This window comes from Lyngbya aestuarii BL J, from assembly GCF_000478195.2.
Lineage (GTDB): Bacteria > Cyanobacteriota > Cyanobacteriia > Cyanobacteriales > Microcoleaceae > Capilliphycus > Capilliphycus aestuarii.
In genome coordinates this window covers 1-115,343 of sequence record NZ_AUZM01000005.1, presented here as the reverse complement: position 1 = coordinate 115,343, position 115,343 = coordinate 1, and the positions used below count along the sequence as shown (strand labels likewise).

93 protein-coding genes, 1 pseudogene and 1 riboswitch (1 of these 95 running past the window's edge) are annotated in these 115,343 nt (G+C 40.1%); of the genes and pseudogenes, 51 read left to right on the top strand and 43 right to left on the bottom strand.

Annotation, left to right across the window (positions count from 1 at the left end; genetic code table 11):
• The 7 genes from glyA to M595_RS03815 all read left to right on the top strand — a co-directional run.
• Positions 1-301: the 3' end of a serine hydroxymethyltransferase gene (gene glyA / locus M595_RS03840; RefSeq protein ID WP_023064758.1), read on the top strand. Its footprint begins 983 nt before the window's first position; 301 of the gene's 1,284 nt are visible here — the last part of the coding sequence; the start codon falls outside the window, past its left edge; the stop codon is at positions 299-301.
• 276 nt (positions 302-577) lie between these two features.
• Positions 578-1,633 carry a glycosyltransferase family 4 protein gene (locus M595_RS03835; protein ID WP_040483530.1) on the top strand — a complete coding sequence of 352 codons (1,056 nt, stop codon included), beginning with the start codon at positions 578-580 and terminating at the stop codon, positions 1,631-1,633.
• Positions 1,634-1,791: 158 nt separating this feature from the next.
• Positions 1,792-3,045, top strand: a complete 1,254-nt coding sequence (locus tag M595_RS03830) for a competence/damage-inducible protein A (RefSeq protein WP_023064613.1) — start codon at positions 1,792-1,794, stop codon at positions 3,043-3,045.
• A gap of 282 nt (positions 3,046-3,327) precedes the next feature.
• Entirely contained in the window at positions 3,328-3,471 is a 144-nt protein-coding gene (locus M595_RS31705) for a hypothetical protein (protein WP_023064697.1), read from the top strand.
• A gap of 28 nt (positions 3,472-3,499) precedes the next feature.
• The gene (gene aroQ, locus M595_RS03825; RefSeq protein WP_023064673.1) at positions 3,500-3,982 is read left to right on the top strand and encodes a type II 3-dehydroquinate dehydratase; all 483 of its coding nucleotides are present in this window, start codon (positions 3,500-3,502) and stop codon (positions 3,980-3,982) included.
• 12 nt (positions 3,983-3,994) lie between these two features.
• Complete coding sequence (locus M595_RS03820; protein ID WP_023064666.1) at positions 3,995-5,167, top strand: ADP-ribosylglycohydrolase family protein; 1,173 nt, start codon at positions 3,995-3,997, stop codon at positions 5,165-5,167.
• 176 nt (positions 5,168-5,343) lie between these two features.
• Complete coding sequence (locus M595_RS03815; protein ID WP_040483528.1) at positions 5,344-7,869, top strand: HD family phosphohydrolase; 2,526 nt, start codon at positions 5,344-5,346, stop codon at positions 7,867-7,869.
• A gap of 15 nt (positions 7,870-7,884) precedes the next feature.
• Here the strand turns inward: M595_RS03815 and M595_RS03810 are convergent, their stop codons facing one another.
• The 6 genes from M595_RS03810 to M595_RS03785 all read right to left on the bottom strand — a co-directional run bounded on the left by M595_RS03810 (position 7,885) and on the right by M595_RS03785 (position 14,321).
• Positions 7,885-8,718, bottom strand: a complete 834-nt coding sequence (locus M595_RS03810) for a carbohydrate ABC transporter permease (RefSeq protein WP_023064676.1) — start codon at positions 8,716-8,718, stop codon at positions 7,885-7,887.
• On the bottom strand, positions 8,715-9,341 hold the full coding sequence (locus M595_RS03805; RefSeq protein WP_023064692.1) for a 5-formyltetrahydrofolate cyclo-ligase: 627 nt from the start codon (positions 9,339-9,341) through the stop codon (positions 8,715-8,717). The genes M595_RS03810 and M595_RS03805 overlap by 4 nt, the downstream gene beginning before the upstream one ends.
• Before the next feature lie 451 nt (positions 9,342-9,792).
• A complete protein-coding gene (locus M595_RS03800; protein WP_023064747.1) occupies positions 9,793-10,749 on the bottom strand; it encodes a GDP-L-fucose synthase family protein in 957 nt (318 codons plus the stop codon).
• A 27-nt stretch (positions 10,750-10,776) separates the two neighbouring features.
• Positions 10,777-11,805, bottom strand: coding sequence for a GDP-mannose 4,6-dehydratase (gene gmd / locus M595_RS03795; RefSeq protein ID WP_023064744.1), 1,029 nt, complete (start codon positions 11,803-11,805; stop codon positions 10,777-10,779).
• Between the two features lie 379 nt (positions 11,806-12,184).
• Entirely contained in the window at positions 12,185-12,922 is a 738-nt protein-coding gene (locus tag M595_RS03790; RefSeq protein WP_023064631.1) for an undecaprenyl-phosphate galactose phosphotransferase family protein, read from the bottom strand.
• A 256-nt stretch (positions 12,923-13,178) separates the two neighbouring features.
• Positions 13,179-14,321: a glycosyltransferase gene (locus M595_RS03785; protein ID WP_040483527.1), complete on the bottom strand. Its 1,143-nt coding sequence runs from the start codon at positions 14,319-14,321 to the stop codon at positions 13,179-13,181.
• Between the two features lie 830 nt (positions 14,322-15,151).
• On the opposite strand from M595_RS03785, the gene M595_RS03780 reads away from it, so the two are divergent.
• From M595_RS03780 to M595_RS30440, 3 genes are all read left to right on the top strand, one after another.
• The gene (locus M595_RS03780; protein WP_023064712.1) at positions 15,152-16,948 is read left to right on the top strand and encodes a GAF domain-containing sensor histidine kinase; all 1,797 of its coding nucleotides are present in this window, start codon (positions 15,152-15,154) and stop codon (positions 16,946-16,948) included.
• Between the two features lie 379 nt (positions 16,949-17,327).
• The gene (locus M595_RS03775; RefSeq protein WP_023064705.1) at positions 17,328-17,762 is read left to right on the top strand and encodes a hypothetical protein; all 435 of its coding nucleotides are present in this window, start codon (positions 17,328-17,330) and stop codon (positions 17,760-17,762) included.
• 464 nt (positions 17,763-18,226) lie between these two features.
• Positions 18,227-18,457, top strand: a complete 231-nt coding sequence (locus tag M595_RS30440; protein ID WP_152983527.1) for a hypothetical protein — start codon at positions 18,227-18,229, stop codon at positions 18,455-18,457.
• A gap of 114 nt (positions 18,458-18,571) precedes the next feature.
• Here the strand turns inward: M595_RS30440 and M595_RS03770 are convergent, their stop codons facing one another.
• A complete protein-coding gene (locus M595_RS03770; RefSeq protein WP_023064745.1) occupies positions 18,572-19,132 on the bottom strand; it encodes a DUF411 domain-containing protein in 561 nt (186 codons plus the stop codon).
• Positions 19,133-19,272: 140 nt separating this feature from the next.
• Between M595_RS03770 and M595_RS03765 the strand changes: the two genes are divergently transcribed.
• Together M595_RS03765 and M595_RS03760 are read left to right on the top strand one after the other, a co-directional pair.
• Positions 19,273-20,226 (top strand): threo-3-hydroxy-L-aspartate ammonia-lyase, encoded by a 954-nt coding sequence (locus M595_RS03765; RefSeq protein WP_023064711.1) that lies wholly within the window; start codon positions 19,273-19,275, stop codon positions 20,224-20,226.
• A 225-nt stretch (positions 20,227-20,451) separates the two neighbouring features.
• On the top strand, positions 20,452-21,831 hold the full coding sequence (locus M595_RS03760; protein WP_023064741.1) for a hypothetical protein: 1,380 nt from the start codon (positions 20,452-20,454) through the stop codon (positions 21,829-21,831).
• A gap of 14 nt (positions 21,832-21,845) precedes the next feature.
• Here the strand turns inward: M595_RS03760 and M595_RS03755 are convergent, their stop codons facing one another.
• The 4 genes from M595_RS03755 to M595_RS03740 all read right to left on the bottom strand — a co-directional run bounded on the left by M595_RS03755 (position 21,846) and on the right by M595_RS03740 (position 26,267).
• Positions 21,846-22,520, bottom strand: a complete 675-nt coding sequence (locus M595_RS03755; protein ID WP_023064630.1) for an SDR family oxidoreductase — start codon at positions 22,518-22,520, stop codon at positions 21,846-21,848.
• A gap of 96 nt (positions 22,521-22,616) precedes the next feature.
• Positions 22,617-23,015: a hypothetical protein gene (locus M595_RS03750; protein WP_023064642.1), complete on the bottom strand. Its 399-nt coding sequence runs from the start codon at positions 23,013-23,015 to the stop codon at positions 22,617-22,619.
• Between the two features lie 275 nt (positions 23,016-23,290).
• Positions 23,291-24,967: an ABC1 kinase family protein gene (locus M595_RS03745; RefSeq protein WP_023064752.1), complete on the bottom strand. Its 1,677-nt coding sequence runs from the start codon at positions 24,965-24,967 to the stop codon at positions 23,291-23,293.
• Positions 24,968-25,133: 166 nt separating this feature from the next.
• Positions 25,134-26,267, bottom strand: coding sequence for a DegT/DnrJ/EryC1/StrS family aminotransferase (locus M595_RS03740; RefSeq protein ID WP_023064645.1), 1,134 nt, complete (start codon positions 26,265-26,267; stop codon positions 25,134-25,136).
• Between the two features lie 53 nt (positions 26,268-26,320).
• Here M595_RS03740 and M595_RS03735 point away from each other — a divergent pair, with 53 nt between their 5' ends.
• Together M595_RS03735 and M595_RS03730 are read left to right on the top strand one after the other, a co-directional pair.
• A complete protein-coding gene (locus M595_RS03735; RefSeq protein WP_023064719.1) occupies positions 26,321-27,100 on the top strand; it encodes an ABC transporter permease in 780 nt (259 codons plus the stop codon).
• A 73-nt stretch (positions 27,101-27,173) separates the two neighbouring features.
• Positions 27,174-27,515 carry an antibiotic biosynthesis monooxygenase gene (locus M595_RS03730; RefSeq protein ID WP_023064708.1) on the top strand — a complete coding sequence of 114 codons (342 nt, stop codon included), beginning with the start codon at positions 27,174-27,176 and terminating at the stop codon, positions 27,513-27,515.
• A gap of 106 nt (positions 27,516-27,621) precedes the next feature.
• Here the strand turns inward: M595_RS03730 and trpD are convergent, their stop codons facing one another.
• Positions 27,622-28,719, bottom strand: a complete 1,098-nt coding sequence (gene trpD, locus M595_RS03725) for an anthranilate phosphoribosyltransferase (protein ID WP_052001693.1) — start codon at positions 28,717-28,719, stop codon at positions 27,622-27,624.
• Positions 28,720-28,802: 83 nt separating this feature from the next.
• Here trpD and M595_RS32095 point away from each other — a divergent pair, with 83 nt between their 5' ends.
• On the top strand, positions 28,803-29,033 hold the full coding sequence (locus M595_RS32095; RefSeq protein WP_083492769.1) for a DUF4351 domain-containing protein: 231 nt from the start codon (positions 28,803-28,805) through the stop codon (positions 29,031-29,033).
• Positions 29,034-29,039: 6 nt separating this feature from the next.
• Here M595_RS32095 and M595_RS03720 read toward each other — a convergent pair whose 3' ends face one another.
• From M595_RS03720 to M595_RS03705, 4 genes are all read right to left on the bottom strand, one after another.
• The gene (locus M595_RS03720; RefSeq protein WP_023064722.1) at positions 29,040-32,630 is read right to left on the bottom strand and encodes a beta strand repeat-containing protein; all 3,591 of its coding nucleotides are present in this window, start codon (positions 32,628-32,630) and stop codon (positions 29,040-29,042) included.
• Positions 32,631-32,936: 306 nt separating this feature from the next.
• A complete protein-coding gene (locus M595_RS03715; RefSeq protein ID WP_071809861.1) occupies positions 32,937-33,674 on the bottom strand; it encodes a filamentous hemagglutinin N-terminal domain-containing protein in 738 nt (245 codons plus the stop codon).
• 379 nt (positions 33,675-34,053) lie between these two features.
• Positions 34,054-34,575, bottom strand: a complete 522-nt coding sequence (locus tag M595_RS03710; protein WP_023064620.1) for a DUF2231 domain-containing protein — start codon at positions 34,573-34,575, stop codon at positions 34,054-34,056.
• A gap of 109 nt (positions 34,576-34,684) precedes the next feature.
• Positions 34,685-35,152 carry a L,D-transpeptidase gene (locus M595_RS03705; RefSeq protein WP_375339231.1) on the bottom strand — a complete coding sequence of 156 codons (468 nt, stop codon included), beginning with the start codon at positions 35,150-35,152 and terminating at the stop codon, positions 34,685-34,687.
• 512 nt (positions 35,153-35,664) lie between these two features.
• Here M595_RS03705 and M595_RS03700 point away from each other — a divergent pair.
• From M595_RS03700 to M595_RS03690, 4 genes are all read left to right on the top strand, one after another.
• Positions 35,665-36,768: a GspE/PulE/PilB domain-containing protein gene (locus tag M595_RS03700; RefSeq protein ID WP_040483526.1), complete on the top strand. Its 1,104-nt coding sequence runs from the start codon at positions 35,665-35,667 to the stop codon at positions 36,766-36,768.
• Between the two features lie 118 nt (positions 36,769-36,886).
• Complete coding sequence (locus M595_RS03695; RefSeq protein ID WP_040483525.1) at positions 36,887-37,240, top strand: hypothetical protein; 354 nt, start codon at positions 36,887-36,889, stop codon at positions 37,238-37,240.
• A gap of 808 nt (positions 37,241-38,048) precedes the next feature.
• Complete coding sequence (locus M595_RS28985) at positions 38,049-38,378, top strand: ArsR/SmtB family transcription factor (protein WP_023064695.1); 330 nt, start codon at positions 38,049-38,051, stop codon at positions 38,376-38,378.
• Positions 38,379-38,706: 328 nt separating this feature from the next.
• Positions 38,707-39,495 (top strand): response regulator transcription factor, encoded by a 789-nt coding sequence (locus M595_RS03690; protein ID WP_023064707.1) that lies wholly within the window; start codon positions 38,707-38,709, stop codon positions 39,493-39,495.
• 134 nt (positions 39,496-39,629) lie between these two features.
• Here the strand turns inward: M595_RS03690 and M595_RS03685 are convergent, their stop codons facing one another.
• A complete protein-coding gene (locus tag M595_RS03685; protein ID WP_023064618.1) occupies positions 39,630-39,911 on the bottom strand; it encodes a YiaA/YiaB family inner membrane protein in 282 nt (93 codons plus the stop codon).
• 416 nt (positions 39,912-40,327) lie between these two features.
• Here M595_RS03685 and M595_RS03680 point away from each other — a divergent pair, with 416 nt between their 5' ends.
• The 8 genes from M595_RS03680 (at position 40,328) to M595_RS03645 (ending at position 51,418) form a co-directional block, all read left to right on the top strand.
• Positions 40,328-40,921, top strand: a complete 594-nt coding sequence (locus M595_RS03680) for a thioredoxin family protein (RefSeq protein WP_023064657.1) — start codon at positions 40,328-40,330, stop codon at positions 40,919-40,921.
• A 447-nt stretch (positions 40,922-41,368) separates the two neighbouring features.
• Entirely contained in the window at positions 41,369-41,836 is a 468-nt protein-coding gene (gene msrA / locus M595_RS03675) for a peptide-methionine (S)-S-oxide reductase MsrA (RefSeq protein ID WP_023064757.1), read from the top strand.
• Between the two features lie 60 nt (positions 41,837-41,896).
• Positions 41,897-42,715: a tetratricopeptide repeat protein gene (locus M595_RS03670; protein WP_023064659.1), complete on the top strand. Its 819-nt coding sequence runs from the start codon at positions 41,897-41,899 to the stop codon at positions 42,713-42,715.
• A 45-nt stretch (positions 42,716-42,760) separates the two neighbouring features.
• Positions 42,761-43,309: a cyclic nucleotide-binding domain-containing protein gene (locus M595_RS03665; RefSeq protein ID WP_023064716.1), complete on the top strand. Its 549-nt coding sequence runs from the start codon at positions 42,761-42,763 to the stop codon at positions 43,307-43,309.
• A gap of 202 nt (positions 43,310-43,511) precedes the next feature.
• Positions 43,512-43,751, top strand: a complete 240-nt coding sequence (locus tag M595_RS03660) for a helix-turn-helix domain-containing protein (RefSeq protein WP_023064686.1) — start codon at positions 43,512-43,514, stop codon at positions 43,749-43,751.
• Positions 43,752-44,168: 417 nt separating this feature from the next.
• Positions 44,169-48,131, top strand: a complete 3,963-nt coding sequence (locus M595_RS03655) for a hypothetical protein (protein WP_023064624.1) — start codon at positions 44,169-44,171, stop codon at positions 48,129-48,131.
• Between the two features lies 1 nt (position 48,132).
• Positions 48,133-50,511, top strand: coding sequence for a hypothetical protein (locus M595_RS03650; protein WP_023064640.1), 2,379 nt, complete (start codon positions 48,133-48,135; stop codon positions 50,509-50,511).
• 439 nt (positions 50,512-50,950) lie between these two features.
• A complete protein-coding gene (locus M595_RS03645) occupies positions 50,951-51,418 on the top strand; it encodes a hypothetical protein (protein ID WP_023064723.1) in 468 nt (155 codons plus the stop codon).
• Between the two features lie 255 nt (positions 51,419-51,673).
• On the opposite strand, the gene M595_RS03640 is transcribed toward M595_RS03645, so the two are convergent.
• The 19 genes and pseudogenes from M595_RS03640 to M595_RS03560 all read right to left on the bottom strand — a co-directional run bounded on the left by M595_RS03640 (position 51,674) and on the right by M595_RS03560 (position 73,801).
• Entirely contained in the window at positions 51,674-52,813 is a 1,140-nt protein-coding gene (locus M595_RS03640) for a glycosyltransferase family 4 protein (RefSeq protein ID WP_083492768.1), read from the bottom strand.
• A 53-nt stretch (positions 52,814-52,866) separates the two neighbouring features.
• Entirely contained in the window at positions 52,867-53,688 is an 822-nt protein-coding gene (locus tag M595_RS03635) for a sulfotransferase family protein (RefSeq protein WP_023064637.1), read from the bottom strand.
• Positions 53,689-53,755: 67 nt separating this feature from the next.
• The gene (locus M595_RS03630) at positions 53,756-54,568 is read right to left on the bottom strand and encodes a sulfotransferase domain-containing protein (protein ID WP_023064668.1); all 813 of its coding nucleotides are present in this window, start codon (positions 54,566-54,568) and stop codon (positions 53,756-53,758) included.
• 62 nt (positions 54,569-54,630) lie between these two features.
• Complete coding sequence (locus M595_RS03625; RefSeq protein ID WP_023064648.1) at positions 54,631-55,530, bottom strand: sulfotransferase family protein; 900 nt, start codon at positions 55,528-55,530, stop codon at positions 54,631-54,633.
• The gene (locus M595_RS03620; RefSeq protein WP_023064667.1) at positions 55,527-56,489 is read right to left on the bottom strand and encodes a glycosyltransferase family 2 protein; all 963 of its coding nucleotides are present in this window, start codon (positions 56,487-56,489) and stop codon (positions 55,527-55,529) included. The genes M595_RS03625 and M595_RS03620 overlap by 4 nt, the downstream gene beginning before the upstream one ends.
• Positions 56,490-56,651: 162 nt before the next feature.
• Positions 56,652-57,608, bottom strand: a complete 957-nt coding sequence (locus M595_RS03615) for a sulfotransferase family protein (RefSeq protein ID WP_023064660.1) — start codon at positions 57,606-57,608, stop codon at positions 56,652-56,654.
• A gap of 138 nt (positions 57,609-57,746) precedes the next feature.
• Complete coding sequence (locus M595_RS03610) at positions 57,747-59,516, bottom strand: hypothetical protein (RefSeq protein ID WP_023064662.1); 1,770 nt, start codon at positions 59,514-59,516, stop codon at positions 57,747-57,749.
• 46 nt (positions 59,517-59,562) lie between these two features.
• Entirely contained in the window at positions 59,563-60,978 is a 1,416-nt protein-coding gene (locus M595_RS03605) for an O-antigen ligase like membrane family protein (RefSeq protein ID WP_023064670.1), read from the bottom strand.
• A gap of 37 nt (positions 60,979-61,015) precedes the next feature.
• Positions 61,016-61,855 (bottom strand): 2OG-Fe(II) oxygenase, encoded by an 840-nt coding sequence (locus tag M595_RS03600; RefSeq protein ID WP_023064742.1) that lies wholly within the window; start codon positions 61,853-61,855, stop codon positions 61,016-61,018.
• Between the two features lie 40 nt (positions 61,856-61,895).
• A complete protein-coding gene (locus M595_RS03595) occupies positions 61,896-62,801 on the bottom strand; it encodes a sulfotransferase domain-containing protein (protein WP_023064710.1) in 906 nt (301 codons plus the stop codon).
• Positions 62,788-62,913: a hypothetical protein gene (locus tag M595_RS32660; RefSeq protein WP_023064750.1), complete on the bottom strand. Its 126-nt coding sequence runs from the start codon at positions 62,911-62,913 to the stop codon at positions 62,788-62,790. The genes M595_RS03595 and M595_RS32660 overlap by 14 nt, the downstream gene beginning before the upstream one ends.
• Before the next feature lie 87 nt (positions 62,914-63,000).
• On the bottom strand, positions 63,001-64,104 hold the full coding sequence (locus M595_RS03590; protein WP_023064671.1) for a glycosyltransferase family 4 protein: 1,104 nt from the start codon (positions 64,102-64,104) through the stop codon (positions 63,001-63,003).
• A gap of 21 nt (positions 64,105-64,125) precedes the next feature.
• On the bottom strand, positions 64,126-65,466 hold the full coding sequence (locus M595_RS03585; RefSeq protein ID WP_023064688.1) for an oligosaccharide flippase family protein: 1,341 nt from the start codon (positions 65,464-65,466) through the stop codon (positions 64,126-64,128).
• A 604-nt stretch (positions 65,467-66,070) separates the two neighbouring features.
• Positions 66,071-66,304 (bottom strand): DUF7219 family protein, encoded by a 234-nt coding sequence (locus M595_RS03580; RefSeq protein WP_040483542.1) that lies wholly within the window; start codon positions 66,302-66,304, stop codon positions 66,071-66,073.
• 399 nt (positions 66,305-66,703) lie between these two features.
• Positions 66,704-68,431: a bifunctional metallophosphatase/5'-nucleotidase gene (locus tag M595_RS03575; RefSeq protein WP_023064611.1), complete on the bottom strand. Its 1,728-nt coding sequence runs from the start codon at positions 68,429-68,431 to the stop codon at positions 66,704-66,706.
• Between the two features lie 98 nt (positions 68,432-68,529).
• Positions 68,530-71,349: a two-partner secretion domain-containing protein gene (locus M595_RS03570; RefSeq protein ID WP_023064614.1), complete on the bottom strand. Its 2,820-nt coding sequence runs from the start codon at positions 71,347-71,349 to the stop codon at positions 68,530-68,532.
• A 139-nt stretch (positions 71,350-71,488) separates the two neighbouring features.
• Positions 71,489-71,884 (bottom strand): annotated as a pseudogene (locus tag M595_RS30435) (hypothetical protein); the annotation flags it as partial.
• 115 nt (positions 71,885-71,999) lie between these two features.
• Positions 72,000-72,164, bottom strand: coding sequence for a response regulator (locus M595_RS30975; protein WP_023064654.1), 165 nt, complete (start codon positions 72,162-72,164; stop codon positions 72,000-72,002).
• A gap of 167 nt (positions 72,165-72,331) precedes the next feature.
• Positions 72,332-73,801 (bottom strand): leucyl aminopeptidase, encoded by a 1,470-nt coding sequence (locus M595_RS03560; RefSeq protein ID WP_023064677.1) that lies wholly within the window; start codon positions 73,799-73,801, stop codon positions 72,332-72,334.
• A gap of 178 nt (positions 73,802-73,979) precedes the next feature.
• Positions 73,980-74,077: riboswitch (TPP riboswitch) on the top strand.
• Positions 74,078-74,084: 7 nt separating this feature from the next.
• Between M595_RS03560 and thiC the strand changes: the two genes are divergently transcribed.
• The 10 genes from thiC to M595_RS03510 all read left to right on the top strand — a co-directional run bounded on the left by thiC (position 74,085) and on the right by M595_RS03510 (position 86,575).
• Complete coding sequence (gene thiC, locus M595_RS03555; RefSeq protein WP_040483523.1) at positions 74,085-75,467, top strand: phosphomethylpyrimidine synthase; 1,383 nt, start codon at positions 74,085-74,087, stop codon at positions 75,465-75,467.
• Positions 75,468-75,702: 235 nt separating this feature from the next.
• Positions 75,703-76,674: a DUF1350 family protein gene (locus M595_RS03550; RefSeq protein WP_023064727.1), complete on the top strand. Its 972-nt coding sequence runs from the start codon at positions 75,703-75,705 to the stop codon at positions 76,672-76,674.
• A 214-nt stretch (positions 76,675-76,888) separates the two neighbouring features.
• The gene (locus M595_RS03545; protein WP_023064753.1) at positions 76,889-78,346 is read left to right on the top strand and encodes a serine/threonine-protein kinase; all 1,458 of its coding nucleotides are present in this window, start codon (positions 76,889-76,891) and stop codon (positions 78,344-78,346) included.
• Positions 78,347-78,377: 31 nt separating this feature from the next.
• Complete coding sequence (locus M595_RS03540; protein WP_023064698.1) at positions 78,378-78,719, top strand: hypothetical protein; 342 nt, start codon at positions 78,378-78,380, stop codon at positions 78,717-78,719.
• Positions 78,720-79,090: 371 nt separating this feature from the next.
• On the top strand, positions 79,091-81,316 hold the full coding sequence (locus tag M595_RS03535) for an FdhF/YdeP family oxidoreductase (protein WP_023064749.1): 2,226 nt from the start codon (positions 79,091-79,093) through the stop codon (positions 81,314-81,316).
• 114 nt (positions 81,317-81,430) lie between these two features.
• Entirely contained in the window at positions 81,431-82,270 is an 840-nt protein-coding gene (gene fdhD / locus M595_RS03530) for a formate dehydrogenase accessory sulfurtransferase FdhD (protein ID WP_023064743.1), read from the top strand.
• A 354-nt stretch (positions 82,271-82,624) separates the two neighbouring features.
• Complete coding sequence (locus tag M595_RS03525) at positions 82,625-83,917, top strand: glycosyltransferase family protein (RefSeq protein WP_023064685.1); 1,293 nt, start codon at positions 82,625-82,627, stop codon at positions 83,915-83,917.
• 346 nt (positions 83,918-84,263) lie between these two features.
• Positions 84,264-84,449, top strand: a complete 186-nt coding sequence (locus M595_RS03520; RefSeq protein ID WP_023064691.1) for a LuxR C-terminal-related transcriptional regulator — start codon at positions 84,264-84,266, stop codon at positions 84,447-84,449.
• Between the two features lie 53 nt (positions 84,450-84,502).
• Entirely contained in the window at positions 84,503-84,832 is a 330-nt protein-coding gene (locus M595_RS03515) for a hypothetical protein (RefSeq protein WP_023064628.1), read from the top strand.
• Positions 84,833-85,048: 216 nt separating this feature from the next.
• A complete protein-coding gene (locus tag M595_RS03510; protein ID WP_023064717.1) occupies positions 85,049-86,575 on the top strand; it encodes a site-2 protease family protein in 1,527 nt (508 codons plus the stop codon).
• 136 nt (positions 86,576-86,711) lie between these two features.
• On the opposite strand, the gene M595_RS03505 is transcribed toward M595_RS03510, so the two are convergent.
• Positions 86,712-88,076, bottom strand: coding sequence for a cytochrome P450 (locus tag M595_RS03505; RefSeq protein ID WP_023064661.1), 1,365 nt, complete (start codon positions 88,074-88,076; stop codon positions 86,712-86,714).
• A 329-nt stretch (positions 88,077-88,405) separates the two neighbouring features.
• Here M595_RS03505 and M595_RS03500 point away from each other — a divergent pair, with 329 nt between their 5' ends.
• The gene (locus M595_RS03500) at positions 88,406-89,722 is read left to right on the top strand and encodes a site-specific DNA-methyltransferase (protein WP_023064687.1); all 1,317 of its coding nucleotides are present in this window, start codon (positions 88,406-88,408) and stop codon (positions 89,720-89,722) included.
• Here M595_RS03500 and M595_RS03495 read toward each other — a convergent pair.
• The gene (locus M595_RS03495; RefSeq protein WP_238987020.1) at positions 89,697-90,566 is read right to left on the bottom strand and encodes a hypothetical protein; all 870 of its coding nucleotides are present in this window, start codon (positions 90,564-90,566) and stop codon (positions 89,697-89,699) included. The genes M595_RS03500 and M595_RS03495 overlap by 26 nt on opposite strands.
• Positions 90,567-90,724: 158 nt before the next feature.
• Between M595_RS03495 and M595_RS03490 the strand changes: the two genes are divergently transcribed.
• The 11 genes from M595_RS03490 (at position 90,725) to M595_RS03440 (ending at position 106,534) form a co-directional block, all read left to right on the top strand.
• On the top strand, positions 90,725-92,926 hold the full coding sequence (locus M595_RS03490; protein ID WP_023064672.1) for a dynamin family protein: 2,202 nt from the start codon (positions 90,725-90,727) through the stop codon (positions 92,924-92,926).
• 12 nt (positions 92,927-92,938) lie between these two features.
• Positions 92,939-93,934 (top strand): hypothetical protein, encoded by a 996-nt coding sequence (locus M595_RS03485; protein WP_023064650.1) that lies wholly within the window; start codon positions 92,939-92,941, stop codon positions 93,932-93,934.
• 40 nt (positions 93,935-93,974) lie between these two features.
• The gene (locus M595_RS03480) at positions 93,975-94,745 is read left to right on the top strand and encodes an ATP synthase subunit B family protein (RefSeq protein ID WP_023064623.1); all 771 of its coding nucleotides are present in this window, start codon (positions 93,975-93,977) and stop codon (positions 94,743-94,745) included.
• Positions 94,746-95,162: 417 nt separating this feature from the next.
• Positions 95,163-96,113 carry a C69 family dipeptidase gene (locus tag M595_RS03475; protein ID WP_023064746.1) on the top strand — a complete coding sequence of 317 codons (951 nt, stop codon included), beginning with the start codon at positions 95,163-95,165 and terminating at the stop codon, positions 96,111-96,113.
• A 76-nt stretch (positions 96,114-96,189) separates the two neighbouring features.
• Positions 96,190-97,104 carry an agmatinase gene (speB, locus tag M595_RS03470; protein WP_023064689.1) on the top strand — a complete coding sequence of 305 codons (915 nt, stop codon included), beginning with the start codon at positions 96,190-96,192 and terminating at the stop codon, positions 97,102-97,104.
• A 180-nt stretch (positions 97,105-97,284) separates the two neighbouring features.
• Positions 97,285-97,821, top strand: coding sequence for a thioredoxin family protein (locus M595_RS03465; protein ID WP_023064760.1), 537 nt, complete (start codon positions 97,285-97,287; stop codon positions 97,819-97,821).
• Positions 97,822-98,151: 330 nt separating this feature from the next.
• Entirely contained in the window at positions 98,152-98,880 is a 729-nt protein-coding gene (gene pyrH / locus M595_RS03460; protein ID WP_040483521.1) for a UMP kinase, read from the top strand.
• Positions 98,867-99,415: a ribosome recycling factor gene (gene frr / locus M595_RS03455; protein ID WP_009784367.1), complete on the top strand. Its 549-nt coding sequence runs from the start codon at positions 98,867-98,869 to the stop codon at positions 99,413-99,415. Before pyrH ends, frr begins: the two co-directional genes overlap by 14 nt.
• 542 nt (positions 99,416-99,957) lie before the next feature.
• Positions 99,958-101,049 carry a geranylgeranyl reductase family protein gene (locus M595_RS03450; RefSeq protein WP_023064690.1) on the top strand — a complete coding sequence of 364 codons (1,092 nt, stop codon included), beginning with the start codon at positions 99,958-99,960 and terminating at the stop codon, positions 101,047-101,049.
• Between the two features lie 445 nt (positions 101,050-101,494).
• Positions 101,495-104,272, top strand: coding sequence for a GAF domain-containing protein (locus M595_RS03445; RefSeq protein WP_023064756.1), 2,778 nt, complete (start codon positions 101,495-101,497; stop codon positions 104,270-104,272).
• A 150-nt stretch (positions 104,273-104,422) separates the two neighbouring features.
• Entirely contained in the window at positions 104,423-106,534 is a 2,112-nt protein-coding gene (locus M595_RS03440) for a GAF domain-containing sensor histidine kinase (protein WP_040483520.1), read from the top strand.
• A 68-nt stretch (positions 106,535-106,602) separates the two neighbouring features.
• Here M595_RS03440 and M595_RS03435 read toward each other — a convergent pair whose 3' ends face one another.
• The 5 genes from M595_RS03435 to M595_RS03415 all read right to left on the bottom strand — a co-directional run bounded on the left by M595_RS03435 (position 106,603) and on the right by M595_RS03415 (position 113,734).
• Entirely contained in the window at positions 106,603-107,175 is a 573-nt protein-coding gene (locus M595_RS03435; protein ID WP_023064682.1) for a Uma2 family endonuclease, read from the bottom strand.
• A 114-nt stretch (positions 107,176-107,289) separates the two neighbouring features.
• Complete coding sequence (locus M595_RS03430) at positions 107,290-107,502, bottom strand: type II toxin-antitoxin system HicB family antitoxin (protein WP_023064721.1); 213 nt, start codon at positions 107,500-107,502, stop codon at positions 107,290-107,292.
• Complete coding sequence (locus tag M595_RS03425; protein ID WP_040483519.1) at positions 107,486-107,752, bottom strand: type II toxin-antitoxin system HicA family toxin; 267 nt, start codon at positions 107,750-107,752, stop codon at positions 107,486-107,488. Before M595_RS03425 ends, M595_RS03430 begins: the two co-directional genes overlap by 17 nt.
• Positions 107,753-107,776: 24 nt before the next feature.
• The gene (locus M595_RS03420; protein ID WP_023064700.1) at positions 107,777-109,618 is read right to left on the bottom strand and encodes an ATP-binding protein; all 1,842 of its coding nucleotides are present in this window, start codon (positions 109,616-109,618) and stop codon (positions 107,777-107,779) included.
• 135 nt (positions 109,619-109,753) lie between these two features.
• On the bottom strand, positions 109,754-113,734 hold the full coding sequence (locus tag M595_RS03415) for a magnesium chelatase subunit H (RefSeq protein ID WP_023064754.1): 3,981 nt from the start codon (positions 113,732-113,734) through the stop codon (positions 109,754-109,756).
• Positions 113,735-114,321: 587 nt separating this feature from the next.
• On the opposite strand from M595_RS03415, the gene M595_RS32090 reads away from it, so the two are divergent.
• Positions 114,322-114,780 carry a hypothetical protein gene (locus M595_RS32090; RefSeq protein ID WP_023064735.1) on the top strand — a complete coding sequence of 153 codons (459 nt, stop codon included), beginning with the start codon at positions 114,322-114,324 and terminating at the stop codon, positions 114,778-114,780.
• The gene (locus tag M595_RS32085) at positions 114,768-115,178 is read left to right on the top strand and encodes a hypothetical protein (RefSeq protein ID WP_023064736.1); all 411 of its coding nucleotides are present in this window, start codon (positions 114,768-114,770) and stop codon (positions 115,176-115,178) included. Before M595_RS32090 ends, M595_RS32085 begins: the two co-directional genes overlap by 13 nt.
• Positions 115,179-115,343: the final 165 nt, after the last annotated feature.

Below are 115,343 nucleotides of genomic sequence, written 5' to 3'. Positions count from 1 at the left end.
GACTGGAAAACAAGCCGATAAACTCGTCAGTGAAGTCAATATCACCGCCAATAAAAATACTGTTCCCTTTGATCCAGAGTCTCCCTTTGTCACCAGTGGCCTCCGACTCGGATCTCCCGCGATGACAACCCGAGGTATGGGAACAACAGAATTTACCGAAATTGGCGAAATCATCGCAGATCGACTGATCAAACCCGAAGACGAAGCCGTTGCTCAAAGCTGTCGTCAACGAATACAGTCCCTCTGTGAAGCATTTCCTCTCTATCCTCATCTCACCGCCAAAGTCCCCGCTTTAGCTTAAATATTCAGCAATATTCAGTGAGTCAGCAAGGAGCAAAAGTTAAGTGGGTTGACAAGCCCCTTTTCCTTCGCTCCGGGTTGAATGAGAAGTTCAATTTAGACATCTCTGGTAGAAACGAGCAGAAATGTAGTAGACTCTGCCTGACGCTTTATTTTTTTTAAAGCCGCTCACTCAAAGCAACACTCAATCGTCTCAGAGTGCAATATCATCCGTTGATCCTCTCTGTAGAGCGAAGAGCTGTTTGTCTGCACAATGTCTTGCACCCCATAACTTCAGATGCCTCTCCATCTGTACCATCTGCTCGTGTTTCTCGTATCTGCACTTGTTGTCCTGGGAACGACACCCGTCGTCAAGACAATAGGCATCAAAAGTGGACGTGTCGATCTGCCCAATGATCGCAAAGTTCACCAACGTCCAATGGTTCGTCTAGGCGGTATTTCGATTTATCTCGGTACCCTGATCGGTTTACTGGTCGTTTGGTGGTCAGGAGGCTTTATTGATGCCCACGGCCAGCCTTTAGGCGTAGAACAGGAATATGAAATTTGGGGAGTTACGGTTGGGGGTTTAGCCTTCTTTTTGATTGGTTTAGCAGATGATCTGTTTAGCCTTTCCCCTGTGACTCGCCTGATGCTACAAATGACCGTTGCTAGTTTAGCGTGGATGGTGGGAGTCAACATTGAGTTTCTCACGATTCCATTTGTCGGATTAGTTTATGTGGGTTGGTTGAGTCTACCCATTACTGTTGTTTGGTTAGTGGGGATGGCTAATGCCATTAACTGGATCGATGGCTTAGACGGTTTAGCAGCCGGAGTCTCAGGTATTGCAGCCCTGGTGATGCTTGTAGTTAGTCTGCAAATGGATCAACCGGCGGCTGCTTTAATTGCGGCAGCTTTAGCTGGAGGTGCGTTAGGGTTTTTACGCTATAACTTTAACCCCGCTCAGATCTTTATGGGGGATGGTGGTTCCTATTTTCTCGGCTTTACGTTGGCGGCAGTCGGGGTGATCGGTCTGGTTAAAACAACTGTTGTCACTTCGGTTTTAATGCCCTACATTATTTTAGCGGTGCCGATTTTAGATATGTCGGCGGTGATTTTGGATCGGCTGCGTCATGGTAAATCTCCCTTTATCGCTGATCAACGTCATTTGCATCATCGACTGCTACAAGCGGGACTATCCCAACGTTTGACTGTTTTATTTATCTACTCTTTAACGTTGTGGGTGGGAAGTTTAGCTTTGGCTTTTTCGGGGCTTCCCAGTGGTTTGATTTATGCACTCGGGGCGACAGGTTTACTGGGTTATACCAGTTGGAAAGCCTTAAAACACGCCAAGTAACCAATTATGAATTCTCAATGATCTATCTTCTCTGTTCCCGATTTCCTTTTGTATGAGTGTCTCTTGCCTGATCACTGACTTTTGATCGGATGTCGGACGATTGAGTCATTATGAATGAGACAATGAAAACAGCGAACCCATAACGGAAGAATCGGGGAATGACTGCTGAAATTATCTGTGTTGGAACCGAACTCCTACTCGGTGATATCCTCAATAGCAATGCTCAGTTTTTGGGTAAACAGCTTGCTGAGTTGGGGATTGCTCACTATTATCAAACGGTCGTCGGTGATAACCGAGAACGCCTCAAACACGTGATTGCGATCGCCTCACAACGCGCTCAACTCCTAATTTTTACAGGGGGTTTGGGGCCAACGCCTGATGATCTGACGGTGGAAACAATAGCCGATTTTTTTGGGGTTCCGCTAATTGAACGACCCGAAATTATTGCAGATATTCGTCAGAAGTTTGCTCAACGGGGACGAACCATGTCACCGAGTAATCATAAGCAAGCTTTAATTCCGCAAGGGGCAGAGATTCTCACCAATCCTATCGGTAGCGCTCCCGGCATCATTTGGCAGCCTCGTTCTGACAAACTGACCATTCTGACGTTTCCCGGTGTTCCGGCGGAAATGAAGCAAATGTGGCATGAAATCGCTGTTCCCTACTTGCAAAGTCAGGGATGGTGTCAAGAGATGATTTGCAGTCACACGCTGAGGTTTTGGGGGGTGGCTGAGTCAGCTTTAGCGGAAAAAGTGTCTTCTTATCTCAATTTAACCAATCCCACCGTTGCACCTTATGCCAATTATGGAGAAGTTAAACTGAGAATTTCGGCTCGGGCTGAGTCACCAGAAGCGGCCGAACAGCTTATTGCTCCGATTGAACAGCAAATTAAAGACATTGCGGGTTTAGATTATTATGGTCGCGATCACGATACCCTCGCCTCAGTCGTCGGTCAACTTTTACAACAAACCCATTCAACTTTAGCGGTGGCTGAATCCTGTACTGGTGGCGGTTTGGGTCAGATGATTACCCGTGTTCCGGGGAGTTCAAGCTATTTTCGCGGCGGAATTATTGCTTATGAGAATGGGGTGAAAATGGCTTTATTGGGGGTTAATCCTTCGGATCTTGAACAATGGGGCGCAGTTAGTGAGAGTGTCGCTCAACAAATGGCGCTGGGTGTGCGATCCCAGTTAAACACAACTTGGGGTTTGAGTATTACCGGAATTGCCGGACCAGATGGAGGGACGGAAACCAAGCCAGTGGGATTGGTGTACATGGGTTTAGCCGGGCCAGATGGACAAGCAACAAGTTTTAAATTTCTATTTGGTCGTGCAAGGGGGCGAGAATGGATTCAGCGAGTCAGTGCAAGTTCTGCCCTTGATGTGTTACGACGTATGCTTTTATCCGCATGAGATTTCCCCCATTGATTAATTTGGGTTGGGTGAGGGGCAGAGATTGATTAGCATTTTCGATCTTTGTAAGTAATCTTGCACAAATATGTGAAGATTCGTTATGATAAGAGAAATACAAATAATTGAATGATTTAGGATATATTTATATCCGAATAAGTTTCAAGTTTGTAGAGTTTATTGAGGTTAGACCCACTGACTTACCCGTAGTAGTGTCTGTCTAAACTAAAAATAAACTCCATTTGTTAAGTTGTAATCGGTGTACAGCAAGGAGCCATTTTTGCAATGGAATACATTGAAAAAGTGCTGGAAAAACTGAAAGAGTGGGCGCGTGAATTGGTAGAAGGATTACTTGGCCCTCAAACTCATCCGGAAGTTGAACCCATTCCGGTTCCAGTCGATGATCTTCGACGTCGCCGCAAGTCTTAGGATTAAGCTTTTGCAGGAAGTATTGAAGTTGCCCAGTATTTTGGTGCTGCACGGCCCAAATTTAAACCTTTTGGGTCAGCGAGAACCTGGAATTTATGGAACTGTAACACTAGCAGAAATTAACCAGTGCTTACAGCAAGAGGCGCAGGCTCATCAGTTGGCAGTGTCGTTTTTGCAGTCTAACACAGAAGGAGTCCTGGTTGATGCTATTCATTCAGCCCAAGACCAAAGTCAGGGCATCATCCTTAATGCAGGAGCTTACACGCACACCAGTATTGCGATCCGAGATGCTATCGCAGCAGTAGGGCTTCCGACGGTAGAAGTACATTTAAGTAACATCTATCGTCGTGAAACGTTCCGGCATCACTCCTATATTGCACCTGTTGTTTTAGGACAAATCAGTGGTTTTGGTGCGGACAGCTATATTCTGGGACTGCAAGCTTTAATCCGACATCTCCGCCAGACAAAGCAGCTTGAGAGAGATTTGTCTTCTCAAGCCAAGGCTGAGTAAGGAGAGTAATCGATGCAATACTCATTGCTCAGTCGGTTTCAAGGAGCAATGGCAGGTTTGTCTTTTGGCAGTCGATTAAGAAGATTGCCCCCCGAAAAATCTGTCTTTCTCTCCAAGACTTCTCCCCAAAAAGTGAATCACGATTCCCAAACTTTGCTAAACTTAAAGCAGCATCGGTTGAAAGGATGTGAATCCAAGAAAAAGGATGAACAATTCACTTCAAGCGACAACGAGAGTCTTGTGATTCAAATGACTCGTAGCCTTATTCGATGCCAGGGATGGGAACGAGCCGATTGGAATCAGAGTTGGCAGGAATGGCAACAAAATCAACAAAATCAACAATCATCATCCTCCGCGATTGAATCCGTGAGCGATTTAGCTTGCACCCGTCCAAAATCCTTGGGTAATGATTGCCTATCTTTGGCAGAAGTTGCTGTAGCAACCGTACCGATCGCCTTATTGTTTCACGAGCAACCCGCTCAACTCCAGCAGCAACTTCTGCAAGGCATACAAGTTTGGCAAGAATCTCCCTCCTGTCAGGGTTTAGAACAGGCTGTCATTGTCTTTAACAAGGCGATCGCACTGGCATTAAAGGAAGAACTTGATCCCCCAACCCTAATTCCCACTCTCCTGAATCATCTTGATCCGCAAATCGATCTGCATCAGCAGTTGCAACAGGTTCAGAGCTTAGTGGAACAAAGGGTCAGTTTAGAAACAGCTCGAGAGTTGCTGCTCAAAAATTCTCGGGAACTTGCGATTCGCTCTCAAACCGAAGAGATCTGGGTCGGTTCACCAGATACAATACCGATAGCCCTTGCATTTTACAGCTTTGTCAGTACACCCCACAATCCCGCGATCGCCTTGTTGCGAAGCGTTGAGATGGATTCATTAACTCCAATTGTAAGTACACTCACTGGAGCATTGTCTGGTGCTTACAACAGTATTTCTAGCTTTCCCCTCTCCTGGCGACTGCAACTTCAAACAACGACAACTTCATCTTCACCTATAATTTCGTCAGAAACCCCAGCAAAGAGCCGGAAACAGTCAGTCGGAGAAATTCTCCAAAAGGCAACAGAGCTATTCGCAGTTTGGTCTGGGGTTTATAATACAGCAAATCCATTCTTAGAAACGGATTCAACCCTGGCTGTGGCTGCGCCCAATATAATTCGTCCACCTCAGATCTAAAAAACCTAGCCCAGATTCGTAAATCCCTGAAGTTGAAAGGGTTTACCCGCTCGAGAACACTCCGATTGGTAAAGTATATTAAGTTATTGTCCATAAAGATCGTATCCCAAAATCAGAAATCTGTACTCTAGAATTGATATGACACGGCTGCACTCTAGAATCTAGCTTCGATATAGATGAACACGTTCGAGTTAATCACACGGCAGATTGAACGGCTTCGTAGCCGTACTCACAGCTCGTCGTTGCGAGTCAATGGGACTCGGGCTGAAAATCGCAATTCGGATCGCTCGCAGCAACGCCAACCTGGATCGTCGTCTGACGAGTCTCAAGGCCAACAGACATCTTCTAACCACTTCAAGCGCAAATCACCTAAGTCTCCTCAAGCCGGCTCTCCAGCACTACTGTTTTTGGCGATTATTTCGTTAACAGGAGTGATGGGTGTTCGCTTCTACAACCAACCCAAACTCGCCGTTGGCCGGGAGGCTCCTGAGACGATTTTAGCGCCGACCGATGCAGAACTAACTGACATGAAAACCACAGAAGAAAGACGTAAAGAGGCTCTCTATGGCGTCGTTCCTGTCTTGGTGCCTAATCCCCTGGTCAACGAAGAAATTAATCAGAGAATCGAAACCGTACTCGCTCAAGGTGATGTGGTCAGAGATCTTGCTCGACCCTTTCCCTTCCTTGACTCAGGGACACTATCAACAGATGTTCAATCCTACTTGCGAAGAATACCAGAGTGGCAATGGAACGAATTACTCGCGCAAGTCGAACAAACAACTGTGCAACCCCAACTCAATTTAAGTACCTCTGGGAGCTTATCAACCGATAGCGGCAAATTTTCATCCACTCAACAAGAAGGAACCGATCAACTGCGCTGGAAAGCATTTGCTCAACTCCGAGGGTATGGAAAACGAGCCTCTCCTCAAGAGTTTGCTGCTCTAGTGACGGATATTGATGATGCTCGCAAGCGTTATGCTAAAGCTTATACAGCCTTTTCTAAACAGCTTCCCTCAGATCAAACTAGCTTTTATAATCAGTCTTTGCTCGACTGGTCCGATCAAACTTGGGAGCAAACTCAAGTTGGGATATTACAAGTGGCAATGGAAATGCTGAGTCAGGGTATTGCCCCTGGATTACCGACTGAGATTTTACAACAAGCGGTTAATATTCAGGTCAAAACAGCTCTACCAACCGAATCTCAAGACTTTGCGGCAAAGTTGCTCACAACCGCTTTGCGAACGAATCTGATTGAAGATCGAGATTCCACTCGGACTCGGGCTGAACTCGCCGCTCAAAGTGTTGATCCGGTGGTTGTCACTATTAGTCAAGGCGATGTGATTGTTCGTCAGGGCGAAAAAATTACTCAACGTGAGTTCGTGATGCTCGATCATTTTGACAAGAGCGAACGAGGCATTAATTGGAAAGGTTTACTGGCTTTTGCAGCTTTAGTCAGTGGGGCGGTTGTGGTTGTGTTATTTGTGGGAAGACGATTTCGGCCGAGTCTTCGCCACAGAGACTATTTATTGCTGTTGTTGCTAACTTTAAGTACACCTTTGCTGGTGCTGTTAAAAGTTCCTTCCACGGGTTTACCCGCAGTGGGTTTATTAGCAGGTAGCTTCTACGGTTCGGCGGTGGGTGTAACCGTTGTGGGTTTGCTCTCGGCGATGATTCCGATTGGTCTGGAAATTGAGATGATTCCTCTGCTGGCGAGTGCGGCGGGGGGACTTCTAGGAAGCTTACTGGCGGGACAATTGCGATCGCGAGAAGAACTGGCTTTATTAGGAGGAGCGGTTGGTTTAGCTCAAGGTACTGTTTATCTCCTGCTGACGCTAACGGTTGTCGGTACAACGGCGAGTTCGATCTGGTTTATTCTCTTACGCCAAGTCGTCTTACAAGTTCTCGAAGGGTTGGCTTGGAGTGTTGTGGCTTTGGGATTAAGTCCTTATTTAGAACACGTCTTTGACTTAATTACACCGATTCGGTTAGCGGAACTGGCGAACCCCAATCGACCATTACTGAAGCGCTTGGCAACGGAGGCTCCTGGTACGTTCCAACATACGATGTTTGTGGCAACTCTCGCAGAAGCAGCGGCTCAAGCTTTGGGATGTAATGTTGAACTGGTGAGAACGGGAACTCTGTATCACGATATTGGGAAAATGCACGATCCGCTCGGGTTTATTGAAAATCAGATGGGAGGGCCGAACAAACACGACGAAATTAATGATCCTTGGGAAAGTGCCAGAATTATCAAAAAACACGTCAGTGAAGGGCTAGCAATGGCACGTCGTTGTCGCTTACCAAAAGCGATTCAAGCTTTTATTCCCGAACACCAAGGTAAAATGCTGATTGCCTACTTCTACTATCAAGCCCAACAACGGGCAAAAGAAGATTCTGCTATTGCAGTTAAAGAGGAAGATTTTCGCTATGATGGGCCAAGTCCACAATCGAAGGAAACAGGAATTGTGATGTTAGCTGATTCTTGTGAGGCGGCGTTGCGAAGTCTTAAAGATGCCACCCACGAAGAAGCCCTACAAATGGTGAATAAAATTCTCCGGGCGAGATGGCAAGATAATCAATTGGTAGACTCTGGACTCAGCCGAGAAGATATGGCAAAAATTGCTGAAGTTTTTGTCCGAGTTTGGGAACAAGTCAACCACAAACGTATTGCTTATCCGAAAGGGGTATTTTCGGCTCGATAGGGTGAGGTTATGGAATTATCCTTTGACCCCTGTTGCGGCGTCTGTTGGCACTATGTAGCGTTGAAGCAACAGAAATAATAACAATACGGGTGCTATCGAAATCACTGATCCCGCAGCCACCAAACGCCAATCGAAAGAGAAGGTTCCGGCTAATTTGGCAACTCCTAAAGGCAGGGTGTAGTATTCGGGTTGATCTAAAATCAGCAACGGCCAAAGAAAGTCACTCCAAGACCCGATAAACACAAAAATTGCTAATGTTATTAAAGCAGGTCGCACAGCCGGAAGCATAATGTGCCACCAAATCCCCAGTTGAGAACATCCATCAATGCGGGCGGCTTCAACGAGTTCTTTGGGTACACTCAAAAAGGCTTGTCGCAACAAAAAAATGCCAAATGCTGAAGCTACACTGGGAAAAATTAAACCGAGATAAGTATTTCTCAATCCTAACTGCACGGTTAAGACGTAGAGGGGAATCATCACAATTTGAAACGGGATCATAATTGTGGCAATAATAGCGGTGAAAATGCTATCCCTTCCCCGAAAGTCTAATCGCGCCAAGGGGTAAGCCGCTAACGCACAGAATAACAAATTTAATTCAACAGTCAGACTCGCCACAATCATACTATTGACAAGATAACGCCCCATCGGGTTTGTTTGCCAGACTTTGATTATATTCTCAAAAGTCGGTTCACGAGGGAATAGCTGAGGGGGAAATTGAAAGATATTTTCGTTCCCTGACTTAAAGGCTGTACCGATCAGCCACAATAACGGAAAGAGCATCAAAAGAGCAATGACACTCAGCAGTAAATAATTCCAAAATCTCTTGATTATTGGTGATTTTAAGTTCATTGATTATTTAACTTCAACCCTTCTTCTGTACAACATTCATTTAAAGGTTGATCCCAATTCTCAATCGGTAACTCGGTCAAATAAGCAAAATCAAATACAATTCCTATCGTTGGAATAGATTGCCACTCAGGAGAACTAAGCATCCGATCATAATATCCTCCACCGTATCCTAAACGATATCCTCGCTGATCACAAGCAACAGCCGGAACTAAAATTAAATCAACTTGAGACGGTGAAATTAGGGGTAAGTCGGCGTGAGGTTCCCATATTCCATAAGCCCCTGTTTGCAAGAGTTCGCCGGGTTTCCATTCATGCCAAATTAGAACATTTTCAACACATCTTGGAAATCCCCAAATTTTTGTTCCTTCTTGGCTGGTTTCTGCAAAGAGACGACTCAAATCAGGTTCTTGACGAAAGCTAACATAAGCTAAAACTGTTTTTGCGTGTTGAAATATAGACGAAGCTTGTAAATGAAAACTAATGCGATCGCTCTTTTCTCGCCAATCTTCTGCTGACATCGACTGACGAATATGCAGTAACTCTCGACGAAGCTGATGTTTACTTTGGGGAGTTTGTTTTTGTTTCACGACGTTTGTAGAGGTTTGATCTATCTTGGGAGTCATAATATTCTAATAATTAAGCTTTAGTTCGATCATAAATTTCTAATGTTAAACAGAGAAATATATCCAACAATTTTTATGATTTTCCAATCAGAATATACTTTGTTAACAGTAGAAAAACTGATTTTTTTAAAACTTTTTATTTAGACTAAAAATGAACTTTTTTTGTTTCAAAAATAGAAGAATTTGCTTGATTTAATTTAAAAAGAACAATTTAGTCAAAGTTTTGTTGAACTAAAACACTCTGAAATATCAGTTCAAAAAGGCTTAATAGACTCTATCGATCATCTAGATCGGGTGTAAATGCGCCCTGAAAAGATTAAGTCTTGAAAATTATGACTGAGAAAAAAACTGACAAAAGTTGAAGCCAGAAATTAAGAATCAGAAAAGTTCATGTAGATGCAAGCGATCACTTCAAAACCCGGCTCTTTTGAGAAACCGGGTTGATGGTGATTTAAACCGCTACAGGTTCAGCGTGTTGACGATACCAATCAATGGTATTTTTCAATCCCTGTTTAAAATCGACTTCCGCAACAAACCCAAACTTTTCTTTAGCCCGTTGGGTATCCAAACACCGACGCGGTTGACCATTGGGTTGATCGGTTTCCCAAACAATTTCCCCTTCAAACCCCATTAATTCACAGATAGTTTCTACTAAATCTCGAATTTTGACTTCTTGGTTTGTCCCTAAATTCACCGGATCAGGTTCATTGTAATCTTGAGTTGCCATCACAATTCCCAGAGCCGCATCTGTAGAATAAAGGAACTCACGACTGGGACTTCCATCACCCCAAACCGGAAGTTTTTTGTCCCCTCGTTGTTGAGCTTCATAAACTTTACGAATTAAAGCCGGAATCACATGAGAACTGCGGGGATCAAAATTATCTTCCGGGCCGTAGAGATTGACAGGTAACAAGTAGATGCCATTAAAATTATATTGTTGGCGATAGGCTTGCAATTGAACCAGCAAAGCCTTCTTCGCAATTCCATAGGGAGCATTTGTTTCTTCCGGATAACCCTCCCAAAGATCATCCTCTTTAAACGGTACGGGCGTGAATTTGGGATAGGCGCAAATCGTTCCCACACAGACAAACTTTTCGACACCTGCTTGATAGGCGCAATGAATAAGCTGTGTACCCATCATTAAGTTATCATAAAACAGTTCGGCCGGTTTTTCTCGGTTCAGACCAATTCCACCCACATGAGCGGCCAAATGAATAATAATATCTTGACCCTGAACCACCTTTTGACAGGCTTCAAAGGTACACAGATCATACTCTTGTGATCGCGGAATCAAAATTTTATCTAAATTTGCGCCCGCTTTGAGTAACTGATCAACCACTTGCCGACCCAGAAACCCCGCGCCTCCGGTCACAACAATTCGTTTATCTCGTAAATCCAGTGTATTCATGGATTAAACCTCATTATGTACAAACGATTAGTCAAAACCTTGGGCGATCTTTTTAGATTTTTCCAACGCTTGAATATCGGCATCCACCATTAATTTCACCAACTGGTCAAACGTCACTGAAGGTTCCCAGCCCATTTTTTGTTTAGCTTTGCTCGGATCACCAATTAAGAGTTCCACCTCTGCCGGACGAAGATAACGTTCATCGAACTTGACATAATCATGCCAATCGAGGTTGACATAATTAAAGGCAACATCGAGAAACTCACGAATCGAGTGGGTTTCATTGGTAGCCACGACATAATCATCCGGGGCATCCTGCTGAAGCATCAACCACATAGCTCGCACATAGTCCTTAGCGTAGCCCCAATCGCGTTTAGAATCGAGATTTCCGAGATAAACCTCTTTCTGCATTCCCTTGACAATTCGAGCCAATGCACGGGTAATTTTACGGGTTACAAATGTCTCACCCCGTCGGGGACTCTCATGGTTAAATAAAATACCGTTACAGGCAAATAAATCGTAGGATTCTCGATAGTTAACCGTTTGCCAATGGGCATAAACTTTAGCACAGGCGTAGGGACTACGGGGATAAAACGGTGTTGTTTCCTTTTGAGGAACTTCCTGTACCTTCCCAAACATCTCCGAAGAACCCGCTTGATAAAAACGAACTTCAATCCCAGTACGATGTTGGTAGTCGCGAATCGCTTCTAAAATCCGTAACGTTCCCATTCCCACGGCATCAACCGTATATTCGGGGGAGTCAAAACTAACTCTGACGTGAGACTGAGCGCCGAGATTATAAATCTCTATCGGTTTAACTTCTTCTAAGATACGACGTAGAGTTGTCCCATCTGTAAGGTCTCCATAATGAAGAAACAGGCGAGCTTCTTCGTTATGAGGGTCTTTATAGATATGATCAATCCGGTCAGTATTAAAACATGAACTTCGGCGAATAATGCCGTGAACTTCATAGTCTTTGTCGAGTAAAAGTTCACTCAGGTAAGAGCCATCTTGACCCGTAATTCCAGTAATGAGGGCGCGCTTGCGTTCGTTCATCTCAATGTTCTCTTTGGGTTAATGTAAGTCAATGTTGCCGCTACTGGTCAGATCAGCGATGTGAGATCGAGATCAAACTTGATGTTTGGATCTCGTCACGACCAGTTTCTCGCCAGTGCAATCGGAATTGTACAGATAGAATTAAGCGGGTAATCGATCACTACAGCCAAGAATCCCCGATGATGACATCTTGTCAACAGACTGAAAATTTTCAAAAATTCAGTTTGGGATTTGAGGATCAGGGGATCAAGGCTATTGTTAAGCGAGAACACTGCTGAAGTCATGTCTACCTTAACCCAAAACCGACTGCACAATAGGGAAACGGTCGAACCCGGATCAAAGTGCTTACATTGACTGACAACGAATCTTTGTCACCAAGCTAGTAAGCTCCATTATTTTTGGGAAAAATGACAACACCGATGGTCTTAATTATAATCGACAGGTCAGTCCAGAAATTTTTGAAATTCACATAATACAAATCAATCTGAACTCGTCGAGGATAGGGAATATCATTGCGCCCAGAAACTTGCCAGAGGCCAGTAATTCCGGGTTTAATCGTTAAAATTTTATCCATGTGACGCCCGTACTTGTGTAATTCTTCAGCAACAAGAGGCCTTGGCCCGACAACGCTCATGTCCCCTTTGAGTACATTCCAAAATTGAGGAAACTCATCAAGACTCGTCACTCGTAAGAAATGACCAATCCAGGTAATTCGGGGGTCGTGTTTCAGTTTGAAATTGTCCTGAAATTCTTGACGCAGATGGGGGGATGTCTCCATCATTTGGGTCAACATCTCATCAGCATTTGTCACCATTGTTCTGAACTTAATACAGTCGAAAGACTTGCGGTTCTTGCCAACTCGTTGCTGTACATAAAACACTGACCCTGGTGAACTAAGCGAGATCAACAGAGCCAGAAGCAAGTAAACTGGGGAAAACAGGATCAGAACCGACAACGAAAACAAAATATCGAACGATCGCTTGAAAAACTCTCCGTTGAGGTTCTGTAGAACAGATAAACCTCGAACCGGATGTTGCCGGACTAGGGGGACAAAACTACGCCTTGTGAACGCACGTCGTAGTCCCCTACCGAAGATGAGTTGGCTGTTGGCAGTCATCTTACTCCTTCAATTCACACCACACACAGTCCTGATCATAAAGCTTCCAGACACCTTGCGCGCGAAATCAAGGTGCAAGAAAGTCTTCAGTCCAATTGTCATTCGGGGGAGCGTACCCGAAAATAGTTTAACGGGATAACCCATGATTGCTTGATTCTTTTCGTTTTGAGCAGAATCCGCAATTATGCAAGCATTTTAGCCAAATTTTTCCGAACGCGACTTCTTCGGAGTATTGACCTCTATCAAGATACTGTTGTCAAATCTTCGGAAACTGTTTTTTCTGACAACGTTCTACAAATTCCAGGTACTCCTGTCCAAAGCGTTTTCGCTCAAACTGAGTGACATGGGATTGCATCTTCTGGGGGTCAAACTGGGTGTTGAGTTGCTCAAACGTCTGTACTGCCTCGATTAAAGCAGTCTCGGTTTGAGGGGAAAACAACAACCCCGTTCCTGAGTTCGGATATTGACGAAGATCACGAACGGTTTCGAGCGCTCCTCCTGCACCATAAGCTATGACGGGAGTTCCACAAGCTTGAGCCTCAATTAAAGCCATTCCTAGATCTTCACAAGCCATATAGACAAATGCTTTAGCCTGTGACATATACTGTTCAACGATTTCATCGGGTTGCCAGCCCAACACTTGTACATTTGATTTAGCCATCTGTTTAATTTGATTTAATTGGGGGCCTTTACCAATCACCACCAGTGGACGCCCGAGTTGATTGAAGGCGTTCACAATTAAGGAGATTTTTTTATAGTTCACTAGACGGCAAACGGTTAGATAAAAGTCTTGCTTTTCCGTCTGAAGTTGAAAGCGCTCTAGATCCACCGGGGGATAAATTACTCTAGCGTGTCGTCGATAGCAACGCCAAATCCGCGCCCGCGTATGTTGGGAGTTGGCGATAAAATAGTCTACACGATTGGCAGATAGCACGTCCCATTGGCGTAGCCGATGCAATAAGTACCGCGTGAGCATCCCCTGTGGCCCCCAACCTGCCAAACTGCTTTGTAAATAATCAAAGGTTAAGTCCCAAGCATAGCGCATTGGCGTATGACAATAGCAGATATGCAGTTGGTCAGGACTGGTTAACACGCCTTTAGCAACTGCGTGGGATGAGGATAAAATCACATCATAGGCTCGCAAATCCAATTGTTCGATTGCTAACGGTAGCAAGGGCAGATATTTCTGAACACCATTTTGAGCCAGGGGGAAGTGTTGCAAAAATGTTGTGCCAATCAGACGATTGAATAAGTAACTTTGAGGGTTGCTTGACTCAAAATCAATCAAAGCGTACAGATCTGCATCGATGTGTTTGAGAATTTCTCGCACAACCAGCTCAGATCCGCCTGTTGCTTTCGGGGTTAACCATTCGTGAACGAGAGCGTATTTTAATGGCACGGCAAATTAGGGGACGCTTAAGCTAGAGATCGTATCCATCAATATCTCATAGCGATTACTGTATCGTACAGATCAGGCTACGATCACCGACAAATTTTGCCGTGAAATTCATTACACACAATACTGTACATTCTGCCCAGATAGTTTAATTTATCTTATGAATCAATTCAATAATTATTTTCGACACGTAGGTATAAGTACGGTTTAACGATTGTTAAATTGCTACAATAGCCATAAGTAACTGATGAGGCTCAAACTCAAGTCCGTCATTGTTTCAGGTCATCTAACGACACGGTAATCCGTTCTATACCGGGTAAGAATAACAACATTGGGGTGTGATGTGAGTAGAGCCGCTCAACTGATGGAATTACAGATCAGCCCAATAAAAAAATCACAGAGTTTAGTCACAACTCAACTGTATTTTTTCTGAAAAAAGTTAATATCGGTTACAATCTTAGATCAAATCACGCATCTACTCGGTTAATTGCTCTAAACTATCAGCACAAAAAAGTTGACCTGAGTCAATCAGGCTCATGGAATAAAAAAATCGATTAGAGAGGAGACAAAACGCTCACGAGATCTCATCTGAGCAATCAGTTAGACATTTCCCCAAAGAAAAGTCTATTTTTTCTCCTAAATTTTTAATCTTCTTTTTTAGAGCTTTGACTTAAAAATATCAAGAATCTTTCTTCATTTGAACTCACTCACAATGTTGATAATTCTGATTAGACAGTTAGAGGATCAGCAGGGTGTATCTATTTATAAACAAATCACTGAGTTCGACTATCCTCAAACAATCGAACCTAAAAACTAGATAGATAAGCCTTGCCATGATGCTGAATCCAATCCAATCGCATGAAGAACTTTCCTGGGATGTTAATCATTCTTTGTATCAAGAAATCGAACATCTAAGACGTGAAAATGCAACCTTGAAAAATTGGCTCAAAACAATGAGTCAGTTGCATCCCATTTCCATGAAAATAGAACCTCCCGATCTTGAATGGAAAATTGGACAAGTTGATGCAACTATTAACCTCTTTAGCAATCAATTATTAGAAAAAATAGACGATAATTTATCGGCTCAACCCCTAACAAAAACCGATTCTCTTGAGCAAACTACACTCAATTTTTCTAACGATAGTAATCTAGATTTATCTGCTCAATTAACTCCCCCTACGGTCAATGAACAACCCCACCGTCGAATTTTAGCTTTAGAACATCTGCTCCGTCAACACAATCACCACTACAATAATCCCCATAGTATTATTCAACAAATTACTGAAACCGCAGTCCAGACTCTAGAATCTGTCAAACGGATCAGCTTGTGGTTAACGCCACAAACTCTACTTTATTCCCATTTTCCATCTTCTTTAAATCTCAATTTACATTCCACAAATAAGCTAAAAATAAATAGTTATGAACAAGTAAATCACTGCTATTGTACTCTTTTTAAACCTAATGCAAGAACGTCCTACAAACAGAATGATTTAGGAAAATCTTCGCTAGAATGGACGGGAGTAAATCTTCAGTCCGTAGAAGATCATCTATTTTTTTCCGGCTTTCCGAATATTGATTTTTCAGAACCTTTAAATGTATTAGATATTCCCATCAAACTGGATCAACATAAAATTGGATTTCTCAGAGTTGAACGGACAAATTTAAGGGCTGAGTGGACAGACGAAGAACAATCTTTTCTTGAAAGTCTAGCTAACTTAGTGAGTTTGGCTTTAGAGCGTTCCAGAAGTCAACACTTGGAAAAACAACTCTCGACTCAAAACGAAAAACTCCAGGCTAAATTCGATCAACAAACCGCCCAACTTCAAAAAACCCGTCAAAAACTGCGATCGCAAACGGATGAATTCCAAAAACTAGAATACGCCTTAAAAGAAGCTCAAAATACAGCTCAAATAGCACTCAGAGCAAAAAGAACTTTTCTTGCCAATATTAGCCATGAATTACGCACTCCTATTCACGCGATTATTGGCTATAGCGATCTTCTCTGCGAAGAAGTTCTCGAACAGGGACAACTAAACTGTCTCGAAGATGTTCAAATCATCCGTCAAGAAGGGTATCGCTTACTTCATGTCATTGATAGCATTCTGGACTTAGTTCGTATCGAAACCGGACAGATGTCATTAAATCTAGACATTTTTGATCCGGTCAATGTTATTAAGGGAGTTGTCAAAAGCCTCGTTTCCGTTGCAGAGAAAAATCGTAATCAACTCAAAATTCACTATGGGCGTGATCTAGGACTCATGCAAACTGATCTCGGTAAATTACAAAAAATCCTGCATCACTTATTAGAAAATGCTCTGAAATTCACACAAGACGGACAAATTAAGCTCACCATCCATCGCCAGGATGATTGGATAGAATTCTGTCTGAGCGATACTGGAATTGGGATTTCGGTTGAACACCAACACTGCTTGTTTGAAGCTTTTACTCAAGCCGATGATTCACTCTGTCGGAGATACGGGGGAACTGGACTCGGATTAACGATTTGTCGCCATCTCTGTAAAATGATGGGAGGTGATATCACGGTTTCTAGTGAATTGGGTCAAGGTTCTATGTTTACGGTTCGTCTGAAAGCTCAAGTCGAAAAAGCTGTGCAGTATCGCGCGGGTTGACATTTTCCCTGCTCTCAAGAAATAAAAATTCCTAGCTCACTCCGAGAGTTTTCTGCTTCGTTAAGCTAACTGCTTGGGATAATTTATTTACCCAAATTGATAGAGATCATTCTTTCCATAGACTTTGAATCCCGTATACCCTAAGATATTTAATCCTTATTTTCAGGATATTTAATGCAGTATTATGATCGCGCTCCCAAACAGTTCCCCAGTGGGAATATTCAGGGGTGCGAGTGGAGAGTTTTTATTGACTTTTCCTCCACGATTAGAACAATTGATCACAGTGTATTGGGGACAACTCTACCTGCGATAGATGTCAAGCTAATCTATTTTACTCTAAGTTAATAAGTGAAATTATCAATAAATTCAGGAGAAAATAATGAAACGTTTATTTTATGGTTTTCAAGTGATGAGAATGCGGTTCATAAAAGTATTCGGTTTTGTGGCAATATTTGGGGTTTTATTGTCAAACTTGAATGGTTTAAGTTCAGCGACAGCTTTGGCAGCTTCTCTCACACCAGAGGCAGATTACTATCATGTGAATGGCGGCATTAATAATCAGTCTCAACAAGATCAAGAATTAGATTTAGAAACGGGAGCTAATCAAGCTGAAATTGCTGCTGATAAAATCTATAAAGGTTTAGATCAGACAAAAGATTTTATCGGAAAAACTGAACAAAGAAAACAAGTCATTGAACAAGCAAGAGAACACGCCAGTAACCGACTAAAAGAGCAGTCTGAACGAGCAAAATCTGCTGAAAGCCCTGATTCACTCGATCCTAATGAACGAAATTTTCTGAAAAATATTCAGTAAAATTAAATAAGTAGCACAAAATATTGGTGACAGTTGTTTGTCATATTTACTGATAAACCTGATTTTTTAAGACTGTTTTATTCTCAAGAAAAAATTGTTAGAGTTGATGGTGAGTCCAGTCTTGAAGGCACAATTTAGAAGACAAGAGGCAAAAAGTAAGAAATAGAAATAGTAGTAAATGCTGATCACTGTCTCCCCATCTAGTCTATACTCCGAGTTGAAAACCCCCTCAATACAATCGCTTGTTTATTGTAATAACTCTGTAAATATTCCGGATAACTCAGAACTCGAATGTTATCTTGAAGATAGATAAATCACTCGCAAAAGCTTAAACTTATCCGTTGTTTAGACTCTCTTTCTACCACAGTTGATCAGCTTTGGTAAGGAGTTGCTGTTGCGAGTGAAAGTGTTCTTTTATTCAGGATTCGTGATTGATATTCACGGCAAAAAACAGGAGGTCAATGATGCAACTCAATCGATTCAGGTTCGGCTTTGTTCTCACCAGTGTAACCCTTCTCAGCCTAATGACATCTAAGGTGATGGCACAAGAATTGGGTTTTTGGGGAGAACAGACCAAACCCCACTGCATTCAGGACGCTTTACCCAAGCAAGATGTTTCTCAGGAAGAAAATTCCAAGATTATTTTGTTTCATTGTGGTCGAGAAGAATACACAACTCAACCCCCTTTTCGATAAAATCTGGACTCAACACCGAATTTGTTTTTCTCTCATCCCTCTCGGTGTGCCTTCTCGGTTTTCTTGCTTCTGATCATTAATTCTCTAGGCAAAAAAATCAACCTAAAAATTTTATTAATAAGATTGATATTCATTAAATGTTTTTACACGGCCATCGGGACGAAAAGACAACACTGCAAAAGGTTCTTTAATATTACCCGATTCCATTCCCGGTGAACCGATGGGCATTTGGGGGACAGCCAAACCGGAGATTTGAGGTTTTTCAGCCAACAAACGCTTAATATCCGCAGCAGGGACATGACCCTCGATTGCGTATCCGTCAATCACCGCAGTATGACAAGAGGTTAACTCACTCGGTACTCCGTATTCCTGTTTAACCCCAGTCACGTCTTCTGTGACGATATCGGTGGTTTGAAAGCCATTGGCTTCGAGGTGTTGTACCCAGGCTTTGCAGCATCCACAAGTCGGACTGCGATGCACGGTAATATTGAGGGGAAGCGCAGAGGATGCTATATTTTGGCCAGGATTCGTCGCTTGAGAAGGACTGACCCCCTGATTTGCAGATTGACTCCACACCGCAACGGTTATACCTGCAATAATAGCCGTTCCTGCAACTCCAGCCAGGAGAGAACGAAGATGTTGTTGAAGCCAATTTGTCGGAGGTTGAGTAGACATAGTTTTCTGGAACCTCAAAAATGATGAATTTTAGTTTCTTAGATGTTCTTTCTCTAGAATAGCTTGTAAAATCCCAACTGGAAAAGTAACCTTCTCGAATGTTGGTTTGATAATTTAGAGTTTATAATTAGGATTTGATCATGAATTTACCTGTTTTTGCAGATATTCAAAAAGCAAAGCAACGCCTCCAAGGATATGCTTATCAAACTCCGGTTGTTATTTCTCGAACGGTTAACCAATTAACGGGGGCGGAAGTCTTTTTTAAATGTGAGAATTTTCAACGGACGGGTTCGTTTAAATTTCGGGGTGCTTTTAACGCTTTGTCTCAACTTTCTGATCAACAAAAGTCTCGCGGTGTTTTAACATTTTCTTCGGGGAATCATGCCCAAGCGATCGCACGTTCGGGTCAGATTTTAGACATTCCTACCACTATTATTATGCCTTCAGATGCTCCAGTTGTCAAACAATCAGCAACACAGGGTTATGGGGCGGAAATTATTCTCTATGAACGTTCGGAAATTGCCCGAGAAGTTTTATGTCAACAAATCGCAACTGAACGAGATTGTACTATTATTCCTCCTTATGATCATCGGGATATTATTGCCGGACAAGGAACAACAGCATTTGAACTTTTAGAAAAAGTAAAAACATTAGATATTTTACTGGTTTGTTGTGGAGGTGGGGGTTTACTTTCGGGTTGTGCGATTGCGACTCGCCAGCTTGCACCAAACTGTAAAATTATTGGGGTTGAACCTGCAAATGCAGATGATGCAACTCGTTCTTTTCAAACCAAAACGTTACAGAAAATAGAAAATCCTCAAACGATAGCAGATGGGGCAAGAACGTCTTATTTAGGGAAGTTAACTTTTCCATTAATTTTGCAAAATGTCGATGAGATGGTTACGGTTTCAGAAGAAGATATTATTAAAACGATGTTCTTTGTTTGGGAACGAATGAAGTTAGTTGTAGAACCGACGGGGGCGTTGGCTGCTGCTGCATTACTTCAAGGGATTGTCAAAGCACCGGGTTCTCGAATTGGGGTTGTAATTAGTGGTGGAAATGTCGATTTAAAACAGATTAGTCAACTTTTTTAATCATGTTAATAGGCTGTTAATTAATATCTCAGTGAATAATACAATGTCATCTGTAGCGGATGTTTTTGATAGTTCCGTACAATTACTGAGGTGATCTGTTTTGATCCTTGGTATTATTGAAATGAGTGAGTTTCAATCAAAGAAAGTTGTTGCATTATAAACTTGATCAACAATCATTCAGTTCAACTTACTGATCTATCTTTAAGTATTAAGGACGTTAATATTATGAATTTACCTCATTCAGAATCTCAAACAGCACAGCAACGTCTATTGGAATTTGCTAAACAAGGAAATCCGAAAGCAATTGCAATGCTTTTAAATCGTTTTAAGCCATCAGAAGACATTATTACTATTATAGAAGACAATGCTAATCTTAAAAATAATTGTCTAAATATTAGAGTAGAATATTCTCAATTCCCCCTAAATTACCCGTCTAAAAAATACATCTATGATGCCTTGAAAATTTTAGCAATAGAATATATTGAATATGTCATAATCGAACCTAGCATCCAGACAAACCCTAAAAAACCTTGTAAAGAACGTATTGATTTAACCAAAGAATTAGAAAAACCTGAACCTGAACCTCCAGTATCAAAACAATTAAAATGGCCTGTTTGGTTTCCCTATCCAAGTTCGTGGATACGGATGATAGTATTAATATTATGGTTATTTATTGTTATTAGAATTGTTGCGTTTGGGGGAGTTATTATTGGGGGAACTGTGTCTGTCGTCTCTGAAGATTTAATGCCGTTTTTTCAAGCTTTAGGTATTGGCGTTATTGGTTCAATATTCATTCTAACGTATTTTTATCATATTTTATCATATATAGAACGGGTTTTGTTTGGTAAATCATCACCTAGCTCCTTTCAATGGTTCCCCACACCTTTAAGTTTATGGGAAGGAATATATACGCCAATTGTTTTACTGTTGTCTATTTCAATTGTTGTCTTAGTTATTTTACCCTTTATTCCCTGGGAAACTTGTCAAACAGAACTTCTATTTGAAGATACAAGTTGTCAAAATCGTATTCAAAATTATTTGGATAGTTTAGAAGTTATTGCAACTATTGTTTGGATAACATCAGGTTTATATCTTTACCAAATCGAGTCTTTAATTCGCACAAGAGTTCCATTTCAAAAAGTCCTGAAATTTATAGCTTTAGTCTTTTTCTCTTTCATGTCAACGGTTTTAATTTACACAACTGTCACAAATTGGGACTATATTTACAGTGCATTTGCTAATTTTGAAAATACTTTGGTGTCATCAGAATTATCTGAAAATATTAATGCAACAGAACTCCCCGATGTAGATGTTGTAAATTCACCAAAAATTGAAACCGAAAAACCCGAAGTTATTACGCCTAAAGTTGCCGATGAAAACTTTAAAAAAGGCATAGAAAATGCGACAAATGCTTCGGAATTAGTACAAACTGCCAACTCTAAACCGGAATGGGAATTTGTCGCTACCCAATGGCAAAATGCTATAGATTACATGAAGCAAGTACAACCCGATGATTCTAACTACAAAGCAGCACAGGAACGGGTTGTACAATATCAGAAAAATCTCGAATATGCGCGTTTAGCGGGAAGTCAGGCTAAAGAATAATCCCGATTTTCTCTTTAGTCTAAACTGAGAACATCAAACTCAACTTGACTCCAAACCATTTGCTTATCTAGTGCAGATAATACCTTGTTATTCGCCGCAGAAGACTGCAAACACCGACAGGCTAACTGGGCGACATCTGCCCGATGAATGCTTCCAGAAACGCTATAATTCTCGGTTAAGATACCATTTCCCGTGGCGGGTTCTGACTTTAATCCACCCGGACGAATTATGGTATAATTAAGACCGCTATCGATTAAATGTTGTTCAGCTTTTTCTTTTTCGACTAACACCGCCCCCAGGGTTTCCAAGGCTTGAGGGGGTAAAGCAACGCGACTGTTACCCGAACCGATAGAAGAAACTAAAATAAACTTTTGGGTATCAACTTTAACTGCTGCATCAATTAAGTTTTTATTCCCCAAATAATCAGCCCTTTCGCCATCTTTCGGTAAACCACCAATGGTACTAATAACAGCAGAAATAGGAGAACCTGACATCGCTTGTTTAACTGCTTCAGCATCGAGGGCGTCTCCCATCACGACTTCTATTCCCATTGCTTCTAACTCGGGTTTTGTATCAGGCGAACGCAATAAAGCCTTGACTATTTTACCTTGTTCGCGTAAACATTTTGCAATTTCTCGACCCACACCTCGGCTAGCGCCTGCGAGAAAAATAGAAGATTGAGAATTCATCGTTTTTGACTCCAATTAAATGTATTGACATGATCAATTTAATAGGGCAATGGATGAATTGCCCCCTATCCGTTACTCAGTAAATATTGATTATAATTAGTCTTTCTGAGGAATCATCTTTCCTAAACTCAGATCATCTAAGTCTATTCCTTTCGTGCCTTTTTGTTCGAGTTGAATGAGTAACCGAGTCAACTGATACCAAACTAACCCCGCCATCAATACTGTTAACGGAATCGAAAAAGAGTAAGAAAACATCGCTGAAAAGGTAAAAACTTGTAAACAGGAAGCTAAAAACAGGCAAATTCCAACCGTAATTCCACTATAGGGAAGCAACAATTGAAAACCTCGCAAATTGGCTAAAACCCGAGTTGAACGACTACTAGACCATTCTTTTAATAATTGTTTGAGAGTTGTAATAAAAGCAGTACAAGAAGTAATTCCTGCAAATAAACCCACAACTAAAATAACGTAAGGCGGATCAGATATTTCATACATAAGTGTTGAGTTCCTCAATATTAATTTACAGGATGGTTGTTGCGCTTTAACACCAAACTACAGATAGCTTGAGTACAACTACCAGCTTTTCAAACAGCGAGTCATTGGATGCGCGTACATCAAAACGACGAACTTTTTAGATAGTGCGGTTGCACGACAACGGGCTTTAACATGATATTACATTATTTTCCCCTGCGTCAGTAACAGGGGATAGTTGTTTTTTAAATCCAAATTCAAAACTTGCGATTTAAACTTGTATTTTATGATTGAGTTTTTTATTGTTGTCGTAAAGCGGCGACTTGGGCTGTCGAAAAATCGGCGATCGCACCGATAGCAACATCAAACAAACGAGCGGGTTTAATATGATTTCCGACTAAACTCCAAATCCGACTGACTTCTTCAGTATGCAAGCGCTCATCTTCAGTCAGAGCTAAAATGAGTTGACGGCGCAGAAAATCTCCTTCTGGCGACAGTAAATATTGCAAACCGAGTTGAGCGGTGGGTAGAATATCAAAAGTTTGATCAGACTGAGCGATCGCTAACATATTCTCCAACCGTAGCCAGTTAAACTTCCCATCTTTTATTAATACCTCAATCAAGCGACGACGTAAAGCTGGAGTTTCGCCTTTTAGCAAGCGACGAGCGACATAGGGATAAGCAACATCAACAATTTTAAAACCCGGATTAAGCGTTAAAGCAATTCCTTCTTGCGTTACCAAAGAGCGAATAATCAGGGCAAATTTTGCGGGAACTCGGAAGGGATAATCATACATCAATTCCGAGAAACTATCCGTAATCGTTTTGAAGTTAAAATCCTGAACACTTTCACCCATTGCATTTCCTAGTACCTTTTCTAAGGAGGGAACAATCGGTGTAATATTAGTTTCCGGTGTCAGAAATCCTAATGTAACAAAGTCTTTGGCTAAATCGTTGTAATCTCGATTAATCAGATGAACAACAGAACCCACTAAGGTTTCTTTAACATCTTGTTCTAGCTGATCCATCATGCCAAAATCAATAAAAGCCATGCGACCATCAGGCATTGCAAATAGATTTCCAGGATGAGGATCAGCGTGGAAGAAACCAAATTCTAGCAGTTGTCTTAAACCGCTTGTCACTCCAATGAAAATGAGATGATTGAGATCTAAACCTGCGGCTTGAATACTGTCAATATCAGTCAGTTTAAACCCATTAATCCATTCGAGAACCAGAACCCGAGTGCTGGTATATTTCCAGTATATTTCGGGAACTTTGACCGTCGGATCATCACTAAAATAAGCCGCAAATCGTTCGGCATTGCGACCTTCATTGAGATAATCTATCTCCTCAAACAGTTTAGTTCCAAACTCATCAACAATTAAAGTCAAATCGTGACCCAAATTGAGCGGTAGCCAAGGGGCTATCCAACCTGCTGCCCATCGCATCAGATACAAATCTAAGGTGATCATGGGAACTAAATGGGGTCGCTGAATTTTAATCGCGACTTCTTCACCTGTTCGCAAACGGGCGCGATACACTTGACCTAAACTAGCTGCGGCGACAGGTTCGGGGGAAACTTGACTAAAAACACTTTGGATGTCTCGGTCTAAGTCCATTTCTAAAATTGCCATCGCCACTTCAGTATTGAAAGGCGGTAACTGATCCTGAAGTCGCGTTAATTCTTCTAAAAAGTCTTTGCGAATTAAGTCAGGACGGGTCGAAAGGGCTTGACCCACTTTGATGAATGTTGGGCCGAGATAAGTTAGGATTTCTCGGAGTTGAGTCGCTCGTTCCGGTGTATGTTCAACTTCGGGTCGGCGCCATCGATCCCAAAACAGACCCCAAACAAAGCCTGCAAAAAACCAGACTACAGTAATAGCGCGCCAAATAGCCTGCCAGGGACGACGGCGATAATACTGGGCGATTACTTTTGGGTCATAACACCGTTCAGATGTGAATGGGTGTGGACTCACGCTTTTATTTTTCCTCTTGAACGCTGAATTTTAACAGGGGGGTTACAGTGGACAGATCGACTCAGGTTGAGCGGATCTATTCTGTAATTTTGTGTTTATCTTGTTGTTATCGTTTTGTTAATTAACAGTATACAAAACTACACACCCAGATTGAAAGTAAATTTACCTATTGGCTCAAACAATCCTTGATCGCGTAGATCACACAGTCTTGTTGAACGGTTGTCAGTTCGGGAAATATTGGCAACGATAACACCTCCTGAGACAGTTGTTCAGCAACAGGAAACTGACCCGGTTGATAGTCTAAATTTTGATAAAGAGACTGCAAGTGCAACGGTACGGGATAATAAACCATCGTACTAATTCCCCGTTCAGCTAACTGTGCGCGAACAACATTTCGATCAAAGATTAAATCTGTTGATCGGTGTTCAACTCGAACGGTATACTGATTCCAAACACTTTGTCCGTCCGGGAGTTCTTGAGGAACAGTCAAGCCGGGAACCGCCCCAAGAAGCTGATGATAACGTCTAGCAATGTGAGATCGTTGAGCATTCCATTGATCAAGATAACGCAGTTTAACGTTCAAAATCGCTGCTTGTAGGGTATCCAATCGACTATTAATCCCCACAACAGCCGAATTATACTTACTCGACTGTCCATGATCTTTAATCATCCGCATTTTAGCGGCGATCGCTTGATCATTAGTTGTAACGGCACCTCCATCTCCACAAGCCCCCAGATTTTTTGTTGGGAAGAAACTAAAACAGCCAATATCGCCAATACAACCGACTTTTTGACCGTCCCAAGTTGCCCCGGTCGCCTGGGCGCAATCTTCAATCACAGCTAAATGGTGAGTTTGTGCAATTGCCATTAACCGAGTCATATTCACCGACTGACCAAACAAGTGTACCGGAATAATAGCTTTGGTTTGAGAAGTAATCGCCGATTTTACCTGGTCAACATCGAGATTAAACGTATTCGCCTCAATATCAACAAATACCGGAGTCGCCCCGACAGCACTCACCACTTCTGCGGTAGCAATAAAGGTAAATGCTGGAACAATCACTTCATCACCCGGGCCTATATCGAGGGCACGGAGGGCGAGAAATAACGCATCGGTACCGGAGTTACAGCCAATACACTCAGAAACCCCAATGTATTCACCAAACTGTTGTTCAAACTGTTCAACCTCAGATCCCCCAATATAGTAACCCGAGGCTAAAACCTTTCCAACGGCGAGACTGACTTCCTGTGCAATTAATTTGTACTGTTGACTAAGATCGAGAGGAGGGATTTTGTTCACGCTTCACACCACCTTAAAATCTAAGATTAGTTATCTGTTATCAGTGAATAGCTTTGTTAATTCCCTTAGATTTTACAGACTTGGCGTTAGCATTGGGACTGATTGTCATTGCGATCGCTTTATCATTTTGGCAGCAATTAGGCTTAGAGGGGCAATTTCTTCTCGCGACGGCGCGAACAATTGTCCAGTTAGCGGTTGCGGGTTATGTTTTAGCCGTGGTTCTCGATCCCGATCAACCTAACCCTGGGCTGGTTTTAGCCTTTGGGCTGTTAATGTTAACGCTTGTTACCGTTGTCACCCGCAACCGCATCAGCAAAAAAGTTCCTCGACTTTTCCCGTGGGTTTGGGCTTCCTTGGGGTTGAGTGCGGTATTGATTGTCGGTTATGCTCAATTATTGGTAATTCAGCCGACACCGTTGTATAGTCCTCAATATCTGATTCCGTTATTGGCGGTTATTTTGGGCAATGCCATGAATGCGGCTTCGATCGCGGGGGAACGTTTAGTCACGATGTTGAACCGTTCACAGGTGGAGATTGAAACTCATCTGAGTTTAGGGGCGACTCCGACTCAAGCACTCAAACCCTACCGTCGAGAGGCGATGCGGGCGGGGTTGCTTCCTACACTGAATTCTATGACAATTGTCGGAATTGCAACGCTTCCGGGTATTCTAACAGGTCAGTTGCTCGTTGGGGTGAATCCGTTGGATGCAGTGTCCTATCAAATTTTGATTTTATTGATGATCACAGTTGCGAACTTGATTGCTATTCTAGTTTTGAGTACAGGCATTTGTCGTCAGTTTTTTAACGCTGAGGCGCAATTGCAAAAACGTTAAGGATTGGCTAGATTTAATCTAATCAAATCTAGTCATCTAAAATACCAGTAACCGTCATTCTTTTGGATTAAAAATGTCAGAATTCCTAGATTTTCTCAAACATAAATATGCTTACGTGGCGATTGGTGAATTTAAACCCGGTAAGTTTGATGAAGCTGAACAACTGTTTGAAAAAGCGGTTTCGACTTATACAAAAGGGTTTAAAGGGTCTTATCTGTTACAAGAACCGGGAACCGATAAAGGAATTGCGATTATTTTTTGGGAAAATATAGACGATATGGATGAAAATCATAGCGATGTCTATGAAGCCATTATGAATGAAATGGCGCATCTATTTGCCAAAGCACCCAAAACCTCTTTTTATGAAGTTTGTAGCGAAGTTCATCCTCAAGAATTAGCCAGCGAAGAAGGATAAATTTTCAATATCCTTCAGACTTCTAAAACACCTGTAGGGACGCTCTTACTTGCGTCCTAATACAAATTCTCTATTTAGTGGTGAGTTCTCCGAATCAAAATACACGCTACTTCAGGAATTTAACTAACTGTTCGAGTTTCGACCAAGCCGCACCACTGCTGATAATATCTTGAGCAACAGACAGTCCAGAAACATGATCTCCTATCGGCACAAAACCGCTAATTTGTAACGCTAAAGACGCATTTAAAGCCACGACATCTCGTTGAGCAGGTGTTCCTTTTCCTTGTAAAACATTTTGTAAAATTTCCGCATTTTCCGCAACTTCCCCGCCTTTTAAAGCGGTTATTTCTGCCGAAGTTAAGCCCAATTCTTGCGGGTTAACTGTTCCTTTTTCGACCTTTCCTTCCGATAATACTGCCAAATCCGTTAAATCTCCCAACCCCGCTTCATCGAGTTTTTCTCGTCCGTGTAATACAATCGCCTGTTTTAACCCTAATTTTCCCAAAGCTTCGGCAATCGTTTCGAGTAAATTAGAATCATAAACACCCATCACTTGACCCGATGGTTTTAAAGGATTAACTAACGGCCCCAACAAGTTAAAAACCGTTCTGACTTTTAACGTTTTTCTAAGCGGAACAACCGCCTTCATCGCCGGATGCCAACCCGGTGCAAATAAAAAGGTAATTCCCACTTCTGTTAACGCCGAAGTAATCTTTTCAAAGGGCGAATTTAACTGAATTCCTAGAGCTTCTAAAACATCAGCAGAACCCACCTTACTCGAAGCGGAACGGTTCCCATGTTTGGCGACGGGAACCCCCGCAGCCGCAGCCACAAACGCCACAGCAGTCGAAATATTAAACGTAGAAGCGCCATCTCCCCCGGTCCCACAAGTATCAATAATACGATAGGGAGAACTCGGTATTTCAACAGATGTTGAAGCCGACGCCGACTGAGACTGCAAAACAGAAGCCATTCCCGCCAATTCTTCTGCGGAGACGCCTTTGGTTTGTAACGCCATCAAAATTGCACCCGAAAGCACTGGGGGAATTTCCTCGTTTAGCCATCCCTGCATTAACGTTGAGGCTTGGGAGACAGAGAGGGAGTCACGGTCGAGGAGTTGTTGCAGTAAATTCGGCCAGAAGTTAGTATCGTGAGTTGGGGAAGCAGTGACAGTCATTTCAGGATTATTAAATCTAATCGGCATTTTGACAACCTGATGATTAATTGTACCGTTAACGGGGTACTTTCTTTGTTAATTCTGTCAACCGGGAGAATTTTAAAAATTTAATCAGACTAAAAATATCTACAAATCCCAATCAATGTAGGGGCGTAAGGCTTGCGCCCAATTTCCTTATCCTACGTCAACTAACCCGAAAGTTTAATCAAATTGATCCTCAAGTTCGCTCTCAAATTGAATTGCTTTCATTAGAACAGTTGGAGATGTTAGCAGAGGTGTTGTTGGATTTTTCATCTTTGCAAGATTTGACCCATTGGTTACAGGAAAATTTAAGGGAATAAAAGGTGCTAGGGTTGACAGATTTGAGAATTGGGACGTTGACGAATGATTCCGGTTTTTGTGGGGTCATAACCCACTAAAATAACTTCACCATCTTCGGTTCTTATCCAACCTCTCGCCGGAACAATTGTTCTTGAATCTACAGGATGATCGTCAAGATTATTATCACGATTTCGGGATTGTTGTTGAGGACGTTGTGAGGAATTATTATTAGGTTGAGGAGTCACAGGTTCAATGAGTAGAGATTCCCATTCAACTAACCCTTGAATTGCTGATAAAGCTTGAGTGGGGTCTGGTGCAATTCCACCCCGTCCGGTGATAATAAACGAACTATTTCGACCTTGAATACAGGGGTCTTGAGCGATTAACGCCGCCGGGTCAACCACTTCAACTTGAAGGGATTCTGGAGGGTCAAAATTAAGCGTTGTATCGATAGAAAGTTCTCCAGCAGCATTAATAATACTATTTTGAGATTGTAAAAGTCCGAGTTCTGAATTACCTAAAGGACGAATATTAATATTACTTCCTCCCGTTGGGTCAAAGGCACTGGTAACAATTTCGCTATTTTCCAACAATACTAACAAATTGGAATTAATATCAATATTTCCATCAAACGTTTGACCGCTTTCGCTTCCGGCTGCCGAAATTCGACTTTCACGCCGCACGCTAATATCCGGCGAATTAATAGTAATATTTCCGCCTTCACCTGTTACTGATTCTGCAACTAGACCTGCTTGTTCCAAACGAACTTGGGAAGCATTCACGTCTATATTTCCGGGATTACCTTCACCTTCACTACTTACACCAATAATAGACTGATTTCTAACTGTTAATTCGTCTGCATCAACAGTTATCGTTCCCCCATTTCCAACCCCGGTTTCTGAAACGTTCGCAAAGATAAAAGAACTATCTATTAATTCAATATTTTCAGCCTGTATATTAACCGAACCTGCATCCCCGTTTCCTTGAGTTCCTGTAGATAGTGAAGCTCGATTATCTATAGTTAAATCTCCAGTTTCAATCGTGACATTCCCTCCATTTCCGACTCCGGTTTCAAAAACTGCTGTACTGATGCCAGAGCTACCCGTTAATTCAATATTTTCAGCTTGTATGTTCACCGAACCTGCATCCCCATTTCCTTGAGTTCCTGTAAATAAAAAAGCTTGATTATTTATAGTTAAATCTTCGGTTTCAATAATAACATTTCCGCCATTTACTCTGGCTCCTTCTTCACTGACTCCAGTGCTAATTGATGTTCCTTCCCCCTCTACATTAATCGATTCTGAAGCTTGAATGAAGACCGTTCCTCCTCGGCGATTCGGGGGAATTTCAACAGAAGTAATTTCGGATTCATCTGGTGGTAACGAAATTCCCGAAAAAATCCTAGAATTATTCTGCATTGTAAATTGTTCCGTTTCAATGGTAATATTTCCTCCATTACCTGCACCTGCCGTTCCACTAGAAATAAACACCTGATCATCAAATAAAACCTGTTCAGCTTGTATTTGAATTGAACCCGAAGAACCCGTTCCCAAACTATCAGTGCGAATTGTTGCTCCATCTTGTCCGATTAATGTCTGTGCGGTAATTAAAATATCTCCGGTGTTACCTCCGTTACCCGCTTGAGCGGAAATTTGGCTACCTATTGTGGATGGTTCTCCTGTAAATGAAGTAATCGTTCGAGTTCCCCTTCCTCTAATTTCGATAGTATTGGCACGAATATCGATTAAACCGGAACTGCCTATATTCCCTGTAAAAGTTGATATCTGCGCTCCGTTGAGAATTCTTAATTGGTCAGCTTCGAGTGTGATACTTCCCACGCTACTATCGCCTGGTAGTGTACCTGTTGTCACAAAAATCCCACTGGAAAGTATACTCTCTCCATTTTCACTGGGAAATCTTCCTTCTCCAATTAATTCAACAACCGAAGCTTGAATATTAAGGGAACCTGCGCTACTATCGTTTAAACTTAATACTGATATATTACCTCCATCTCGAACGGTTAATCGTCCAGTTTCTAAATTGAGAGTTCCTGCGGTTCCTTCACCATTTGTAAAGACATCTAAGCTACTTCTTGAGAAACGTCCACCAATATTTAACTGTCCCGCTATCTCTATTTCATTTGCTTTGACTTCTACCAAACCCGAACTCCCCCTTCCCGAAGCAGAAGTTCCAATTCTTCCTCCCTCTTGAATTGTGAGTTTATTTGTTGTGATGAAAACACTTCCTGTGCTTCCTTCTGCACTACTACTCCGGGTTACTATCTCACTAAAACCTGCATTGATATCTTCTGGAGAAATGGGAGGTTCTGTACTAAATTCAATGGATTCTTGATCGATTTGAACGGGGCTTCTTCCGCTAACTTCAATAGATTCTGAAGCATTAATAATGACATCCCCTGCTTGTCCGGTATTGAAGCTACTAGCAAAGATTTTCCCTCCATTCCGAACGGCTAATCTGGGAGTATTAATAATAACGCTTCCTGCATTACCATTGCCAAATGTGCGGGTATTGATTCGACTGCTAAGACCAGTCGGTGAAACGCCTATTATATTTACAGATTCGGAAGCGTTAACGGTTATATTCCCCGTTGAACCTATTGCTTCTGGGTTAACATCAAGCCGAATGTCAGCACCATCACGAAGGACTAAATTTCCGGTATTAATAATAATATTTCCAACATTACCCGTTCCAGAAGTTTCGCCCGTTACAATAGAATCTGAAAGATTAATTTGCTGGGCTTCAATCCGAACATTTCCTGCGTTTCCGTTACCGAATGTAATTAAACCAATCTCTCCATTTACTGCATTAAGCGATGAGGTTGAAATTTCAATATTTCCCCCATCTCCAACAGCATTTTCTCCAACATTGCTGAAAATACCATTATCTGCTAACTCCAGCGAATCGGTTGCAAAAATCGATATAGAACCCGAATTTCCTTGTCCGAATGTACTGCTTGAAATTATCGCTATATCAGTCATTCGTAACTGTCCAGTTTCTATGTAAATGTTTCCTCCATGACCCATCCCTGTCTCGTTGACGTTAGCAAAAAAACCACTCGACAACTCACCGTTAGGAGAAGTACCCGTTACATCAATGGATGCAGCTTGTACGTTTATGTTACCTGCATTTCCTTGTCCAGAAGTGCTAGTATTAATTCGCGCTCCTTCAGACAGCAATAAATTCCCCGTATTAATCTCAACTGTTCCACCATTTCCTCCTGCACCCTCTCCAACATTACCAAAAATATTACTGTTGGATAATTCAACTGAATCTGTAGCTAAAATTGATACTACACCTGCATTTCCTTGTCCGAAGGTACTACTTTGTATTCTTGCTCCATCTGTTAATCGTAATTGTTCTGTTTCTATGTAAATATTTCCTCCATTACCAATACCTGTACCATTGACATTAGCAAAAAAACCGCTAAAAAATTCACCATCAGGAGAAGTACCCGTTACATCAATGGATGCGGCTGTGACATTTATATTCCCTGCGTTTCCGTTTCCTAAAATAGAAGTGCTGAAAAAAGCACCGCCGTTTATTGAGAGTGAATTAGCTGTGATGTTGATGTTTCCAGATAGACCCGTTCCACCCAAATCTATTCTATTGGTAATCGAACTATCTGCACCTGTTAGGAGAATATTTTCCTGAGCGTTAATATTAATATCTCCAGTTTTTGCTTCTAGAAACCCTAAACCTTCATCAATTCCGACCCGAATAACACTATCACCAGATATCTCAGCATTTCTCGCGTTAATATTAACGTCTCCACCTCCATCCGCACGAACGTTAATTTGAGATTCATTGGTTAACCTAACATTTCCCCGTAGAATATTCTCAGGAAACTGAAGAATGGGCGTATTGCCATTCGCCCCTACATTTGTTAATTCAATAATTCCCGGTTATGATAATCCCCCCAATTGAATTCGACTCCCTGGAGAAATGGCAACTCCATTATCAAATAATACATCTCCCCCAACCAACGCCAAGGTTTGATTTTGAGGAACGTTTAAACCTTGGGGAACGAGAAAACCTGCCTCATTTCGTAAAGGACTGCCATCTTCTAAGGTTGTAATAGTCGCTTGATTCTCAATACTGCCTGGATTTTCTCGAAGATTCAACCCCAAGGGCATATTAATCGTTAATAATGGCGGTGCTTCCGGGTTACTGGCGGCAAATTCAAACCCATCAAATAAAATACCATCGGCTGTTGTGGCAAAAAATGAACCGCCGACATCTAACCGTGCATTCGGCCCAAATACAATTCCATTTGGGTTAATTAAAAATAGGTTAGCATTCCCTAAAACACCTAACGTTCCCAGAATTTGGGAAATATTCCCACCCGTAACCCGAGTTAAAATATTAACAATATTATCGGGATTGGAAAAGTAGGCTCCCCGCCCTTCATCTATGTTAAATTCTTGAAAACTATGAAATAAATTTCCCCCTCGCACCGCACCCCCATCTATGCGATCACTATTAATTCCGCGAATGTTAACATTAGGAGTAACAACGGAGTTTTCATTACCCAAGCTGTTATCGGGAACAATTTGTGCTTGTGTTGGTAAAACTGGAATAATAGAAGTCAAGGTGATCAAACCCGCGAATAAGGACAGGTCTAAGAGGGGATGCTGTACCACTGGCTTTTGGAGAATTAAGGGATAATTATTATTTATAAGTATACCACTAAAAAACACGATTGGTCAATTTTATAGACTAAGAAAACTTGTTTTGTAAACGACTGAATTCTCTCAGATTTTGCTAAAAATAAAGCTTTTCAGGGCTATAGCAATCGGAAATACTGACGAAAAAGATATCGCCCCCAAACCCCTCCTCGCGCGTTCCCTAGCGCCCACAAGTGGCGCGGGGTCGCTCGTCAATTCTGGGGGCTTTGAGAGGATCGAATTTTTACGAATCATTTCACACTGCTATAGATGGAAAAACCCGGTTTCTTATGAGTTACCGGGTTGATAGGATAGACCATTAAATCGACACAGAATGCTATCAAAAATTAAGGATTTACGGTCTTTGTTGAATGCCATTACCAATGACGGCTATTTTATGGCGATAAACGAGTTCGGCGCCAAACCAACCCGTAAGTCCTAAAGCAGAAGCAACAATTAGTGATAGAATTAATCCGATGGGTAAGATAAAATCTCCAGGCTGTTCCCAACGAAAAAACAGACTAATTCCGGACAATAACAAGGCGATAATATTGCCAATCATATGAATCCAACCCGCGTTGTGTTGTCGAACCCGATCAATTTCTAAAAAGTCGATCATTCCGGTAATTGCAGCTACCAGCCCCGTTAATAGTCCGGCAACTAATAACAAGACAGAAGCCCTCGACCAGAAGATATCACGGGTTAACCAATATCCTAAATCTGTTCCTAATACTCCGACTAAAAAAGCGATGGGAAAGGTGACAATTAAGGGATGCAGGGGATGTCCGGCAACTGCGACTTTACTCGGAACTCCACTGTCTAAATACTCTTGTTCGTCGTTTTCAATAAAGGGGGGAACATTGGGATACTGAGTCATCAGATTTCCGCTCCTTAAATTAATTGGTTGTTGGGATCATCGCATTATTATTATTAGTTCTACATCTATCTAAGTAAGTAGGTCGAGAGGGAAATTAATTTAAGTTTAATTACGGTTCTACTATTACGGGTGTGCCGATGGTAACTTTATCGAATAATAACAGTACATCTTGGTTCAACATTCGGATACACCCATGAGAAGCGGCTTGTCCTACGGTGTCTTCGTTGGGGGTACCGTGAAAGCCGATATAGTTGGTGCCATCCGTCCAAAACCCGATCCAACGCATCCCCAAGGGGTTCTCAGGGCCAGGAGGGATAACTTCTCCGGTAAAGGGATGTTCCCAAGCAGGTTCTTGAATTTTCTGGATGACTTGATATTGACCTGTGGGGGTTTCCCAACCGTCTCGACCCACTGCAATGGGATAGCTAGTCAGCAGTTGATCTTGGCGATAAACGTATACACGGCGATCGCTAAGTCGTATAATTAATTGTAATTTCGGTTGGGAAGGTTTAGAGATTTGGTGAAGAAGGGAAGATTGAGGAGTTGAGAATTTGGTAACGGATAGTTTTGCTGCCACAACTCCATCATTGACGGGGGAGGAAATGACGGGATTAGGGGTAGCGAGTAATAGAAAAACAACGAGGGAACTCAGGGAGCTGAGACGGTATATTATAAAGAATTTTCCTCTCACCATATACTGTTTGTACTGCACGAACCCGCAAACAAATTTTACACAATTTGACGTTCTATATCCGGAATTTAACATAGCACAACCGAATCCTACTAGCACAAGAGTCAGATCTAGTTGAGGGGTGTCTCTCTACCCGGTCTTGAAGTTCTTTATCTTTCGACAAAATAGCGATCAGAAAGGACATAAACTTGTTAAACTAGGAAGTATAGAGTATGCAAAAGTTATAAAAGCCAGGGTAAACTTTAGACATCTACTAGACTTGCACCACTCCCAATTTTCACGGAAATTTCACCGTTTCTGATTGTTCAATGGTGTCGATGTAGGAAAGTGATTTCCGACGATGAGCTTCTAGGATTGGAGTGGGTGTTGAGGAATCCACTATTTTTTTTTATCGGCAAATGTTAGCTCAAACTCCCACCAATGAGGCGACTTCTATGGATGCTGAACAGATTTTTCCTTTAATTGACAGCATTCTTCCGTTTGAAGTGTGTTTACACTATCAAGTTTTACCATTATCGTTAACTGATGATTGTTTGCATTTAGGGGTGGTTGATCCTGATGATCATTCGGCTCTAGATTATATCAATAAAATTTTAGCCTATCGCAACTGCTCTATCGTCACGCAGAAGATTTCTTTTCCAGAACAAGAGGTGATTTTATCCGCGTATTTGTATCATACTCAGCATCCTAATCCTGAAGTTGATACACCTCAAAATAACTCAAAAAATAATTTTAAGATTGAGCAAAAATCAACTTCAAATCACAAGGAAGTTTCTAATAATTGTTCTTGTACAGAGTCTAAATCTACACAGACTAGGGTTAATTCATCTTTAAATTCTTCAACTCCAGTTGCTCAATCTACTTCAGAGACTTCTAAAATAGATAAGTCTATGGAGCAAAACTTGCTGAATTTAGAAATCTATACAAATCACTTAAATGATCCTCTAGAAATTTTAGCAACATTAACGCCAGACCACTTATTACATGAACTCTTAGGTCGAATTCTCGCAGGTGGAATTGGTCGCCTGTATTTTGAACATCAAGCCTCTACAGGCCGAATTTTGTGGAGTCAAGATGGAGTCTTAAAATCAGTCTTAGAAGATTTAGAAGCCAGTCAATTTCAAGGCGTAATTAAGGAATTAAAGCGGTTGATAGAACTTCCGTTGATTCCAGTTGATAAACCCAAACAAGCTGAAGTTGAGCGTATTTATCGGGGAAGTCATATTTTGTTGCGTCTGCGAGTGACACCCGGAGAATACGGGGAAGAAGCAAACTTACAAGTGTTACGAGGTGCGGCGTTAAAATTTCACCAACAACATAAAATGACTGTTTTGAGTCGAGATGCTTTACGGTTAGCCCAACAACTCGAGAAAAAATTAGCAGAAATTGAAGAACGTGCAGACTCAACGGCTCTACCGTCTGATAATTTACCGTTATTAACGCAGTTGCTCAAAACAATTCTTCAACAAGTCGAGGAATTGCTTCATAAGAATGAACATTGATCGAATAGAAAAAATGTCTGCTGAATTCTTCTGAGTCAGTATGAATTAAAAGATAGCTCTGAAATTTGAGTGAGCCTTTCTCTTAAAAATTAACAATGTCGAGTTATCTATCTACAAAATGCGTGGTTCGACGAGAGCGCTTCACGGCGCACTCTTGGCCAATTTAGTCGCACTGGACTGGCCCCTGGAGTTTTATCCCGATATGTCCCTGAGTCGAGGTGAAGCTGCGGTAATGATGTATCTGACTCTGGCTTATCAAGGTCAAGCGAGTTTGGATAATCCCATTCTCAAGCAAGAAACGGTTCCAGGATCGGGTGAATATGTGTTTAGACACATTCGTATGGCTGGAGAACCTAATTTTTCTTTTGGCCCCCCTACGATCAACGTCAATGTAATCCCAAGTTATTCTGACACATGGGTTCAGTCTGCCGGGAATAGAGGGGTTAACGGACGGAGGTTGATTGATTTTTAGGGACTCACCAGTGGCAATTGTTTGTTGATTTTCAGTGGTTGATCGTTGATTTTAGGCACGGGTATAAAAATACCAAGTCTGTGCTTATTTTTATGGGAATTTTAAAATAGTCTCCAGGGCTACTCAATTGACTCGCCATCAACCCAGAAGTGATTCAGATATATAGAATGACTCCTTAAAGTTTATTCTTGACTTCATTGCACACTTGAAATTATTCTTCAGTCCAAGGCATTTTACTCTGCCGTCTCTGAATATTGACTTAATCGGAATTCTCGTTGTAGAGGATTAGTCATATCTTCCAGAGAGAATATTGATTATAATTGAGTTGATTTCAGAAATTGTAGTAGTTTAACTTTGATCTATGACCTCTAAATTGGGCTAAAATGTGAAATTTTTGTGACAATAATCCCTATGGGGGGGATATTTAAGCCTTCAGAGCCATTGGGTTGGCATTTTTAAATCTGCCTAAAAAAGGATTGTAAAATTTGTACAAAACTTGTCTAGACATTTAACTTGTTTTTGAGTTGTGAGTGTGTTTTTTGTAACTTAGTATGTGAAAAACTTGTATTAACTTCATAAATCAACCAAAAAAAGAGAGTATATCTTGTTCAAAAATGGCATAATATATCTATACTAAAAATAGTGATTAAGTCTCTGCGGTTGGAAAACAACTAATTTAGCAGGTATAACTCTATAGACAGTCAGGAGATTGTATCTTAAGCAAACTCGGTCTGCTGTCTTTTTCCTCGGCTATAGTCTCAAACTTTAGCTCTGGAATAGCTCTTGACGTTAACAGAAAAAAAAATTGATGGTCACAACTTCTCTAACTTCACCCTTTGAGGTTGCATCAGGCTTCCATGCCTTATCTGACCCCTTGCGAGTTCGAGTCTTAGAATTGCTGCAACAGCAGGAATACTGTGTCTGTGAACTGTGTGAACAGCTTCATGTCAGCCAGTCTAAGCTCTCGTTTCACCTGAAAGCGTTAAGAGAGGCTTCTCTTGTGCGGGCCCGTCAAGAGGGTCGATGGGTCTACTACAGCGTTAACCGCCGTCAGTTTAATCTGCTCGAACAATATCTCTCCGAGTACAGTCGCCGTACAGCGGGGCTATTGTCGGGTCGTTATTCGTCATGTCAGTGAAGCCGACTCACAAAAATAAATATCAATAAAGCTCGTCTCCCCCACTGATCTCAAACGGATCTCACCAAGTGGGGGAGTTGATCCTATAGGAGACTATTTTGACAACTTTTATAACTGAGTCAGTATTAATACTTGCTAATCTGCTGTAGAGTCGGTACACTTGAATTTACCATGACAGCATACTTCTAACCAAAACTTTAGAATAAGTTATAGACGCTTGACTAAGGTTATAGACTTCTCTGGGGCTTTTCCTGGGAGAAGTTACCCGCTTACACCAATGTACAAGCTGATCTAACTGCCCATCGTAGCCCCTGTATATATATAAATGATGCCTCGGATATTAGTTATCGATGATGATCCTGCGATCGCAGAACTTGTAGCCATCAACTTAGAAATGGCAGGTTATGAAGTCAGTCAAGCTGAGGATGGCATTAAAGGACAAGCCTTAGCCCTACAGTTATTACCTGACCTGATCATTTTAGATTTGATGCTACCTAAAGTCGATGGGTTTACAGTCTGTCAGCGTTTACGACGAGATGAACGCACAGCAGATATCCCCATTGTCATGTTGACGGCATTGGGACAAACTCAAAATAAAGTCGAAGGCTTCAACTCCGGTGCAGATGATTATCTGACTAAACCCTTTGAACTCGAAGAAATGCTGGCGCGAGTTCGTGCTTTACTCCGTCGAACTGATCGGATTCCGCAAGCGGCTAAACACAGCGAAATTCTCAACTATGGGGTTTTAACCTTAGTTCCAGAACGGTTTGAAGCGATTTGGTTTGACAAAACCGTTAAATTGACTCACCTAGAATTTGAACTGCTACACTGTCTACTTCAGCGTCATGGTCAAACTGTCGCACCCAGTGAAATTCTCAAAGAAGTCTGGGGTTATGATCCCGATGATGATATCGAAACCATTCGAGTCCATATTCGACATCTGAGAACTAAAATGGAACCCGATCCTCGGCATCCCCGCTATATTAAAACTGTATACGGGGCAGGTTATTGTTTGGAGTTACCGAGTAACGGTTCTATTCAAAACGAAAATGAGGAGGAACCCACAGAGGAGTCAGTTAGTAGCAATGGGGGTTCTAAGGTTACAAAAGTAGACTAGATAGAGTTACTGGTCACTATCAGGATCAATGATCGACTCAATGATCAGTTTTCACAGTAGACAATTTTGACTCTCAATCCCTCACACTCAACTCACTCACTTCTGACTTCTACATTTTTCTTCACCGACTCCTCTTACTTGAGAAGATCATGATCAGCCAGTAATTTCTCGATTCGGGCTTCATCAACTCTCGATACTAATTTATAAGTCTCGTGATTATCTCGAATGGTTTTAGCCAGGGTGAAAGAAGAACCAATTGAGAACGTCATTCCCATACCCATAAAGCCTTTTACCCAGTTATCAACAGGTAGATAGATAATTCCCAGGGCAGTCGCAGAAACAGCAAGGATGAAAGAAAGCCAAACTTGAAAGATCCACGCTGATGTATCCTTTAGAGGTGGGGCTTTTTGGCTCATGATTTAAGACTCCTGAAGTGGATTCGCTTTGCCGCTATCATAAATTGGAATTGGGAGTCACTCAGTGAAGTGATGGACAGTTTAGACAAGTGTACACTACTAAAATTGTTGTCAGGGCGATCGCAGGCAAGTTTTACCTGTGTTTGTTAGGCAGAGAATTCATCCACTTGAAAAACTGTCTATTGCAGAGAACAAATTGAAACTTAAATCTCGATAAACTGGTTGTGAGTCACCCGCACAGAAATAAGCAAATGAACTCAGAACCACCTGCGTTACTCCATACCACTCAAGTTTAGATTGAACTGGACAATCCCAAATTTTTAGACGGGTAATGGCTTGAGTCTGAAACTTCCTGACAACCAGTTTAATCCCAGTCAACTAAAATGAAGATGTCATTATTCTAGAACTTTATATCGATGAATGATCCGTCCTCAAAACCTGTATCTTCGCCGACTCAGCAATCCACCTTTGCGACTCGTCTGAGAAATCTGTTAATTACGCTAGTGGCTGTTATTTTAAGTGTAGCTATTCTGGTGGGTTTGAGAACTGAAGCGACTTCAACTTCTCTTCCCGAACTCGCAGAAGAATCAACTCCGTTTGAGGTTGCTTTGAGTAATGGAAAGCCAACTTTAATTGAGTTTTATGCCAATTGGTGTACGACTTGTCAAGCGATGGCACCGCAGCTAAAAGAGATTAAGCATAACTATGAAAATCAACTCAATTTTGTGATGCTCAATGTTGATAATAGTAAATGGTTGCCGGAGATTTTAAATTATCGAGTTGATGGGATTCCCCATTTTGTTTTTTTGAATGAACAAGCAACTGCGATCGCTCAAAGTATTGGAGAAATCCCCGCGACGGTGATGGAAGCGAATCTCGATGCTTTAATTGCAGGTAATTCTCTACCCTACGCTGAAGCAACCGGACAAGTTTCTGCTTTTAAACCTTCTGTTACCACCCCAGAAAGCAATACTGATCCTCGCGCTCATGGAAGTATGATTGTTAATTAAAATTATCTAATTTTCCAGAGCAAGTTTGATTTTTGAAAGGATAAAATCAGGGAATTAGAATGATCTGAATTCCCTGAATATTCAACACAAAGCTTGGATTGAGTTGTTGATGCCCCTGATAGAACGCCTAGTCTAGTCTAAAGTGTTTGCTTAGTTGTTAAGCAGTACCTCATTGATTAATAATCCTACAATATTTTTTGTTCATTAAATCGTGATTCGTGTAAATTTTACCGTTAGAGGATGTAAAGTTTTTGTAAAGATCCTCTCATCAACATCTTCAGATCTATTTTAGTCACCAATCTCAAATCAGACTTAAAAAATTGTTAAATCAAATTTGATATAGCATTGAGTAGGGGAGAATATCCCTAAAAACGATTGCTCTTGAGCCAATTTAAGTGATCGCACTGGCTCTCTGATTAATTTATTGATCTTAAAAGGTTCAAAACAATGGAAACAGCAACATTTGGTGCAGGCTGCTTTTGGGGAGTAGAAGCTGCATTTCGTCGAGTCAAAGGCATCACCGCTACCTCTGTCGGATATATGGGCGGACATTTTCCCAACCCATCCTATCTTGACGTCTGCGCCCGGATCACAGGTCACGCCGAAGTCGTTCAACTCCAATATGACCCCGATATTATTTCCTATGAGAAGTTATTAGAAATCTTTTGGAATATTCATGATCCAACCTCCTATAATCGTCAAGGGGCAGATCGAGGAGAACAATATCGTTCAGTGATTTTTTATCATACACCCGAACAAGAACAGATTGCCAGACGATCTAAACACAAACTTCAGATGTCTGGACAGTACGAAAAAGAAATTGCGACTCAAATTCAAGCTAGTTCTGAATATTATCTTGCCGAAGCGTACCATCAACAATATTATGAAAAGCAGGGAATTAGCAATAGTCGCTAACGAAAAAAACGCAGAAGACTATTTTCAGATTAACTAATATTGGGTGAGTGAGGTAACTTAATGGGATATAGCATAGAGGTCAACAGTGACAACTTTGAAGTTGAAGTTTTGCAAAAGTCAAACGAACAGATCATTCTCGTAGACTTTTTTGCGACCTGGTGTGGGCCTTGTCAGTTGATGAAGCCCTTACTCGAAAAACTGGTCAAAGAATACGACTTTATTTTAGCCAAAGTTGATATTGACAAAAATCCCGATCTCGCCAATACTTACAACATTGAGGGTGTTCCCGATGTGCGAATTGTGCATCAGGGAGAGGTTAAGAGCGGATTTGTGGGTGCATTGAATGAAGTACAACTGCGACAAGTATTAGCGCAGCTCAACTTAAAATCTGAACTAGAGAAGGGATTAGCTAATATTGAAATGGCAATTGCCAATCAAGATTTAGACTCCGCCCAACATCTATTTCAACAGTTACTCGAAATCTATCCTGATCGGGCTGATTTGAGCTTACAAGCCGCGCAATTTTTTCAGGACGTGCATCAAAACGATAAAGCCAGCAAGCTGTTAGCAACGATTTCCGAAGATCAACGAGAATATTATCCCAAAGCCCAAGCGTTAAAACAGTTAATTGAGTTTCAAACCGTGGTTCAGCAGCCTGGGACAAGTGAACTTGATAGGCGTTATGCTCAAGCCTGTCGTCTCACTCTAGAAAAAGACTATGAACCCGCTCTGGCCGTCTTTTTAGAGCTTGTGAGTACCAGTCGGAGCTATAAAAATGATGCGGCTCGTAAAGCGATGTTGACCTTGTTTGAATTACTGGGTGAGGATCATTCGTTAACACAGAAATACCGAAAACAGCTTATGTTACAGTTGTACTAAAAATTTAGTGATTTTCCCTTCAAACCACTTGTTTTACAGGTTCTAATGAACAAAGCTTTAGTAATTTTAAGCGAATTAAATGATCGCGATATTGACTGGATGGTGAACCATGGAAATCGAGAAAAGGTGACGGCTCACACGATTCTCATCCACGAGGGTCAACCCATCTCAGCACTTTATATTGTTTTGGAGGGAACTCTGAGCGTTTCAGTCGCCGCTGTCGGAAATCAAGAAATTGGTAAAATTGGCTGTGGGGAAGTTCTTGGGGAAATGTCATTTATTGATGGACGTCTACCCTCTGCGACGGTAAAAGCAGTGGAAGATTCGCTGGTATTGGCAATTCCCCGACAATTATTGACCGAAAAACTAGACCGGGATGTCCTCTTTGCCCTGCGGTTCTATCGAGCAGTCACCAAGTTTCTCTCGTCTCGACTGCGAAACACAGTTAACCGCTTCAGTGACGAATCTAAGACATCTACCCTTACTCCTTCTTCTCAGGCGAACTCGCTGTTAGAGAATCCGGTTGAACCCAATCTGTCTCGGTTTGATTTAATTATGAAGCGTCTACGAGGAGTTGATTTTTCTGATTCTTGAATCAAAAAATAAATTGGAGATTGGTGAGTGAGGGTGTAAGCTGATCTTGTTATTCCTCAAGGGTTGTAAGAGTTAAATCCGTAATTTCCCTGATACTCTTTTAAAAAAAGATACAAACGATTAAGCTAAAAGTTCAGTATCGTCACTGTTGAATATAAGGGGTGTTATATCTTAACGTTGAGATAGAGTTTAGGAAATAACAATGCCAGTGACTACTCCTGTTTCAGATCTCCCCAATCTTGTTCGCACCCTTCGTGAACGCTTAGGTTTATCCCAAGAAAAACTAGCCGCAAGTCTGGGTGTTTCATTTCAAACGGTGAACCGATGGGAAAGAGGACGCGCCAAACCCTCCCAGCTTGCTTTAAATGCAATAGAACAAAAACTCGCAGAAATGGGTGTACAAGGGTCTGATCTGCTTTACAAATATTTTAAGCAACAGTAGGCAAGCAAAATTTGCCCCCAAAAGTGGCGCTTATACTCATTTATTTCTTGGAGAAAAAATCTGAGTGCATCAATGCTAACCGCATTCTTCTATATTTTACCAATAGCTCTCATTCCATTACTTCCTTTTTGGTGCAAAGAGGAGATACGTGGAAAATTGAACATGGTGTAAAGATTTGTAATAGATGTGGCTAAAAAACCAGCATCCAAGGCTGTAAGGCAGATGGAATAGCCTCCATATCAATCAGATAATCCCTAAATCGCTTGATATGACGGGTGAGATCAGGACTTAAAGAGGCCACATCTTATCACCTTTAATAAAAGATTATATAGAAAAAATAAAATAAAGTAAGCAATACAAAACCTTTGTACTATCCTTATAAAGATACCCACGAACTTAGAGAATTAGTTACTGATAATGCAAGAAGAAAGAAATATTGCTGTTGGACAGTTAAAATTAATTCGCGATCAGATTCTCAATTCTTATTTAAACATCATAGAAAAGAGTTTTCAAGAAAATCATTCACAATTCAAGCTCATTAATTATGGTACGGGTTCGGGTAAGACTCACCAGTTGTTTGAAGCGATGTGCCAAACGATTGAAAAGTATCCATATATTCAAACTATTGGTATTTATGTTGCTCCGTTAAGAGAACATTTATCTGTTCCCAGTCAAGTTAAAGATAAATATCAAAATATCCCCGTCTATACTATAAATTCCTTAGAAATGAAGACGACGGACAAATACATTCTACTCTATAAAAAATGGATACCTTTAATCCTGAAAAACACAAAACTGTGGAAACAAGCCTCTTTAGCCTCTTTTAAAGATAAAGTTGAAGAACATAAGCAAAAACTAAAAACAGCGAAAGGTGTCATTAACCGTCTTGATTACATTAAGACGATAGGTTTGGGGGATGAGGAATATAACAAATCGGAAATTACTAGAGCTAAAAGAGAATTAAACAATGCGTTGGAGAGCTTTTTAGAATTTTACATAAAATGCGAATTAGAAAAAGATAACTTATCGAATGAATGTTCGGAGCTAATTAAAATATTTTTTCCTTTATATCTTCTTCGAGATAAATCTGGTATCTTATTGCTTACTTACGATAAATTTGAAACTAAAATACCCTATTTTATCCACAACGGCAAAAAATGGGTTAAGAGGAACGAACATTTAGATAAGTATGTAGTTCAAAATACAAATAGCTCCAGGAAATTTATCTTAGCTTTTGACGAGCAAGAAGATGGTTATCAAATTATGCTCAAGAAAAAGATAGATATTATTTCTCCCGAAGATATGGCAATTAACAATGCACTGTCATCAATTTATCGGGAGTTTGGATTAATTTTTTTTAATAGAAATAATTCAAACAGAGAATTATTAAATTTTCTTGATCGCAATCCTGGAGCTTTTGATGAATTTCAGGAGCATTTAGAAAAAGGAAAAATACTCGATCCAGAATTACAACAATACCTTAGTACATATCAAAAAATTACTTTTGAAGAAGGAAGTTCGATAAAGTTTTTGCAAAGTTTAATATCTATTAGCAAAGGAATAGAAGAATCTTTAGCCGATATTGTAGCAATTTTTAATAATTATGATCAAGAGACTCCTATTGATTTCAATTTTGAAATGATATCTAGGGTGTTAGCGAAATTTGAAAATACCAGAAGTCTGTTAATCCCTCAACGACTATACAATCAGATCGGAAACGATCTAATGAATATCTTTTGCTATAACAACTTGTACATTTACAACATCAAAGCTCTACAAAAATTGTATCTTAGCAAAGCTTCTGGAGGTCATGTTCGTATTATGGAAAAAACAGTATCGGACAAAACCTCTGTAGCTGAATTGATTTATGTCATTTTAGCTATGCGATCGCAAATTGGAAAGACTAAAAAGATTTTGGCTAACGTTTTAGATGCTGATGATTCTCAATCTCATGCTTTAGATATTTGGTCAAAGCAAATAAGTAAGGTTCAAAAAGCCGATGAAGAAAATGCGACACAGAGCGATAGGCAAAAACATCAATATTTAGATCGTCAGTATGTCTATGAAAGCAACAAACCGATTATAAATATTAAAGAAATATCTCGCTATCAGAACTCTAAAAATAATCTCATAGATTCGGCACTACTAGAAGTTTCTATCGGCAGCACTGCTATTCTTACTTCTCCCGAATATAAAATGAAATCAATGCTGGTGAACAATGCCAACGTAATTTTTTCAATTTCTGCCACTGGGGGAATTTATGGTGATCTGACTACCAGTTACGATATGTCTTATATGGAAGATAAGTTGCGTCGCGAGTCTGGTCAAAGCTCTTTTCAAGCTATGAGCGAATTAGAAGTTGATCTTTGCGAAGAAATCAGAAATTATCGACAACAGCATAGACATACTACCGTGGGATTTTTCGGTAAAGATTGGGAGTCATTTCCTAACGATCAAACAAAGGAGGTAGCAGAAAGATTTGAGAGCCAGATCTTGAAAGATTTTATCCGCAGTTCACAGGAAGAACAAAACGTTAGTTATTTGGGGGATTATAAAAAACAGGAGCTATGCAAATTTACTCGCTTTTTATTTTATCTCTTTGAAGATGATGATGTTCAAGAAACAATTGCTTTTACTCAAAGTCTACGCTGGATCAAAAAATTAATAGAATATTGTCTGGCGGTCAATAGCAGTAATTTTATATTTGAAAAATCTTCAGAACATCCCAGCATATATTATGTAAAAGTACAACACAAGAAATACTCAAGTGAAATTCGCGTCAAGCTGATTTTATACAGAGCTTCTTTCAACAAGGATTACTATGATAAAGATAGTAACAGAACTTACTTAGATGAACTTGTCGAAAAAGAAGAAGAAAAGATATTTTTTATTTCCGCTTATCAGTCAGCATCAAAAGGATTGAATCCCATAGTAAAAACCCAGAAGGGAAGAGAAAAGGACTTCGATTCTCTAGTTTTATTGATGGATAGTTACTATACAGCAGTAAAATCACCTTCTAGAAAGTCGAAAGATGATGAAGCCGATAAAAATACTACTCTTTATCATTTTGCCTTAATGAAAAATATTGTTAATCTTAGCGAATCGAATATAGAGATTAAAGACTTTAACGAATACCTAAGTAAACCAGAGGCTGCTCAATTTCGCGCTCAACAACATCAGATTTTATTGGGTAAGGCAATTGTGCAAGCGATTGGAAGGTCGGAAAGGCGATATTTTGACCCACAAGTTATTAAAATATTTATCAACGAAGAAACTAGAAAAAATTTAGTTATTTTTTACAATTATCTACAGAAACAAGAGCCAAACGAAATTGACAAACTGTCTGTTAATAACTATGAGGTTTACTCGAGAGTTTTAGTAGAAGCGCAAAAGCGAGCTATAAAAAACTATGAAGACCACATATATGATGAAATTGATGCCGATTTAGCTTTTCAAAAATTTAGAAAAACAATGTTAGAGGAGATAGAACTATTTCATGAGTGTAAGAGTAATTTTGATATCAACAAAGTATGGGATAGATTACGTGATCCTATTGTATTCAAAAATCCATCTGAATATTTAGAAAATTTGCAGAAACTAGAGCTGTTACCCAATGAGTTTATTGACTCCTTGTTTTATATTAAATCTGAGGATTCTGAATTTACTCCATATTTAGCTTCAGTAGAGGAAGAAGGGAAACAGTTTCAAATTATTAGCGATAGCATTCATGGCGAAAGAATATATCCATATCAACAGCGACTGTATCCCGAACATCTAAAAGCGAACTCTCAAGGTTACGATTTAGAAGGGAATAAAATTAGCATCAATGTCTCTACTAACTCAATCTACCAGCTATACAATAAATTGATTCCGCAACCAGATATTTTTGATAGTTACATACCTCGTTATTGCTTCTTTTACGATATTTTGTATCCATCGCTAACCGAAAGCTTTGTAGAACGTTGGATCAAAGACATAATTTTTCAGGGAAAAGACTGGAAAACAATAAAAGCATACTACGGTTTCGAGCAATTATTAGATTTTAAAAAATATCCTCAACTTTACGAACGCTTCGATCTTTACTATATTTGCAACAAAGTTTTATTTTGTATTGATGTAAAAGCTTGGAGTAGAGCATCAGGAAATCGCTTATCGAAACTTGCTGTTAACAAATCCAAGGAGAAGCTAAAAACTATAGCTGGATATTATCCAGATCCAGAATTCAAAGCAGTCAAAGGACTATTATTGAATCTACACGCTAGCCAAGAAAAAATTCACCAGCATGATGCTACACTGTGTTCAGGTAACTTGATTTACTTCAACTTCCAGAATTGTCCCGTTGAATCTGCTATTTTGAGAAATTTTTTATTCCAGAAGTGAAATGAAAGATCTGTTAATTGAAGCAAAATCTGACATATCGCGCACTAACCAGCTTAAAATATTACCGAATCAAGATATTGCCGAACAACTATACCAGTATCTTTTTAAAACTGGCAAAGGAATACAGTATTTTGAGCTTCAGTATCCACCTACAACAGATGAAGAAGATCGTAATTCTGACAATAGCACTTCCGAAGCAGAATCTTCTAATGATAACTCACGAGCTGACTTTTATCGGGAAAGACACAAATATATCAAAAATGAAGTAAAGAAAAGACTTTCTCAACATGGAGAAGAAGTAGAATATTCAGACATACAATACTTTCTTTCTCATAGCAACGGTAAGAACTATATATTTTTCTTGTCCCCGAACAAACAAAATTCTAGTTGGAAACGATTGTTTGAAAACAACAGAGAAAGAATTTTCAATCTAGTCTTTAAATTGTATCTTCTTTCTTCGGTATTGCCTAGCGAGACAATCAAAGGCTTTGAAGAACTTTTTTTTCTTCATCCTAAACATTTCACTAAATCGAAAAGCGGTCTTGATGTTTGGGGACAAAGTTTGTTAGTTAAATACAATTACCACGATGTATTAACTCTAAAGCTGACTAGAAAAAGGCGATTATTTTTATCTAAAGACAAAAAAGATTATAAAACTTTAGATGGTGAAGATTTAGGAGAGTTGTTAGTCTATAAAAATAAAAAATATTATTTCGACCGTAATCTTGATGCTCGTCGGTCAAATTATATATACTTTATGGATTTCCGTAAAGATAAAGAGGACGAAAAATACGGCAGATTTAAAAAGACTCAGCTTTATCATTATCAAAACCTAATGAACAAACTTGAGGATTTTTTAAAAGAATGCGATATTAAGTTTGAAATCCTTGACTTTCAGGCTGACCATTATTTAGAAAATCCCTTTATCAAAAACATAGAAGCCGTAGAATCCTTAGAAATTATTAATAATACAGGAATTGACTTAACCGAAAGCGAGCAACAATTTTTACAAAAATTTCTAAGAAATAAAGGAATTCCTATTCTTACCTTTTATAATTCAGGCAAGACTGTTAGTACCTATGAAAAAATAGAAAATGAGGATGAAGACGATATTTGCTGGAGAATTACCGAAGTTATTCCTTGGTCTAGTATTGAACTAAATAAGCAAAAAAACTACTTGATTTTCAATAAACTTTTAGAAGAAGAAGTCGGCTCGATGGCTTATCAAAGAGATGATGACTTATGGTGTCCTTCAACTAAACTAGATGGGCGATCAAAAATCGATTTATATTCTCAGTTAAAAAGTAAATACAACTATTTAGATATGGGTGAGTTTTATAGTATTCAAGGTATAAACATACCTGCGTTTAAAATAGCACAACAAGCAAGGCAAAATTCTCAAAATGAACAAGAAACAAATTTTGCTGCTGTCAACTATCCTTCAAGCATAGACATAGATACGCTTCAACAAGATTGCCTAACTTTCTCTAATGGGCAATATTTAGAGGTAGAAGATTATTTAGCTTGCTATCTAAGCCAGCAGGAAGATAGTGAAGCATGGGAAAATTTTTGTAATGTACATAAACTCAAAATTGCTCCTGAATTTAAGAAAATTATAATTGAAATAGGAATCAAAAACTGGATAAAACAAAGTTTAATAAACCCCGATCTTGGCTTAACCATAATTCCTCAATCATTTTCAGAACAAGAATTTTGGGCGATCTATGTAAGAAGTCCAAGAAATAAAGAAGCTCAAGCAGTAGCAGTACAGTTTCTTTACAAGAATGATCGCATCTATCTCAAAGATACAATGCGGGATATTAATGAAATTAAAAGAAAATTCAACTTTTTAAGAAAACAAAGAAATAATTCCGAAAAATTGATAAATGACCAACAATATTTTGTAGACGAATCTGAAAAACTATATATTAATTGTTACACTAGCGATAACTTTACACCTACATTAATAGGACGACATAACGTTATAAAAGAGATTGAAAATGAAACTTTGAAAATTAATAAAAAAATTAATAAAAAAGATAGTGCTGACTTATTACCATTAATTAGCTATTATAACTTGAAAACAAAACCTATAAACAAAATAAAGAATAGGATATGTTTTGATCTACATAACGAATCATTTATTCAGTACTTTGTTCCCCCTAAAAACAATATTAATGAAACAATAAAGAAAGGATTTAGAGTTTATCATTTAATTGGGAAAAAGTATTCGGGAGAATTTATCTCTACATCAGAATTAATTGAGCATCCTATAGCTGCTTTGCACTTTAGCACACTAACTCAAAATGTTCTTAAGATTAGCGATAATAGTCAATCATCTTTACTACAAAAAATAGCAAAAGTATTGATTGAAAATTAACATAGGCTAACTACCTCTTAAAAATAAGATACTGTACTTAGCGATCTAGCTATCTCTCTGTGAAGATTAAACAATACAGACATAAGATATAGATTTTAAGCTTAATTTCTTTAGTTTTATCACTCAAAATATTGCGATCGCGTATTAACAAATTTTTCACTATGACCATTAATAAGTACTTCTATCCTCACGCCAGCAAAAACGGTAGCAATAGCAAGGCTGAGTTGTCAACTTAGAAACAGAATGCTCAATCAGCTAAAATTGTAGCGGTTGTATTACTGAATGAGTGATCAGTTTTCTCTGTAATTTCACCTCTAGATGAAGTTTGATCAATGTACTTTGAATTTTTATCGATGCAATTCACTCAGAGTTAATGGAACATCTTCACCCACTAGGAGTCTAGAATAACAATAATCTAGTTTGAGTGGAGGTTCTTCTCGTGCATTTGCTAAAAGTCGCTGTCGCTAGCGGAGTTATTATTTGGATCACTATCTTCGGGATGGGGGAAAATGCCCAAGCGATTCTTACTCCCGCTAACGAACTGATCGCCCAACAACAAAGCCCTGCTTCTACCTATCAACCCGGTTTTTGGCAACCTGTGGCTCGGGTTAACCCTCAAGAGTCTGTAAATGTTAATATTGTTAATCAGAGTGGAATTGCGATCGAATACAGCCTCACAACAGGCCCAATGGAAACTCGAACCGTAGCGAATGGTGGCGAGACTCAGTTAGCAAATTTGGCGAAAGATTCTTATATTGTTATTAATCCTCAATCGACTTCTTCATCTCTGAAATTCCAGGTTACAACTGATAATAATCTTGTCAATGTTACAGTTCTACCCAGTTCCGATTTCTCCGGGGAAAGTACCGTTCATCTTCATCCCACCGGAGCAATCTACAAATACTGATTTTAAATTTTAATTCCAAGCTTTGATTACTGTAAGCTGGAATCAAAACAGAACTAAAACTGTTTTTAAACTTCAGGGTTTATGGCAATCAAGATTAACCTCATTTGACGCTATCCTCTGGGGAGATCACCAAAAAATAATTGTAAATCGGAAGTGAGACATTGACATCCTCTCACCGATAAATTGAAGATTATAGCGAGAAAAACCTAAACCTCACAATTTAGGTTTCTGCTGTTTTCCCTTACGGGGTAGAGTCTACTGAATCACATTGGTCATAATTTTGTACATAGATTCAGCCCATTTATTCCAGTTCAAATGCTCATCGTATTCTTTTCGAGAAGAACGCACAAGCTGTTCATATGTCTCTTTATTGGAGAAGTTAGTGGCAATTTTTTTCGCATATTCGTCACCCCCTGCTGATAAAGGTAGTATATAACCGTTTTTACCTTCTTTCAGAATTGTTGGAATCCCACCTGCATCTGTTGTTATTACAGGAATACCGTAGGCATTCGCTTCACAAATTACAATGGGTGAACAATCAGCACGAGTGGGGAAAACGAGAAAGTGAGAGTTTAGTAATAATTGACTAAACTGTTCTTGTTCTTCAGGAATATTTTTATTCAAAAAAGGAATAACTTTAAGCTTTTCGTGTTGATATTCTGATGGCGGAACACACCCAATCATCAGAAGTTCGGCATCTACTCCCATCTCTAATAAAGAAAGGAGAGTTTGATAAGCAATATTTCCTCCCTTTCTTTCCCAATCTTTACCTATAAATAATAAATGACATTTAGAGATTTCACATTTTTTCAGAGTTTCACTCGCCTCTGGAACTTTGTCTACATTGGCTCCGAAAGGTACAATTTCAATTTTGTTCGGATCGACTTCATAATCGTTAATTGCTGAATTAGCAGCCCATTCGGAAGAATAAACAAGTTTGGTGGCTTTTTTGACAGCGACAAATTCCTGTTGAGATGCTTGTAAAAATTCTTCTTCACTAGAATAAATTTTGTAGGTTTCTTTAATCAGTTTAGGGGTAGCATCTGATAAATAGATGATTGGTAAATCAGTTTCTAAAAAACCTAATTCTTTTGAAGAAACTGGAGCAAAAATTAAATCACAAGGCTTCTTGCTGAGAGTTTTTTGAACAGATTGAGAAAATTTCTCATAAAATGAATTCGGATTCACCTCTTTTCTGTTTAACAAAGAACTCGCTTTATTAACAAGTTTTAAAGGTTTTTGCCAGATAGAAGGTTTGCTCGGATTCCCCAAGTTAATCAGATTGATATTCTGATTACTCAAGGCTCTGTGCATATGATATAATGTTCCTGAAAAGGTATTCTTATCTAAATAGTTTTTAGCAGAATAGTAACCAATATTGATTTGACGCATCATAAATTTCCTCTGAGCTAAAATTTAGACTTAATGTATCCTTGTGAACGGTGAATTCACCAATCAAAACAACAATTTAAAAGATCAGACAGCTTTTTATTTTCAGGAAAAAAATAAGCTTTCAGTTGTTCTACAGCATCTTGATCCCCAGGATGTTTTACATAGTTAGCAGTTGCATATTTTTGATTTTGTAACTGTTTAATTTGATCACCGGAAAAGGGTTCAATCTCTAAAAAATTACAAACTTGATCTAAAACAGCACTCAAATTATCGCGAAATTGTTCAAAGTTGAGAACTAGAATATTTTGAAAGTTAAAATATTTATAGTAGTTTTCTAGATAATTAGCATATTTTCCTTTTTCAATGTATTGGTAATGATATTTAGGCTGAGTAGAATGAAAGTCTAACTCCTGTGCGATCGCCTCAGAAAAGGTTCTATAATCAGCGATTCCTCTTAAATACGGATCGGGATTTGTAGAATAGTTCTGAAACATTTGCCATGCTGAATAAGCCCGATATGCTGGGTTTCTGAGTATAGCAATCATCTTAATATTTCCTAAATCCTGTTGAATTCTTGGGGGAATATATTGATGATAGAGATAACTGGGTGCGGCTTCAAAGGTGAGTTTTTTTCCCTTACGAACTTTAGAAGGAAAATGTTTGAGATACCAGCCCAAACCTTTGTTATAGTTGTCATGGACATCGAAATAATAGGTTTCTCTCCATGTCCATGTAATCAAACTTTGAGGATGTTGAGCAAGGTAACGATATAGTGAAGTTACTCCCGATCTTTGAGCGCCTATAATCAGAAAATCAGGTTTTGACTTCCAGATTGGGTAAGTGGAATAAATCACCTCCTTTATAAGTTGTTTGAGCATGATCATACCTTCTCAACTACATAACACGCTTTAAATGATTAACCGTATAGAATTGATGATTTAGCCATTACCAGGTATAGCGATATCCTAATAGGTTGTAAAGTTCTTCATTGTAGGGAACAAAATAATCTTTCAACTGCTGAATAACCTGAAGATCGGACTCACTTTTCTCGACTTTATACTTACCTGCATTGTATTTTGTCTGCTTGAATTCTTGCAGTTTTTCCGGCGAGAAACGTGCTAGACTGAGAAAGTCACAGGTACTATTCAGTAAAGTTTCTACATTTTCTTTGAACTGATTTAAGTTGAAGATCAGCAAGTTCTCTTTGTCAAAATGCTTATAGTAGTTTTGGAGTTGTTGAGCATATTTCCCTCGATTAATATAATCAAACGGATATTTCGCTGAGAGACCATTTAGCTCGTCGTCTATTGCTTGCTTAAACGTTCTTTCATCAGCGATATTACGGAGATGATCGTGAGAATTATCTGCAAAACTATGATACATTTGCCATGCAGAATAGGCTCGATCAACCGGGTTTCTGAGGATAGCAATCATTTTAATATTCCCTAAATCCTTCTTAATTAATTCGGGAACGTAATCAAAATAGAGATAACTCGGAGAAGCATCAAAGGTTAGTCTGTTTCCCTTTTCTCGTTTTGAGGGAAAGTTTCCTAAATACCAACCCAATCCTTGACTGTAATTTTCCTGTAAGTCAAAATAACGAATCTCTTTCCAAGATTCATTTCCAATGACTTGAGGATGCTGAATTAAATAGTTATACAGGGAAGTTGTTCCGGCTTTTTGCGCTCCAATGACTAAAAAATCGGGGTAAGATTTTATCAGGGGATAGGCAACATTTTTAATCAAACTTTTAATCATTTTTTTGTCCTAATTTTTGAAGAATGACGCAACAGTTTTTGTTTATAAAAATATCTCGGCAGTTAAACGGAATTTGAGAAGAATTTCTGGGGAACAGACACCCAATTTCTTTCGCTTTCTTTGACCATTGTTTTAAAGTTTTTACAATTCAATTCTATTCCCAACCAAGAGCCGAGTTTGGCTAAGTCTTGATCAAAGATAGCCTCCAGTTTCTCGATATTTTCGGGTGCTAACTTAGGTTTTTGCTTCATTGTCCAGAAATCTTTCACCCAGTCCCGAAAACTTTTAGGAATAAACCACCGTCGCAGTTCTCGTAAACCGGGAGTTTCTGTTAACAAGTCACGCCAAGCACTTTTACGCAGTCGTTGGGTAGAAACATTCTTCGCATCAAGTTCAAAATCCCATTGGGGTTGACCCGAATAACCGATAAACTCACAGACTCTTTCTAATTCTTCTTGAGGAGATGTCAACATCCTTTCAAAGAAAACAGGAAGGACTTGATCTGAGCCAAAAGTTTCAAAATATGGCTCTAATTGCATCGTATAACGGCTATAATCAATCAGTTCTTGATGTTGATCAACTGCGGAGTTAATATCAACTGAAATGACTCGCATTGTCCATTCATGGATGTATTGAGAAATCAACCGATCAATCGGATGTCGCATCACATAAATAAATTTTGCATTCGGACAATGTTGATTTAAACGTTTAATGGTTTGAGGATAGGTGGGTAACTTGGTATAGTGGGTACTAGACTCGCCACAAAGGTCATTTTCTGAAGCTTCTTTAAACAGAGAAAGATACCATTCTATTCCCTTGATATACACCTCATCATTACTAAAAAAATAGGGTTCTTTTGGCTCACTCATAAAGATACCTGGTTGCAGAGCCAGTTGTTCGTGCAAGGTGCTAGTGGCACATTTCATACCACCAATAATCATAAAATCTGGATATTTGCTCATTGTTGTTTTTCGGGTAGCAGTGGGGGTTTCATTGGGCTTTGCCAATTCATCCAAATATCTTGAGCTTGGTACTCGCAGATATGAGGTGATTTATGTTTCACTAACTCACGAGCAAGGGAAATCATCCGACCGACTAACCAACAAAAGTTAGCCAGACCTAAACCCAGAACGCCGTAGAATTTGGCAAAATATCGCGATCTCGATGCGTACAAATAGGGTCGGGGTCGTTTCCGAGCGGCAACATCTGATTTGACAGAACCACTTCCACCTCGGAGATGAACAACTCTAGCTTCAGGCCAGTGAAGAATTTTCCAGCCCGCATCTCTAGCTTGACGACAATAGTCTACGTCGTCATAATACATGAAATATCCTTCATCCATTAAACCGACTTGCTCTATGACTTCCCGGCGAACTAATACACAAGCAAAACTTGTCCACTCGGGTTCAAAGGGAACATCAGACACGGGAATCGGGACATCATATTTTTTCAAAAGTTGGGTAACGGGTGCAGTTGCCGCAGATGCAATGAGTTCACTCCAGGGAGAATGGTAACGAAAACAACTGATTTGAGGTTGGGCATCTGGCCACTCTAGACGAGGACTAATTAATCCTGCTTCTGGATAAGCTTGCATTGCCTTTAACAGTAAATCAATCGTACCCTTCTTGATAATTGTATCACTATTTAAAAGCAAATAAGCATCCGCTTCAACTGATTTAATTCCCACGTTATTTCCCGCAGAAAAACCCCCATTCACCGGAGAGGCTAAAACTCGCGCCCACTTGCTCCAGTTGTTTTGGGTGATCGCCGCTTCAATCATTTCTACTGAGCGATCACCCGAAGCATTATCTACAACAATAACTGTATCTCGTTCAATTTTAACTTCTGATTCAAGAGAAGCTAAACAATCAATGACCAGCTTCGGTGTTCGGTAGTTAAGAATAATAATCGCCAGAGACATTAGCTTTATCAATTACAACATTTACAAGCTTCAGAATTTAAGAAAATGGTCTAAAATTTTACTTTCATGTGGAGCTATAGTTGTCTAGACTCATTGCTCACAATCTCAGTAAAATCAAGAAAAAAAATTATAGAATTGTTGAGGCATTGAGAATCGTCTTCCCTACTTGAGTCGGCTTTGATAAACTGCATTAATTTGGAGTAGGACTTTCTTTTGCCAATCCTTAGAGCCAAACTTTCGGGCAACGAAGTCTTCGAGAACTAAAGACCATCCCAAGCGTTCCACACGGCCTTGTAGTCTTCCCCACCAATTTTGGACTTTCAGTTGTTTCTCCATCATCGGCGTGACCTTGATGGGCTGATATCCGCTCAGTTCATAGCCTCGTTCGACTAATAAATTGCCGATTTTTTTCTCGACTAACTGCACATCTCGTTCCGACATTTTCCGTTTCCATTGGGCAATATATTTTGGATCGGGGAACTCATATCGACTATTCTTAGTATACGCGAACATTTCCTCATCAAAAGGAACTCCGAGAAACTCACAAACTTTTGTTAAAGTTAACACAGGTTCGGCAATTAGTTCTTCATAACTAAGTTCACATCGTCTACTTTCGGGAACAATTTTTTTGACCTGATCCCATAACTGTTCAGCTTCACGCCAACGTTCTACACTAAACCAGACATTACCAGCCCAACCCATACCAATACAAGATCGAGCCACATCTCGACCATCTCGAATAACGTGAATGAAACGAGCATCAGGCCAGATCTGCAACACTCGCTCAAAGTGGCGGTGAACTGTAGCACCGATGATTTTCTTGGCCTCTGTATCCCGTTTCTGAACAAGAAAACTATTCACAAGTTCAGGATAACTCAGGCTGCGGTCAATTTCAAAACCTGTGGCTCGAAAGACTCGATGAGTTTCTAACCACTCATAATATCGATTTAAATCTGGGAATTGTTTCTGATCGGACAATAAATCTACAGCATATTCAAACTCATTGCACCAGGCTATTTTGGGATGGTGCTTTAACATCAATCTTAAAACTGTTGTACCCGAGCGTTCAGCGCCGACTAGAAAGATCGGTTCAGAAATAAAATGAGAGTTGTCCTGCATTAATCTATTACCTCTAGAATAGGAAGTCTTCAGGGAAAAGATGATTCCAAATATCGTGCGATCAAGCACTATTTATTTAGTTCTAAATTCTTTCTACAGTTTATCATTATTTTTTGATTTTATTGAATTTTTACAAACTTAGCATCCCTCCCACCAACAAGAGTTTTGAGTAATAAAGTCCATCAAAGCACTGTATTTTGGAGACTCGGATTGATCTACATATTCTAATGCACCCCAACTTCCCCACTTTGTTGGTTTACCCACATCAACGAAGTGCATAAACATGGTTCCCCCAACTTCTTTCCAGTCTTTGAATAACTGGGTGTAGAGTTCATACATCTGGGGATGGCGATTGATTTCAATAAAAAAGTTGGTCAGCTTTTCATTATTAACCACATCTTTACGGCCGACAATATGTTGACCTCCTTCATAAGCCACGAGCTGAAGACCTCTTTCTTTGGCGATATTGGAATGATAAACAAATTTTTCATAGTTATCCATCAAACTGTCACGATCGTCGGGTAATAGACCTCCTTTTCTCAACTGCTTAAATGCTTTTTTCATACCTTCATCTCGGTCTTTCAGCCAAGACTCAACTGTACTAGCGTTTTCAGGCTGACCTAACGCACCGCTAAAGTATCCCGTAATTGCATAGGCATCAATTCCATGTTGATAACAGGGTTTATTTCCTTCTGCTACCCAGTAAGGACAATCTAAAACTTTGGTTTCGCTCCCTTTTGCATTGGTGTGAGCGCCCATAACACAAACAACACGACCTTTTTCATTCCCGAAAGTTCCTTTCCAAATCTCACACATCTGAGCGGATCGCATTCCGTACCATTGTCGAAAAGCATCTCCTTTATCTTCACCCCACCGCTTCTGACCCTGTTTTAAAGCATAATGAGTTTGTTGAAAATTCCAGTTCCAAACTTCATTGGAAAACTCGACATAAACGTTCAGATTCGGGTCGAGACTCTTCTTAACAGATTGAGCAAAGTTAGCCATGTATTCATCTGTCGCCATGTGAGGCATATTAAACCAAGGATCGGCTTGAACTTGATTCGCCAAAGCCACCATGACTTCTAGAGGAACACCTTTGAGAGTATAAGTAGCCATATCGGGTGTTGGCCTATCTTTCCACTCTTTTTGTTGGGAATGATTTGTTCCCATCCAGTCCATAAAACGCAAGGATCTAAACTTATTAATTTTTTCAATAAATTCGGGATTAAAAATTCCTCCACTGCGATACAAGCTTTCATTTTCTGCTTTAATAACCCTAATATTTTTAATATAATTTCCGGTTTTATTCGGATCGGTTTCTAAAATTGTTATTAATATTCCGTTTGATTTTGAGGCATCGACATCAATCACATCTCGACCCGGAGTTGAAGCGGCTTCATCCTGCTTGGCAGATAAACCATAGCTTATCTTTCCTTCTCCCTCATACAAAACAATATATTTTCCTCCTACAAATTGATTCGGTATTCCTTTAGTTCCTTTCATAAATACAGTGCTTACCCGAGTATATTCGGGAGAATCTTCTGGAGAAGGTAAAGACTTCACCCAACCATTTTCATCTAAATCCAAAAGTTCTTCTTCTTTGGTATTCCATTCTCCCCGACAATCAGGATCGGCTTTGGCACACTGAGTAATCCATTGTCGGGAAGACTTAAAGTAATCTAAAAAGGGCTGCTGTGATGACCAATACGCAATTCCATTTAAGTTAATTCCTAAAGGAGAGTTAATATTTTCCCGATTCAAATTTTGACTTAATGCAATAATTTTTTGATCCTGAGAAAATAGATTAATAGATAAATTTGGTAAGCTCGGAAGCATAAAAGCAGCGAGTAAGAACCCACAGAGAAAATAAATAAGATTTTTTTTGATTTTTAAGAATTTTTCTCTCATACGAACTCAACCGAATTAGAAGTAAACAATAGTTGCGGCGGCCCGGTTAGCTTTTACTCAAATCAATTCTTGCCGAACGCTCGGAAGGAAGTTGACGGCTTTTTCTCAAGGTTTTAACCGTTTTTTGAGTTGGCTCCGGCTGTAATACTAGCCCCGCTATGGCTCCACTGGCTAAAGTAAAAACCGGATTAAACTGATTATTTAAGCAGCAGTCAAGCGCATATAAAATAGTAATAACGACAAGAACGGCGGCCGGGGCAACTTTGGGATTAAACCAAGTTGTTGCCGGATAACGAAATACAAAGCTAACCGCAGGTAAAAATACTGATCCAAAAACAGCCGTCAAACCCACTATACCATTCACACCAAAAGCAATCACCCATAAACTATCCGTAACAGAGATATCAACTAACTCTCCTGCCCAGTTATAGTCAAATACACGGTTACGTCCCCATCCACCCCAACCAAAAACTATTCGTTCTAGACCTTTTTCGACGAGTAATTCTTCATGATCAAATCGATATTCCAGTGATTGAGCGCGATCGGGTCCGGCAATATTTTCAGCGACAGAAATAATTTGATCAGCTTGGTCTCCGGTAAAGTTTCCGGTTGCTCCCAACATTAAGTAGAATGACAACGCCGATATTAACGCTACTAATGGAAGAGAAATACGGAGCCACTTGGCGGTGAACAGAATCACCAAGCCGTAGAGCATATAAAGATAAGCACCTGTCGATCTAACCAAAAGATGAGTCACAAACAGTCCAGCTACTATCCAACTCATGGGAATATTCCAAAACTTCTTGAGCATTCCGGACTGCCAAAGCCAAACGGCAACCAGCAGAGCCGCCATCATCCACATCCCAACGCTCAAGCCGTGTTTCATAAAGACGTTAGGCCGAAAGCCTCCTAAACGAATAGATTGACCAAATTGGCGAATTCCATGATAGCCATAAACCATGTTGTGCAACTGAGGACTCATCACACTTTCAAAGATACAGAGCGGAGCGTAGATTAATCCTCCCACAAAAATCCCCATCGCCAGTTGGCGCATTCCCAGCAGATCATTGAGATAAATGCGACCCAAAAAATAGGGAATTCCGTACTCCATGGTTCGATCTACAATAGCCGATACCCCATCGTAAACGCCCAAATTGTTGGTCATTGATGAAATAAAGGGACAGATGCACCAGACCAACATGGGAATATCGAGCCAGCCGAATTTAAAAGAACTAAAGCGTTTAAAGTCAAAGATAAAAGTGGCTAGCAAGATGCTGTAACAGGTGGCTGAGATTCTATCATAATCAGGAAGACCCGGAAAAATAAATAGAACTTTTTGAGGTAAAAATAGCCAGGATACAATGAAGCTGGTTACGACTGCCTTGCGAGCCGGAAGAAACTTAAATAAAGCCAGGACAACAGGCAACCAGATCCGCAGTACGAGTTGAGCTTGAGGAGTCATTGTATACCTACTAAATTCGACATCAAATAGCCCAACTCTACTTTTTGGAGTTTGACTTTTTCTTGAGAGAGCTACCTAGATCTATCAAAATCGGAGGAATAAATTTTTTCAGAATGGTTTTAGTGTCTTCTCCAACTGGTTTATTCGGTAACTGTTCCCCTGGTCGAGCTTGAAAAACCGTGGTGTGTCCATCAGAGATCTCTTCAGTAGGACGACCATTACTGTAATAATATAATGCTAAGGATTTTCGAGATAATCCTTCAGGACAGTTTAAGGGGTCTGGGTGTCCATGATAGGAGAAATCTGTGGTGCTGAAAATCACACAGCGGTTAAATAGAGGTAAAACCTTTTTTTTGCAGCCTGTCATTTCACTATCCCACAACTCAAAATAACCACCATACTCTTCTTTCCAGTCTTTATTGAGATAGATCAGTAGGTTTAGTCGGCGATCAATATCAAGTTTTTCGTGGCGATTAAAATCTACGTGTACCTTTAAAAAACCCCCTCGTTCAATCTGATGTAATCCTCCTCCTTTGAAGTGAGGATCAGGGATTATTCCTTCGATTCCAGTTAGCTTTTCTAAAAAACGAATAAAGATTGAAGAATTCAGTTGATACAGTAGAAAACGAGTGGATTCTCCCATTTGTAACTCAGAACTCGAAGCGAGTTTCTTAGAGTAATTCCCATTAAATTTATGCCAGTCTATTGTATCCGGTTTTGGAAATTCATCCAAAATATGATCAAGTATGGATTCCGGCAAAAAATTATCGATAACGATATGAGGATAAGGTTGGGCTTGGGCATAGCTTTCTCGGTATTGAGTCGCTAAGTTGTCCAAATATTCAGGATCAATGCAGAAAGTCAAAGCTGAACTCATGTTTTTTCCTCAGAAAATATTAGTTTTATTAGGTGAACTGTTATTGATTCCAATGAGATAAATCTCGATTAAGAAACTCAGCTAGTTTCTGATTGGGCTCACGAAACTGGTCTAAAAGCATTTGGTGTGTCGTTGGCTGCATAGGAGGGGGTACATATTGCGCTGATTTCCATTGCTTATAATTGAGTCCCCGGATCATTTTATAAGCCTGATCTTTCCAGCTTTTCGGTAACAACCCTGACACAGAGCCAACACCCGGAATTGCTTTGAGAGGAGCAGTTAGCTGGTTTCTTACATACCATTCTGGCCGATCACTACCCTTGTTGGCAACTACTTCACCTTTTTGAGTTAAATCAATATTTGGATCGACTCCGATAAATTGACAAATCTTACTTAACGTTTCTGTGGGTTGCTCGGTTAAATCCTCCATCAACAAGAACAAAAACGATTCTTTCGGATAGTATTCTAGATACTTTTCTATCTGGTATAAATAATAACTACTATCGATAAATTCACTCTGCTGCCGAATGGCTTCTTCAAAGGTTTTGGCTGTCATCAACTCATTTCTTTCGGCTAGAAATTGAGGATTCTCTTGACTTCCCTTGAACCGATATCGGTAGAAGGAATACGCCCGCTCGACGGGATGTCGCATCACATAAATAAGCTTAACATCCGGTAGAACTTTGGCGAGACGTTCTACGGTTTGAGGATGCTGATGAAGTCGAGAATAGGTTGTCGAGGCTTCACCACAAACTTGGTGAGGTTGAGCGGGACTAAAGAGGGACTTATACCAGTCCATTCCCCGAGCGTAGTTGCGATCCAATGCAAAAAAATCAGGTTCTTTAACTTTGCTCATATAAATCCGGGGATGACGGCATAAATATTCATAAAGTGTTGTTGTCCCAGATTTGGCTGCACCGATAATGATAAAGTCAGGTAAAGTCATAAGCTAATCCAGTTTTCTTGCTAAAATCCGCCACAACAATTTGTAAAAACGTTGGCCCTCCCAGAACTCGGGGATCAAAAGTATTAGCCGATACAGCTTTTCGGGAGAACAACTGCTAAAAACCTCGATAGGGCTAGATTATTATCTTGAGTTGGCATCCTAACGAGGGGAGAGCCATTTTCTGAATTGACTTCAATACTTACGAGAAATCTCCTCGCTTTTGACGCTCGATAGCAGTGTGAAGTGCCGCTTCCAATAAATCAGTCGCATAGTCCCAAGTGTATCGATGCGCGGTCTCATAAGCGGCATCCGACATCACTTTCCATTGAGTATCAGAAAGAGACAAAACATCGACTAATCGCTCTGCTAATGCAGTAAAGTCGCCGACGGGTACAATATAACCATTCACTCCGTCTGTGACTGTATCCATTGGGCCACTAACTCGCGTGGAAACGACAGGACAACGACAAGCCATAGCTTCTAAGGGAGGAAGGTGAAACCCTTCTTTCAAACTTCCACATAGCCAAACATCACACTTAGCATAGATGTCTTTGATTTGAGATTGGGGAGGTTTTTTATAGTATTCCGTCTCGGGTGGTAGCGGCAAATCTGGGGAGGGATCTTCAGAGCTAAATACTACTAAATGGAGGTTTGGAATTTTTTGAGCCGCAATAGATAGAGCTTTTAGACTGATATCACATCCTTTCCAATAAACTTGAGAGTAAAGTAATCCAACTGTTGGAACCGCTTGTTTTTGACGGGATGGAGCATTAAATTGTTTAGTATTTACTCCATTTGGGAGGACAGAACAGTTAGGATCTCCATATTGAGTTGCCATTAAATCTGCTAACCACTTATGGGTAATTTTGTGCAACGGTAATGAAAAGGTAGCTTCTACTTTTTCCTTGGGTAAGTAATCGTGCATCTCATAATTTTGGATAAAGTAAGCCTTAGCTCCTTTGCTTGTAGATAAATTCGCAACCCATTCTGCTGTTTCCCACCATCCGGCAACAACCACATCGGCATCAGGAACATCGGCATCAGTCACTGGAGCGGGATGATTGAGAATTTGGCGAGGAATATCTGTGTTATCAAAATGAGAGGGTAAATTCTTCGGTCTCGATATCCACCCCTGACCCTTGAGTAAAGAACGAAGTTGTTGCTTCCAAGTCGGTTGAGGGCGACCCGGAGAAACGACGAAGACATCGTGACCTCGTTGCATCAAATTTTTGGCGTGTTCTGCAACCACCCGGACTCCACCTCGAAGGCTCATCCAGTTTCCTAAAACAAAGGTAATTTTCATTATTACGACTTCCTGAGTTGTTTACAAAAGTTGATCAATGGGTAACCCAAAGCCTAGAGAATAGCGACCTAAACAAACGATAAATAGCAAACCTAACAGCAGAATTGTTGCCTGTATATCTTGTCTAAAACAAGTTAATTTCTCTTGCCATAAGCCATAATTAATAGAAAAATAGCTGGGTAAATCATTAAAAGCAATTACCGTAATTGCACCGACCATTCCGAATAGCTCATTGGCCACCGGAAGTAATGTAACCATATACAAGAATTTAAGGAAATAACCTAATGCTACATATTTAGGATTTCCAATCGCAAAAAGTGCTTTATCTATTGTTGCAGATAATAATAAAGGCCATAGTCCAACGGCGAGAATAGGTAACATCCATCCGGCTTCCTGATATCGTTCATCATAGAGTATTTCAATAATTAAATCTCCAAAACAAGCAAGAACTGTCACCATAAATGCTAACCCAATTAACAGCAACTTACGCTTTTGTAAAATTTTAGCTCGCAAGCTGGGTCGATCCAAATCAGCATATTTGGAGATAACAGGAAACATCACCTGTTGACTAATGCGTTTAACAACTTGTCTGGGCAAATCGGCAAAGGAAAAAGCAACGGTATAAACCCCTAATAACTGAAGCGTAAACAGCCTTCCTAAAATTAATCGGTCAGCTTGAGAAGCTAAAAAAGTCATCATTGTAGATACAAAAATCCAAGTCCCGAAAGACATGATTTCTTTAAGTGAATCTTTCTCCCAAGCAAACCAATTAGAAGTTTCGGGTTCTAAGCGATGACTCCATGCAGTTTTGACAACACTAGAAACAAGATTTCCCCCGATTAAAGCCCAAACTGTGGGTGTTATATAAGCCCAGACAATCGTAACCGCCAAAGAAATAATTTGGGTTGCAAACTCAAGTCTTGTGAGTTTCCCAATTTCGAGTTTGCGGCTAAGAGTAGCCATAGAAGTAGAACTCAGTCCATTAACCAGAACGGTTAAAGCTGAAACAGGGAGTAACCAAACAAGCCGAGAATCATTATAAAACTGAGACACCGGCCAAGCGAGAATCGCACATCCTATCCAAATCCAACAGGCTCTGAGGGCTTGCAATGTCCAGGCGGTGTTCAGAAAAACGGGGTCGTTCCAGCGTGGACTACGGATAATACTAGGGCGAATCCCAATGTCTGAAAATAAGGCAACACCCATAATAAAGGTATTCACCAACGCCATCAGACCAAACAATTCGGGAACGAGGAGGCGAGTGAGAATCAGGTTACTGCCTAAACGCAGCACTTGACTGCCACCATAGCCCACCACTGTCCAGATTGTGCCTTCAACAGCCTGCTTTTTAATTGAGGACATAACGAGTTGGTTAGAGAGGGCTAAATCAAATTTACAAAGCGGATATTAATTTAGAGTTGGGCTTTGATAGGACTTATCTGTGTCAAATCTTTCTCGTTTAACGGCAGAAAACTGTAAAAATAACGACTGGAATTGACACTTAAATCATTGAATTCTCGGATTGGCATAGGGTCTATCTTGTTCGATCAGTTGTTTACTCTGGATGTATATCACTTAGTCTATTGGACAATCCTCATGGAAAATACTGAGATTTTCAGGTTTGTCTCACTCAGTCTAACCTACCCTCTCTCGGTACAACTACTGTTGAGGGCTAGCTTTATCAAATTTTTACATAAATCTTTACACCCTTTATAGAAAAAATGCTATTTTCCGGGTGCTTCCCTGATCAATTCCTAGAGGTTCAGCTAATCTTTGGCTCTCAAACCTCAATAGCTTTTAGCTTACTCTGTGCTTACCTAATCGTCAATTGTTTCTTCGGGTAACTGATCTTTATCCCTAACCCATACCCCCTTAACATTCCGATCAAAAATCCCCTTAAACACAAAGTAAGAGCGGTTATCCGCTCTCAAGTTGTTGATTATTGTAACTGGCTTTAGAGAAAATTTTAGTGACTTTTGCCAATTCCCAATTCTTGACCCGTTGCTTTGACTTGTTTCCAAGAACGTTTGATACTTTGATAAGATTCTTGAGTCGATAACCTTCCTCCTGTGTGTAAACCTGCGATGATTTGCACCTGTTGAGCAAATTCTTGGAGTTGACTATCAAAAGCTATATTTTCTGGTGTGGGTTCACCTCTGTATTTGTATCGAGGATGTGAGAAATTGTGTTTTTGTTCCATCAAAATACCTCCACAAGCTAATTTTAGCATCAAGTTTATAGCTAAAAAGGGGCTTAATCAGTTAGCACTTCAAGCATTGCTAATGCTAAACAAAGTTTTTAAAACCAGGATTAAAATCCCTTATTTTTAATTGTATAAAAATTTTTATTTTTTGTCAATAGCTGTTCCTCAAAACCTCTATTAGTTTAGTGTATAAAATATATTAAGATGTATAAAATAGAGATTTTAGATAAAACACTCAAATATGTGCTAGAAATAATTGTTCTAGAAAAGTGAGCAGGCGATTGATAAACTGTCCCTATTTATATTCAGCTTTTCCTTGTGTAGTTGTAGTATTATTTCTGTGAATTTATATTCTATAAAATTAAATAGTATAGAATGTTATTAAACTTGAGTCATCTATCCAAAGTAATAATTGTAGATATTGGGTATGATTTCTAGATTATCCATTTGAAAATCTTGCGGAGAAATTGTCTTTTTTTTCTTCAAATATTCCGCAATAAAATCTCTAATTTCTTGAGTGGATTTATCAAGAATTTTACCTTCAGTGAACATCACATAGTCTCCACCACCCAGCGCACGATAGTTATTAATTGCGACGCGCAGAACTTGCTCTGGTGCAATCGTTTTACCATTGAGAAGGAGTCGAGTCACTCGTTGACCTACAGGTTTAGTAATATCAATTGTATAGTCTATTCCTTGATAAATATCCCAATTGTAACCGGGTATATTTTCAGCAATAATTTCTCGGGGAGAATCCGGTAAATTATCAGAGTTCACCTGTTGAAAATAAGCTGCATTTTTTTCTAACGCTCGGCGTAAAATATCCCCAGTAATTTCTATAATAAACAAACGGTTATCACAAACATAAATACTATAAGCATCCCGCAGCGTAATTTCTCCAACTGGAATTTTACCCTGATTGGTAAAGATAGAAGTTAAAGAAATATCAACCGGATACCCCATAGAACGAGCCGCTTCTATTTGTACTGTATTAATCAAATGAGCTAAAGCACTTCCCTGAAAACGAGCCGCCATCCCACCCACAAACTCAGATTTTGCTTGACCAATGGGTTGATTGAGATAACTTAAAATTTGCTGATGATTGGGCTGTAAAAGCTCAATAAAACGAGGTAAAGGCTCAATATTTTCAACGGATAAATTAGTAGCGTATTTGTCAATAACTTTCCAATCTTTCCCCTGATGAACTAACTGAATGGTATACTTACTCAGAGCCTTTCCCCAATAAGACGGTTCAGCAATTAACACAGTATTGATAACCGCTTTCGGTACATTAATATGAGAATGTCCGGCGAGAATAATATCAATATCAGGGACTTGTTGAGCCAACTCAATCGTAATATTTTCATTCACGGTTGCACCCGTATTTTTCCAAGTGTCAACGGGAGTTAACCAAGCGGCTGGATTTGAACGATAATCATGAGGAGTTTTCGTCCACCCCGTATGTTGAGCAACAATCACAATATCAGCACCTTGTTGTCGCATTTTCGGTACATATTCCTGGGCTATTGTCATTGGGTCAATAAACGAAAGTTTGCCAAAATTTTCAGCAGGAAGCCAGTTTTGAACTGCGGTGGTTGTCAACCCCAAAATCCCAATTTTTACGCCGTCAACTTCTTTGAAAATATAAGGCTTAAAAGCCGGAATCCCATTAGCCTGAAGAAGATTTGCACAGACAACAGGCGCGTCTAATTGATTAACCCAACGAGATAACACCTCCATTCCAAAATCAAAATCGTGATTTCCGAGAGATACCGCATCAAAACCGAGAAGATTAAACGCCGTTGCAATTGGATGAGGAGATTGAGTATCAATTTTATTATAATAATGAGCCAGTGGTGAACCTTGAATCGTATCCCCATCATCAATTAAAACTAAATTGGGATGTTCTGCTCGTTCTTGTTCAATCAAAGTGGCAACTTTAGCGAGTCCCAACTCAGCAGGTTGATTCGTATAGTAATCCCAAGGCATGAGATAACCGTGAATGTCACTGGTTTGTAAAATTGTAATCGTTTTCGTCTCAGAAGAAATGTTCAAAATAGCTCCAAATAAAACCACAGCAACAAAAAAGCATAACCCGAGAAAAAACAGCAAGAACTGACGCATCACTGCTCCATGAGATTAATATGAGATTAATGTCTACACTCGTCGAACTCTTAATGATAGACAACAATGGGGGTAAATTCTAGTGTTATTCGGAGAGTTTACGCCTGCGGTTTCAAAGAATCCTGACAGGGAACCGACTCCAATCCCGAACGATAGGGTGTAACATTAGCAGGAACAGCCACCAGTTCAACGGTGTCATTGGGATGAACAATCCAACCCTGTGCTTCAATCAGAGGAATCTGCTGAGTTGTTTGGGGAGTATTTTCTAGGGAGTATTGGGGAGTGTCAGAAGAAGATTTGGGGTTTAAATCCGGGCGAATTACCGCATCTATCCAATCTACAACCACCGCATCACTACTGAGAGAATCACTCGGACTCGGAGGTAAACCGCCTCGCCCCGTAATAATAAATTCACTGTCAGCAAAACTGGTACAACCCGCGACCACCAAAGTGCTAGGGTCTACAATTGTTGTTGGTAAATCTGCTAAAGCCGAATTTGCATCGGTTTCCGGGCGATTAATGTCAACTGCGCCACTAAATTCTGCCCCTAACTCGCTGGTTGCGGTAATATCACTTTTGGGGGTTGTCTGTTGACGAAACTCAGTCCCAAACACACCTTGAGCATTGATGCTGACTCGTCCACCCATTCCCTGTTGAGCATTCGCTGTAATATCACTATTCTCAATAGCCACAACCGTCTGAGTCTCAATGGTAATATTTCCGCCGTTAGCCGTTCCCGAATTGGTTGTAATTCGACTTCCTCGGCGCAATTCTAACGCCTGAGTTTTTAAGGTGACGTTTCCCTGGCCACCCGAAGCCGTCGCCCCACTAATCGCCCCTTCATTGTCTAAAATAATCGCCTGGGCGGTAATATTTAAGTTTCCGGCTGAACCTTGACGAGTCCCGCGCACACCCACTTCCGCCCCGTCGCGTATGGTTAAGCGATTGGTGGTCATGTTTAAATTGCCTGCATTCCCCTCCCCACTGGTATTCGATTCAATCGCACTGGGAATAATCCCATCACCAACCACGCCAAAGGAAACCGATTCTACCGTGGGGTCTGCGTTGGTTGTTACCCCAATCACCTGAATGGATTCAGCCGCGTTAATCGTTAAATTTCCGGCTGCTCCTTCGCCCCCTGTAGCCGCCGAAATTTGAGCGCCATCCCGCACCACCAACCGACTTGTATTAACGCTTAAATTGCCAGCAGAGGCCGTTCCTTGCTGTCCTTGTACGGTTAACAGCGACGAAGATGTTAATAAACCGGTAATAAATCGCCCATCGGGAGATATCCCCGTTAATTCAATGTCTGTGGCATTCACAGTTAGATTTCCGCCTTTTCCAGCCCCCGATGCTGAACTTGAAACCTGGGCGCCGTCTGCAACTCGGAGTTGTCGGGCGTTAATGGTTAAATCTCCGGCATCGCCTAACCCTAGTGTGGCAGTAAAGACACCTGCGGGGACTAAAGCACCTTCGGGGGTGCCACTGAATTCGACAAAATCTGCATTTATCGTCGCGTTTCCCCCTTGACCTGTTTCTGTGGAACTATTGGGGGTGGTACTCAGTGAAGTTCCTGTAATCACTCGCAGTTGGTTGGCGTTGATGTTTAAGTCACCTGCATTCCCGGCGTTGGTCGTTCCGGTAACGATGAGAGAACCGTTACTCAGTTCGGCGGACTGAACATTGAGGGTAATATTTCCGCCCTTTCCGGTACCTAAAGCCGTGGTCAGAATTCCGGCACCATCTCGAACAATGAGTTGATTGGCATTGATGGTCACGTCTCCCCCATCCCCTGGGCCTCCACTGAGACTATATAAACCATCTGGGGGTCTTAGGGGGTCAAATGAGACAGACTCGGCTTGCTCGGGGTCGCCCAAGGCGAGGAGTTGAGAAACGAGTTGAAAGGGAACGGTTCCAGTTATTGTTACTTTGTCTGCGTTAATACTAATTCCACCTGCTGCACCCGTACCTACAAATGTGGAAGCCGACAGAAAGGCTTTGTTTTGAATATTGACTTCAAAAGCTTGAATATTAATTCCCGAGGCGTCAAAATCTCCTAATGTATTGGCAGCGAGTCCAGAACCATCTGTTAGGGTAATATTTCCACTTTGTAGATTTATAGCGCCGCCACTTAAACCGCTCGTTGTTACTTGGCTATTTTCTGATAATAAAATGTTTCCCTCAGCGGCTGAGGTAATAGAGGTACCGCTTCCCAACTGCCAAATTCCATTACGAACTGTTCCGAGTTCGACTTGACCTCCAAAAGCGGTGAGATTTCCGCCTTCTAAGTTAATATTTCCCCCAACTAATGTAATATTTTGTCCGGGTTGAACTTGTAAACCTGTGGGGGCGGGATTTCTATCTAAACCAATTCCGATAGCTTGGGAACGGTTGGTAATTGCACTCGGACTCGAACCAAATTGTAAACCAATGGGAACATTGACACTGAGTAAAGGCGGGTTTTGGGGATGAATTGCGCTGAAAACTTGACCATCGTTGAAGATTAAACTGTTGGCGGTGCTGCTAACAAATGAACCGCCGATATTGAGTTGGGCATTCGGCCCGAAAAGAATCCCACTCGGATTGAGTAAAAATAAATTGGCGCTGCCGTTAGCTTGGATTAAACCATCGATTAAAGATATATTTCCGCCTGTAACTCGACTGATAATATTTTGAATATTAACAGCATTGTTGAAAAAAACACCGCTTCCCGTTTGGATAGAAAAGTCTTGAAAACTATGAAATAGATTCTCTCCGGCTTGAGTTCCACCTTCGATTCTAAAGATGTTGCCTTCCGGGGTAACAATGGTATTATTAGGTAAGGTTTGGTCGGGGATAACTTGTGCCGTGACGACAGAGGAAAAGAAGCCCCAAAAAATCGGCAGAATTGTTAGAGATTTGAGCCATAAGTTTTTCATCGGTTAAATTATCCCCCAAATCCTTACTAATTTAAGATTACTCTGCGACTATAATTCATCGGGATTAACTCCCATTTCTCGCAACCGTTAAATACTTTTCCTTATCTTCCCTCCTCTTGTTGCAGGGGGGAGCGAGGGGGGTAACAAACTCTAAAACAATTAAAGGCGCTATATATTCTTGCCACAATACATAAGAACGTCGCACTTGTCCATCCAGCAACGGAGGAACATGAGGAACATAAAACCAGTCGGGTGCAACAGCCCCTCGTTCTGGGGGTTCTGTTAGTCGCCAATAAATCCCACAATCTTGACGAAGTCACAGCAGCTCTGGGAGCTTGCATCCCGGAGAACTGTGACCAATGGCATATCGTCCGTCAGAATGAAGCTGATCTAGGGTAGATCTGATTGAATCGGTTAATAGAATACTTTGGGGATGTTCTTGGAAGTTTTTCACGAAAGTACCATCAGACTCCGGAAGTTGGGTATGATCCGGAAGTGAAGTAATACCGAGTTCATTCGGATGAATAATTGTCATCGGTACAATTTTTCTGAACGTTGCTTTTTAAAATACTATAACATTTTGGCGATCGCCTAATGTTCTAATTTGAGTATACTGATCGAACTGCTAGTATTCTATCACCTTGTTTGATTTACTCATTCAGATTTTTGAGCGTGGCAAAGGCTGAGAATGTAGAGGCATAGTCCCAACCTTCTTGACCATCTTGAGTCACATCAATAACATAGCCAGCTTCTCGCAAACCTTGAGTAATAAATTGGGCAATTCCTGGCTCATATTCAACTAATAAAACACGCATTTTTAGTTATTAAATTCACTCAATATTTTTGATATGTTTTTCGGCATTGTATTTGCAAATAAAATTATTTTTTAGGCTGCAATCCCTTGAACTTCAGGAGAGAAAATGCAGCCTAAAATTTTTAGCTGTTACAGATTACTCGGTCATAACTGTAGGTTAAACGGGAACTATTGAAGTACCCAATCAACCAAAAGTCGTACAGCAAACCCCGTTGCCCCTGTGCTGTTATACCCACTATCTTTGTCTGTCCAAACCGGGCCAGCAACGTCTAAATGCGCCCAGGGTGTTTTCTCAACAAACTGCTTTAAAAATAGGGTTGCTGTAATTGCCCCGCCCTGTCTTGGCCCCGTATTTTTCATATCTGCATGAACGGCTTTTAACCCTTCAAAATACTTCTCCTCAATCGGCATTCGCCAGAGTTTTTCACCTGTGGATTTTGATGCTGTTTCTAACTGACTGGCTAAATCATCATTCGGACTCCACAAACCCGCAATATCATTCCCAAGCGCCACGACACAAGCCCCGGTTAAAGTGGCTAAATCAACCATTGCATCCACACCCAATTTATCTGTAAAAACCAACGCATCAGCCAAGGTTAAACGCCCTTCAGCATCGGTATTATTGACTTCAATTGTTTTGCCATTCGATGCAGTCAGAAAGTCTCCAGGGTGCATGGCTCGACCGCTAATCATATTCTCAGTGACGGCACTAATAAAATGCACTTCCACGTCGGGTTTTAATAAACCAATGGCTTTCGCCGCCCCAAAGGTTGCTCCGGCACCGCCCATGTCGGTTTTCATCATTTCAATACTACTCGCCCCGACTTTCAGGTTTAATCCACCCGAATCAAAGGTTAATCCTTTACCAATAATCGCTAATTTGCGCTTCGGAGTTCCTGATGGTTTGTAAGTCAAATGAATGAATTTTGGAGGCAAATCTGAGGCTTGGGCAACGCCTAAAAATGCACCCATTCCCAACTTTTCACAGTCTTCTTTTTCCAAAATCTCGATATCAAACCCATATTCTGATGCCAAAGCTTCTGCCATTTCTGCCATCGTAATCGGGTTGATTTCATTGGCGGGGGCTGCAACTAATTCTCGGGCTAAAAACACCCCTGAACAGATATTTTGAGCGCGAGTAATTGCATCTTCTGTTCCCGCTAACCCTAATAATTCTACCCGTTCAATTGCGGGGCCTTTGTCTTCGGTTTCCGACTTAAAACGGTTGTCTTGATACAATGCTAGTTCAACCCCTTCTACTAAAGCTTGAGTGGTTGCCTCTGGCGTTTCAAAGACAGGTAAACTTATACCCAGGGTTTTACATTTAATCGTTTTGGCTAGACGTCCTGCTGTTGCGGCGGCTAAACGTAGGGTATCTAACGATAAGTTTTCCGATGAACCCAAACCCACTAAAATCACTTTGCGGATAGGGCTGCTACTACCAACCCGAGAGGAAGCACTGCTGCTGGGTTTCCCATCAAATTCAGTTTCTTCGATCAACTCTTTCAAAGTGCCTGCGAGTTTTTCGTCGAGTTGGGCTAACTCACCCGGTAAATCTACTTCATGTTCAAATATACCCACTGCTAGGGCATCTCCCGTCCAATCAATGCGAGGGGTGTCAATAACTCGAAATTCCATGCTTTCTACTCTAACTTCTAAAGTCTGTCTAACACTTAAAAGAGTTTGACGCAATTTATCGTCAAATAATCACAATTATTACAATAGATTTTAATACAGATTGCCTCTCGCCATACTTTTTCTCCTCTGTTCAGGCTTGTCCTCTGCAAACTCCCTCGATTTGTGATACCATCAACACCTAATAAGCTAGGGGTGCCTGCGAAGTCCAGGCTGAGACGACACCCTTGGAACCTGAGTCCGGCTAGTACCGGCGTAGGGAAGCTGTAACGAGAGGGAATCAAAAATGCGAACAGAATGGGTTAATCGCCGGCGTGGTCAAGCAAATGTGACGCAAATGCACTACGCCCGTCAAGGTGTTTTCACAGAAGAAATGCACTATGTCGCCAAGCGGGAAAATCTCCCGGTTGAGTTGATTCGCGATGAAGTTGCCCGAGGTCGGATGATTATTCCGGCTAACATTAATCATACCAATTTAGAGCCGATGTGTATCGGGATTGCCTCTAAATGTAAGGTGAATGCTAATTTGGGTGCGTCGCCGAATTCTTCTGATATTAATCAAGAAGTTGATAAACTTAATCTCGCTGTCAAATACGGGGCAGATACCGTCATGGATCTGTCTACAGGCGGTGGAGATTTAGATGTAATTCGCACAGCTATTATTAACGCTTCTCCTGTGCCAATTGGTACGGTTCCCATTTATCAAGCAATGGAAAGTGTTCATGGTAGTATTGAAAAATTAACAGCCGAAGATTTCCTCCATATTATCGAAAAACACGCCCAACAAGGTGTCGATTATATGACAATTCATGCGGGAATTTTAATTGAACATTTGCCGTTAGTTCGTAATCGAATTACTGGAATTGTCTCTCGCGGTGGCGGAATTATTGCCCGTTGGATGCTGCATCATCACAAACAAAATCCTCTTTATACTCACTTTGATGAGATTATTGAAATCTTCAAGAAATACGATGTTTCTTTTAGTTTAGGGGACTCTTTACGTCCGGGTTGTCAACATGATGCGTCCGATGAAGCGCAGTTAGCGGAACTGAAAACCCTCGGACAATTAACCCGTCGCGCTTGGGAACATGATGTACAAGTCATGGTGGAAGGGCCGGGTCATGTACCGATGGATCAAATTGAATTTAATGTTAAAAAACAAATGGAGGAATGTTCAGAAGCACCCTTCTATGTTTTGGGGCCGTTAGTAACAGATATTGCGCCCGGTTATGACCATATTACCTCAGCAATTGGGGCGGCGATGGCCGGTTGGTATGGCACGGCAATGTTATGTTATGTGACGCCAAAAGAACACCTCGGTTTACCGGATGCTGAAGACGTTCGTAATGGTTTAATTGCCTACAAAATTGCCGCTCATGCGGCCGATATTGCCCGTCATCGTCCGGGCGCCCGCGATCGCGATGATCAACTGTCTGAAGCCCGTTATAACTTCGACTGGAACCGTCAATTTGATCTCTCTCTCGATCCAGAACGCGCCCGTGAATATCACGATGAAACCTTACCTGCGGATATCTACAAAACGGCCGAATTTTGTTCAATGTGTGGGCCTAAATTCTGCCCAATGCAAACCAAAGTTGATGCGGATGCGTTAACCGAGTTAGAGAAGTTTTTAGCCTCACAGGAAAAAGAAACGGTAACTCAAAGTTAATTGAGTTGACTCGATTTTTTTCTATTGTTGAATTCGTTAAAATAGGGGGTGAGTATTAAAAATACTCGCCTTTTTTTATGTTAAATAGAAACCGGGTTTTTGGGAAAGATTGAAAGCACAAATGAGTGTCACTCATCCGAGTTACTGCAAAAAAGCGACTGTTCATCACTCTATAACAAACGTTAAGTTAGAGATAGGTTAATCAATTTGCTTTTAATCACACTCGGGTTAAACTATGTCTACTCAACTTCGCTTTGAACCTTTAGGCTTTAGCTGGGTTGCTTTCCATCCTCAACCCAAAGGCGTAATTAGATTTATTGGTGGCGCGTTTTTTGGTTCATTCCCAACCTTATCTTATCGCTATTTTTTAGAAACATTATTTGAATCCGGTTATACTATCGTTGCAATTCCCTTTCGATTTACCTTTCAACATTGGTCTGTTTCACTGAGTTTATTAGAAGAACAAAACGAGTTACAAAATTTACTCGTTGAAAAAGCAAAAGCCGCAGGTTATGACGGAAAATTCTATTTAGAAAACTCTAACTATTTATGGGTCGGTCATAGTTTGGGCTGCAAATATATCGCTTTGCTAGAACTTTTGAGCGACAAAAATGGGTTAACTTACTTTCAAGATTGTATCTCCCAAAAACAACTTGACACAATTCGCCGTCGCTTAGGTGATAAAAAGGCAATTTTCAATCAACCCTCGCTGTTACTCGCCCCTGATATTAGTGATACAGAAAGTGCGATTCCCATTCAATCTCTCGCTCATTTTATCGATCAAATGGGTTGGGGCGTGTTACCGAGTCGTACTCAAATTGAGTGTATGATTGATCGCAGTCAACTGTTTAATATTACGGGTTTAATTTCGTTTAAATCTGATGATATTGCCGGAAATGATAACAATAAACAAAAAGGGGTTTACTGGTTTATTCAGCAACTTAAAAACCAAAACTTAATTCATCAAGAAATACCCGGAAAACACCTCGAACCTGTTGGCATTAAAATCGGTAAATCTATCGTCGATTTTAATCCTTGGGATAAGTTTATAGAACCGATTTATAAGCGTCAACTTGAACCCGTTGCTGTCAGGATTTTACAACAGTTATCAGATCGAGTTAAATCAGCTTTGTTACAGTCAAGTTATCAAACTCAAAAAAAGTCAATTTCTAAAGTTACCGTTGGGGTTTCAACCTCTAAACACTAAAACTCGGGTGCATCAGAAAATTGGCGGTAAAATTAATAGTAATTCCTTCGGTCTGATGCACCCTACGGATTTTATATAAAAATTGGGTGCATCAGAAAATTTACGGTAAAATTAGCAAAAATTATTTAAGTTTGATACACCAAAAAAATTTGTTAAAATTCCAAGCAAAAACCGATCTAAAATAAACAGATAGAACTGCTTGGAGTCGCCAGGGATGAGCCAATGTTTGAATCCTGACTGCTTGTTGAATAACCTGCCAAACACTCTATTTTGTCAGCATTGTGGTGTAAAATTACTGTTAGCCGAACGTTATCGAGCGCTAGAAATTATCGGTCAAGGCGGGTTTGGTCGCACCTTCAAAGCGATAGATGAGTTCAAACCTTCAAAACCCTTTTGTGTGATCAAACAGTTTTTTCCGCAAGCACAGGGAACAGAAACTGTAGAAAAAGCTAAACAACTTTTTGAACAAGAAGCCGTTCGTTTGGATGAGTTGGGAAAACATCCGCAAATTCCCGAACTTTACGCCTATTTTACCCAAGATAACCGTCAGTATTTAGTTCAAGAATATATTCAAGGAAAAAACCTGCAACAAGAGTTAGAGGAGTCGGGAACCTTTAACGAAACTCAAATTTTACAACTGCTCAAAAAATTACTTCCGGTCTTATATTTTGTTCACAAAAATCAAGTGATTCACCGGGATATCAAGCCGGAAAATTTGATCCGTCGAGCTTCCGATAACCAACTGTTTTTAGTCGATTTTGGAGCGGCAAAATTTGCGACCCGTACCGCCTTAGCCGTTACCGGAACAACCATCGGTTCTGCTGGATATGCGGCACCAGAACAAGCTTTAGGAAAAGCCAATTTTAGCAGTGATATTTACAGTTTGGGTGTGACTTGTATTCATCTATTAACCCAAGTTGAACCCTTTCAGTTGTATGATGTGAGCGAGGGAGAATGGGTTTGGCGAGATTATTTAACCGCTCCTATTAATCAAAAATTGGGCGAAGTTTTAGATCAGATGTTACAGCAGGCGATGAAAAAACGGTATCAGTCTGTTGGGGAAGTTGTGAATGCAGTTTCATCTCAAGCTACACCTTCTAAAACCGTTCGCATACCTCCGCCTCCACCACCCCCAACATCGTTAACAACAGTAATTGCAGCGCCTCCACCTCCACCGCCAAAATCATTAATAAAAGTAGTTTCAGCCAGAGGAGTAGATTACTCTGTTTTGCAATATTTTTTGAGTCAGAAACAGTGGAAAGATGCAGACGAAGAAACGGCTAGACTCATGTTAAAAGTAGCGGGAAGGGCAAAAGATGGATGGTTAGATACAGGCTCAATTGACAATTTTCCCTGTGAAGAAATTCGCACGATTAACAACCTTTGGATTAAATACAGTAACGTCCGTTTTGGTTTTACTGTTCAGAAACAGATTTATCTGGAAACCGGAAACAAGTTAGGACAATACAATCAGATCGAATGGTATCGTTTTGGGGAGGAAATTGGCTGGAAAACGAAGGATGGATGGGTAAGAACTGACAACCTCAACTTTTCCCTATCGGCGCCAAAAGGACACCTTCCGAGGGGTTTGGGTCCGATTGGTCGCTATGAAGGTGCAAAGTTAGGAATATATCGATTAGTTTTCTCTCGTTTGGCAAATTGTAACCTGTAAAATACAACAATTGATCATCATGGAAAATCCTATGAATCGCGAACAAATACAAGAGTTGATTTTAGAAACTCTCAAAGAAGATCTAGATCGAGACTGTAATTTATCAGACCAATTATCTGATTTATATGACAGTCGTACCGGATTTGCTGACTATGTTGATTGTTATCTAGAGACAGAATTAGAGTTAGGAATTGTAGAGTGGAAAGAGAGCGATATAAGTACATCTGGTGGTCAAATCCGTTTCAGACCAGGTGGCTTCCTGAGCGGTAGTGGTTTTATGGGAGATTTGTATTGTGATATAGAAAATTTTGATTTTGAAAGTGCTACTGTTGCTGATTTTGTTGACTATATAGAAAGTAAAATGAATACATAAATCAACTCGATCAATAACGTGCAAATACCTTTGATAATACCATCCCCCCCTTTTTAAGGGGGGTTATTTTTTGAGGTTACTGTTTGTTATTGAGAAAATAGTTGTAATTTTTACGATAGAACAATTTAGGGCAATTGTCAAACTCTAATTTAACCAACCCTTTCTAATACAATTCCCCCTTTTTTTTCCCATTCCCCCCTTTTTAAGGGGGGGCTAGGGGGGATCAAACCCTCAAACAAAAACACAAACTATTAATTAGTAATTATATAATTTTGCAAATAAACCAATCAAAAGTGTTATTTATTGAACAAACTGCGCCAAAAGTCTTTTTTTATAATAAACTAATAAAAGACATCATTTAAAATCGACCCATGTTGCACAAACCGAATAAAATTTGGAATCCCTCCCTGTGGGCGAGTTGGAAGCCCTTTGGAATTGGCGAACAATATCCGAATAACTATTGGGAAGGCGTGAGGGCGGTTTGGGAAAATCGCGATCGCCTATCCTACGCTTGGGATATTCTCAATCATGGGGTTTGTGATGGCTGTTCTTTGGGAACAACGGGAATGAAAGACTGGACGTTAGACGGCTTTCATTTGTGTAACGTGCGGATGCGACTTTTGCGACTTAATACCATGTCTGCTTTCGATCCTCAACAGTTAGCAGATGTTAGTTTATTACAACAAAAAAGAAGTTCCCAGTTGCGAGAAATGGGACGAGTTCCCTATCCAATGAGACGAGATAAAGGCGATAAAGGATTTAGACGCATCAGTTGGGATGAAGCATTAGACTGTATTTCTGAACGCATTAAAGCCTCGAATCCCGAACGTTTAGGGTTTTATGTAACCAGTCGGGGAACCGTGAATGAAACCTATTATGCTGTTCAAAAAGCAGTGCGTTCAATGGGGAGTAATAATGTTGATAATGCGGCGAGAATTTGTCATTCTCCGAGTACCGGAGCGTTAAAAACAACGATTGGGGCGGCTGCAACAACCTGTTCCTATAAAGATTGGATTGGCACCGATTTATTAGTATTTTTTGGTTCAAATGTTGCGAACAATCAACCCGTTACCGTTAAATATTTACACTGGGCAAAAAAAGCAGGGACTCGGATTGTTTGTGTGAATACCTATCGAGAACCGGGAATGGAACGCTACTGGGTGCCTTCAATTCCTGAAAGTGCAATATTCGGTACGAAATTCGCTGAAGATTTCTTTTTAGTGAATCTCAATGGTGATCAGGCTTTTCTAAATGGAGTAATTAAACATCTAATTGCTAACAACTGGATAGACTCAAACTTCATCAAAAATTATACTACAAATTATTCACAACTTCAAGCCGAATTAGAGCGTCAAACTTGGGAAGATTTAGAACAAATTTCTGGGGCGACTCGCGAGGAAATGTATGCTTTTGCTGAGATGGTCGGAAAAGCAGAAAAAGCGGTGTTTGTTTGGAGTATGGGAATTACTCAACATGAATGTGGTGAAGATAACGTCAGAGCCATTATTAATCTCGCTCTAATGAAAGGTTTTGTCGGGCGTGAAGGATGTGGTTTAATGCCCATTCGCGGACATTCTGGCGTACAAGGCGGGGCGGAAATGGGATGCTATTCTACGGTCTTTCCAGGCGGACGAAAAATTAACGCAGAAAATGCCGAATTGATCAGCAAATATTGGGGATTTAATGTTTCTCCAAAAACGGGTTTAATTACCTCAGAAATGATTGCAGCAGCAGCCGAAAATAAACTTGATGTGTTATTCTCAATTGGCGGTAACTTTCTGGAAGTTATGCCCGATCCCGATTCTGTAGAAACTGCTTTAAAAAATATTCCGTTGCGGGTTCACATGGATATTGTGTGTTCAAATCAAATGTTATTAGAACCGACAGAAACGGTGATTATATTACCCGCTACCACTCGTTATGAAGTGCCAGGAGGTGTGACAGAAACCAGTACAGAACGACGGGTCATATTTAGCCCTGAAATTCCTGGCCCTAGAGTCGGAGAAGCCCGCCCAGAGTGGGAAGTATTGATGGAATTAGCACGGCGAGTTCATCCCGAATTATCGGATAAATTACACTTTGAAACTACCGCAGAAATGCGTCAAGAAATCGCTCAAGTTATCCCCCAATATGCCGGAATTCAACATCTAAAAGAACAGGGTGATCAGTTTCAATATGGGGGTTCACATCTGTGTTTTGGCTGGAAGTTTCCCACACCTAATGGAAAAGCTCATTTCTCGGTTTTATCGCCGAGTTTTGATGAATTACCTGCGGGTTATTTCTTCGTTGCAACTCGTCGGGGAAAACAGTTTAATAGTATGGTTCAAGAACGCAAAGATGCTATTACCGGAGCGTTGCGAGAAGCGGTGTTAATTAATCCTATTGATGCGGAAAAGTTAAACTTAAAAGATGGTGATAAAGTTCTGTTAAAAAATGATTGGGGTGAATATCAAGGACGAGTTTATATAGCCCCGATGAAACCGAGAAATATCCAAGTTCACTGGCCAGAGGGAAATATTTTACTAGATAAAAATAAGCGTTCGTCTGAAGGTGTTCCCGACTATAACGCCTTAGTTTGTTTGGAAAAGATCGGCTGATTGATAACGTTTGTAGTTGGGCTAGTTGTCGTTGCTCTAGCCCTATATCGGTGCGCGTGCATCGCAACAACGAACTTACTGAGACTTAAATTAAATAAACTAAAAAATCAACCCATGAGTGCTGCAAAAAGCAAAAAAAAGTCTAAAATCTGGACAATAGAAGAAAGTCAAACCCGCTCTCGTTTAGATGAGATAGCCACAGAAGAACCCTTAGAAATACGGTTGATTTATCCCGAACAAACTCTCGCTGTTACCATGCGAACACCGGGAGCAGATTTTGATTTAGTGGCAGGTTTTTTGTACAGTGAAGGGGGGATAACTAGCCGAGAAGATATTTCTAAAATGAGTTATTGTGTAGATCCTGATATTGATGGCGAACAGCGACAAAATATTATTAATGTGGCTCTAAAATCGGGATTAACTTTTGATTTAAAACGACTCGAACGACATTTTTTTATGACCAGTGCTTGTGGAGTATGTGGGAAAGCGAGTATTGAGTCCTTAAAAATCCGTGAAATTCCGCAGATTTCTTCTGACTTTAATATTAACACAGAGATTATTTATCGTTTAAATGATCAACTTAAATTAGCTCAAGGACTATTTTCCGCGACTGGCGGCTTACACGCAGCAGCTTTGTTTGACGCTCAGGGAAAACTCTTGAAACTTCGAGAAGATGTCGGTCGTCATAATGCTTTAGATAAACTCATTGGTTCTGCTGTCTTGACAAATGAGTTACCTTTAACGCATCATATCGTGATGGTCAGTGGACGCTCTAGCTTTGAGATTTTGCAAAAGTCTATTGTTGCTGGTGTTCCCGTTCTTTGTGCGGTGTCTGCTCCGAGTAGCTTGGCGGTGGAGATAGCTCAAGCATTTAATATAACGTTAATTGGTTTTTTACGAGGTCGGCGATTTAATGTTTATTCAGGAATTGAACGGATTAAACTGGCTTCTTAGTGATTCATTTTTGATGAAGATTTAACATTAAAAATACTTTCAATAAATGGGTTATTTTAAATATCATATAAACTATTTTAAAAGTTATTATTTATGCTAAAAAATCCAAAAAATGTTGAATAAGAAGAGATGAACAATCAATACAAACGAACAGAATCCAAGAGATATTGTATTGTTTTGAAAAGATCATCGAGATCAAAGTTGGCTTTACCTCAAGAACAAACTTCAATTTCTCTCATCGCAAAATTTGTTGAAATATCTTGAGATCAAAATATTTTGACTCTCTCCGTTTGACCGACAAGGGGTAAAATAGACACAACAGTATAATGTGTAATATTTGGAGTTGGGATTTATATGGACTACAAACAAGAATTAATTACAACAATACATGATTTTAGTTGCGATCTAGAACTCCTAGAAGCACGATTAACTCAACTAAGTGAAACTTCACCGACTGCTGTATTGATTCCGGCATTATATGATGAACTCGAAAGACCTGCTTTAACTTTAATTCGAGATCAATTAAAAGAATGTAAATTTGTCAATACTGTAGTCATTTGTCTTTGCGCTCAAACTGCCGAACAATATAATAAAGCTGTTGATTTTTTTAGTATATTACCCCAGCCAACTTTTGTGATTTGGGAAAACGGCCCTCGGGTGACTCAACTCTTAGAAAAATTGCGAGATAAAGGCTTAGATTTATTAAGCTTTAAAGGCAAAGGTCAAGCCGTTTGGTTAGGACTGGGTGTGGCATCTTTACAAGCTGAAGCCATTGCTATGCACGATGCTGATATTATCACTTATAACAAAACCTATCCGATGAAGCTACTTTTTCCTCTGGTCGAAAAAGAGTTGGGGATCGCCTTTAACAAAGCCTATTATGCCCGCTTAGGAGGTGAACCCATTCGGTTTCATGGGCGAGTTGTCCGTTTATTTGTCATGCCTTTACTCACGGCTTTAACGGATATGTTAGGTTATCATAATTATCTACGTTATTTAGGGGCTTATCGTTATCCTCTATCGGGAGAATGCGCTCTAACAAATGATTTAGCTCTTAATATTCGGATTCCGGGAAATTGGGGTCTAGAAATTGGATTGTTGGCTGAAGTTTATCGTAATGTAGCCGAAAAACGCATCGCTCAAATTGATTTAGGAACCTTCGATCATAAACATCAACCGATTGGTAATTCCACTCACGAAGGCTTGCGAAAAATGTGTCGAGATATTCTCCGTTCTATTCTCAGAACTTTAACAGAAATGGAACGAGTTGTCTTAACCATGGATGAAATTCGCACCTTACGAGTTAAATTTCGACGCGAAGCACAAGACTACACTCGGCAATATTTTGTTGATGCTCGTTTTAATAACCTAGAGTATGATCGTCATCAAGAAGAAGTTACTGTCGAGTTATTTGAACAAGTGATCACAGAAGCAGGGCAAGACTACCTCAACAACCCCGCAAATATTCAAATTCCTGACTGGACACGCGCCCTCGCCGTGATGCCTGCCCTACGAGAACAATTGCGAGAAGCCACCCGACGAGATATGGCTGAAGCGAAAGCCTCCATGAACACATTGGGAAATTCTGATGCCTCTCGAGTTGAATCTAATCACAATACTCCTAACCCTGTGATCGTTATTCCCTAGTTTAAATCCGACTCAGAAAACGAGAGGCAATAATCTGATCATTTTACTTCTACTTTTGCGATTGAAAATGTTTCAATAATTTTTGAAGGAGGTGATGAGATTAATTAATCTTTTTTGACCAACGGTTACAGCAGCGGACAGACCCCCTTCGGGTTCAGCAGTCACGTGACTGGTGTTGGGCGAAGCCCACGCGCGCAGAGTACCCGTTGGGCGGAGTAATCTGTAACTGACTTACTGTAACTTTTATTGAGAATATTTTTTTCTCTTAAACTTCAGTATTTTTTCGGATACTTTTTTTGTCCAAATCTGCAACAATATTAATTGTTAGAGACAATCAATCAGCGAAATGAGACGAAAAGAACTGACACCCAGAGAGAAAGAAGTCTATGAACTGTTGCAGCAAGGATGGACAACCAAAGAAATTGCGATCAAGCTCCAAATTACTCAGCAGCGAGTACAAGTTGTTGCTAGAAATGCCAAGTATCGACTCATGGATCAAGCCCAAGACTTAGATAATTCAGTTGATTCTTGAAGATTTTGATTGTATTTTCCATACCAAACATTTATCTAAGTTTAATTAAAATCATGGATGAAATTATTAGTAAATTAGCTGGAATTGGTTTCCCGGCGGTTGTTCTCCTGATCGCAATGGCAACGACTGGATTAACCGGAGCTGCTGCAATTACGGCTGCACTAGCCATGTTAGGGCCTGGGGGAATGATTGGGGGAATTGTGCTACTGGGAATTATTGGACTGGCTTCTGATGCTCTCACGAAGTATGGTTTAGAAGCTCTCCTTGTCGGCGTTTATCAAGAGCGAAATTCTCAGGGTGAAAGCAAGATAAACTTATCTCAAGAGATTGATAAATTGCCAATTTCTAGAGAACTTAAACTAATCATCAAAGATGAGTTGTAAGGAGATCAATTTTATTAAAACTAGGAACAATACTTTGAATTAAGTGGCAATTCACAACTAGCCTTGAGAGTTTGTATCACTTTAATTCTTGTGAACATATTGGTCTATTGCCTGCATGGGATTAAGAATCAACCCTTTTCAGGTGCTACTGTATAATTGTTTTGAGTGATGCTTGATTAGTTCAGGTGTTGTTTGCTCTATGTTTTAAGGTCTAGAATGTTTACTTCGTTTGATAATACAACTATTTTCATCTTATTGATCGCTCTAGGGATTGTGGGATGGGGCTTCTATCGCGCTCAACCCTATGGTAAACAGGGGATCTTGTCTTGGTTGCAGTCTATCATTTTAATGGCACCTTGGCTGCTGTTTTTCGCACTGGCAGCGGCTGGAATTTACCTCAATCTAGCCAGTATCCTCTTTTTATTCCTGGCTTCAACTGGACTCTACATCATCCTCGGTCGAAAACTGCGGGAAATGGCAGCAGAAAATGAGCAACAACGTTCTGACTCTCCAGCAGACTCTCCCCAACAGTACCATACCCCGAATGAAACCGAGGAAAAATCCTCCGTTGAATCGGGAGCAGCCCCCTCGCCCCCTGAAAAAAAGTTAACAGATACCGAAGAAAAACCAACACCGATTCCCCCAGAAGATCTCAAAATCATTCAAAATATTTTTGGTATAGACACCTTTTTTGCCACTGAAACTTTACCTTATCAAGAAGGAATCATCTTCAAAGGAAACCTCAGAACAGATCCTGAACAAGCCTATACTCGTCTATCAGAACACTTAGAGCAAAAAATGGGCGATCGCTTCCGACTTTTTTTAGTTGAAAACCCCGAAGGAAAACCCGTTGTGATCGTTCTGCCTCGCAAAAATGATCCCCAATCAACTACAATTCCTCAAAAAGTATTAGCGATTATTTTACTCTTGGTCAGCGTCTTTACCACCTTTGAAGCCGGAAGTTTGTTACTCGGGTTTGACTTTTTTACAGAACCGAACCGTTATGCTGAAACTCTCCCCATTGCCTTGGGTTTATTTTCGATTCTAGCCAGCCATGAAATTGCCCATCAACTGATGGCAAAACGTCATCACGTTAAATTTGGCTGGCCGTTTTTTATTCCGACTATTCAAGTCGGTACTTTTGGGGCTTTTAACCGTTTTGAGTCTATTCTTCCGAACCGAAAAGTTTTATTTGATGTTGCTTTCGCCGGGCCTGCGGCTGGAGGATTACTCTCACTGGGAATGCTGTTTATCGGGTTAGTTTTATCTCATCCTGGAAGTTTATTTCAGATTCCTACCGAATTTTTTAAAGGGTCAGTTTTAGTCGGAATTTTAGCCAAGACAGTTTTAGGTTCAGCGCTGCATAAATCTATTGTTGATGTTCATCCTTTGACGATTATCGGTTGGTTAGGTTTAGTGATTACCGCAATTAATTTAATGCCAGCCGGACAACTCGATGGGGGACGAATTATGCAAGCGATTTATGGTCGTAAAATTGCCGGACGTTCCACTCTAGCGACGTTTGTGGTATTAGCAATTGCTTCGTTAGTAAACTCTCTAGCGTTATATTGGGCTGTGGTAATTTTAATCTTACAACGCAACCTCGAACGCCCCAGTTTGAACGAATTAACCGAACCCGATGATACTCGCGCCGCTTTAGGTTTATTAGCCTTATTTTTGATGATTACTACTTTATTTCCTCTGACTCCTGCGATCGCTAGTCGTTTGGGAATTGGTGGTTAATTCATTCCCTCTTAAAATTGATGGATAAACCCGGTTTCTAGTCCGATAAATTAGAAACCGAGTTGGTGAAGCAGCAAATGGATCAATCGTACTTATTTTCATTCACCGTTGAAGTTACAGAGTGAACATTCCATTTCTAAGCTTTTACCTTCATCGGCACCCCATTTTCTGGGGTAAACGTTAACCCTCGACGGACAGGTTTAATCGGGCGATTTTCCGTTAATTCCAGTTTCGTTTCAGTCAATACCGTTGCTAAAACTAACTTCATTTCCAACAATGCAAACGCATAACCCAAGCAGCGACGATTTCCACCCCCAAACGGCAAAAATTCATAGGGTGAAAACTGACGTTCGAGGAAACGTTCTGGGCGAAATTGTTTAGAATTGGGATAAATATCCTCCCGATGATGCACTAAATAAATACAGGGAATGAGTTGAGTTCCGGCTTGAAACTGATAGTCTAGAATTTCCATCGGAACTTTCAACTGCCGAACAAACGTAAAAATCGCAATCGGATAAATTCGCAATGTTTCCGAACAAACTGCATTCAAATAGGGTAATTTAATCACCGCACTGGGATCATTTTTAAGATCACATTGGCTGAGTTCATCCAATAATTTATCTAAAATTTCAGGTTGAGAATGAACCCAATAAAATGCCCAAGCCAATGCAGAGGCGGTTGTTTCATGTCCTGCAAATAGCAGCCCCATCAACTCATCTCGTAATTCTTGATCGCTCATCGGTTCGCCATTTTCATCTCGCGCCGCCATCATCAAACTCAAAATATCTTCGCTCAACGGCTTATTTTTACGCTCATTAATTTCTGCATAAAGCAGTTGATCAATTTTATTTCTAATTCTCACAAATCGCCCCCAAGGACTCCAAGCTCCCAAATCTTTTTGTAATTTCGGAAAAAACAAAAAACTGGCTTTAAACGGAGAATTAAAAGTATCCAACCATTCGGTCATTAATTTTCTCAGTTGTTCAAAGCGTTCGCCTCGATCCAACCCAAAAACCGTATTTAAAATGACCCGCAATGTAATTTCTTGGGTACTATTTCGCATCTCAAACGGCTGATCTTTCGGCCAGCTTTGCATCACCCGCCGAGTCACTTCATACATGGTTTGACCATAAGCTTTCATTCGTTCCCCATGAAAAGGGGGCATCAAAAGTTTGCGCTGTTTTTGATGAGAATGACCATCCAAAAGAATAACAGAAAAATCACCTAATAAGGGTCGAAGACTTTTGTTTCCAACGCCCGAATCAAAACAATTTGGATTCGCTGTAAAAATCTGTTCTATGGCTTTAGGATCGCTAAATATGGCATAATCGGGAAAACCTGTTGATGAGCCGCCAAAATTATCCCCGTAACGCGCCCGACTTTCTTCGAGATAGTCCAGATGATTGAAAATCGCTCGTAAAGTTTGCCACCAATCAGGACTTTTAACAATCGGAAGCTGTTTAAAGGTTTTTGCAGTCGGTGAGGGTGTGGTTGTTGTCATCTGCACTACTCCTGTGTTGAATCTTTGTTTTTATTCTACTGTTACACATTTTAAATATTCTATCTAGGGAAGATCGGAAAGTTAAACCGGAACTTAAAAAGAAATTTTCAACAGTCTAAAGTATTTATTGTCAAAATCAAAGTTTTATTTAAACTACAAATTCTTTTCTTTTCAGACTTTATTTGATGGCTTTTTATAAAATTTTAAGCAACAAAAGAAGTTGCAGACTATAAAAAATAATGATACAATAGTCATTGTAAAAACTTGATTGTTGTTCAACTTTAAAGCCAACAAAAACAACAAAAAATTGGGTCTAACTCTTAATTACAATGGCAACAGGTATACCTCATCAAAATCAATCTCAAGGTAGCTTAAAAAACAACAGTAAGCTATCATTTCGCTTGGAGTATGAAGGAAAAGTTTCTACTGAAGATATATTTCAAACGCCTCCCGCTCAGTTACGTTGTGTTGCTCGCGTGAAAAAACAACCGAAAAGTTACCTAGTATATGGGGAAAATCTGAGAGTGCTTAGAACTTTATTAGATGATCCTAATATTTTAGGGAAAGTGGGATTAATTTACATCGATCCTCCTTACGCGACTGGATTTGGCTTTGAGTCCAGAAATCAAACCCATGCTTACAACGATTTAATTGATGGAGCAGATTATTTAGAGTTTATACGTCAACGATTGATTTTACTACGAGAAATATTAGCAAATCATGGGTCTATATATGTTCATCTAGATGAAAAGATGGCTTTTCCGGTCAAAATCTTAATGGACGAGATTTTTGGAGCAAAGAATTTTAGAAATTGGATTACTCGCAAAAAATGTAACCCAAAAAACTTCACGCGCAAACAGTATGGAAATATATCAGATTATATCCTTTTCTATACAAAAAGTGATGATTATGTGTGGAATCAACCCTTTGAATCTTGGACAGATGCCAAAGCGAAAAAAGAATATCAGTATATAGAAGAAGAGACAGGAAGACGGTACAAAAAAGTTCCTGTTCATGCTCCAGGTCAGAGAAAAGGTGCAACAGGTCAAGCTTGGAAAGGAATGCTTCCGCCACCGGGTAAACATTGGCAATATCCTCCTGAAGTTTTAGATGAGATGGATAAAAGAGGTGAAATTTATTGGTCTCCAACAGGTAATCCTAGAAGGAAAATATATCTTGATAATAGTAAGGGTATTGCCGTTCAAGATATATGGCTTGAATTCAAGGATGCTCACAATCAAAATATTAAGATTACAGGTTATCCAACGGAAAAGAATCCTGATTTAATTAAGCGAATTATTTTGGCTTCTTCTAATCCAGGAGATCTGATATTAGATGCTTTCCTGGGAAGTGGAACAACAGTGGCGGTTGCGGAAGAATTAGAAAGACAATGGGTAGGGATAGATAATTCACTTTTGGCAATAAAAACAACAATTCATCGCTTGATTAAAGGAACTGAAGCAATGGGTGACTTTGTTAATAATAATGGAAATCAACCCAAACAAGAGTCTCTGTTCAATACGAATAGAATTTTGCGACGGGGGCTTGATTTATATTTGGAGATCGCATCAGATCTTGAGGAAGTTCCAGAAACTCTGATTGAAGATTGGGATAAACAACTTAACTTTCAAGCCAATCTCTGGTAAATCTTTCATCTAACATTTTCAGAGTACAAACTAGAACTCTTCCTTGTCCATAATATTCTAGGGAGGCATAATCATTCCACATTGATCCAAGAGTTAATCCGGGGCCATCATTTAAAAAGAACACTTTTAGAGGAAGATCGTAAGTATTTGCGTACTGGAGAATATCTGTCACCTTATCTCTATTGCCACCAATGCGATCATCTTCCTGCGCTCCCCCTCGATCTGAATCGTAGCGTGCAAATCCAATAACCAAAGGAGTTTTATCAGTCCGAGAAATTAGAATGTCTGCTGGTGTTTGTATTGCCCAATTTTCTAATACTTCATTGAGCATTATATCTCTTCCTGCACCTACAGGGCCTTGAATTAGATACTCCGCTCCAAAGTTTTTTTCAAACCACAGGAAAAATGCTTCTGTTAATTCATATCCTTTCTGTCCCCGGCTCTTATATTCCATTAGAATAGCCATTAATGCTTCATCAGGATTAGGACGGCTTGCTAATTTTTCTCTAACTTCTTCTATATCTCTAAATCGATGCCCATAGTCTTCAATGATGCTGGAAATTCTTCTTTTGACCTTTAACATCTCAACCGAAGTATCTGGTGATACATATTTACGGAAGACGCGCAGTAATTGTGTTCTAGATGGATTGGGAATTTCAGTAATACTTCTCAGTAAATTTGCAGAGTTGCTAGCTTTGTTAGCTAAGTTTGCAAACTCTTCTATAACACTGCCATAAATAGTATTTGCTTCATCAAGATAGTCAGGATAAAACTCAGAATCCATGAATGTGATATACTGAGAAGCTCTAGGTTTATACTCACTAAATGAACTCAAGAGAGACACCTCCTTTATTGCTTTAATGGATAGATATTATACAGGTTGGCTGATTAAGACGAATATAAATCAAGCGCACGAGCAATAAATTTAACGATAATTAACACAATTTTGTCAAATTTAAGTTATGATAAATAGAATCATTCGGGAATCAGAAAGCTATCCCCATGAATAGATCTGCCCAGATTGCCAGCATTATTAACCAACGTCAGCCTCTCGCCTTGAGAATCGACAAAGTTGAGAAGAATCTCAGGTCACTTTCCACTCAATTGGATCGTCTTCAAAACCACCGAAATCAGCTTCTTTCACAAGTTGACGATTTTGATGTGAGTGGAGATTTGAAAGAAATAGATTGCTCGTCAATCAACAGAAGTATTGAGTCCGAATTATTGGCTTTAAATCAACTCAAATCACGTTTTTCTCGTAATACTTTAAATATTGGTGTGGTCGGACGGGCCGGACAGGGAAAAAGCCGTTTATTACAAAGTTTATCCGGTCTAACAACCTCGGAAATTCCCACAGGCGATCGCCAACATTGTACCGGAGTTCGCAGTACAATTTACCATAACCCCAGTGTTGATACCTACGGAGAAGTTTGGTTTCACACCGAACGAAGTTTTTTACAAGAAATCATTGCCCCTTATTACGATAAACTTTATCTGGGAGCCAAACCTTTAAGTTTAGAAGAATTTGCCACCCAACCCCTTCCAAATTTACCGATAAACCTCTCGAAACAGGCAGAATGTGGGGCGATGTACGAACATTTGCGTCGCTACCATACAAACCTCGAAAAATACCGTCATTTGTTTCACGAACCTTCGCCCCGTCGCATTCCCAAGTCTCAAATTCGAGAATATATTGCTCAAGATGATCCCAGTGGAAATCGTGTTCATGTCAATTATTTAGCCGTTCGAGAAGCCAAAATTGTTTGTACTTTTCCCAACTCCGATGTCGGACAAATAGCCTTAATTGATATGCCGGGATTAGGCGATACCGGACTCGGAGATGAAGAACGATTAATCAAAACCCTCGGACAAGATGTTGATATTGTTTTATTTGTGCGAATGCCTAGACCCCCGAGAGAATATTGGGCAGATGTTGATGTTAAACTGTATGATATTGCCAGTTCTGCACTGACTGAACTCCCGCTCAAACTTTGGTCATTTCTTGTTCTCAATCGTACCGATAATAACTCCTTAATTGGAGACAACTCCCTCTACTGTCAAGACCTGGCAAATACTCGCAAAGAAAAGCATTTATATGTGGTCGATCATATTATTGCCAACTGTGCGGATGTAGAAACCGTCAATCAACAAATTCTAGAGCGAATTCTTAACTATTTAGCAAGTAAAATGTCGGCTTTAGATGCCGAATACGCCTCCTCAACCCAAGACCGTTTAATTCAACTGCAAAAGACCGTTGCTTCCGAACTCGAAAAAGCCGAAAAAGCTCTAGAACGAGTTACCGGACGTGACAATTGGTTTCCCTTATTTGTGACCTTATTTGATCGACTTTGGGAAGATTTAACCACGGGTTTAGAAGCCCTTTTGCGAGAACTCAGAGAACAGCGGGATGTACAAGATGCCGACTTCAAGCAACAAGTAGAAAACACCATTAAAGCCTGTCGAGAAGATGCGGGTCTTCCCACCGAAGCCGAAATTAATCGCAAGCGTGATAGTGTGGGCGGCTATCCCAACGCTTATTATGAATATCTCAACGAAGTTCGCTCCCATTTATCTCAACATTTTCTCTCTTTAGATGAAGGATTAAAACGAGGATTAGATCGGGTAAAATCTCAAGTGGCTCAAGTGTTAATAGAGCGAGGTCGTTTGGCGGGTTTAACCGAGAGTAGAGGGGTAGAATTCCTCAAGACAATTGCCGAACTCATTCCCGAAGAACTCGTCGAAAATAAACCTAGTGAATTGTGGCGAGGCTTTCAAATTTTAGCCGACTTTGAACTTTCCTATCGAGGTTTAATTCAACACCGAATCCGCCAACATATTGATGATTTAACCCCCGATGAAACCTCACTGCAACTGTCATCCTCTCCGACCGCTCAAGAAGTCTTAAATTGTCTCAAATCTCTGCAAGCAGAAGCCGTTTATAAATGCGAACGCGCCTTAGATGATTTATTGGCCGAACCGAGTCAAGCCGGATTTGCTATCGTAGAAGAATTTATGGATCGAGTCTTACGAGCAAAAGAAGTTAAAAACGAATGGCGTATTTTCTTAGAAGAAATTCGTCACGATGTCTGGCCTAACGAATTTGAACAGTTAGGAGAACGAACACGAACTCGACGAGAATGGATGGATTCTGTTGAACGAGCAACGGCAGCTAACCAGTTAAATTTAATCACCTTTTTGGATTAATTTAGGATACAAATGCAGGAACTTCAAATTACAATGCTCGGCCCTAGTGGAGTCGGTAAAACAACCCTGATCACCGCCATGTATGAGCAGTTTGAGAGTAATATCGGTTCGACGGATTTACAGCTAACTCCCGACGACGAAAGCTCGGCAATTTTGCAAGATAACTTAGTTGATCTCAAGAGTTTACTCGATGTATTTGAACCGAGAGGAAGAATGGGAATTCAAGGAACAGAAGCCATTTCTGGCCCGGATTCTTTGCGTTCTTTTACCTTTGGTTTGGGTCGAAAAGGAGAAAAACCTTCCTTACAACTGCGGTTTAGAGATTATCCGGGCGGCTATTTAGGAAGTCAAGCCTCCAAAGAAGAAAGAGAGTTTGTCAGAAAACTGTTGCGAGAATCTGTAGCCGTTTTAATTGCAATTGATGCTCCGGCATTGATGGAAGATTCAAAAGGGATATTGAACGAAAAAGTGAATCGACCCCAACAAATTAAAGACTTATTCAATGCGGCTTATCAAGACCTTGATTCGCCCCGGTTGGTTATTTTTGCTCCGATAAAATGCGAGAAATATTTAAAAGATGAACAACAGGCAAAAGAGTTAATAGAACGGGTGAAAAAAAGCTATGAAAATTTAATTCAATTTTTTGATTCTGAAAAAGTTAGCCCTTGGATAGCGAGTGTTATTACTCCGGTTCAAACGGTGGGGAGTGTGATTTTTTCTCGGGTAGAATATGATCAACATAAAAATCCTCATTTCTACTTTCGGAAAACCCGACATGATGCTCAATATAGTCCGAAAGACAGTGAACAACCTTTAAGATATCTTTTGCGATTTTTGCTGAAATTACATTTTGATTCTCGTTCAAAAAGCTGGGGAGTTTTTAACTTTTTGCGAGACTGGTTTAGTCTGGATGCTTACCTGAGAACTGCTGTTAAACAATTTGCCAATAACTGTAAAACTAGCGAAGGTTTTGTGGTTTTGAAAGGCGAACAATGGTTAAAAATTTAAACTGATTTAAACACACTTTGAACGTTTAGAGGAAATAACGATGACAATTTACATTCTCAGTCGAGGTCAAAAAGAAGATCAAGATTATTCTTGGTTTAAAATCAGAAAAGAGAGTCTGATTCGTGAAACTCCACCAATTTTTAAAAGAGTACCTGTTGAAACTGTTATCGAGCATCAAAAACCTTCAATGATTCTTGCGCGTCAAGATTCTGAATTTCTCTTACTTGTAACGGGATTAAAAGCTAGAGAAGAACGTGCAGATTTTATGGGTCGCTCCGTTAGAAATTCTATCGCTTGGGTTTATTCTGACTCAGAAGAACATGAAAATATATTACGTTCTCTCGCTATTCGTGCGTTAAAAAATGAACTAGAATTAGAAATAGATAAAGCTATTAACATCGGTGGAGAATACGGTTTTAAAGTTGAACAAGACGCAATTGAACAGTTAGCGATTTCCAAAATAATCGCATCTAAACCCGCAGAAAACGCTTGTAAACTGGGTAAAAATTCTGCAAAATTACGACAAGAATTGGCTAAAGAACTGCAAAACTATTCTATTCCTTTAAGAGATGGTTTTTTGATAATTATCACGACCTTAAAAGCTAAATCTGCTTTAAGTATGTCGGGAGTTTGGCGGGGTTTATCCGATAGAATAGAAAATGAAGAATGGGAAATCATTTCAAAGACCAATCAATTAATAGCATCTCCAACTTCTAGATCAGTTCTGTCCTCCCAAAAAAAAACGACGACTCAAGCCGCATTAACGATAGCGATTATTTTAGCAATTATAATGATTTACCTAGCGATTTAAACTTTGCAAATTATCTGGATATTTTTGAACAGTTAACGAGTTTACAGCTAGAAAAATTATCTGAACTAGAGCCGTTAATTCGGTTTATTATTTCTAATACACAGTTAGAAACTCAAGCTGAAAAGGGAAAATTAAACGCCAAAGACAGAGAATTGATTGAGAAAATAGACAGTTTGTTAAAAGAACTTCAAAGTTCAGTTAACCGAATTAAAAACCTGAATGATTGGCAGGATTTTGATAATTTGTGATCATTTGCTGCATAAATTGAAGTCCGAGTCCAGTTCTTTTGAACAGATAAAGAATCAGTCAGAGTGAGAGTCTACACAAAAATTATAGAAAACATTAATATTTAGGAGGGTAGATCACCAAGTTAGCAAGACAAAATAGGAACAAGTTAATTCAGGGAATTTTGTTGCGATGTGTGATACCTTCGTTGCCTTACCCGATGCTACACTCAACAGTGATGTTATTTTTGGGAAAAATAGCGATCGCCCTCAAGGAGAAATTCAAGATGTGGTGACATTTCCAGCCCAAAATAACGGTCTTGGTGAATTAGTTGAATGTACTTATATTTCTATTCCTCAAGTCAACCACACCTACGCCGTAATCTTATCAAAACCTCGCTGGATTTGGGGCGCTGAAATGGGTGCAAATGAGTGCGGAGTCGTCATCGGAAATGAGGCCGTTTGGACAACTGAACCTTATTATAGTGCGGGTTTGTTGGGGATGGATTTATTACGACTCGCCCTAGAACGCTCTGCAACCGCTCGTTCAGCCCTTGATTGTATAGTAGAATTATTAGAAAAACATGGGCAAGGGGGAAACTGTGCCGAACATTTTGCCCTGATTTATCACAACTCATTTATTATTGCTGATCCCACAGAAGCTTGGGTCTTAGAAACCGCAGGTCAATATTGGATAGCCGAACACGTGACAACCGGAACTCGATCTATTTCTAATGATCTCAGTATTCGGAATCAGGGCGATTTACGACATCCCCAACTCATCCCTCATGCAATAGAAATGGGATGGTGTCAAAGTGAAGAAGATTTTGATTTTGCTCAGATTTTTTCAGAGGGGGGACTTCAAGTTTCCTCTCACGACTCGCGAGAAGGACGGGTTAAATTGTTGTGTCAACTCAACGAAGGTCAATTTTCCCTCGATACCGCTCAAGCCATTTTACGCGATCATAAAGGCAATGTTTGTATGCACGGCAAATTTGAAACCACAGGCAGCCAAATTTCTTCTCTATCTTCAGATCGATGGGAACATTGGTTCATTGAACAGCCTTATCCCTGTCAACAAGAATATCAGCCGAAAACTTTTAGCAATACATTAATACAGCATTCCCTCGGCAATCGTATCTAGTGATCTGATCAGTTCTAAATATGTCAAAATCTAGGGTGACATTATTCAACCCTGAGTTATCCCTTCGATTACCCCAATGACATCAACCCTGACTTCTACTGCTGTTGTTGATTTTTTAGGTTCAGAAATAGTACCCAACGCTCAAACCGCCCAGGTTGCTATATTACCCATTCCCTTTGAGGCAACCACCAGCTATCGAAAAGGCTGTGAAAACGGCCCTGCGGCGTTGCTAGAAGCCTCTCATCAGCTTGAATGCTACGACGACGAACTAGAGCGAGAAGTCTGTTTTGCGGTGGGAATTTACACCCATCCAGCGATCGCCGATACCCGCAGCCAAGACGTATCATCGGAACAAATGCTGCAACTCACCCAACAAACTGTTTATGATTTGGCAAGTTCCGGTAAATTTGTGATCGCTTTGGGCGGTGAACATAGTATTACCGCAGGAGTGGTTGCTGGATATCAACAACTCTCTGATGAACCCTTTACCGTCGTTCAAATAGACGCTCATGGAGATTTACGCTATGAATATGAAGGGACAATTCATAATCATGCTTGCGTGATGCGGCGAGTCGTAGAAATGGGACTACCAACGGTACAGGTAGGAATTCGCAGTTTGTGCATCGAAGAAGCGAATTTAATCAAAGAAAAACAATTACCTATTTTTTGGGCGCGAGACATCGCCACTCAACCCGACTGGATCGAAAAAGCGATCGCCGCCATTCCCACAAAACGAGTCTTTCTGACAATAGATTTAGATGGGATAGACCCCAGTTCCATGCCCGGAGTCGGCACCCCCGAACCGGGTGGGTTAAGTTGGTATGGTTTGCTCGGATTTTTGCAGCGTTTATTTACCACTCATACGGTGATTGGTTGTGATGTGATGGAATTAGCACCTGTGGCTGATTGTGTGGTTTCCGAGTTTACCGCCGCCAAACTCACCTATAAATTAATTGGATATCATGCTCTAGCAACAGGATTACTCAACTAGAGATTTGTGATCAAATTCACGCTTTGTCTTCCCGACTTCCCCCGACTCAAGGCGCCTTCTGTACGACGAATTAGGGGATTTTTAGATTGTGAGTTAAAGTAGGGGTTAGAGCGTCGGCCTACTGAGTGCGAGTGTGTGCTGGTTTATTGTTGTGATAGAGATTTGGCAATACGTCTAAACATGAAGGGTACTGCAATTAATAGTTATGCTCCCGATTTTGAACTGCCCGGAGTAGATAGCGAGGTGCATCATTTAGCTCGATATTTGGAGAGGTCTAGGGCAGTTGCTGTGATTTTCATGTCCAACCAATGCTCCTTTGTACATCTGTATATTGACCGTCTCAAACAGCTTCAACAGGAGTATGCGGATGTCGGTGTCACCCTTGTTGGTATTAACGCCAATGATACGACCCAATCTCCAGAAGATAGTTTTGAGAAAATGAAGGAATTTGCACAAGGCAATAACCTTAACTTTCCCTATATTCGGGATGTCACTCAAGATGTCGCTAACTGCTTTGGGGCGCGTGTGATTCCAGAAGTCTTTTTACTGGATCAACAGGGCATAGTCCGTTATCGTGGCCAAATTGATGACAACCCAAACTCAGCTGAGTCAGTCAGTAAGCCTTATCTCAAACAGGCGATCGCCCAACTGCTTAAGGGAGAAGTCATCGAACCCACGACTACCGAAGCGATGGGTGACTCAATTCAGTGGCGATGAAGAATTGAAACTGGGTTAGCAAGTAGAGAGGGGAAGTTGAGCGATAATCAGGATGCTAGAAGTGACTGATCCGGCTCCCTAAAAAAAGCTGAAAGCAGATAGTCCGCTTTCTGGTATCTTATTGGGAAGGCAATGCTCGCCCAAATCATATCATCATCCTTTTTAGGGATGCTTTAACATTCAACAGCTTGTTACTATAGCTTACGATTACTTATGATCACCCCAATGTCTACACCAGTGCGATTCATCAGTCGGCACCAACCTGCTAGAGCTGTTATGGCGATCGCTGCCAATTTGAATCGATTTACCGGAAACTGTTGGGGGTTATAAATGGGAACAGCATATAAGCGGATCTTACTGAAACTAAGCGGCGAAGCATTGATGGGAAGCCTCGGCTATGGGATCGATCCGGCCGTCGTTCAAGGAATTGCTCAAGAAGTCGCAGAGGTCGTTGCCAAAGGAATTCAAGTGGCAATTGTTGTCGGTGGTGGTAATATCTTCCGAGGTGTAAAAGCGGCTTCGGCGGGAATGGATCGGGCAACTGCTGATTATGTCGGGATGATTGCTACGGTGATGAATGCCATTACCTTACAAGATGCCCTCGAACAAATCGGAGTCCCGACTCGTGTACAAACGGCGATCGCCATGCAGGAAGTCGCTGAACCTTATATCCGTCGGAAAGCGATTCGTCACCTGGAACTAAACCGTGTGGTGATTTTTGGGGCGGGTTCTGGGAATCCCTTCTTTACCACTGATACCACAGCGGCATTACGAGCGGCAGAAATAGATGCTGAGGGGATTTTCAAAGCAACAAAAGTCGATGGGATTTATGATTGCGATCCGCATCTCAACCCGGAGGCCCGCCGTTATAAAACCCTCACCTATGGCCATGTGCTGACCCAAGATCTGCGCGTGATGGATAGTACAGCGATCGCCTTGTGCAAAGAAAACAATATTCCCATTATTGTCTTCGATCTAACTGTACAGGGAAATATCGCTCGCGCTGTCAGTGGAGACCCTGTTGGAACATTTGTAGGAGGTTTGTGTGAAGTTAGCTGAAGTCGAAAGTTTAATGCAAAAAGCGGTTGAGTCTACTCAACGGTCATTTAATACCATCCGGACTGGACGCGCCAATACTTCTTTGTTGGATCGGGTGATGGTAGAGTATTACGGGACTCCCACTTCTCTGAAGTCTCTGGCGACTATCAATACCCCAGATTCATCGACGATCATGATTCAACCCTTTGATCGCAAGACGCTGGATATCATTGAAAAAGCGATTTCTTTGTCTGATGTGGGACTGACTCCTAATAACGATGGATCGATTATTCGGTTGAATATTCCTCCGTTGACCAGTGAACGTCGCCAGGAATTTGTGAAGTTAGCCTCTAAATATGCTGAAGAGGGTAAGGTTTCGGTGCGAAATGTGCGTCGGGATGCGGTTGATTCAGTTCGTAAGCAAGAAAAAAGTAAAGATCTCTCTGAAGATGAAGCCCGAGATTTACAAGATCAAATTCAAAAGCTGACGGATAAGTACACCGCCAAAATTGATGAAATGTTTGAGGCGAAGGACAAAGATATTACGACCCTTTAAATACTTTAAGACTTCGGGATGAGGTAGACGCTGAAAACATCGATCTTTGCCCAAAAAAACCTGAGTTTCATCCCGCCGTACTGATTCATCCGGAAAGCGGTAAGGTTTTGTGAATCAGATCATGTTCTGTTCTGTCTCATCCTTTTTTGAATAAAATTAGATTTGATAATTATTCAAGAAAACTTGATATAAATTTTAAATACAAATCAAAGATTACAGAGAATAGAAAAGTTGAAAAAGATCAAATCAATCAAAGATCAAGGCTCTATTGTTGATCTAATAAATTATGAAAATTGATAAAAATAGAAAAATTTAGACTTGGCAACCCCCTGATTAAGCGTGTTAGACTAGACACAAATAGAGCAGTTTAAGATTTACCTCCGGGTAAAAATTGCTCGAAATCAAGGCATTTGACCTGTTTTAAAGGGGTGCTGTTTTAATCCTTAAAAGGCAATAATTTGTAAATGCCGGGGTTGGAAATAAATTAGTTAGCGAATACGATTAAACAACAAGTAACAACTGATAATTAACCTATGACGACCATGTTTGACTGCATTATTGTTGGTGCGGGTCCGGCCGGAGGCGCAGCAGCTTATCACCTCGCGAAACGGGGGCATTCTGTTCTGGTGATCGAAAAAGACACCTGGCCTCGCCAAAAGCCCTGTGGTGGTGGAGTATCTCCGGCGATCGCTCAATGGTTTGACTTTGATTTTACACCCGCCATTTCCACTACCGTCAAGAAAATTCGCTACACCTGGAAATTGGGTGATCCCGTTGAAACAGAGATCGTTAAACCGATGTGGATGGTGCGTCGGGATGTCTTTGATCAATATTTGATGCAGCAAGCAGTAGACCAAGGGGCAACACTGCAAACTCAAACAGAAGTGACTGGGATTAAGTTTAAAAGCGATCGCTGGCAAGTCAATACAAACGCTGAACCCCTAGAAGCTAAATACCTGATTGCAGCCGATGGTACAAAAGGGCCAATGGCTCAATGGTTGGGGTTGAAACAGTCAAAACTCCGTCAGAGTATGATCGCTGAATTCCCTGTAAGTTCGGGTCAAATCCCCACCTTTGAATTTGGAATGGTCAAAAATGGCAGTATTTGGGGATTTCCCAAAGCCGATAGCTATTCGATCAGTATTGCCACCTTCCGGGGCGGTGAACCCAAAGATCTTAGCAAAGATTTAATGCAGTACGCCAATAAAATGGGGATGACGGCTAGTAATTCAATGGTTGATCATCCGATCTGTTTGTGGGATGGAGACAAAACACTACATACCCAAAACGCCCTGATTGCTGGAGATGCTGCCAGTTTAGCTGATCCTCTATCGGCTGAGGGTATTCGTCCCTCAATTTTGAGTGGAGTCAAAGCGGCTGAAGCCATTGATCAAGCCTTGGGCGGTGCGAGTAATGCTCTTGAAAAATACACTCAAGTCATGCAAAAAGAGTGGGGTGCCGATATGGTTTGGGCGGGAAATTTAGCAGGTTTATTCTACCGTTTCCCTGGCATCGGTTACAAAGTGGGTGTCAAAGTTCCCGTTGCGACTCAACTGATCAGTAAGATTCTCTGCGGTGAACTGCGTTATGCGGATGTGATCGACAAAGCCAAGAAAAGTTTGTCCCCTTTTTAATTCAGTTTAATTGATACTCTCAGAGTAGGTAGAGACCGCATTTTCAGTCGGAACCTCTACCTACCTTTTTTTTGGCGCTGATCGAACCTGAGCAAGAATCATCTAATCACGGTATCAAAACTAACTCTGATTTTCTCAAAAATCTATAAAATTACTTAATTATCTCAAAAACTCAGCAATATTCTCCGAAAAATTACTGAGTAACGCCTTACAATCAGAACTAAAACAATCCGATATTCCACCGAAGATTCAATACGAATATAAGGGAATACTCCATGAGAAGCTGCTTAAAATTGCATCCGGAAAATATTAAGTTTCTTTAAGATAAATATTAATTGCATTTTTAGTCCTGAGAATTTTTAAGAAATATATAATTATAATAAATAGAGTTAAATGGATATCAATCCACTGATTACAAGCTTATACAGGAGATTATACCCGATCTATGGAAAATATACACAATTCTCCAACAAAAATTGATGAACAACATCTACTGTATCGAATCACAAAGCGCATTAGTCAATCCCTAGAACTTGAAGAAATTTTAACAGCAACCGTTGCTGAAGTTCGAGCCTTTTTGGAAACGGATCGTGTAATGATTTATCAGTTTAGCGCTGATGCAAGCGGTCAAGTCATGGCTGAATCAATTTATGAGAATCACTTACCTTCCCTAAAAGGATTGCATTTTCCAGCAGATGACATTCCGACCGCCGCCCGAGAAATGTTTCGCACTCTAGGTCAACGCAGTATTGTTAACATTGCCACCGGACAAATTGGTTGGAGTCCGGTAAAAACTGACGAAACCGAAAACTTTTCTATCTCCGAAGAAATTAATTATCGTTCAGTTGATCCTTGCCATATTGCCTATCTCAAAGCAATGGGGGTTCAATCCTCATTAGTAATTCCAATTTTGCATCAAGAGAGTCTAGAATCAAATCGCCAACTCTGGGGACTTTTGGTGTCTCATCATGCCGAACCTTGGGAAATTTCTGAATCCCAATTGCAATTTGTTCAGCTCATTGTTGATCAGCTTTCTATTGCGATTAAACAATCTACATTACTCAGTTATACCCGCCAACAGGCAAGCCGAGAAGCCACCATTAACCAAATTGCCTCTCTATTACATCAACAACCCACGATTCAACTCCAAGATGCTTTGGAAGCCACCGTTCAAGCCTTAGAAGGTGTTGGGGGTAGACTCTATATTTGTGCGAGTGAAGCGCAAACTTCAGAGGTCTGGACTTGTGGAGAACAACCTACGATGCCGGAGTGGGAATCAAGTCCGATTTTAGAAGAACATCCCCTTTGGCAACAATGGATTAGAATGGGATTTAATCGCTCCAAAGTGTCAAGTCATAACTCCCTTTCAGAGTCAGAAAGTTGGGCAATTCCCGATTTGTATAAAGAACCGCTATTTCGGGTGTTATCCCCGGCTTTTCAGGCTACAAAAATTCGAGGTTTACTGATTTTAACGATTCGATATTGCCAGAAATTTTTGGCAGTTTTAAGTATTTTTAGAAATGAAATTGATACAGAAATTTTGTGGGCAGGACGTTTTGAATCGGATATGAAACAAATTTTGCCTCGGCAATCTTTTGAAATTTGGCGAGAATTAAAAAAAGGTCAAGCCCAGGCTTGGACAGAAGCAGAAAGGGCTTTAGCAGAAGGCTTAAAAGCACAATTTGCAATGGCAATTCAACAATATTTACTTTATAAAGAAGTTCAAGATCTTAATATTAACCTAGAAAAACAAGTTCAAGAACGCACCAGTCAATTGCAACGAACTCTCGACTTTTCTAAAGCTTTAGAACGAGTAACTGATCAAATTCGTAGTACCTTGGATTTAAGAATCACAATGTTTACGATTGTTCGGGAAGTGCGAGCATTAATAAAAACGGATCGTGTTGTGATTTATAAGTTAATTAATGAGCAAGAAGGAGAAGTGATTGTAGAAGCAGTGGGTCAAGATATTTCTTCTGTTCTGGGGATTAAAACACCAAGTGGATGTTTCCCCAATGACTGTGCAAATCAATATCGAGAAGGTAGATTTGGAGTAATTGGTGATATTTATCAAGCCAACTTACCTGCTTGTTATCAAGAGTTTTTAGAAAGTGTTCAGGTGCGAGCAAATTTAATTGTTCCCATTGGAGACAATCATCAACTTTGGGGATTATTGATTGCTCACGAATGTAATAAACCTCGAAGTTGGCAACCGGAAGAAATAGATTTAATTAGTCAGCTTGCTGATCAAGTTGGGATGGCGATTACTCAAGCAGAACTCTATGAAAAAACTTGTGTGGCGGCTGAAAATGAAAAAGCAAAAGCTCAACAACTCTCTCAAACTTTAGAGGAATTACGTCAGACTCAAACTAAACTGATTCAAACCGAGAAAATGTCAGGATTAGGACGATTAGTTGCTGGAATTGCTCATGAAATTAATAATCCTGTCAGTTTTATCTATGGGAATTTAGCTTATACCCGTGAATACAGTGAAAACTTACTCAATTTACTCGATCTTTATCAGACCCATTATCCTCAGCCTCCTGCTGAAATTCAAGAGTACGCTGAATCTATTGAGTTAGATTTTATGGTTTCTGATTTACCTAAAATTGTTTCTTCAATGCAAATAGGAGCAGATCGAATTCGTCAATTAGTTTTATCTTTACGCAACTTTTCTCGATTAGATGAAGCTCAAATTAAAGCAGTCGATCTCCATGAAGGAATTGACAACACATTAATGATTTTACAACACCGCTTTCGAGAGAGTTCAAATTTTCCCGAAATTAAAGTCGTTAAAAATTATGGAGATTTACCCAAAGTTGAATGTTATGCAAGCTTACTCAATCAAGTTTTTATGAATATCATTAGTAATGCTCTTGATTCTCTAGAAGACCATTATAATAAATTAAAAAATAGAAACTTACCGACTTCAAGTTATTCACCTAAAGTGTGGATAGAAACTTCTATTATTAAAGAACAGTCTCCCCTAAAAGATTGGGTTAAAATTTCTATTCTTGATAACGGACTAGGAATTGCACCCGAACATCTTCCTCATATTTTTGATCCCTTTTTCACCACTAAACCGATTGGCCAAGGAACGGGTTTAGGGCTTTCGATTAGCTATCAAATTATTGTAGATAAGCATCAGGGTAGTCTTCAGTGTATTTCCCAAACTGAAAATAGAACAGAGTTTATAATCTCTATTCCTATTTACCAATCTTAAATTCTTCTTGGAAATCCGATCTTCGATCTCAGGTTAATTTTAGACTATACTTAATATAGAGGAAATTAATTGATCTTGTGTTGCTTCCTCATCATTCTTCAGCCTTCCACGCCGACTAGAGTGTATCGTCCTTGATCAAACTCAAAACTTATGATGCTCAACACTCATCAATGGAAACAAATACGAGATTGCTGTAAAAATCAAGCGGCTTTTGAACGACTACAACAAATTTTGAGTGAGCAACCTGTACCTCCTTTTTCAAACAATGGTCAGTCGTCTTATTCTGCTCACTTAGAATTCGAGATCAATCCGATAGAACGTTATAAAGCACTGTTTCGGGTGATTAGTCGCATTCGAGAATCCCTTGAGCTTAACACAATTTTTACAGCAACAGCAATAGAAGTCAGACAATTATTAAATGCTGATCGAGTTGCTGTGTTTCGTTTTGATCCCGATTCGGGTTATGATGATGGTGAATTTATCTCCGAAGATGTTAATCCTGAATTTGAATCAGTTTTAGCGGCTCGTATTCATGATCATTGCTTTGGTGAACAGTTTGCACCCCAATATAAACAGGGTAGAATTAATGCAATTTCTGATATTTATGCCGCAGGTTTAAGTGATTGTCATATTGATATTTTGAGTCAATTTCAAGTGCGGGCTAATCTTTTTATTCCCCTGCTAAAAGATGATCAATTATGGGGAGGCTTATGTATTCACCAATGTAGTTCTCCACGTCATTGGTCTGAGGATGAAATTGAATTTGTCACTCAAATTGCTCATCATTTAGATGTTGCTTTACAACAAGTTGAATATATAAATCAAGTTCAGGAAAAAGCTAAAAATCTGACTTTATTAGATGAACGCCAAAAGGAAGAACAACGCCAAAAAATATTATTTGAAATTGTTAATCGTATTCGTCAATCACTCGATCTACAAACGATTTTTGATACAACAACTCAAGAAGTTAGACGGTTTATAAAAAGTGATCGCGTCGTAGTTTATCGCTTTAATTCTGATTGGTCAGGTTATTTTGTCGCTGAGTCATTTTCCTCTGAGTGGAAACCTTTAATTGATCTAATTCCTAATATTGCAGATACTTGTTTGCAAGAAACAGAAGGTGGACGCTTTCGACGAGGAGAAATTTTAGCGATAGAAGATATTTATGATGCCGGATATTCAGACTGTCAAATTAAACTATTAGAGCAATTTTCTGCGAGGGCTTATATTGTCGTTCCCATCCTTCAAGGTGAAAACTTATGGGGATTACTCGCCGCGTATCAAAATACAGCAACTCGTCGCTGGACAGATGAAGAATTACAATTATTATCCCAGATCTCTATTCAACTGGGTGTCGCCTTACAACAAGCTGAACTTTTAGCCGAAACTCAAGCCTTAGCTAACCATTTAAAACAAGCTCAAATTCAATTAGTTCAAACCGAAAAAATGTCGAGTTTGGGTCATTTAGTCGCTGGAATTGCTCACGAAATTAATAATCCTGTAAACTTTATTTATGGAAATCTCGATCCGGCAACTGAATTTACTCAAGATTTACTTGATTTAGTTGAGTTGTATCAACAAGAATATCCTCAACCGACTCCTCAAATTGTTGAAAAAATTGCCGAAATTGACTTAGATTATCTCATTGAAGATTTACCAAAAATTTTGTCTTCGATGCGTTTAGGTGCTGAACGAATTCGTCAGCTTGTCTTATCATTACGAAATTTCTCCCGTTTAGATGAAGCCGAAGTCAAACCTGTCGATCTTCATGAAGGAATTGAAAGTACCTTATTAATCTTACACCATCGCTTAAAATCAAAGCCTGAACGAAGCGCAATTGAAATCATTAAAAATTATGGTAAAATTCCTCAAGTCGAATGTTATGCGGCTCAACTTAATCAGGTTTTTATGAATATATTGAGTAATGCGCTTGATGCTTTAGAATCAGTTCAAAATAAATTAGGGGTTTCATTTTTACCAACCATTACGATTAAAACTGCATTAATTAAAAAAACCGAAAAACAGCCTAATAATTGGGTGATTATTTCAATTCAAGATAATGCCGGAGGAATGCCCCCAGAAGTACAAAGCCAGATTTTTGATCCGTTTTTTACAACTAAACCTGTTGGTAAAGGGACAGGCTTAGGACTCTCTATTAGTTATCAAATTGTGGTTGACAAGCATGATGGAATGCTGGAATGTAACTCTCAACCCGGAGAAGGAACAGAGTTTAGAATTGTCATTCCGGTAAAACACAGCTAAATTAGTGATTGACTAGACTAAAAAACATCGCACTCTTATCTGATTCTAACAATTTCTGTTAAATTAATTTACCAAATTTCTTGAAGATTGAGAATAAAACCCGGTAAAACATCTTCTCCCGATAACGTTGGTGGAGACTCTAATACCTGAACCTCTTGATTTTGACGATAAATTTCAACACTTTTATCAATAAAATTAATTAACCATCCAAGGCGAAGACCATTCTCAATATATTCTTGCATTTTATCTTGAAGCGTTTTTAAGCGATCACTGGCTGAACGCAATTCAATCACAAAATCAGGACATAAAGGAATAAATTTTTTTCGCTGTTCGGAGGTTAAACTTTCCCAACGTTCTAAGGTTATCCAAGCTGCATCAGGAGAACGATCCGCACCATTGGGGAGTTTAAAACCACCCGATGAGTCAAATACTTTCCCTAGTTTAGTTTGAGCGTTCCAGTTCCAAAGTTGAGCCGTTAACCCAGCATTAATATTGCTAGTTTCTCCTCCCGTCGGTGACATAATGACTAAATCTCCATTAGAATTTCGTTCAAATTTCAGATCCCGGTTATTCTGACAAAGCTGAAAAAATTGCTCATCTGTCAGTTCAATTGATTCTAGGTTCAGAGTGAAGTTTGTCATGGGGATGAATCAACTCAACGCTATTTATTAGTATAAATTATAATAAGTAGGATGGGTGAGATTAACAAGTTAATGTTTGAGTAATTAAATTCTCGTTTCTCACCCACCCTACAATTAAGTAGAGATCAAACGTTTTTTCGGTTCGGGAATTGTTCGCCCTAATTCTTGAGCGGTTTCTATCCACTCTTGCATGATCACTTCTACATTTTGCAACGCTTCCTGATAGGTTGAACCATCAGCTATACATCCGGGGAGTTCGGGAACTTCTGCAATAAACGCTTCATCTTCTGAACTCCAGAAAAGAATTATTTCATAATGTAGTTTCATCTTGACCTCCCAACTGATACTTAATAATGATTGTGCGAACTTGCTTTACTTGATAGGGTTTGGCTTTTGAACCTTTAGGCTGAATATTCATAATTTCTTCGATACCCTCTTTAGAAAAAATATGATGCGACCCACGAACTCGTTCTTCAAAGCCAAGCCTTCGTAGTAGCTGACACAACTCTGAAAATGGAATATTTGCATCAGATGTGCCTGAGAGAATCTTGATTAGTAGTTTGTCTAGTTGAGTCACATTTCACCCAATTAAATCTCAATATTACTCAAATATTTTATCCCTTCCTATGCCCAATTGATTCATGTAAGTGTTTAACTTGTTTAAAACGTATTTTGCAAGAATGTTAGGTGCAGGTTTAGTCGTATAGTACATTTCTATACATATATACTTACTCTCTTTAACTTGAACCTTACTCTCTTTAACTTCTACTAATATATCTGGCCGTATCGTTTGTATTATAGGATGATTTTTTTCACAAGCAAAAGATAAATCTTTCAGATCATCACAAGCATCAATTAGGGCTACACATAAAGCATTATTAAAAGGTTTATCGCTCTCATCTACGATGGTTCTGTTTATTTTTTCAAAAGGTTCTTTAGCTCTCTCTAAAGATTTTTCTACAGTACCACTTCTACGCTTGCCTGTTTTAGAAGCCTTTCCAGATAATTGTAAATAAAGAGGAGAACGTTTCAGTGTATCTAAAGCAGATGATTTTTTAAACCAACTATTCGGAATTCCTGTTTCTTGAAAACTTTGTTCTGTAATAGGAACCCCTGCGTCTTTAGCATAAGAAACAATACAGCTTACCAAAGTATTTGTTGGTAAATACATAATTTTGGTCGTTAGTACTCCACTAATTGCTAAAGCAAGACGCTCAGAACCCCAATTAGCTCCCATCTGATTGTCTCTGGTATAAGCCATGAGTCTTTGATGATCAGCATTCCACATTTCAGTAACGATATCTGATGATTGTTTGGCAAACTGAGCAACAACATTTTCTGCTTCTGGATAGCAAACTATAAACCAAACTTCTGTAGGTTTTGGCATATTTTCCATCATTTTCTCTATACGTTTTGTTCGCTGCTCCCAAATACCTATAACTTCCTTTAAATACTCTCTAATAATTTGTTGCTCTGGATTTTTGGCTTTATAATTTTTTCTTAATTTGTTAAAATCTGGATTGTGTAATTGAAAATCAGAAGGGTTTTTCCCTTTGTTAAAAAACATAATAGTTTTCTTAGCTATTTCTGGATAAACCTCGATAGGTGGGCCGCTAAATTCTAAAGTTGGTAGTCTCCGATGAAACATTGTACTAGAAAAAGTTTTTGCAAGATTATTCATATTTTCTAGGTCATCCCTATCTGTTACTGGCCAAACAATGAGAATTGGATATTGACGTAATAGTCCGTTTAGATCTCGAAAAAAACCTTTTACTTGCTTTTCATCTTCATCTTCTAAATTTTCTAGATAGTCAATAATGATACATAACTTATCATCTTGTTTACTGCTTTTTTCAAAAAATAATCTAGCAGATTCAGTTATACATTGTAATAATTTTTTCAGTTTTGTGTTAGATTTATCAGAGCCAAGCTTTCCAGCATTAATAGATTTAATTTGCTTAATTGGAATATGTTTTCTCCATTCTAGTGAACTTATAAAAGTTGATTTACCGATACCAGAAACACCATATAAAAATAAAATATATCCTGAATATTGAATATCGTTAACCACTTGAATAATTTGTTTTTCAAAGTCTGTTACAGGAACAATAAAATCTGACATTTTAGCAATATCGTTTCCAACTTCTTGAACAGCTTCTTCATAAGTCAGTGGAATGAAAAGTTGATTACTATGAGATTGATGCTTATCATCAAGGTTTTCTTTTTTATTAACTTTTATTTTTTCTTTTTTCGTTTCTTGAAAATAGTTTTCTTCTTGATTTTCATAAAATTTAGCATCAACATTTTCTATATTGTTTTCTGGAATTACAATTTTTTCTTTCAATTTTTGCTCAGATAGGTATTTGAATAAGGGTAAATCTTCTAGTATATCTTCTATAGGATCTGATTTTTTTTGTGATTTATTTTTTATTTTTTTATCCATTTCGATTATTTCTTATAAATAAAAAGCAGGCAAAATGCCTGCCTATATTATAGCGTTAATTTTCAGATAGGTGACTTTCTCTCTTTTTAAGAGAGATAGAAATCATTGATTCCTACAGCTAAAGTTGCAAGTGGATTACTCAATCCCTTCGATGCGGTCTTCAATCTCTTGATACAACTCACGCAACTTGTCTAAATTGCTGTCGTCTGTCTCCCAATAACCGCGTCCGTTGGCTTCTAATAACGTTGTTACCATGCGGCGGAAGGAATGAGGATTGAGGTTCATTAACCGCTTTTGCATCTCCTCATCTTTGATGAAGGTTTCATTGGTTTCTTCATACACCCAATTATCTACCGCACCCGCAGTAGCGCTCCAACCCACCGTATTAACGAGGCGTTTTGATAACTCACGAACACCCTCATAACCGTGAGACAACATCCCTTCATACCACTTGGGATTTAACATTTTTGTACGCGCATCTAACCGCACGGTTTCTGATAGCGTGCGAACCTGTGCATTGGCGGTTGTAGTATCGGCAATATACGCGGCTGGTTTCTTCCCATCCTTGCGTAAACTGCTGATCACTTTTGTCGGATCAGAGTCAAAATAATGGGAAACATCCGTTAAACTAATCTCGGAAGAATCCAAGTTTTGGAATGTCACTTCTGCGGTTTTTAATGCCGACTCAAACACTTGACGGTTATCATCCATCATCCCCGGATTATCCGAATTAAACGCAAAAGATTTGCGCTTTAGATACATTTCCTGCAACTCATCTTCAGATTCCCAAGTGCTATTTTCAACCGCCAAATTGATGTTAGAAGAATAAGAACCAGACGCATTAGAAAACACCCGTGTTGCGGCTTGTCGTAAATTCACGCCCAATTCTTCGGCTTGTACTAAAGCGTGTTTACGAACAAAATTCATCTCTAACGGTTCATCCGCTTCTGCCGCCATTTTCACCGCTTTATCTAACAAATTCATCTGATTGATAAATAAGTCGCGGAACACCCCAGAACAGTTAATCACCACGTCAATACGCGGACGCCCCAATTCTTCTAAGGGAATTAACTCTAATTTATTCACCCGTCCTAACGCATCGGGAACCGGTTTAACCCCGACCATCCACATCACTTGGGCGAGGGATTCTCCGTAGGTTTTAATATTATCAGTTCCCCACAAGACCACTGCAATTGTTTCGGGATAATTACCGCCATTTTCTATTTTTTGACGGGCAATTAATCGTTCAACCACAATCGCCGCAGACTTCACCGCCGCCGCCGTTGGAATGGACTGAGGATCGAGGGCGTGCATATTTTTACCTGTCGGTAAAACACCCGGATTCCGAATCGGATCGCCTCCTGGCCCGGGCAGAATATATTCTCCTTCTAACGCCCGTAATAATGCCCCTAATTCGTTATCTGCACAAACTTGTTGTAAGCAGAATTCCAAATATTCAAACAGCGGTTTGATAACTTCGGTGTCTACTTTTGTATAGCCGAATTCATACAACGATTCGATCCAGGGTTCCTTTTTACCCATGTTGAAGAAATTGAGTTTAGAAACCTTAGAAACTCGTCCTTCTGCATCGGTTTTTTCTTGAACTAACGCCGCAATTGCTGACCTGGAAGCTTCAGTCATATGCTGCAATAATTCCACATCAGCTAAAATACCTTTGTCATTATTGCGGTAAATTTCTTCGAGATTGCGGTTAATACTATCAGCGATAATATGAGGCAAACTCAGCAAACCATCTTCTTCGCGATCTAAACTAGCAATATTAACTAAAGTTGCGATCGCTTCTTCTGCGGTTGGCGGTTTTCCAATCACGTGTAAACCACAGGGCAATAAACGCGACTCAATTTCCATCAAGCGGCGATAGACTTGCCCAACTACATTATCACGTTCTTCAGCCGAAAGTTCACCCGCATCACAATCGGGCAAACTCACATCTTGATCGAGGTTTACCGTCCGAGATTTTTCGATAATGGTGTTAACAATCTGCACACCGCGACCCCCATCTTTAAGGCTTTGATAGGAACCAATTAACTCATTTAATTCCTGCAAACCTTTGTATAACCCGGCATTTTCCGCAGCAGGCGTTAAATAAGAAATCGTAGCGGCATAACTGCGGCGTTTGGCAATGGTTGCTTCACTGGGATTATTGGCAGCATAATAATAGATATTCGGAGTCGTGCCAATTAAATTATCCGGGTAACAATCCCCCGACATTCCCATTTGTTTTCCGGGCATAAATTCTAACGATCCATGCGTCCCAAAATGCAATACTGCATCGGCTTGCCAAACCTGTTCTAAATAGGTGTAATAAGCGGCAAAACCATGATGGGGACTCGCAGATCGAGAGAACAACAACCGCATCGGATCGCCTTCATAACCAAAGGTTGGTTGTACCCCAATAAACAGATTACCAAACTGTTTTCCGTAGATTAATAAATTCTCGCCGTCGGTGTTTAAATGCCCCGGAGGTGGCCCCCAATTTTCATGCAAACGTTCGGAATAAGGGGTCAAACGTTCGTATTGTTCCACCGACATTCGATAGGCAACATTAAGTTCTGGACTTTGATATTGGGCGGTGGCGTCGTGGATGACTTCCTGCATTAATTGTTCGGCTGACTCCGGTAATTCGGGGAGATCATAACCGTTATTTTTCAACCCTTGCATCACCTCATAAATAGAACCGAATACATCTAAATATGCTGCGGTTCCAACGTTGCCTTTATCGGGCGGGAAGCTGAAAATAGTGATGGCAATTTTCTTGTCAAGTTTGGGTTTTTTCCGCAAGTTTGCCCATTTCATCGCCCGTTGGGCAATTGCTTCCACCCGATCTTGCAGGGCGATCGCTTTTCCTGTCGCCCCATCTCGGCCTGAGACGATAATGGGTTCAATGGCGCCGTCGAGTTCAGGAATGGCGATTTGTAACGCCACCTGGATCGGGTGCAGGCCCAAGTCGCTGCCTTCCCATTCTTCGGTGGTTTGGAACACCAGAGGCAACGCCACCATGTAGGGACGGTTGAGGCGTTTTAATGAATCGATCGCTTTCGGGTGATCTTGACGGGCTGGGCCACCGACCAGGGCAAACCCGGTTAAAGAGACGACGGTATCCACTAACGCCTGGGGTTGAATGCCTTTTGGGGGGGTGTCCCAGAAATATTCTTCAACGGGTTTGGAAAAGTCTAAACCCCCTGCAAAAACAGGAATAACGCGGCCACCCATGGCTTCAATTTCCTGGATCATTGCCACATAATGGGCATCATCACCTGTTACCAAGTGAGTGCGTTGTAAGACGATGCCGACGCAAGGGGCGAGAGGATCTTTTTGATCTTCGCTAATATCATCCCGGTCGTTATACCATTTCAAATATTCGGTAACATCTTCAAACATTTTGGGGGCTAAAGGATGCCAGATTCCCATGTCGGGATAAACCACGGGATCGGCATATTTAAACTCACTATCTTTGAGGACGTATTTATCCGCCAACATTAATAAGAAGTTCTCCAAGTTTTCAGAAGAACCGCCTAACCAATATTGGAAAGACATCATAAAGTTGCGGGCATCTTGGGCCTTTTCAATGGGCATATATTTGAGAACTTTCGGCAAAGTTCGCAACAGTTTCAGCATCCCATCTTGGAAGGAAGAACCGGATTTTTCCTTCCGTTTTTTCATAAATTGGGCGATCGCACTTTTGCTTTGTCCCAATTGTGCCATTGAAAAACTGCCCATTTTATTGAGGCGCATCACTTGAGGCATCGACGGAAAAACAACCGCGACATCAAGGTTATCCCGATAGGGTGTAACGGCTTCTACAACTTTTTCGGCTAAATCTTCGATAAAAATTAGAGAAGCAATAAAGATATTAGCTTCGGCGATATCTCTTTTAAGATCGTCATAGTTTTTAGGATTTCTCAACTCCTCAATTAGATAACCACTGATTTCAATGGCTAAATAGGGGTTGTTTTTATTGATCGAACGAACCGCAGTAGATAATGCACTTTGATATTGTGCTTCTAACACCACGTAGACGACTTTGAGGAGCGCTCGTCCGTTCAGATTATCGGGTTTGATGTGTCTAACAGTGGGATTAACGTATGTAAACATATAAACCTTTCAGTCCCTTTTAATCGGCTTTCTTTAAGTTGAAAATATCAGGCTAGGCTGAATATTGAAACAGATTTATCAGCAGATGATAAGCATAAATTGAGATGACGAGTCAACCCTTTTGCTTACCGTTTTAATTGCTGGTTTCTGTTTCTTGGATTTGAGTGCTTGCGGTTAGAAACTTAAAGTGTTGGATTTCTCCTCAACTTTTGAGGTTTCTTAATGGCCATTTCTGTAAAATTGAATTCAGCGTTAGGTCACTTGCAAAGGGCAATATTTCCTATTGTTATTCAATTCCACGAAAAAGCACTATGAGTATTGTTAGCAGAAAACGTTAACTCAAAACCTTTTTTTGCCTGAACTGACATAATTCGATAAGAAAATCTAAAGTTTTCTTAACAAAACTTGACATTTTGTGAGTGATTACTCTAAAAAATATCTAACAAAAATTAACTTGACAAAAAAAACAAAATGTGGTATAAGAAATGTTTTAAAAGATTAATTCTTAAACACTGAGGTTGAAGTTGGATAAAAAATTATCTTTTCTAGAAAAAACTTGATATAATAGGTTTAGATTTATCAATATTATGATTCAATCTAATATAAAAAACTCAACAGCAATCTCACTTGCTGATAGTCTGGAAAAAACTTTCATTATTGCCTACAAAGAAAACACAGATACCTTAGAATCAGCCTTAAAAAAAAGTGGCTTTGATTGTGAAGTTTTGCGACAAAAACACCAACCCGAGTATAAAGATTACTCTCCGAGCTATCTCTGTCTACTTAACCATCGACAAGCCTGGGAAATTGCTATAAATCAGAGTAAACCCACGTTGATTGTTGAGGCTGATTTTGTCCCGGTTGTTGAAATGGGAAAATTGCCATTGCCCTTTAATCCAATCCAAGAAAATGTAGGAATTTCTTGGTTATATACCTGTGCGCCTCAAATTTATAGTGTTTCACCGGAAGGCTATGCAGAAGGATTTTCAACTGCAATGGTCGCTTATATCGTGCTCTTCCGATCTCTAAATGTTTGCTTGAATTAGAAGCAGAAATCCGAGAAAATCCAGGCCCAAAAGCCTATTCCAGTTGGGACTCAACGATTGATAAATTCTGGCGACAGAGGAAACTTGAAAACTATGTTCCTTTCCGAAATTATGGTGAACATGGAGGTAAACCTAATTTAGAGCATTATAAAAATGGTTTATCTAAAACTCATAGAGCAGATGTTCTTTATGGAAAATTAGCATTTATGCCTCTATATATTGACGCAGAAAAAAATTATCAGTTACAGTTTCTCTTGGTAAGGCTTAAAGCCCGATTGAAAGGAATTGCCCGGTTAGCAGTTGGGAAATATTTACGAAAGCCGATTTTACAAAACTCTAGTTCTCCTCAAAGATTACTGCGCTTCGCAATTTCCAGACAATTCACGTTCACACCCTAATCGCTGTCTTGCTGATAAAAATTAATCTATATTTTTAACTCAATTAATTAACAGTATTTAAACTGGCTTCCATTAAGCCTTTTGTTTGACCGGAAATACTATAAACTAACGCTTCTCGATAAACTCGTTGGGCGTGGTGTTGGCTTAAATTCGCCGCCCCACTCG

What these genes read in the sequence shown, in the direction of transcription:
- M595_RS03835 (WP_040483530.1), top strand. Translation starts at nt 578, where the DNA reads ATGCCTCTCCATCTGTACCATCTGCTCGTGTTTCTCGTATCTGCACTT.
- M595_RS03830 (WP_023064613.1), top strand. Translation starts at nt 1,792, where the DNA reads ATGACTGCTGAAATTATCTGTGTTGGAACCGAACTCCTACTCGGTGAT.
- M595_RS31705 (WP_023064697.1), top strand. Translation starts at nt 3,328, where the DNA reads ATGGAATACATTGAAAAAGTGCTGGAAAAACTGAAAGAGTGGGCGCGT.
- M595_RS03820 (WP_023064666.1), top strand. Translation starts at nt 3,995, where the DNA reads ATGCAATACTCATTGCTCAGTCGGTTTCAAGGAGCAATGGCAGGTTTG.
- M595_RS03815 (WP_040483528.1), top strand. Translation starts at nt 5,344, where the DNA reads ATGAACACGTTCGAGTTAATCACACGGCAGATTGAACGGCTTCGTAGC.
- M595_RS03810 (WP_023064676.1), bottom strand. Translation starts at nt 8,718, where the DNA reads ATGAACTTAAAATCACCAATAATCAAGAGATTTTGGAATTATTTACTG.
- M595_RS03805 (WP_023064692.1), bottom strand. Translation starts at nt 9,341, where the DNA reads ATGACTCCCAAGATAGATCAAACCTCTACAAACGTCGTGAAACAAAAA.
- M595_RS03800 (WP_023064747.1), bottom strand. Translation starts at nt 10,749, where the DNA reads ATGAATACACTGGATTTACGAGATAAACGAATTGTTGTGACCGGAGGC.
- gmd (WP_023064744.1), bottom strand. Translation starts at nt 11,805, where the DNA reads ATGAACGAACGCAAGCGCGCCCTCATTACTGGAATTACGGGTCAAGAT.
- M595_RS03790 (WP_023064631.1), bottom strand. Translation starts at nt 12,922, where the DNA reads ATGACTGCCAACAGCCAACTCATCTTCGGTAGGGGACTACGACGTGCG.
- M595_RS03780 (WP_023064712.1), top strand. Translation starts at nt 15,152, where the DNA reads ATGATGCTGAATCCAATCCAATCGCATGAAGAACTTTCCTGGGATGTT.
- M595_RS03775 (WP_023064705.1), top strand. Translation starts at nt 17,328, where the DNA reads ATGAAACGTTTATTTTATGGTTTTCAAGTGATGAGAATGCGGTTCATA.
- M595_RS30440 (WP_152983527.1), top strand. Translation starts at nt 18,227, where the DNA reads ATGCAACTCAATCGATTCAGGTTCGGCTTTGTTCTCACCAGTGTAACC.
- M595_RS03770 (WP_023064745.1), bottom strand. Translation starts at nt 19,132, where the DNA reads ATGTCTACTCAACCTCCGACAAATTGGCTTCAACAACATCTTCGTTCT.
- M595_RS03765 (WP_023064711.1), top strand. Translation starts at nt 19,273, where the DNA reads ATGAATTTACCTGTTTTTGCAGATATTCAAAAAGCAAAGCAACGCCTC.
- M595_RS03760 (WP_023064741.1), top strand. Translation starts at nt 20,452, where the DNA reads ATGAATTTACCTCATTCAGAATCTCAAACAGCACAGCAACGTCTATTG.
- M595_RS03755 (WP_023064630.1), bottom strand. Translation starts at nt 22,520, where the DNA reads ATGAATTCTCAATCTTCTATTTTTCTCGCAGGCGCTAGCCGAGGTGTG.
- M595_RS03750 (WP_023064642.1), bottom strand. Translation starts at nt 23,015, where the DNA reads ATGTATGAAATATCTGATCCGCCTTACGTTATTTTAGTTGTGGGTTTA.
- M595_RS03730 (WP_023064708.1), top strand. Translation starts at nt 27,174, where the DNA reads ATGTCAGAATTCCTAGATTTTCTCAAACATAAATATGCTTACGTGGCG.
- trpD (WP_052001693.1), bottom strand. Translation starts at nt 28,719, where the DNA reads ATGCCGATTAGATTTAATAATCCTGAAATGACTGTCACTGCTTCCCCA.
- M595_RS03710 (WP_023064620.1), bottom strand. Translation starts at nt 34,575, where the DNA reads ATGACTCAGTATCCCAATGTTCCCCCCTTTATTGAAAACGACGAACAA.
- M595_RS03700 (WP_040483526.1), top strand. Translation starts at nt 35,665, where the DNA reads ATGTTAGCTCAAACTCCCACCAATGAGGCGACTTCTATGGATGCTGAA.
- M595_RS03695 (WP_040483525.1), top strand. Translation starts at nt 36,887, where the DNA reads ATGCGTGGTTCGACGAGAGCGCTTCACGGCGCACTCTTGGCCAATTTA.
- M595_RS28985 (WP_023064695.1), top strand. Translation starts at nt 38,049, where the DNA reads ATGGTCACAACTTCTCTAACTTCACCCTTTGAGGTTGCATCAGGCTTC.
- M595_RS03690 (WP_023064707.1), top strand. Translation starts at nt 38,707, where the DNA reads ATGCCTCGGATATTAGTTATCGATGATGATCCTGCGATCGCAGAACTT.
- M595_RS03685 (WP_023064618.1), bottom strand. Translation starts at nt 39,911, where the DNA reads ATGAGCCAAAAAGCCCCACCTCTAAAGGATACATCAGCGTGGATCTTT.
- M595_RS03680 (WP_023064657.1), top strand. Translation starts at nt 40,328, where the DNA reads ATGAATGATCCGTCCTCAAAACCTGTATCTTCGCCGACTCAGCAATCC.
- msrA (WP_023064757.1), top strand. Translation starts at nt 41,369, where the DNA reads ATGGAAACAGCAACATTTGGTGCAGGCTGCTTTTGGGGAGTAGAAGCT.
- M595_RS03670 (WP_023064659.1), top strand. Translation starts at nt 41,897, where the DNA reads ATGGGATATAGCATAGAGGTCAACAGTGACAACTTTGAAGTTGAAGTT.
- M595_RS03665 (WP_023064716.1), top strand. Translation starts at nt 42,761, where the DNA reads ATGAACAAAGCTTTAGTAATTTTAAGCGAATTAAATGATCGCGATATT.
- M595_RS03660 (WP_023064686.1), top strand. Translation starts at nt 43,512, where the DNA reads ATGCCAGTGACTACTCCTGTTTCAGATCTCCCCAATCTTGTTCGCACC.
- M595_RS03655 (WP_023064624.1), top strand. Translation starts at nt 44,169, where the DNA reads ATGCAAGAAGAAAGAAATATTGCTGTTGGACAGTTAAAATTAATTCGC.
- M595_RS03650 (WP_023064640.1), top strand. Translation starts at nt 48,133, where the DNA reads ATGAAAGATCTGTTAATTGAAGCAAAATCTGACATATCGCGCACTAAC.
- M595_RS03640 (WP_083492768.1), bottom strand. Translation starts at nt 52,813, where the DNA reads ATGATGCGTCAAATCAATATTGGTTACTATTCTGCTAAAAACTATTTA.
- M595_RS03635 (WP_023064637.1), bottom strand. Translation starts at nt 53,688, where the DNA reads ATGCTCAAACAACTTATAAAGGAGGTGATTTATTCCACTTACCCAATC.
- M595_RS03630 (WP_023064668.1), bottom strand. Translation starts at nt 54,568, where the DNA reads ATGATTAAAAGTTTGATTAAAAATGTTGCCTATCCCCTGATAAAATCT.
- M595_RS03625 (WP_023064648.1), bottom strand. Translation starts at nt 55,530, where the DNA reads ATGAGCAAATATCCAGATTTTATGATTATTGGTGGTATGAAATGTGCC.
- M595_RS03620 (WP_023064667.1), bottom strand. Translation starts at nt 56,489, where the DNA reads ATGTCTCTGGCGATTATTATTCTTAACTACCGAACACCGAAGCTGGTC.
- M595_RS03615 (WP_023064660.1), bottom strand. Translation starts at nt 57,608, where the DNA reads ATGCAGGACAACTCTCATTTTATTTCTGAACCGATCTTTCTAGTCGGC.
- M595_RS03610 (WP_023064662.1), bottom strand. Translation starts at nt 59,516, where the DNA reads ATGAGAGAAAAATTCTTAAAAATCAAAAAAAATCTTATTTATTTTCTC.
- M595_RS03605 (WP_023064670.1), bottom strand. Translation starts at nt 60,978, where the DNA reads ATGACTCCTCAAGCTCAACTCGTACTGCGGATCTGGTTGCCTGTTGTC.
- M595_RS03600 (WP_023064742.1), bottom strand. Translation starts at nt 61,855, where the DNA reads ATGAGTTCAGCTTTGACTTTCTGCATTGATCCTGAATATTTGGACAAC.
- M595_RS03595 (WP_023064710.1), bottom strand. Translation starts at nt 62,801, where the DNA reads ATGACTTTACCTGACTTTATCATTATCGGTGCAGCCAAATCTGGGACA.
- M595_RS03590 (WP_023064671.1), bottom strand. Translation starts at nt 64,104, where the DNA reads ATGAAAATTACCTTTGTTTTAGGAAACTGGATGAGCCTTCGAGGTGGA.
- M595_RS03585 (WP_023064688.1), bottom strand. Translation starts at nt 65,466, where the DNA reads ATGTCCTCAATTAAAAAGCAGGCTGTTGAAGGCACAATCTGGACAGTG.
- M595_RS03580 (WP_040483542.1), bottom strand. Translation starts at nt 66,304, where the DNA reads ATGGAACAAAAACACAATTTCTCACATCCTCGATACAAATACAGAGGT.
- M595_RS03575 (WP_023064611.1), bottom strand. Translation starts at nt 68,431, where the DNA reads ATGCGTCAGTTCTTGCTGTTTTTTCTCGGGTTATGCTTTTTTGTTGCT.
- M595_RS03570 (WP_023064614.1), bottom strand. Translation starts at nt 71,349, where the DNA reads ATGAAAAACTTATGGCTCAAATCTCTAACAATTCTGCCGATTTTTTGG.
- M595_RS30975 (WP_023064654.1), bottom strand. Translation starts at nt 72,164, where the DNA reads ATGCGTGTTTTATTAGTTGAATATGAGCCAGGAATTGCCCAATTTATT.
- M595_RS03560 (WP_023064677.1), bottom strand. Translation starts at nt 73,801, where the DNA reads ATGGAATTTCGAGTTATTGACACCCCTCGCATTGATTGGACGGGAGAT.
- thiC (WP_040483523.1), top strand. Translation starts at nt 74,085, where the DNA reads ATGCGAACAGAATGGGTTAATCGCCGGCGTGGTCAAGCAAATGTGACG.
- M595_RS03550 (WP_023064727.1), top strand. Translation starts at nt 75,703, where the DNA reads ATGTCTACTCAACTTCGCTTTGAACCTTTAGGCTTTAGCTGGGTTGCT.
- M595_RS03545 (WP_023064753.1), top strand. Translation starts at nt 76,889, where the DNA reads ATGAGCCAATGTTTGAATCCTGACTGCTTGTTGAATAACCTGCCAAAC.
- M595_RS03540 (WP_023064698.1), top strand. Translation starts at nt 78,378, where the DNA reads ATGAATCGCGAACAAATACAAGAGTTGATTTTAGAAACTCTCAAAGAA.
- M595_RS03535 (WP_023064749.1), top strand. Translation starts at nt 79,091, where the DNA reads ATGTTGCACAAACCGAATAAAATTTGGAATCCCTCCCTGTGGGCGAGT.
- fdhD (WP_023064743.1), top strand. Translation starts at nt 81,431, where the DNA reads ATGAGTGCTGCAAAAAGCAAAAAAAAGTCTAAAATCTGGACAATAGAA.
- M595_RS03525 (WP_023064685.1), top strand. Translation starts at nt 82,625, where the DNA reads ATGGACTACAAACAAGAATTAATTACAACAATACATGATTTTAGTTGC.
- M595_RS03520 (WP_023064691.1), top strand. Translation starts at nt 84,264, where the DNA reads ATGAGACGAAAAGAACTGACACCCAGAGAGAAAGAAGTCTATGAACTG.
- M595_RS03515 (WP_023064628.1), top strand. Translation starts at nt 84,503, where the DNA reads ATGGATGAAATTATTAGTAAATTAGCTGGAATTGGTTTCCCGGCGGTT.
- M595_RS03510 (WP_023064717.1), top strand. Translation starts at nt 85,049, where the DNA reads ATGTTTACTTCGTTTGATAATACAACTATTTTCATCTTATTGATCGCT.
- M595_RS03505 (WP_023064661.1), bottom strand. Translation starts at nt 88,076, where the DNA reads ATGACAACAACCACACCCTCACCGACTGCAAAAACCTTTAAACAGCTT.
- M595_RS03500 (WP_023064687.1), top strand. Translation starts at nt 88,406, where the DNA reads ATGGCAACAGGTATACCTCATCAAAATCAATCTCAAGGTAGCTTAAAA.
- M595_RS03490 (WP_023064672.1), top strand. Translation starts at nt 90,725, where the DNA reads ATGAATAGATCTGCCCAGATTGCCAGCATTATTAACCAACGTCAGCCT.
- M595_RS03485 (WP_023064650.1), top strand. Translation starts at nt 92,939, where the DNA reads ATGCAGGAACTTCAAATTACAATGCTCGGCCCTAGTGGAGTCGGTAAA.
- M595_RS03480 (WP_023064623.1), top strand. Translation starts at nt 93,975, where the DNA reads ATGACAATTTACATTCTCAGTCGAGGTCAAAAAGAAGATCAAGATTAT.
- M595_RS03475 (WP_023064746.1), top strand. Translation starts at nt 95,163, where the DNA reads ATGTGTGATACCTTCGTTGCCTTACCCGATGCTACACTCAACAGTGAT.
- speB (WP_023064689.1), top strand. Translation starts at nt 96,190, where the DNA reads ATGACATCAACCCTGACTTCTACTGCTGTTGTTGATTTTTTAGGTTCA.
- M595_RS03465 (WP_023064760.1), top strand. Translation starts at nt 97,285, where the DNA reads ATGAAGGGTACTGCAATTAATAGTTATGCTCCCGATTTTGAACTGCCC.
- pyrH (WP_040483521.1), top strand. Translation starts at nt 98,152, where the DNA reads ATGGGAACAGCATATAAGCGGATCTTACTGAAACTAAGCGGCGAAGCA.
- M595_RS03450 (WP_023064690.1), top strand. Translation starts at nt 99,958, where the DNA reads ATGTTTGACTGCATTATTGTTGGTGCGGGTCCGGCCGGAGGCGCAGCA.
- M595_RS03445 (WP_023064756.1), top strand. Translation starts at nt 101,495, where the DNA reads ATGGAAAATATACACAATTCTCCAACAAAAATTGATGAACAACATCTA.
- M595_RS03440 (WP_040483520.1), top strand. Translation starts at nt 104,423, where the DNA reads ATGATGCTCAACACTCATCAATGGAAACAAATACGAGATTGCTGTAAA.
- M595_RS03435 (WP_023064682.1), bottom strand. Translation starts at nt 107,175, where the DNA reads ATGACAAACTTCACTCTGAACCTAGAATCAATTGAACTGACAGATGAG.
- M595_RS03430 (WP_023064721.1), bottom strand. Translation starts at nt 107,502, where the DNA reads ATGAAACTACATTATGAAATAATTCTTTTCTGGAGTTCAGAAGATGAA.
- M595_RS03420 (WP_023064700.1), bottom strand. Translation starts at nt 109,618, where the DNA reads ATGGATAAAAAAATAAAAAATAAATCACAAAAAAAATCAGATCCTATA.
- M595_RS03415 (WP_023064754.1), bottom strand. Translation starts at nt 113,734, where the DNA reads ATGTTTACATACGTTAATCCCACTGTTAGACACATCAAACCCGATAAT.
- M595_RS32090 (WP_023064735.1), top strand. Translation starts at nt 114,322, where the DNA reads ATGATTCAATCTAATATAAAAAACTCAACAGCAATCTCACTTGCTGAT.